Source organism: Pseudomonas sp. NY15463 (genome assembly GCF_048068415.1).
Taxonomy (GTDB): Bacteria; Pseudomonadota; Gammaproteobacteria; order Pseudomonadales; family Pseudomonadaceae; genus Aquipseudomonas; species Aquipseudomonas mosselii_C.
Genome location: NZ_JBLUQD010000002.1, coordinates 508077 through 623419, shown reverse-complemented (window position 1 = coordinate 623419; position 115343 = coordinate 508077). Strand labels below are relative to the sequence as shown.

General features: G+C 62.3%; 95 protein-coding genes and 1 tRNA gene (1 of these 96 only partly in view). 57 read left to right on the top strand and 39 right to left on the bottom strand.

The annotated features are described in order from the left end of the window. Window positions 1-51: 51 nt before the first annotated feature. Complete coding sequence (locus tag ACNFIC_RS07010) at window positions 52-273, bottom strand: DUF3820 family protein (protein ID WP_138218950.1); 222 nt, start codon at window positions 271-273, stop codon at window positions 52-54. Window positions 274-478: 205 nt separating this feature from the next. Here ACNFIC_RS07010 and ACNFIC_RS07005 point away from each other — a divergent pair, with 205 nt between their 5' ends. Continuing rightward, window positions 479-955, top strand: coding sequence for a ferritin-like domain-containing protein (locus ACNFIC_RS07005; protein WP_138218949.1), 477 nt, complete (start codon window positions 479-481; stop codon window positions 953-955). On the opposite strand, the gene ACNFIC_RS07000 is transcribed toward ACNFIC_RS07005, so the two are convergent. The 7 genes from ACNFIC_RS07000 to ACNFIC_RS06970 form a co-directional block, all read right to left on the bottom strand. Next, window positions 952-2454, bottom strand: coding sequence for a diguanylate cyclase (locus tag ACNFIC_RS07000; protein ID WP_416780503.1), 1503 nt, complete (start codon window positions 2452-2454; stop codon window positions 952-954). The two genes, ACNFIC_RS07005 and ACNFIC_RS07000, sit on opposite strands and share 4 nt — an antisense overlap. A 204-nt stretch (window positions 2455-2658) precedes the next feature. Beyond that, window positions 2659-3966: an OprD family porin gene (locus ACNFIC_RS06995; protein WP_416780501.1), complete on the bottom strand. Its 1308-nt coding sequence runs from the start codon at window positions 3964-3966 to the stop codon at window positions 2659-2661. Window positions 3967-4170: 204 nt separating this feature from the next. Then, window positions 4171-4395 carry a hypothetical protein gene (locus tag ACNFIC_RS06990; RefSeq protein WP_138218946.1) on the bottom strand — a complete coding sequence of 75 codons (225 nt, stop codon included), beginning with the start codon at window positions 4393-4395 and terminating at the stop codon, window positions 4171-4173. A gap of 138 nt (window positions 4396-4533) precedes the next feature. Beyond that, window positions 4534-5949, bottom strand: a complete 1416-nt coding sequence (locus ACNFIC_RS06985) for a heavy metal sensor histidine kinase (protein ID WP_416780499.1) — start codon at window positions 5947-5949, stop codon at window positions 4534-4536. A gap of 51 nt (window positions 5950-6000) precedes the next feature. Beyond that, a complete protein-coding gene (locus tag ACNFIC_RS06980) occupies window positions 6001-6672 on the bottom strand; it encodes a heavy metal response regulator transcription factor (RefSeq protein ID WP_138218944.1) in 672 nt (223 codons plus the stop codon). A 9-nt stretch (window positions 6673-6681) separates the two neighbouring features. After that, entirely contained in the window at window positions 6682-9774 is a 3093-nt protein-coding gene (locus tag ACNFIC_RS06975; protein ID WP_416780497.1) for a multidrug efflux RND transporter permease subunit, read from the bottom strand. After that, window positions 9771-10958, bottom strand: coding sequence for an efflux RND transporter periplasmic adaptor subunit (locus ACNFIC_RS06970; RefSeq protein WP_138218942.1), 1188 nt, complete (start codon window positions 10956-10958; stop codon window positions 9771-9773). The genes ACNFIC_RS06975 and ACNFIC_RS06970 overlap by 4 nt, the downstream gene beginning before the upstream one ends. 217 nt (window positions 10959-11175) lie before the next feature. Here ACNFIC_RS06970 and ACNFIC_RS06965 point away from each other — a divergent pair, with 217 nt between their 5' ends. After that, window positions 11176-11514 (top strand): type 1 fimbrial protein, encoded by a 339-nt coding sequence (locus ACNFIC_RS06965; RefSeq protein WP_138218941.1) that lies wholly within the window; start codon window positions 11176-11178, stop codon window positions 11512-11514. 12 nt (window positions 11515-11526) lie between these two features. Here the strand turns inward: ACNFIC_RS06965 and ACNFIC_RS06960 are convergent, their stop codons facing one another. The 4 genes from ACNFIC_RS06960 to norR all read right to left on the bottom strand — a co-directional run bounded on the left by ACNFIC_RS06960 (window position 11527) and on the right by norR (window position 15276). After that, window positions 11527-12273, bottom strand: coding sequence for a YkgJ family cysteine cluster protein (locus ACNFIC_RS06960; RefSeq protein WP_138218940.1), 747 nt, complete (start codon window positions 12271-12273; stop codon window positions 11527-11529). Further along, window positions 12270-12581, bottom strand: a complete 312-nt coding sequence (locus ACNFIC_RS06955) for a hypothetical protein (RefSeq protein ID WP_138218939.1) — start codon at window positions 12579-12581, stop codon at window positions 12270-12272. The genes ACNFIC_RS06960 and ACNFIC_RS06955 overlap by 4 nt, the downstream gene beginning before the upstream one ends. Window positions 12582-12669: 88 nt before the next feature. Further along, window positions 12670-13569 carry a chemotaxis protein gene (locus ACNFIC_RS06950; protein ID WP_138218938.1) on the bottom strand — a complete coding sequence of 300 codons (900 nt, stop codon included), beginning with the start codon at window positions 13567-13569 and terminating at the stop codon, window positions 12670-12672. Window positions 13570-13725: 156 nt separating this feature from the next. After that, window positions 13726-15276 carry a nitric oxide reductase transcriptional regulator NorR gene (norR, locus tag ACNFIC_RS06945; RefSeq protein ID WP_416780493.1) on the bottom strand — a complete coding sequence of 517 codons (1551 nt, stop codon included), beginning with the start codon at window positions 15274-15276 and terminating at the stop codon, window positions 13726-13728. Between the two features lie 154 nt (window positions 15277-15430). Between norR and hmpA the strand changes: the two genes are divergently transcribed. From hmpA to ACNFIC_RS06875, 14 genes are all read left to right on the top strand, one after another. Further along, the gene (gene hmpA / locus ACNFIC_RS06940) at window positions 15431-16609 is read left to right on the top strand and encodes an NO-inducible flavohemoprotein (RefSeq protein WP_138218936.1); all 1179 of its coding nucleotides are present in this window, start codon (window positions 15431-15433) and stop codon (window positions 16607-16609) included. A 344-nt stretch (window positions 16610-16953) separates the two neighbouring features. Further along, window positions 16954-17460, top strand: a complete 507-nt coding sequence (locus ACNFIC_RS06935; protein ID WP_138218935.1) for a disulfide bond formation protein B — start codon at window positions 16954-16956, stop codon at window positions 17458-17460. A gap of 560 nt (window positions 17461-18020) precedes the next feature. Beyond that, window positions 18021-18965, top strand: coding sequence for a ubiquinol oxidase subunit II (gene cyoA / locus ACNFIC_RS06930; RefSeq protein ID WP_138218934.1), 945 nt, complete (start codon window positions 18021-18023; stop codon window positions 18963-18965). A gap of 3 nt (window positions 18966-18968) precedes the next feature. Then, window positions 18969-20987 carry a cytochrome o ubiquinol oxidase subunit I gene (gene cyoB, locus ACNFIC_RS06925; protein ID WP_138218933.1) on the top strand — a complete coding sequence of 673 codons (2019 nt, stop codon included), beginning with the start codon at window positions 18969-18971 and terminating at the stop codon, window positions 20985-20987. Between the two features lie 3 nt (window positions 20988-20990). Then, window positions 20991-21614, top strand: coding sequence for a cytochrome o ubiquinol oxidase subunit III (cyoC, locus tag ACNFIC_RS06920; protein WP_138218932.1), 624 nt, complete (start codon window positions 20991-20993; stop codon window positions 21612-21614). Beyond that, window positions 21614-21946, top strand: a complete 333-nt coding sequence (cyoD, locus tag ACNFIC_RS06915) for a cytochrome o ubiquinol oxidase subunit IV (RefSeq protein ID WP_138218931.1) — start codon at window positions 21614-21616, stop codon at window positions 21944-21946. The genes cyoC and cyoD overlap by 1 nt, the downstream gene beginning before the upstream one ends. An 11-nt stretch (window positions 21947-21957) precedes the next feature. Continuing rightward, on the top strand, window positions 21958-22845 hold the full coding sequence (gene cyoE / locus ACNFIC_RS06910) for a heme o synthase (protein WP_416780489.1): 888 nt from the start codon (window positions 21958-21960) through the stop codon (window positions 22843-22845). A 134-nt stretch (window positions 22846-22979) separates the two neighbouring features. Then, entirely contained in the window at window positions 22980-24107 is a 1128-nt protein-coding gene (locus ACNFIC_RS06905) for a hypothetical protein (RefSeq protein ID WP_416780487.1), read from the top strand. A 254-nt stretch (window positions 24108-24361) separates the two neighbouring features. Further along, window positions 24362-25570: an alanine transaminase gene (gene alaC / locus ACNFIC_RS06900; protein WP_138218928.1), complete on the top strand. Its 1209-nt coding sequence runs from the start codon at window positions 24362-24364 to the stop codon at window positions 25568-25570. A gap of 228 nt (window positions 25571-25798) precedes the next feature. Next, a complete protein-coding gene (locus ACNFIC_RS06895; RefSeq protein WP_416780485.1) occupies window positions 25799-26182 on the top strand; it encodes a YkgJ family cysteine cluster protein in 384 nt (127 codons plus the stop codon). Between the two features lie 313 nt (window positions 26183-26495). After that, window positions 26496-40469, top strand: a complete 13974-nt coding sequence (locus ACNFIC_RS06890) for an autotransporter-associated beta strand repeat-containing protein (RefSeq protein WP_416780483.1) — start codon at window positions 26496-26498, stop codon at window positions 40467-40469. Between the two features lie 186 nt (window positions 40470-40655). Further along, window positions 40656-41219, top strand: a complete 564-nt coding sequence (locus tag ACNFIC_RS06885) for a GNAT family N-acetyltransferase (protein ID WP_138218926.1) — start codon at window positions 40656-40658, stop codon at window positions 41217-41219. 93 nt (window positions 41220-41312) lie between these two features. After that, window positions 41313-41849 (top strand): hypothetical protein, encoded by a 537-nt coding sequence (locus ACNFIC_RS06880; RefSeq protein ID WP_416780480.1) that lies wholly within the window; start codon window positions 41313-41315, stop codon window positions 41847-41849. Between the two features lie 134 nt (window positions 41850-41983). Then, entirely contained in the window at window positions 41984-42370 is a 387-nt protein-coding gene (locus ACNFIC_RS06875; RefSeq protein ID WP_416780478.1) for a lysozyme inhibitor LprI family protein, read from the top strand. Window positions 42371-42432: 62 nt separating this feature from the next. Here ACNFIC_RS06875 and ACNFIC_RS06870 read toward each other — a convergent pair whose 3' ends face one another. Together ACNFIC_RS06870 and ACNFIC_RS06865 are read right to left on the bottom strand one after the other, a co-directional pair. Next, complete coding sequence (locus ACNFIC_RS06870; protein ID WP_138218923.1) at window positions 42433-43329, bottom strand: bestrophin family protein; 897 nt, start codon at window positions 43327-43329, stop codon at window positions 42433-42435. 150 nt (window positions 43330-43479) lie between these two features. Beyond that, on the bottom strand, window positions 43480-43959 hold the full coding sequence (locus tag ACNFIC_RS06865; RefSeq protein ID WP_138218922.1) for a GNAT family N-acetyltransferase: 480 nt from the start codon (window positions 43957-43959) through the stop codon (window positions 43480-43482). Window positions 43960-44184: 225 nt separating this feature from the next. On the opposite strand from ACNFIC_RS06865, the gene ACNFIC_RS06860 reads away from it, so the two are divergent. After that, on the top strand, window positions 44185-45240 hold the full coding sequence (locus tag ACNFIC_RS06860; protein ID WP_138218921.1) for a diguanylate cyclase: 1056 nt from the start codon (window positions 44185-44187) through the stop codon (window positions 45238-45240). Window positions 45241-45252: 12 nt separating this feature from the next. On the opposite strand, the gene ACNFIC_RS06855 is transcribed toward ACNFIC_RS06860, so the two are convergent. Next, window positions 45253-46113 carry an AraC family transcriptional regulator gene (locus ACNFIC_RS06855; protein ID WP_138218920.1) on the bottom strand — a complete coding sequence of 287 codons (861 nt, stop codon included), beginning with the start codon at window positions 46111-46113 and terminating at the stop codon, window positions 45253-45255. An 83-nt stretch (window positions 46114-46196) separates the two neighbouring features. Between ACNFIC_RS06855 and ACNFIC_RS06850 the strand changes: the two genes are divergently transcribed. From ACNFIC_RS06850 to ACNFIC_RS06835, 4 genes are all read left to right on the top strand, one after another. Beyond that, a complete protein-coding gene (locus tag ACNFIC_RS06850) occupies window positions 46197-46820 on the top strand; it encodes a glutathione S-transferase family protein (RefSeq protein ID WP_138218919.1) in 624 nt (207 codons plus the stop codon). Between the two features lie 120 nt (window positions 46821-46940). Next, on the top strand, window positions 46941-48272 hold the full coding sequence (locus ACNFIC_RS06845; RefSeq protein ID WP_416780475.1) for a lysine N(6)-hydroxylase/L-ornithine N(5)-oxygenase family protein: 1332 nt from the start codon (window positions 46941-46943) through the stop codon (window positions 48270-48272). 64 nt (window positions 48273-48336) lie between these two features. Continuing rightward, window positions 48337-49662 (top strand): diaminobutyrate--2-oxoglutarate transaminase, encoded by a 1326-nt coding sequence (gene ectB, locus ACNFIC_RS06840; protein WP_416780473.1) that lies wholly within the window; start codon window positions 48337-48339, stop codon window positions 49660-49662. Further along, on the top strand, window positions 49649-50554 hold the full coding sequence (locus ACNFIC_RS06835) for a DMT family transporter (RefSeq protein ID WP_138218916.1): 906 nt from the start codon (window positions 49649-49651) through the stop codon (window positions 50552-50554). Before ectB ends, ACNFIC_RS06835 begins: the two co-directional genes overlap by 14 nt. A gap of 487 nt (window positions 50555-51041) precedes the next feature. Here ACNFIC_RS06835 and ACNFIC_RS06830 read toward each other — a convergent pair whose 3' ends face one another. Next, complete coding sequence (locus tag ACNFIC_RS06830; RefSeq protein WP_416780471.1) at window positions 51042-51275, bottom strand: hypothetical protein; 234 nt, start codon at window positions 51273-51275, stop codon at window positions 51042-51044. Window positions 51276-51749: 474 nt separating this feature from the next. Between ACNFIC_RS06830 and ACNFIC_RS06825 the strand changes: the two genes are divergently transcribed. Beyond that, window positions 51750-53552 (top strand): ATP-dependent nuclease, encoded by a 1803-nt coding sequence (locus ACNFIC_RS06825; protein ID WP_416780469.1) that lies wholly within the window; start codon window positions 51750-51752, stop codon window positions 53550-53552. Window positions 53553-53846: 294 nt separating this feature from the next. On the opposite strand, the gene tnpB is transcribed toward ACNFIC_RS06825, so the two are convergent. Then, complete coding sequence (tnpB, locus tag ACNFIC_RS06820) at window positions 53847-54137, bottom strand: IS66 family insertion sequence element accessory protein TnpB (protein WP_416780636.1); 291 nt, start codon at window positions 54135-54137, stop codon at window positions 53847-53849. A gap of 459 nt (window positions 54138-54596) precedes the next feature. Continuing rightward, window positions 54597-54681: transfer RNA gene (locus tag ACNFIC_RS06815), tRNA-Leu, on the bottom strand. 107 nt (window positions 54682-54788) lie between these two features. Here ACNFIC_RS06815 and queA point away from each other — a divergent pair. The 6 genes from queA to ACNFIC_RS06785 all read left to right on the top strand — a co-directional run bounded on the left by queA (window position 54789) and on the right by ACNFIC_RS06785 (window position 60863). After that, window positions 54789-55838, top strand: coding sequence for a tRNA preQ1(34) S-adenosylmethionine ribosyltransferase-isomerase QueA (gene queA, locus ACNFIC_RS06810; protein WP_138219114.1), 1050 nt, complete (start codon window positions 54789-54791; stop codon window positions 55836-55838). A 14-nt stretch (window positions 55839-55852) separates the two neighbouring features. Next, window positions 55853-56968, top strand: a complete 1116-nt coding sequence (gene tgt, locus ACNFIC_RS06805; protein ID WP_171030928.1) for a tRNA guanosine(34) transglycosylase Tgt — start codon at window positions 55853-55855, stop codon at window positions 56966-56968. 44 nt (window positions 56969-57012) lie between these two features. Continuing rightward, a complete protein-coding gene (yajC, locus tag ACNFIC_RS06800) occupies window positions 57013-57348 on the top strand; it encodes a preprotein translocase subunit YajC (protein ID WP_138218914.1) in 336 nt (111 codons plus the stop codon). Window positions 57349-57412: 64 nt separating this feature from the next. After that, a complete protein-coding gene (gene secD / locus ACNFIC_RS06795; RefSeq protein ID WP_138218913.1) occupies window positions 57413-59275 on the top strand; it encodes a protein translocase subunit SecD in 1863 nt (620 codons plus the stop codon). Window positions 59276-59285: 10 nt separating this feature from the next. Continuing rightward, a complete protein-coding gene (gene secF, locus ACNFIC_RS06790; protein ID WP_138218912.1) occupies window positions 59286-60194 on the top strand; it encodes a protein translocase subunit SecF in 909 nt (302 codons plus the stop codon). 120 nt (window positions 60195-60314) lie between these two features. Beyond that, the gene (locus ACNFIC_RS06785) at window positions 60315-60863 is read left to right on the top strand and encodes a glycine zipper 2TM domain-containing protein (protein ID WP_138218911.1); all 549 of its coding nucleotides are present in this window, start codon (window positions 60315-60317) and stop codon (window positions 60861-60863) included. Window positions 60864-60930: 67 nt separating this feature from the next. Here the strand turns inward: ACNFIC_RS06785 and suhB are convergent, their stop codons facing one another. Then, on the bottom strand, window positions 60931-61749 hold the full coding sequence (gene suhB / locus ACNFIC_RS06780) for an inositol-phosphate phosphatase (protein ID WP_138218910.1): 819 nt from the start codon (window positions 61747-61749) through the stop codon (window positions 60931-60933). 150 nt (window positions 61750-61899) lie between these two features. Between suhB and trmJ the strand changes: the two genes are divergently transcribed. The 21 genes from trmJ to ACNFIC_RS06675 all read left to right on the top strand — a co-directional run bounded on the left by trmJ (window position 61900) and on the right by ACNFIC_RS06675 (window position 80492). Continuing rightward, a complete protein-coding gene (trmJ, locus tag ACNFIC_RS06775) occupies window positions 61900-62655 on the top strand; it encodes a tRNA (cytosine(32)/uridine(32)-2'-O)-methyltransferase TrmJ (protein ID WP_138218909.1) in 756 nt (251 codons plus the stop codon). 3 nt (window positions 62656-62658) lie between these two features. Beyond that, on the top strand, window positions 62659-63447 hold the full coding sequence (cysE, locus tag ACNFIC_RS06770; RefSeq protein WP_138218908.1) for a serine O-acetyltransferase: 789 nt from the start codon (window positions 62659-62661) through the stop codon (window positions 63445-63447). 168 nt (window positions 63448-63615) lie between these two features. Next, the gene (gene iscR, locus ACNFIC_RS06765; RefSeq protein WP_138218907.1) at window positions 63616-64107 is read left to right on the top strand and encodes a Fe-S cluster assembly transcriptional regulator IscR; all 492 of its coding nucleotides are present in this window, start codon (window positions 63616-63618) and stop codon (window positions 64105-64107) included. A gap of 44 nt (window positions 64108-64151) precedes the next feature. Further along, complete coding sequence (locus tag ACNFIC_RS06760) at window positions 64152-65366, top strand: IscS subfamily cysteine desulfurase (RefSeq protein ID WP_138218906.1); 1215 nt, start codon at window positions 64152-64154, stop codon at window positions 65364-65366. Window positions 65367-65412: 46 nt separating this feature from the next. Next, window positions 65413-65799 (top strand): Fe-S cluster assembly scaffold IscU, encoded by a 387-nt coding sequence (iscU, locus tag ACNFIC_RS06755; RefSeq protein ID WP_003248539.1) that lies wholly within the window; start codon window positions 65413-65415, stop codon window positions 65797-65799. A gap of 24 nt (window positions 65800-65823) precedes the next feature. Further along, window positions 65824-66147, top strand: coding sequence for an iron-sulfur cluster assembly protein IscA (gene iscA, locus ACNFIC_RS06750; RefSeq protein WP_003248536.1), 324 nt, complete (start codon window positions 65824-65826; stop codon window positions 66145-66147). 8 nt (window positions 66148-66155) lie between these two features. After that, window positions 66156-66677 carry a co-chaperone HscB gene (hscB, locus tag ACNFIC_RS06745; protein ID WP_416780464.1) on the top strand — a complete coding sequence of 174 codons (522 nt, stop codon included), beginning with the start codon at window positions 66156-66158 and terminating at the stop codon, window positions 66675-66677. Between the two features lie 43 nt (window positions 66678-66720). Continuing rightward, window positions 66721-68583: a Fe-S protein assembly chaperone HscA gene (hscA, locus tag ACNFIC_RS06740; RefSeq protein WP_416780462.1), complete on the top strand. Its 1863-nt coding sequence runs from the start codon at window positions 66721-66723 to the stop codon at window positions 68581-68583. Window positions 68584-68586: 3 nt separating this feature from the next. Beyond that, window positions 68587-68928, top strand: a complete 342-nt coding sequence (fdx, locus tag ACNFIC_RS06735; protein ID WP_138218903.1) for an ISC system 2Fe-2S type ferredoxin — start codon at window positions 68587-68589, stop codon at window positions 68926-68928. Between the two features lie 10 nt (window positions 68929-68938). Next, a complete protein-coding gene (gene iscX / locus ACNFIC_RS06730) occupies window positions 68939-69139 on the top strand; it encodes a Fe-S cluster assembly protein IscX (protein ID WP_138218902.1) in 201 nt (66 codons plus the stop codon). 88 nt (window positions 69140-69227) lie between these two features. After that, window positions 69228-69659, top strand: coding sequence for a nucleoside-diphosphate kinase (ndk, locus tag ACNFIC_RS06725; protein ID WP_138218901.1), 432 nt, complete (start codon window positions 69228-69230; stop codon window positions 69657-69659). Window positions 69660-69683: 24 nt separating this feature from the next. After that, window positions 69684-70826, top strand: coding sequence for a 23S rRNA (adenine(2503)-C(2))-methyltransferase RlmN (gene rlmN, locus ACNFIC_RS06720; RefSeq protein WP_138218900.1), 1143 nt, complete (start codon window positions 69684-69686; stop codon window positions 70824-70826). A gap of 14 nt (window positions 70827-70840) precedes the next feature. Then, complete coding sequence (pilW, locus tag ACNFIC_RS06715) at window positions 70841-71602, top strand: type IV pilus biogenesis/stability protein PilW (protein ID WP_138218899.1); 762 nt, start codon at window positions 70841-70843, stop codon at window positions 71600-71602. Further along, a complete protein-coding gene (locus ACNFIC_RS06710) occupies window positions 71599-72615 on the top strand; it encodes a RodZ domain-containing protein (RefSeq protein WP_416780458.1) in 1017 nt (338 codons plus the stop codon). Before pilW ends, ACNFIC_RS06710 begins: the two co-directional genes overlap by 4 nt. A gap of 3 nt (window positions 72616-72618) precedes the next feature. Then, window positions 72619-73728 carry a flavodoxin-dependent (E)-4-hydroxy-3-methylbut-2-enyl-diphosphate synthase gene (ispG, locus tag ACNFIC_RS06705; protein WP_416780455.1) on the top strand — a complete coding sequence of 370 codons (1110 nt, stop codon included), beginning with the start codon at window positions 72619-72621 and terminating at the stop codon, window positions 73726-73728. A 24-nt stretch (window positions 73729-73752) separates the two neighbouring features. After that, window positions 73753-75042 carry a histidine--tRNA ligase gene (hisS, locus tag ACNFIC_RS06700; protein WP_138218896.1) on the top strand — a complete coding sequence of 430 codons (1290 nt, stop codon included), beginning with the start codon at window positions 73753-73755 and terminating at the stop codon, window positions 75040-75042. A 38-nt stretch (window positions 75043-75080) separates the two neighbouring features. After that, window positions 75081-75722, top strand: coding sequence for a tetratricopeptide repeat protein (locus ACNFIC_RS06695; protein WP_138218895.1), 642 nt, complete (start codon window positions 75081-75083; stop codon window positions 75720-75722). After that, entirely contained in the window at window positions 75697-76866 is a 1170-nt protein-coding gene (gene bamB / locus ACNFIC_RS06690; RefSeq protein WP_138218894.1) for an outer membrane protein assembly factor BamB, read from the top strand. The genes ACNFIC_RS06695 and bamB overlap by 26 nt, the downstream gene beginning before the upstream one ends. 117 nt (window positions 76867-76983) lie before the next feature. Beyond that, complete coding sequence (der, locus tag ACNFIC_RS06685) at window positions 76984-78447, top strand: ribosome biogenesis GTPase Der (protein ID WP_138218893.1); 1464 nt, start codon at window positions 76984-76986, stop codon at window positions 78445-78447. Window positions 78448-78564: 117 nt separating this feature from the next. Next, window positions 78565-79713 carry a pyridoxal phosphate-dependent aminotransferase gene (locus ACNFIC_RS06680; protein ID WP_416780452.1) on the top strand — a complete coding sequence of 383 codons (1149 nt, stop codon included), beginning with the start codon at window positions 78565-78567 and terminating at the stop codon, window positions 79711-79713. Next, a complete protein-coding gene (locus ACNFIC_RS06675; RefSeq protein ID WP_416780450.1) occupies window positions 79701-80492 on the top strand; it encodes an amidohydrolase in 792 nt (263 codons plus the stop codon). Before ACNFIC_RS06680 ends, ACNFIC_RS06675 begins: the two co-directional genes overlap by 13 nt. Window positions 80493-80873: 381 nt before the next feature. Here the strand turns inward: ACNFIC_RS06675 and ACNFIC_RS06670 are convergent, their stop codons facing one another. Together ACNFIC_RS06670 and ACNFIC_RS06665 are read right to left on the bottom strand one after the other, a co-directional pair. Next, on the bottom strand, window positions 80874-83429 hold the full coding sequence (locus ACNFIC_RS06670) for a PepSY domain-containing protein (RefSeq protein WP_416780448.1): 2556 nt from the start codon (window positions 83427-83429) through the stop codon (window positions 80874-80876). 121 nt (window positions 83430-83550) lie between these two features. Beyond that, window positions 83551-85839: a TonB-dependent receptor gene (locus ACNFIC_RS06665; RefSeq protein ID WP_138218889.1), complete on the bottom strand. Its 2289-nt coding sequence runs from the start codon at window positions 85837-85839 to the stop codon at window positions 83551-83553. A gap of 222 nt (window positions 85840-86061) precedes the next feature. Here ACNFIC_RS06665 and ACNFIC_RS06660 point away from each other — a divergent pair, with 222 nt between their 5' ends. The 3 genes from ACNFIC_RS06660 to ACNFIC_RS06650 all read left to right on the top strand — a co-directional run bounded on the left by ACNFIC_RS06660 (window position 86062) and on the right by ACNFIC_RS06650 (window position 88147). Beyond that, window positions 86062-86742, top strand: a complete 681-nt coding sequence (locus ACNFIC_RS06660; protein WP_416780446.1) for a Fe2+-dependent dioxygenase — start codon at window positions 86062-86064, stop codon at window positions 86740-86742. 3 nt (window positions 86743-86745) lie between these two features. Further along, window positions 86746-87495 (top strand): tetratricopeptide repeat protein, encoded by a 750-nt coding sequence (locus ACNFIC_RS06655; protein WP_138218887.1) that lies wholly within the window; start codon window positions 86746-86748, stop codon window positions 87493-87495. A gap of 97 nt (window positions 87496-87592) precedes the next feature. Beyond that, window positions 87593-88147 (top strand): hypothetical protein, encoded by a 555-nt coding sequence (locus tag ACNFIC_RS06650; RefSeq protein ID WP_416780444.1) that lies wholly within the window; start codon window positions 87593-87595, stop codon window positions 88145-88147. Window positions 88148-88225: 78 nt separating this feature from the next. Here the strand turns inward: ACNFIC_RS06650 and ACNFIC_RS06645 are convergent, their stop codons facing one another. The 5 genes from ACNFIC_RS06645 to ACNFIC_RS06625 all read right to left on the bottom strand — a co-directional run bounded on the left by ACNFIC_RS06645 (window position 88226) and on the right by ACNFIC_RS06625 (window position 93427). Continuing rightward, a complete protein-coding gene (locus ACNFIC_RS06645) occupies window positions 88226-89389 on the bottom strand; it encodes a type III PLP-dependent enzyme (protein ID WP_138218885.1) in 1164 nt (387 codons plus the stop codon). A 592-nt stretch (window positions 89390-89981) separates the two neighbouring features. Next, entirely contained in the window at window positions 89982-91139 is a 1158-nt protein-coding gene (locus tag ACNFIC_RS06640; protein ID WP_138218884.1) for a betaine/proline/choline family ABC transporter ATP-binding protein, read from the bottom strand. Continuing rightward, complete coding sequence (locus tag ACNFIC_RS06635) at window positions 91136-91789, bottom strand: ABC transporter permease (RefSeq protein WP_138218883.1); 654 nt, start codon at window positions 91787-91789, stop codon at window positions 91136-91138. The genes ACNFIC_RS06640 and ACNFIC_RS06635 overlap by 4 nt, the downstream gene beginning before the upstream one ends. After that, complete coding sequence (locus tag ACNFIC_RS06630; RefSeq protein ID WP_416780441.1) at window positions 91786-92700, bottom strand: glycine betaine ABC transporter substrate-binding protein; 915 nt, start codon at window positions 92698-92700, stop codon at window positions 91786-91788. Before ACNFIC_RS06630 ends, ACNFIC_RS06635 begins: the two co-directional genes overlap by 4 nt. Window positions 92701-92713: 13 nt before the next feature. After that, window positions 92714-93427 (bottom strand): ABC transporter permease, encoded by a 714-nt coding sequence (locus ACNFIC_RS06625; RefSeq protein WP_416780438.1) that lies wholly within the window; start codon window positions 93425-93427, stop codon window positions 92714-92716. Between the two features lie 493 nt (window positions 93428-93920). On the opposite strand from ACNFIC_RS06625, the gene ACNFIC_RS06620 reads away from it, so the two are divergent. Next, window positions 93921-95504, top strand: coding sequence for a peptide chain release factor 3 (locus ACNFIC_RS06620; RefSeq protein ID WP_138218880.1), 1584 nt, complete (start codon window positions 93921-93923; stop codon window positions 95502-95504). A 361-nt stretch (window positions 95505-95865) separates the two neighbouring features. On the opposite strand, the gene ACNFIC_RS06615 is transcribed toward ACNFIC_RS06620, so the two are convergent. The 4 genes from ACNFIC_RS06615 to ACNFIC_RS06600 all read right to left on the bottom strand — a co-directional run bounded on the left by ACNFIC_RS06615 (window position 95866) and on the right by ACNFIC_RS06600 (window position 99641). Further along, window positions 95866-96945, bottom strand: coding sequence for a polyamine ABC transporter substrate-binding protein (locus ACNFIC_RS06615; protein ID WP_138218879.1), 1080 nt, complete (start codon window positions 96943-96945; stop codon window positions 95866-95868). 52 nt (window positions 96946-96997) lie between these two features. After that, a complete protein-coding gene (locus ACNFIC_RS06610; RefSeq protein WP_416780436.1) occupies window positions 96998-97339 on the bottom strand; it encodes a cupin domain-containing protein in 342 nt (113 codons plus the stop codon). Between the two features lie 31 nt (window positions 97340-97370). Beyond that, a complete protein-coding gene (locus ACNFIC_RS06605) occupies window positions 97371-98777 on the bottom strand; it encodes an NAD(P)/FAD-dependent oxidoreductase (RefSeq protein ID WP_138218877.1) in 1407 nt (468 codons plus the stop codon). A gap of 63 nt (window positions 98778-98840) precedes the next feature. Continuing rightward, window positions 98841-99641 (bottom strand): helix-turn-helix domain-containing protein, encoded by an 801-nt coding sequence (locus ACNFIC_RS06600; protein ID WP_416780435.1) that lies wholly within the window; start codon window positions 99639-99641, stop codon window positions 98841-98843. Window positions 99642-99855: 214 nt separating this feature from the next. Between ACNFIC_RS06600 and ACNFIC_RS06595 the strand changes: the two genes are divergently transcribed. After that, entirely contained in the window at window positions 99856-100755 is a 900-nt protein-coding gene (locus ACNFIC_RS06595; protein WP_416780433.1) for a hypothetical protein, read from the top strand. A gap of 217 nt (window positions 100756-100972) precedes the next feature. Here the strand turns inward: ACNFIC_RS06595 and ACNFIC_RS06590 are convergent, their stop codons facing one another. The 9 genes from ACNFIC_RS06590 to ACNFIC_RS06550 form a co-directional block, all read right to left on the bottom strand. Then, window positions 100973-101941 carry a peptide ABC transporter ATP-binding protein gene (locus ACNFIC_RS06590; RefSeq protein WP_416780431.1) on the bottom strand — a complete coding sequence of 323 codons (969 nt, stop codon included), beginning with the start codon at window positions 101939-101941 and terminating at the stop codon, window positions 100973-100975. After that, on the bottom strand, window positions 101941-102909 hold the full coding sequence (locus ACNFIC_RS06585) for an ABC transporter ATP-binding protein (protein WP_138218873.1): 969 nt from the start codon (window positions 102907-102909) through the stop codon (window positions 101941-101943). Before ACNFIC_RS06585 ends, ACNFIC_RS06590 begins: the two co-directional genes overlap by 1 nt. Before the next feature lie 10 nt (window positions 102910-102919). Further along, window positions 102920-103846, bottom strand: a complete 927-nt coding sequence (locus tag ACNFIC_RS06580; RefSeq protein WP_138218872.1) for an ABC transporter permease subunit — start codon at window positions 103844-103846, stop codon at window positions 102920-102922. Between the two features lie 10 nt (window positions 103847-103856). After that, window positions 103857-104867 (bottom strand): ABC transporter permease subunit, encoded by a 1011-nt coding sequence (locus ACNFIC_RS06575; protein ID WP_138218871.1) that lies wholly within the window; start codon window positions 104865-104867, stop codon window positions 103857-103859. Between the two features lie 76 nt (window positions 104868-104943). After that, a complete protein-coding gene (locus tag ACNFIC_RS06570) occupies window positions 104944-106539 on the bottom strand; it encodes an ABC transporter substrate-binding protein (RefSeq protein WP_138218870.1) in 1596 nt (531 codons plus the stop codon). Window positions 106540-106610: 71 nt separating this feature from the next. Further along, window positions 106611-107981, bottom strand: a complete 1371-nt coding sequence (locus tag ACNFIC_RS06565) for an OprD family porin (RefSeq protein ID WP_416780633.1) — start codon at window positions 107979-107981, stop codon at window positions 106611-106613. 253 nt (window positions 107982-108234) lie between these two features. Next, window positions 108235-109827, bottom strand: coding sequence for an ABC transporter substrate-binding protein (locus ACNFIC_RS06560; RefSeq protein ID WP_416780428.1), 1593 nt, complete (start codon window positions 109825-109827; stop codon window positions 108235-108237). Between the two features lie 217 nt (window positions 109828-110044). After that, window positions 110045-111670: an ABC transporter substrate-binding protein gene (locus tag ACNFIC_RS06555; RefSeq protein WP_138218867.1), complete on the bottom strand. Its 1626-nt coding sequence runs from the start codon at window positions 111668-111670 to the stop codon at window positions 110045-110047. A gap of 307 nt (window positions 111671-111977) precedes the next feature. Then, on the bottom strand, window positions 111978-112694 hold the full coding sequence (locus ACNFIC_RS06550) for an SIMPL domain-containing protein (protein WP_138218866.1): 717 nt from the start codon (window positions 112692-112694) through the stop codon (window positions 111978-111980). 301 nt (window positions 112695-112995) lie between these two features. On the opposite strand from ACNFIC_RS06550, the gene ACNFIC_RS06545 reads away from it, so the two are divergent. The 3 genes from ACNFIC_RS06545 to ACNFIC_RS06535 all read left to right on the top strand — a co-directional run. After that, complete coding sequence (locus ACNFIC_RS06545) at window positions 112996-114249, top strand: ATP-binding protein (RefSeq protein ID WP_138218865.1); 1254 nt, start codon at window positions 112996-112998, stop codon at window positions 114247-114249. 2 nt (window positions 114250-114251) lie between these two features. Continuing rightward, window positions 114252-114812, top strand: coding sequence for a response regulator transcription factor (locus ACNFIC_RS06540; protein WP_138218864.1), 561 nt, complete (start codon window positions 114252-114254; stop codon window positions 114810-114812). 427 nt (window positions 114813-115239) lie between these two features. Next, a protein-coding gene (locus tag ACNFIC_RS06535; protein WP_138218863.1) for an AEC family transporter crosses the window boundary here: on the top strand, window positions 115240-115343 show its 5' end (the start). The gene runs 838 nt beyond the window's last position; only the first 104 of its 942 coding nucleotides appear in the window; its start codon is at window positions 115240-115242; its stop codon lies off the right edge, out of view.

Below are 115343 nucleotides of genomic sequence, written 5' to 3'. Positions count from 1 at the left end.
CCTCGCGTCGCGAACGGGCTGCGAGGCCGCTCCTGCAGAGGGCCTACGTGTTCAACTGCGACCCTTGCCGCGCAACGGCTTGAGCAGATCCCCCAGTCCGTTGTGGTCGATCTCGTGCATCAATGCCAGCAAGCCGCCCAGCTCGCCAGGCGGAAACCCCTTGCGCGCGAACCAGGCCAGGTAATCGCCGGGCAGGTCGGCGATCAGCCGGCCTTGGTACTTGCCAAATGGCATGCTGCGGGTGACCAGCAGTTGCAGGGACTCAGGTTTCATCGTGGGCTTGGCCTGTCGCAAGTGATGCGCCGACCATACTGCAATCTGCACGAAGGCCCAAGCGGCGATCATGCAGAACGCAGGCTAGGCAGGGCTGGTTATTGTTTTTAACTTATTGATTTATAAGGTTTATTTTTTTATCGTCAAGCTTGGCACGGAGGATGCTCCAGTACTGTTGACTTCCATCTGCCAAGGAGTTTTACCCATGAGCAATCCCAACAAAGACGTGATCGATGTTCTCAACGACCTGATCGAGTACAGCAAGGACGGCGAGAAGGGTTTCAAGTCGTCTGCCGACGACGTGAAGAACCCTGAGCTCAAGGCGTTCTTCGTGCAACGCGCCGGTGAATGCGCCAACGCTGCCGGCGAGTTGCAGAGCGAAGTACGTCGCCTGGGTGGCGACCCGGAAACCAGCACCAGCATCAGCGGCGACCTGCACCGTGGTTGGGTCAACCTCAAGTCGTTGGTCACCGGCAAGGATGAAGAAGCGGTGCTCAATGAGGTGGAGCGCGGTGAAGACCACGCGCTGAAGGCCTACAAGGAAGGGCGTGAGAAGCTGGTGAAGCTGGGCCGTAGCGCCAGCGACCCGACCTACCAACTTGTCGAGAAGCAGCTGCAGGGCGTGCAGCGCAACCATGACCAGGTCAAGGCGCTGCGTAACGCTGCTCGCGCGCGTTCTTAATCCGCCGGCCCCTCGACCCGGTTGCGGCCCTTGGCCTTAGCCCGGTAGAGCGCTTCGTCCGCGGCACCCAGCAGACCGGTGAGGTCTTGCTGGGTGCCGGGTACGTGCAGGCCGATCCCCACGCTGACGGTAACCGAGCGCTCATCACCGTGGAACGGCGGCATGCTCTCGACGCTCGACCGGATGCGCTCGGCCAGCAGCATGGCACCAGCCAGCTCGGTTTCCGGTAGCACCACCTGAAATTCCTCGCCGCCATAGCGCGCCGCCAAGTCCGCCGGACGACGGATACAGCGCTCGATCGTCTTGGCCACCTCGCGCAGTACATGGTCGCCACCGGCATGCCCATGGCGCTGGTTGAACGCTTTGAAGTGATCCACATCCACCATTAGTACCGACAGCGGCTTGCGGTTGCGCTGGGCGCGACTCCATTCCAGGCGCAGGGCTTGATCGAGCCGACGCCGGTTGGCCAGCCCAGTGAGGCTGTCGGTGGCTGCCAGGGTCGCCAGGCCTTGTTCGGCGTCGTGGCGTCGGCGCAGCTCACGGCCCAGTAGCACGGTCAGCCACAGAATGCCCAGGCACAGTACCCCAGTGGCCACGCTCACCAGCAGCGCGGTGCGTCGCCAAGGCTTGTACACCTCGTCGGCCGAATGGACCACCAGCACGATCAGCGGCAGGTCCGCCACCCGCGCGAAGGTGTAGATGCGTTGGGTGCCATACAGGGCCGAACGGGCTGAGAAGCTGCCGGCGTGTTCGCCCAGGATGCGCTTGAAGTTGGGGTAGTCGGCGAAGTTGGTCCCGATCAGCGGGTCTTGCGGGCGGGTTGGCTGGCGCGCCAGCAATTGGCCGTCGGTATTGAGCAGGTTGATACTGCTGTCGTCGCCGATGTCCAGGCGCTGGAACAGCTGGTTGAAGTACGACAGCCGTAAGGCGCCGGCGGCCAGGCCCATGAACTCGCCGTTATGCCCGGAAATGCGTCGGCTGAAGCTGATGCACCAGTCCAGGTTCCCCAGGCGCGCCTTGAACGGCGGGCTGATCAGCAGGCCCAGCCCTGGACTGTCGCGATGGGCCTGGAAGGGCGCGGTGTCGGCGAAGTTGGCTTGGCGTGGCACTGCGCTGGTGGAGTCGCCCACCACATCACCCTTGGCGTCGAGCCAGAGGATGTCACCGCGTATGGGGGTGGAAAAGGCCTGGTTGAACAGAATCTGCTGGCGCAGCTTGGGGGCGACCTGCAGTAGCTCAGGGTGCTGCACGGCCCAGATCACGGCTTTGAGCGACTGATCGTAGAGTTCGACGTTGCGCAGGATGTCGCTTTCGATCAACTGAACGATATTGCGCGAGGCACGAATGGCTGATTGCTCGACGCTGTCCCGTTCGCGTGCCAGCAGGTAGCCGACGATAGCGACGATGGCGAGCACAGCCAGGCAACTGCCCAGGTTTAGGACCCGTTCAGGGTGTGACTTGTACAGGGCGGTGCTTGGTAATCGGATCAGTGACGTCATGCTCGCTACTGCATAAGCCCCCTGGATCTTGGGGGTGGGCCATTACGCGGCGGCGGTATTCTAGGGAACGTCGGATTGTCGAACAAGAAATATGCGTTTCCGTCTGGCGGAAAGGTGCACGGGGCGCGCCCGCAGCGTCGTGGTCAATGGCACCAACGCTGGGTTCGGACGTGCCCCGCAAGGCCTCTGGCTCGCGGCTTCAGGTTAGAAGACGTTCAACGGGTAATCCACGATCACGCGGATTTCGTCGTTGTCGTCGACCTCCGAGTAGCCTTGGCCGGCGCGATGAGTGGCGTAGCGCACCAGCACCGACAGGTCTTTCAGATCGCCTTGCTGGAACACGTATTTCACGTCCAGGTCACGCTCCCAGTGCTTGGCGTTCTTGCCTTCGGGGTTGTAGTACGCGTAGTGGCTGAGATCTTGTGTGGCCTTGGTCAGGTCGGCTTCACCGCGCGAGTACGAGACCGAGCTGGTCAGCCCTGGCACGCCGAGGCCGGCGAAGTCGTAGTCGTATTGCAGCTTCCACGAACGCTCGTTGGGTGCGTTGAAGTCCGAGTACATGCGCGAGTTGTCCAGGTAGATGCTGTCACCCAGGTTGATGTAGTCGAACGGCGTGTTGCCGTTGACCCGCTGGTAGGCGGCGGTGACGCTGTGATGACCTGCGGCCACGGTGAAGTGCACGCTGTAGGTGTTGTTGTCGATCTTGCCGAGCAGCGACTGGCCGGTGTCCTGGGTGTGATAGAAGTGCACGCCAGGGTTGAGGCTGACCAGATCGTTGACCACGTAGGTGTAGTCGAAATCGGCGTAGTACTGGTTCCAGATGTCCTTCAGCTCGGCGGCATACAGGTTGGCGGTGACGTTCTCGGTCCCGCTCCACGACGCGCCGGCCCAGTTCAGGTGCTTGCTCTTCTCGCCCTGCAGGTCGCCGTAGTAGGTGTCGATGCGGCGATGGCCGCTCTGGTTGTAAGGCTTGGTGAAGCTGACCTGGCCACCTTCGAGCATCAGCCCGTCGATGCTGGTGTTGCTCAGGGCGAAGCCGCGGAAGGTCTGCGGCAGCATGCGCGTCTCGCCACCGGCGATTACCGGGTTGGTGAGGAACAGGTCACCGGCCTTGAGTTCGGTATCGAAGCCCTTGAGCTTGATGGCGCCGCCAGCGGTGGAGAACGCGTGGCGCGACTTGTCGCCCGGCTCGCTGGGCAGGATCGAGGTGCCCGCATGGCCGTCGCCGCCGTCGAGCTTCAGGCCGAGCATGGCGTGGGCGTCAAGGCCCAAACCGATCACCCCGGGCGTGTAGCCGGACTCGAAGCGCGCCACGGCGCCCTGGCCCCACTCGCGCTTGTCACGCACGTCAGTGTTGCGCTCGTTGCGATTGAAGTAGGCATTACGAAAATGCAGGTTGAGGGTCGAACCTTCGATGAAGCCATCAGCCTTGTCTTCATCGGCCTGGGCGGCGTAAGGCATCGTTGCAGCCAATGCAACGAACAACGGGGTAAAACGGAACGCGTAAGGCACCGGGACAAGCTCCTTTGGTCTGGCGGTGGGGCAGTTTTTATTGTCGGGATTGCAAGTTTCTTATAGTGAGACGTAACAACCTGGCTGATATTTCCTGCACATAAAAAAGCCGCTGATTAGCAGCGGCTTTGAAAGGCTAACATATCAACATGGGCGGTGCCCATGGCGTAGCCAAGGGAAAACTGGAAACGCCGGAGCAGTCGATCAGCTGTCGGCATTATCGCCTGCTTGAACTTTTGAAGCTGTCTGCTGTGCGTCTTTCACGGCGCCGGAGTGCTGCGCGGCGAAGGCTTCGCGAGCCTCTTGATGCACTTCGGTAAGTGCTGCATTACGGGCCACGAAAGCCTGGGATTCTTCGGCCATGGCCAGGGGCGACAACAACAGGGACGACAGGACGAATACGCTGGCAAAACCCATACTGTTGGACATTTGATACAACCTTCTTGCGGGGCAAGTGCTAATGGAGACAGGGCTAAAGTTAGTCCTCCAAGGGCGTGGGAAACAGAGGCTGTTTGGATAAGCACTGTTGCGCAAAAAGTAATTATCCCAAGGAAGTTCCTTGAGTTTTTACCGCAAACCCGCGTCGTTGACGCTCGGCAGGCGGATGCCGAAGGTGTTTGCACCACCCTGGCTGCGCACGAACACCGTGCCGCCGTGCATCAGCGCGATGGCCTTGACGATCGCCAGGCCTAGGCCGTGGTTGTTGCCGCTGCTGTTGGCGCGAGCTGCATCGACCCGGTAGAACCGCTCGAACAGCAACGGCAGGTGCTCGTCGGCGATGCCAGGCCCGGGGTTGGTCACGGCAATGCTCACCTGCTGCTCGTCAGCCTGAATGTGCACCTGGATCACGGCATTGGGCGCGGTGTGCTGCACAGCGTTGTTCAACAGGTTGATCAGAGCCCGGCGAAGTTGCGCCTTTTCGATCTGCGCCTGGGCATCGCCGCTGACACGGACCTGCACTTGCGCGTCTTCCAGGATGTAATCGAGGTAATCGAGGGTGGTGGCGACCTCTTCGGCCAGCGACGCGCGGGTCAGGGCCGTGGCCTTGCTGCCCTGGTCAGCGCTGGCCAGGAACAGCATGTCGTTGATGATGCTGCGCAGGCGCTCCAGCTCCTCCAGGTTCGATTGCAACACTTCGAAGTAGTGTTCGGCGCTGCGCCCACGGGTCAGGGCCACCTGGGTCTGGCCGATCAGGTTGGTCAGGGGCGAGCGCAGCTCGTGGGCCACGTCGGCGTTGAACGCCTCCAACTGCGAATAGGCTTGGTTGACCCGTGCCAGGGTCGCGTTGAAGGCGTCGGCGAACTGCGCCAACTCCGGTGCCAGGTGCTGAGTTTGCAAGCGCCCCTCCAGGCGCGGCAGGGCCAGTTGCTGGGCTTCGTCCGACAGCGCCTGCAAGGGTTTGAGGCCGATCCGTGCGACCCAGTAGCCCAACAGCGAGGCCAGCAGCACCCCCAGCGCAGCCAGCCCGACGATGGCCACCAGCAGGCTGTGCTGGGCCTGCCAGAACGATTCGGTGTCGATGCCGATCAGAAAGCGCAGCGGCGGGCGCTCGCCCAGCGCCGGCAGCTCGCTGACCAGCACCTTGTAAGGGTAGGGGCGATCAGGCAAGCGCAGGTCGCGCATGCCCGGCGGGCCCTCGGCAAAGGCCCGTACCAGCTCGCTGGGGTGGCCGTAGTCGTAGGTCGGGTCGCTGCCAACCGCCCAGAAGCGGATGCGCCGGTCTTCCTCGCTGAGCAGGTTGAGCTTGGTGCGGATCTTGGCCCAGTGCTCGGGGGTGCCATAGCGGTTGAGTGCCGATTCCAGCACGCTGAAGCGTGCGTCCAGCTCGGCCTGGGGCAGCAAATCCAGGCTGCGGTCCACCTGGCGATACAGGGCGCTGCCGATCAGCACGAACACCCCCAGCGCCACCAGCGCGAACAGCAGCGACAGGCGCAAGGCGATGGAGTTACCGGTTTTGCCGCGCCAATGGTGTTTTACGCTCATCGAATCCCAATCCCATCCAGGCCAGCACACACCCGCTGTGACGCACCTTTGCTAGGCGCGGTTTTCCAGGACATAGCCCATGCCTCGGATGGTGTGCAGCAGCTTGTTGTCGAACGGCCCGTCGAGCTTGGCGCGCAGGCGTTTGATGGCGACCTCCACGACATTGGCGTCACTGTCGAAATTGATGTCCCACACCAACTCGGCAATCGCGGTCTTGGACAGGATTTCGCCCTGGCGGCGAGCCAGTACGCTGAGCAGCGAGAACTCCTTGGCCGTCAGTTCCAGGCGCTGGCCGGCGCGGGTGGCCTTGCGCGCCATCAGGTCGATCCACAAATCGCCGATCTGCACCTGCAAGGGTTCGTGGCTGGCGCTGCGGCGGGTCAAGGCTTGCAGGCGGGCGACCAGTTCGAGGAACGAGAACGGCTTGCCCAGGTAGTCGTCGGCGCCTTCGCGCAGGCCGTGGATACGGTCCTCGACCCGCTCGCGGGCGGTGAGCATGATCACCGGGGTCTGCTTGCGCGCGCGCAAGGCGCGCAGCACACCGTAGCCATCCAGGCCCGGCAGCATCACATCCAGCACGATCACCGCGTAGTCGCCTTCCAGTGCCAGGTGCAAACCGTCGATGCCGTCGCGCGCGAGGTCGACGGTGAAGCCTTGCTCGGTCAGACCCCGATGCAGGTAATCGGCGGTTTTTTCTTCGTCTTCGATGATCAGCACACGCATGGTCTTGTCTCAGCTGGCGGTCGGCGCGGCCGTGGCGGCGGCGTGGCGGCGATGGAACAGGCGCTCCAGGGCCAAGTATATGACCGGGGTGGTGAACAGCGTCAGCGCCTGGCTGACCAGTAGCCCGCCAACCACCGCGATACCCAGCGGCTGGCGCAACTCGGCACCGGTGCCGAAGCCGAACATCAGCGGCACTGCGCCCAGCAACGCTGCCAGGGTGGTCATGATGATCGGCCGCAAACGTACCAGGCAGGCCTGGCGGATCGCTTGCTCGGGCGTCATTGCCTGATTGCGCTGGGCTTCGAGGGCGAAGTCGATCAACAGAATGCCGTTTTTCTTGACGATGCCGATCAGCAGTACCACGCCGATCAGCCCCATGATGGTGAAGCCTTGGCCGCTGGCCCACAGCAAGATGATCGCGCCCAAGCCTGCCGACGGCAGGGTCGAGATGATGGTCAGCGGGTGTACGAAGCTTTCGTAAAGCACGCCGAGGATGATGTACACCGCCACCAGTGCGGCGAGGATCAGGTACGGTTGGCTCGACAGCGAGCTTTGGAAGGCCTGCGCGGCCCCCTGGAAGTTGCCACTGATCGCGTCAGGCATGCCCATTTCGCGCTGGGTGCGTTCTATGATTTGCACGGCATCGCCCAGGGCCACGCCAGGGGCCAGGTTGAACGACAGGTTGGCGGCCGGGAACAGCCCATCGTGGCTGATCGACAGCGGCCCGGTGCTGGGCGCGGCGACGTGGGCCAGCGCCGACAACGGCACCATTTCGCCCGACAGCGGCGAGCGCAGGTAGAAGTAGTTGAGGCTCTCGGCCTTGCCACGCTGGCGCGCGTCCAGTTCGAGGATCACCTTGTACTGGTTGGTCTCGGTCTGGAACTCGCTGATCTGACGTTGCCCGAATGCGTCGTATAGCGCCTGGTCGACGTCGGTGGTGGTCAGACCGAAGCGTGCCGCAGCCTGGCGGTCAATGTCGATCCGCGTGACGCTGGCGCCCAGTTGCAAGTCGTTGGACAGGTCGCGCAACGCCGGGACCTGGCGCAGGCGCTCGGTCAGGCGCTGGGTCCACATGTTCAGCGCCACGCCGTCGTTGCTCTTGAGCACGTATTGATACTGAGTGCGCGAGGGCCCGGAGCTGAGGTTGATGTCCTGGCCGGCCCGCATGTACAGGACGATACCCGGCACCTGCGCGAGTTTAGGGCGCATGCGGTCGATCCATTGGCTGGCCGACACATCGCGCTCGCCACGTGGCTTGAGCGAGATCCAGAAGCGGCCGTTGGCGATGGTCTGGTTACTGCCGGTGACCCCCACTGAATGCGAGAAGGCACGCACTGCCGGGTCGGCACCGACGATCTTTGCCAGGGCCAGGTGTTTCTCGATCATCGAACTGTACGAAACGTCTGCGGCGGCTTCGGTGGTGCCGAGGATGAAGCCTGTGTCCTGGAGTGGGAAGAAGCCCTTGGGGATCGCGATGTAGCCCGCCACCGCCAGCGCCAGCGTCACGCCGAACACACCGAGGGTGGTGCGCTGGTGCGCCAGGGCTTTGTCCAGGCCCTTTTCGTACCCGCGCAGCAGGCGCTGGCCGAAACCATCGTGCGGCTCCTGGGGCGGCTTGCGCATGAACAGCGCGCACAGGGTTGGTGCCAGGGTCAGCGATACCACCACCGAGATGAGAATGGTCGCCGTGGCGGTCAGGGCGAACTCCTTGAACAGCCGGCCGACCACGCCGCCCATGAACAGCAGCGGAATGAACGCGGCAATCAGCGAGACGCTGATCGAGACCACGGTGAAGCCGATCTCGCCAGCGCCTTTGAGCGCGGCGGTACGGCTGTCGTCGCCGGCTTCCAGGTGGCGGTGGATGTTTTCCACCACGACGATGGCATCGTCCACCACAAAGCCCACGGCGATGACGATGGCCACCAGTGTGAGGTTGTTGAGGCTGAAGCCGAACACGTACATCAGGGCGCAACTGGCGATCAGCGTCACACCGAGCACGCTGGACACCACCAGGGTCGCCGACCACTGGCGCAGGAACAGCGCCATTACCCCGATCACCAGCGCCACGGCGATCATCAAGGTCAGCTCTACCTCGTGCAGCGAGGCGCGGATAGTTTGGGTACGGTCCTGCAGCACCGACACCTCGACCGAGGCTGGCAGCATCTGTTGAAGGCGTGGCAGTGCGTCGAGTACCCGGTCCACGGTGTCGACGATGTTCGCCCCGGGCTGGCGGAAGATCACCAGGTTCAGCCCCGGCTGGTCGCCCGACCAGGCTTTGACGTAGGCGTTCTCGGCACCGTCGATCACCTTGGCCACATCCGACAGGTGTACCGGTGCGCCGTTGCGGTAGCTGACGATCAGCTTGGCGTAGTCCTCGGGATGGAACAGCTGGTCGTTGGCGGCGAGGGTCGAGACGCTGTGCTCGCCGTACAGCGCGCCCTTGGCCAGGTTCAGGCTGGTCTGCTGGATGGCCTGGCGGATGTCGGCCAAGGTGAGGCTGATGGCGGCGAGTTTTTCAGGTTGGGCTTGCACGCGAATGGCCGGGCGCAGTTGCCCGGTGATGTTGATCAGGCCGACCCCGTCGATCTGGCTGAGCTGGCGTGCCAGCAGGGTTTCGGCATAGTCGCTCAGTGCGTTGGTGGGCATCTGCGCGGAACTGACAGTGAGGATGAGCACCGGGCTGTCGGCCGGGTTGACCTTGCGCCAGGTCGGCGGGCTGGGCATGTCCTGCGGCAGGCGCGCGGTGGCGGTGTTGATTGCCGCCTGGACTTCCTGGGCGGCGGTATCGATGTTCTTGTCGAGGGTGAACTGCAACGTCAGGTTGGTCGAGCCCAGAGCGCTGCTGCTGGTCATCTGGGTCATGCCGGGGATGGCGCTGAACTGCACCTCCAGCGGTGTGGCCACCGAAGAGGCCATGGTCTCGGGGCTGGCACCGGGCAACTGGGCGGTGACCTGGATGGTCGGAAAGTCGGCCTCTGGCAGCGGTGCCACCGGCAGGCGCGGGAAGGCGATGGCGCCTAGCAGTACCAGGGCGAAGGTCAGCAGTACGGTGGCGATGGGGTGGTCGATGCACCAGGCCGATATGCCGTTGCGGGTATTCATGGCTGGGGCTCCAGGTGGTCACTGGCCACACTACCCTCGGCCAAGCGCTGTGCGGGCCTGCATGCGGCCTCATCGCTTGGGGCCACCCGGCTGCCCGGTTTGAGTCGCGATTGTCCGTCGAGCACCAGGCAATCGCCTGCCTTGACCCCCGCGACGATGTTCAGCGTGCTGTCCTGATACAGCACTTTCACCGGCACGCTGGTGACCTTGTCGCCGTCCAGGCGGTAGACGAAGTGGCCGTCGATACTGCGCTGCACCACCGGCGGCGGCACCACCAGGGCGTGCTCATCCACGGCGGTGCGCAGGCGCACGGTGACCAGTTGGCCAGGCCACAGGTGGCCGTCCTGGTTGTCGAATTCGGCCTTGACCCGCACCGTGCCGGTGGTGGCCGATACCTGGTTGTCGATCAGCGCTAGGTGCCCCGTGCCCAGCAGACTGCGCTCGCCGTCGGCGTCCATGTAAGCCTCGACCTGGGCCGGGGTACTGGCCTTTAGCAGGTTTTGCAGGGTCGGTAACTGCTGCTGTGGCAGTGAGAACTCCACCGCGATCGGGTCGATCTGGGTGACGCTGAACAGGCTCTGGGTATCGCTGGTGCGCACCAGGTTGCCCGGGTCGACGTTGCGAATACCCACGCGGCCGCTGACCGGCGAGCGGATCTGCGTGTAGCTCAACTGCACGCTGGCGTTGTCGATGGCCGCCTGGTCGCCTTTGAGCGTTGCCTGCAACTGATTGACCAGCGCCTGCTGCTGGTCGAGGGTCTGTTTCGACACGCTGTCGTCGCTGCTCAGCAGCTTGTAGCGCTTGAGGTTGACGTTGGCCACTTGCTGTTGCGCCTGTGTCTGGCCGAGTTGTGCGCGTGCCTGGTCAAGGCTGGCGCGGATCGCCCGGTCATCGAGGGTGGCCAGCAAGTCGCCCTGTTTCACCCATTGCCCTTCCTTCACCAGGACTTGCGTGAGCACGCCTTCGACCTGCGGTCGCACTTCGACGCTGTGCAGCGACAGTACCGAGCCGATAGCGCCCAGGTAGCGCGGCACGTCTTGCTGGGCCACCGCCACCACGCGTACCGGAATGCCCGCGCTGGCCGTGCTCGGGGCCGCAGGTTTGTCCAGTAGCCAACCCGCTACGGCGAAGAGGGCGGCAGCGGCCAGGATGATCGGCAAGTAACGCATCGGGCGTGCGGTCATGGGATGTTCGCGGTGGCGTGGGGATAGGTTTCTTATAGCGTGTCATGGGGGTCGGCAGCGTGACAGCAAGCTGTCATGGCTGTCAGTTAGGCATTGATGCGGCTTTTTCTGATCTTGAATGGGAAAACGACGACGCCATGTGGCGCAGTTTCGCCATTTGGCTAACGCCTGATGCGCGGCATGCTGAGGGTGTACCCACCGAGGCAAGGCGCACACCATGAAAAAGCTCATGTTCACCCTCTGGCTTGTGGTCATCACGTTTTCGGGTGTTGTCCTGCACACGATGGCCCAAGGCGTGATCGAGTTCCGCGGCCGCATTGTCGAGCCTACCTGCGCGCTACAGGTCGGCGACGCCAGCCTCACGCGGCGCAGTCCGCCAGCGCAGGGCCGCTTGATCAGCGTCGACGGGGTCACGCTGCGGTTAAGCTACGATCTCAGTGACCCCGCATGTGGCAAGGCCGCTGCCTTGAACATGCAGGTCATTGCGCTCACCGATGGCGCCCAGGCGCGGGCGATGCAGCCGACCGGGGTCACGTTGCTGGTGAGTATCCCCTAGTGGCGTTCGCGCTCAAAACCCGATAAAGGCGTAGTACACCGGTGCTTCGGCGGTGGTCTGCACACCATGCAGGTGCAGGCTGGCAGCCAGGGCCTCGTCAGTCATGTGTACTTGCCACTGCGATTGCGTGGCGTTATCCACAGGCTGCGTCTGCGTCTCCAGCGCCGAAAGCAGGGCGCCCATGTCGGGTAGCCAGGCGGTAAAGCCGTTGCCCTTGAGCGCACTGGTGGTCATCCCCAGTGCCTGGCAGATGGCGACCTTGCTGGCGATATCTTCACGGTCGGCCCGGCGTGATGCCTCGATCAGCGCGATGAGCCCTGCATCCTGCAACTGCCCACCGAGGATCAGCGCCGGCCCCTGCTGCCAGGCTTCGCTTGGGCAGTCCTTGTTTTCTGGGCGCAGCGGCAGGTGCGGGTTGATCTCGGCTGGATAGATACGGCATACCAGTGGCCGCTGCGCATAGATCGTGCAGCGGTCGTCGTCGTCAAGGTTGCGGCAGCGACCAGGGTTGAACGCGGCGAAGGTCACCGACACCTGTAGTTCGCCGTCGCCGCAGCGCACGGGGTGGGAGCGGCGTAGCACATGCTCGCGTTGCTCCAGCGGCATCCCGGGGCCATCGCTGATAAAGCCTTCGATGAGCACCACCACTTGCCCGCCGGACGCCGCCCAGCGGTGGGTTTCAGCAAGGGTGAGGGGAACATGGTGGCCGGTGCAGCATCGGCCACAGCCGGTGCAACTGAAATGGATGCTGTGGTTCACGGCTTGCCTGCATTCCACTCGGTAACGAAGGCCTGCTGGCGCTGGTGGTCGTACAGGCACAGTTCGGTGCCGGTACGCTTGTTCATGTGCTTCTGCCGGTAGACGCCTTCGATCAGCAAGGCGCTATAGCCAACCCGGTCATCGAACTCGGCGGGCTTGCCCAGGGCATGCGCATTGTTGAACTGGCTGGCCTTCAGGCAGGCCTTGAGCATGTGCTGGCGCTGGTCGTTCCAGGCTTGCGGGCTGGAGGCGAGGGCTGCGCCGCTGAACAGCGCGCAAGCCATCAGCCAGGAGCTGAGAAGTTTCATGAGCGGCACCGCCGTCGAACATCCAAGGGGTGCGAATTATGCCCGAACGCTCCCCGGCATCAAGCCAGGGAGTTTGTCGCTGAATATATCAGCGTTCGGCGAACACCACGGCCCTGGCGGCAACCACCAGGCAATCGGTCAGCTCTGGCGAGGAGAACTTGGTCAGGATGGCGTTGGCACCGGCCTCCTTGGCCTTGTCGCCACTCATGGCGCTGTCCAGCGAAGTGTGCAGGAGGATGTACAGGTGCTGGAAATCCGGGGTTTCGCGCAGGGTACGAGTGAAGGCAAAGCCGTCCATTTCGGACATTTCGATGTCCGAGACAATGATGTTGATCTCCTTGTCGGTGCCTTGCAGCTCCAGCAGCACGTTGATCGCATCCTTGGCGCTGCGCGCGGTGTGGCATTCCAGGCCCAGGTTGCGCAGGGTATGCACCGATTGCTGCAGGGCCACCTGGCTGTCATCGACCACCAGGATGTTGGCTGCCGCGAGCAGGCTTGCGTCTTCTTCGTTCACCTCGCCTGGATGCGGTTCGTGATGGGGCGGAGCGATGCCGTGGATCACCTTCTCGATGTCCAGCACCTGCACCAAGGTATTGTCGACCCGGGTCACGCCGGTGATGAACGAGCGGTTGCCGGAACCGAACGGTGGCGGCTTGATATCGGTGCTCAGGCAATGGACGATGCGGCTGACCGCCTGCACATGCAGACCCTGGCGCGAGCGGCTGATCTCGGTGACGATCAGGCAGCCGCCGTCCGGGTCGGCCAGCGGCATTTCGCCGATGGCGCGTGACAGGTCGATCACCGACAGCGAATTGCCGCGCAGGGTGGCGACGCCTTTGACGTGCGGGTGGGCTTCGGGCAGCTTGGTCAGTGGCGGGCAGGGAATGATCTCGCTGACCTTGAGCAAGTTGATTGCCATCAGCTTGCCGCTGCGCAGGGTGAAGAGCAGCAGGGACAACGAGTCCGCGCGGGCTTTTTGCGTGGCCATGGGGGACCTTCGTTACCGAAAAAGAGAGTATGCCGGGTTATCGGCCTGTGCGGCTGGTGCTTTAGATGAGTTTGTAACCCAGCGTAACGGGGGGACGTCGGCGCCGCACCTGCAACGTACGTGTCTGCTGGCGGGGCCGCGCTAGGCGAGCGCCGTTCAGCGTAGCCCCAGGCGTTTGGCCAGCCGGTTCAGGTTGGCGCGATCCAGCCCCAGCTCGCGCGCCGCTGCGGCCCAATTGTCGCCATGGCGTTGCAGGCAGGCTTGGACTACCTGGCGCTGATAAGCATCCAACGCCTCGCGCAGGCCGCCTGTTGGCAATGTGGCGGCGGTTGAGGGCGGCGCGGTGGGCGCCGATACAGGGGAGGGCGTACTGCGCAGGTCCAGGTCTGCCGCTTCCAGGGTCAGAATTTTTGGGCGCTGCGCCTGTTGTCCCAGCGCCTTGAGTGCCGAGCGCCCGATCAGGTGTTCCAGTTCGCGCACGTTGCCCGGCCAGTCGTAGGCCTGCAAGGCGTGCTGCGCTTCGGCGGATAACCGCAGGCTTCCCAGCCCCAGGCGCGAGCGGTTCTGTTCCAGGAAATAGCCGGCCAGCAACAGCACGTCACGACCACGCTCGCGCAGTGGCGGGACCCGCAATGGGTAGACGCTGAGGCGGTGATAGAAGTCGGCGCGAAAGCGGCCGCTGCGCACTTCTTCGGCCAGGTCGCGGTTGGTGGCGGCGATCAGGCGCACGTCTACCCGGTGTTCGCGATCCGAGCCCAAGCGTTGCAGCTGGCCGCTTTGCAGCACCCGTAACAGCTTGGCCTGGACCGATAGGGGTAGCTCGCCGACTTCGTCGAGGAACAACGTGCCGCCGTTGGCCAGTTCGAACTTGCCGCGACGTTCGCCGTGGGCGCCGGTGAACGCGCCGCGCACATGGCCGAACAGCTCGCTCTCCACCAGGGTGTCGGGCAGGGCGGCGCAGTTCAGGCTGATCAGCGGTTTGTCGGCACGTTGACTGGCGCGGTGCAGGGCCTGGGCCACCAGCTCCTTGCCAACGCCGGTCTCGCCGGTAATCAGCACGGTCAGGTCGCTGCCAGCGACCAGACGCAGCTCTTCGACCACATGCTTGTGTGCCTTGCTTTGACCGATCAGTTCGCGGTCCTGGCCGCTGGCCTGGCGGTAGACCTCCACGCGCTGTTGCGCGTCTTCGACGCGAAGGGCCAGGTGCTCGATGCGCTCGGCCACGGTCACGGTGGCCGCTGCCAGGCTGGCGAAAGCCTGGAGCGCGTCCAGCTCCAGACGTTGGAACTGTCCGGGGCTGAGGGCGTCGAGGGTCAACAGGCCCCAGGGCCGCTCGTCGACCATCAGCGGGCAGCCCATGCAGTCGTGTACTTCAAGGTCCACATGCGCTGCGCTGACCAAGCCGTCATACGGATCTGGCAGCGGACTGTCACTGGCAAAACGCGTGGGCTCGGGGCGGCTGAGCAAAATCTGGAAACGCGGATGCTCGCTGATCCGAAAACGCCTGCCCAGGGTGTCCGCTGACAGTCCGTCTACCGCCAGTGGCACCAGCCACTCGCCGTCCAGGCGCAGCAGCGCGGCGGCGTCGCATGGCAGCAAGCCACGCATGGCTTGCAGTAGCCGGCGATAGCGCTCCTGGTCGGGCAGGTCGCGGGACAGGTCGCTGACCAGTGGCAGAAGGGCGGTGAGCAGGGGCTTTGCAGTCATAATGACTCCTATTGGTCTTAATGACTATACCTGTAGCCTTGTCATTTTGACACCTTGTCGCTCAAGGCCCCGAATTCATTGGTGTTTTGACTTGGCACGATTGCTGAAATACCTCAGGCAACCATTCGAAGCCCAAGGCTCAGGAGTCGTTGCAATGCTAAATGCCGAACAACGTGCAATCATCAAGGCCACCGTCCCCCTGCTGGAAAGCGGTGGCGAGGCGCTGACCACGCATTTCTACAAGATGATGCTCAACGAGCACCCCGAGGTGCGACCGCTGTTCAACCAGGCGCACCAGGCCAGTGGTGACCAGCCGCGTGCCTTGGCCAACGGCGTGTTGATGTACGCCCGGCACATCGACCAGCTCGATCAGCTCGGTGGGCTGGTTGGGCAGATCATCAACAAGCATGTGGCCTTGCAGATCCTGCCCGAGCACTACCCGATCGTCGGCAGTTGCCTGTTGCGGGCCATCGAGGAAGTGCTGGGCAAGGACATCGCCACCCCCGAAGTGATCGACGCCTGGGGCGCCGCCTACGGCCAGTTGGCCGATATCCTCATTGGCGCTGAAGAGAGCCTTTACCAACAGAAGGCGCAGGCGCTCGGTGGTTGGCGCGGCACCCGCGAATTCCGTCTGGTGCGCCGCGAGGTGGAAAGCTGCGAGATCGTCTCGTTCTATTTCGCGCCAGTCGATGGCCAACCCGTGCTCAAGGCCGAGCCTGGTCAATACATCGGCCTGCAATTGTTCGTCGATGGCCAGGAGCAGCGGCGCAACTACTCGCTGTCGGCGCTGTGCGACGGTGTGCAGTACCGCATCAGCGTCAAGCGCGAGCCGGGAGGCAAGGTGTCCAACTACCTACATGATGCGTTGAAGGTGGGCGATACCCTGCAACTATTCCCACCGGCCGGTGACTTCACCCTGGCGGCCGGTGACAAGCCGCTGGTGCTGATCAGTGGTGGCGTGGGCATCACCCCGACCCTGGCGATGCTGGAGGCGGCGCTCAAGACCACACGCCCGGTGCATTTCATTCATTGTGCGCGCAATGGCGCGGTGCACGCTTTCGGTGACTGGGTCGATGAACTGGCGGCGCGCCATCCACAGCTCAAGCGCTTCTATTGCTATGCCGAGGATGACGGCAGCCAGCATGCCGATGCGCTGGGCGTGCTGAATCAGGAACTGCTGGCCGAGTGGCTGCCACGCGAGCGTGACGTACAGGTGTATTTCCTCGGGCCGAAGGGTTTCATGGCCGCGATCAAGCGCCACCTGAAGGCGATTGGCGTGCCGCCAGGGCAGAGCCGCTATGAATTCTTCGGGCCAGCGGCGGCTTTGGTGTAACGTGCTCTGCCTCTCGCGGTGCGCCTAGGTGCACCGCGAGGGTTTTGGCCGCTTCTTCTATATAGCAAAAGAGATGAACGCGGTTACACCTTCCTTCATCTTTAATCCTGCATTAATCAGGTTATCCTTCACTTCCGATTGTCGAGGGGCTTGCCTTTGTCCCAGGCGTGGGCTGGGGTGTTTTTTCAGGCTGAGCAGTGAACCGAAACCGGCCTATCCGGTCCTAGAGCATCGGTGGATAGCCGCGTATGCCTTTCTTCGACGCTTTCCCTGTTTGATCCAGCGTGTAGACTTGGCGCCCGTCGGGCAGCCTGCGCTGCCACTCTCCATCGAAGGAATCGGCTATGAACGAACTCTCATCGCGCCTGAACCGCGAGCGGCGCTTCCTGGTGCTACTGGGCCTGATCTGTCTGGCGCTGATCGGCGGTGCGTTGTACATGCAGGTGGTGCTGGGTGAGGCTCCGTGCCCGCTGTGCATCCTGCAGCGCTACGCCCTGTTGTTCATCGCGATCTTCGCGTTCCTGGCCGCTGCCATGCCGGGGCGACGCAGCCTGACCTTCTTTGAGGCGCTGGTCGTGCTCAGTGCCGTTGGGGGAATCATTGCGGCTGGCAACCATGTGTATATACTCGCCAACCCGATGGTCAGCTGCGGCATCGATACACTGCAACCGATCGTCGACGACCTGCCGCTGGCCAAGCTGTGGCCGCTGGCATTCCAGGTCGACGGTTTCTGCTCGACGCCGTACCCGCCGATCCTGGGGCTTTCGCTCGCGCAATGGGCATTGGTGGCTTTCGTACTGACTGCGGCGCTGGTGCCCTTGGGGATCTACCGCAACCGTCGTCAGGCTTAGACCAAAGTTCTTTTTTGACCCAGGTCTATTGCAGTGAGAGAGAAGGCGCGAACCCTGTCGAATAATTGATCAGCATCAAGCTTCAGGCCTTGCGCAATGCGGGTTTGAGGGCTATTGGACGGGGTGCGACAAACTGTCGCGAAGTTGATTTTTTGACCAGTATTGTTACGCATTCTGTAAAAGACTGTTGCGCAATAAGTCATAGTCAATGGTGGGCGACCTCACTACAATCGCCCCCAATTTCCGTTCGGCACTGCTTGCAAGTCGCAGGATTGAAGGAAGCCGCAGCGCTCCCTTTTGCTGACTTCGTCAAGTTTCGCCCAACGGCGATACCGGGCGGACCCCCCTCCGCGTTTTCCCGCACCAAATGGACTTGGTCTGAAGTACAGGCCTGTTGCCTACGAAACCATACGCACCGCTACCGCGCTTCGACGCCAAGGTCCTGCAGTCAGACCACGGGCAGGAGCCAGTACGGGCGCGCAGTGCCGCACTTGGCAGGACGAAGTGTTGGCTACCAAAACACAAATTGCATTGAAGCAAGCTGATCTAGAGGTCGTGAGATGAGTAAAAAGCGTTACCCCAGACTGTTTGGCATATTGCCCTTTTTAGGCATGCTTTTACTCAGTGGGTGCAACTGGACCCTGCTCGATCCGAAGGGCCAGGTGGGCATTGAGCAGAAGAACCTGATCCTGATCGCTACCGGCCTGATGCTGCTGGTGGTCGTGCCCGTCATCATCATGACCCTGGCGTTCGCCTGGAAGTACCGTGCTTCCAACAAGGCTGCCACCTACACCCCGGACTGGTCGCACTCGACCAAGATTGAAGCCGCGGTGTGGATCATCCCGATCCTGATCATCATTGCCCTGGGCTACTTCACCTACCACTCCACCCACAAGCTGGACCCTTACCGTCCGCTGGATTCGGACGTCAAGCCGATCCAGATCGACGTGGTCGCACTGGACTGGAAGTGGCTGTTCATCTACCCGGAGCAGGGTATCGCCACGGTCAACAAGATCAACTTCCCAGCCAACGTCCCGGTCAACTTCCGTGTGACCTCCGACGCCGTGATGAACTCGTTCTTCATCCCGGGCCTGGGCGGCCAGATCTACGCCATGGCCGGCATGACCACCAAACTGCACCTGATCGCCAACGAGAACGGTGAGTTCGACGGTATCTCCGCCAACTACAGCGGCGCCGGCTTCACCGGCATGAAATTCAAGGCTACTGCTACTTCCCAGGAAGACTTCGACAAGTGGGTCGCCGAAGTGAAGCAGTCGCCGTTGAAACTGGGCAAGGCCGAGTACGAAGCCCTGGCCAAGCCTAGCGAATACAACCCAGTCGCGCTGTACAGCGAGGCGCCAGCTGAGCTGTTCCAGACCATCGTCGACAAGTACGAAGGCATGAACCGCGGCAAGCCGGTCCACGAAGAAGCTGGCAGCAAAGATCTGGCCACTACCCACGGTGTGGAATCGAGTGTGCAACCAGCTGCCGGTGCAGAGGAGTAAGAGATGTTCGGTAAATTAAGCCTGGAGGCGATACCCTATCACGAGCCGATAGTCATGGTGACGCTTGCCATGATCGCGCTCGGTGGTATCGCCGTCGTTGGTGCCATCACCTATTTCCGCAAGTGGACCTACTTGTGGACCGAGTGGTTGACCACTGTCGACCACAAGAAAATCGGCGTGATGTACATCATCGTCGCGATGGTCATGCTGCTGCGCGGCTTCGCCGACGCCATCATGATGCGTACCCAGCTGGCCGCCGCCACCGGTGGCTCCGAAGGCTATCTGCCGCCTGAACACTATGACCAGATCTTCACCGCGCATGGTGTGATCATGATCATCTTCATGGCGATGCCGTTCTTCACCGGCCTGATGAACCTTGCTGTTCCTCTGCAGATCGGTGCACGTGACGTTGCCTTCCCGTTCCTGAACTCCCTGAGCTTCTACCTGCTGCTGGCAGGCGTGCTGCTGGTCAACATCTCGCTGGGCGTTGGTGAATTCGCCAAGACCGGCTGGGTTGCCTATCCGCCGCTCGCGGGTATTCAGTACAGTCCTGGGGTGGGTGTCGACTACTACATCTGGGCGCTACAGCTCTCAGGCCTGGGTACGACACTGACCGGCGTGAACTTCCTCGTCACCGTGATGAAGATGCGCGCCCCTGGCATGAAGCTGATGGACATGCCGATCTTCACCTGGACCTGCACCTGGGCCAACGTGCTGATCGTCGCTTCGTTCCCGATCCTGACTGCTGCACTGGCCCTGCTGACCGTTGACCGTTATCTGGACTTCCACATCTTCACCAACGAGCTTGGTGGGAACCCGATGATGTACGTCAACCTGTTCTGGGCATGGGGTCACCCTGAGGTTTACATCCTGATCCTGCCGGCCTTCGGTGTGTTCTCGGAAGTCACCTCGACCTTCGCAGGCAAGCGCCTGTTCGGTCACCACTCGATGATCTACGCCTCGGGCGCGATTGCCGTGCTCGGCTTCGCGGTCTGGCTGCACCACTTCTTCACCATGGGTGCCGGCGCCAGCGTCAACACCTTCTTCGGCTTGGCGACGATGCTGATCTCCATTCCGACCGGTGTGAAGCTGTTCAACTGGCTGTTCACCATCTACCAGGGCCGTCTGCGTTTCACCGCGCCGATTATGTGGACCCTGGGCTTCATGGTCACCTTCTCGATCGGTGGTATGACCGGCGTTCTGCTGGCCGTTCCAGGTGCTGACTTCGTCCTGCACAACAGCCTGTTCGTGATCGCTCACTTCCACAACGTAATCATCGGTGGCGCGGTCTTCGGCTACATCGCTGGTTTCTCCTTCTGGTTCCCGAAAGCCTTCGGCTTCACCCTGAACGAGAAGTGGGGCAAGGCTGCCTTCTGGTTCTGGATCTCCGGCTTCTACGTGGCATTCATGCCGCTGTACGCGCTGGGCTTCATGGGCATGACTCGTCGCCTGAACCACTCCGACAACCCGCTGTGGGAACCCTACCTGTACGTGGCCGTCGTCGGCGCCGTGCTGATCCTGTTCGGTATCGCTTGCCAGCTGATCCAGATCTACGTGTCGGTCCGCGACCGCAAGCAGAACCTGGACGTGACCGGCGACCCATGGGGCGGTCGTACCCTGGAATGGTCGACTTCGTCGCCACCTCCGTTCTACAACTTTGCTCACATGCCAGAACACGTTGGTCTGGACGCCTGGCACGAAGCCAAGCAAGCCGGTGCTGCCTACAAGGCACCTGCCAAGTACGAAGCGATCCACATGCCGAGCAACACTGCTACCGGCCTGTTCATGGGTCTGTTCCTGACCGTGTTCGGCTTCGCCTTCATCTGGCACATCTGGTGGCTGGTTGGCGCGAGCCTGGTCGCGACCATCGCGGTCTTCGTTCGCCACGCTGCGCGTGACGACCAGGGCTACATGGTGCCGGCCGAAGAAGTGGCGCGCATCGAGGGCGAGCGCATGAAAGCGCTGGCTCAAGCAGGTGCTCTGCCTGCCGGCGCACGTGTCGAATCGTTTGAACGGGTGTAATCAATGTCCACTCAAGTAATGCACGGTGATGCACATGGTCACGACCATGGGCACGACGATCACCACCACGACTCGGGCCAGATGACCGTCCTCGGTTTCTGGCTCTACCTGATGACCGACTGCATCCTGTTTGCGTCGCTCTTCGCCACCTACGCGGTGCTGTCCGGCAGTTTTGCCGGCGGCCCGTCGGGTCACGACATCTTCCAGCTCGACTTCGTGCTGGTTGAGACCGCGTTCCTGCTGCTGTCCTCGATCACCTTCGGCTTCGCCATGCTGAAGATGTTCGCCGGTAACAAGGCAGGCGTACTGGGCTGGTTGGCCGTGACCTTCCTGTTCGGTGCCGGCTTCATCGCGATGGAAATCTACGAGTTCCATCACCTGGTCGCAGAAGGTTTCGGCCCGCAGCGCAGTGGCTTCCTGTCGGCGTTCTTCGCGCTGGTCGGTACCCACGGTCTGCACGTGACTGCCGGTCTGATCTGGATGTCGGTCATGATGTATCAGATCAACAAGCACGGCATCACGCCGACCGCCAAGACCCGCATGAGCTGCCTGAGCCTGTTCTGGCACTTCCTGGACGTGGTCTGGATCTGCGTATTCACCGTCGTCTACCTGCTGGGGGTTCTGTAATGGCTAGCGCACACGACACTCATCACGAAGGCAATCACGGCAGCGTGAAGTCCTACATGATCGGCTTCGTACTGTCGATCATCCTGACCGCGATCCCGTTTGGCCTGGTGATGTTCCCAAGCCTGCCGAAGAACCTGACCGTTCTGATCGTGGTGGCCATGGCCGTCATCCAGGTAGTAGTACACCTCGTCTACTTCCTGCACATGGATCGCTCGAAAGAGCAGCGTTCCAACGTGTCGACGTTCCTGTTCACCACTTTGGTGATCGCTCTGTTGGTCGGCCTGTCGCTGTGGATCATGTTCAGCATCCACTTCGAAATGATGGCCAAGTGAGGTAAGCCTGCATGTCCGTTAAGCACTTTATCCAAATCACCAAACCGGGGATCATTTTCGGTAACGTGCTTTCCGTGGCAGGCGGCTTCTTCCTTGCCTCGAAGGGCCATGTGGACTTCGCCCTGTTCCTGGCAGTGGTGATCGGTACTTCGCTGGTGGTGGCGTCCGGGTGCGTGTTCAACAACTGCATCGACCGTGACATCGACCACAAGATGGAGCGCACCAAGAACCGCGTCATGGTGCAGGGCGGCATGTCGCTGACCCTCGCGCTGGTCTACGCCACCCTGCTCGGGGTGGTGGGCTTCAGCCTGCTGTATGTCCAGGCCAACCCGCTGGCGGCGTTCTGTGCGCTGGTTGGGTTCATCGTCTACGTCGGCTTCTACAGCCTGTGGCTCAAACGTAAGTCGGTGCACGGCACCTTGGTTGGCAGCCTGTCCGGTGCCATGCCTCCGGTGATTGGCTACTGCGCCGTGAGCAACAGCTTCGACCTGGCTGCCGTGACCCTGCTGGTGATGTTCAGCCTGTGGCAGATGCCGCACAGCTTCGCCATCGCGATCTTCCGCTTCAAGGACTATAGCGCTGCCAACATTCCGGTCCTGCCGGTGGCGCGCGGTATCCTGGCGGCGAAGAAGCAGATCGTGCTGTACGTGCTGGCCTTCGTGCTCGCCACCTTGATGCTGACCTTGGGCGGCTATGCCGGCCTGGGTTACCTCGCCGTTGCCGCTGCCATGGGCCTGTACTGGCTGTACATGGCCTGGGGCGGCTACAAGGCCGAGGACGACAGCAAGTGGGCGCGCAAAGTGTTTGGTTTCTCCATTCTCCTCGTCACTGCCTTGAGCGTGATGATGGGGGTGGACAGCCAGACCGCAGCCGATGTGCTGATGACCTACGCGCGCTGATACAGACGCCTGTTATACGGAGAACCCCGGCCCTCGTGCCGGGGTTTTTCTTTATCTGGCGGTCGGGTTTCCGGCTGTTGGTGAAGCCTGCGGCTATTCATCCTCTGGGCTCCGATCATTCAGGAGCCTTTGGCATGAGCGTATTCACGGCGTATTTCTGTGGCACCGGTTCGCACCGTTTCGACGACCGCCATCCGCATTTCTGGAACGGCGAGCTGGTCTCGACCCTGGCCAGCAACGATCAGGGCAGGGAGTTCGCCCATTGGATCGCAGTCGATGGTCCAGGCAGCGGCAACCTGCAGGATGATGACTTGTTCGTCGAACCTGGCGGATACTTCAACTGGACCGGCCAGTTGTTTGGCCGAGGCTGGGAAGAGAACGTCAGTCACGTGTTGCAACTCATCAAGGGTGAGAGCAACTGGAAGCGCACGAACCTCAGCGAGGCCGAGTACAGCCGACTCAAGGCATCGGGTGTACCTATCCCGGATGCCACCGCGACCGCTTCGTGGTTCTGGCGGACCTACGACTATGGCAGTCGCCTGCTCACTTCCCAGGACTTGCAGGAGCAGATCATTCGCCTGTTCCGCAAGCCGCGTATCCCGACTCAGGTCAACCTGGTGGGGTGGAGCAGGGGGGGTATCAGTTGCCACATGCTCGCCAATGCCATGGCCAATGATCCGCAGCTTATGCACGTGCCGGTCAACATCTTCGTCATCGACCCGGTGCCGGGGGTGTTGCAGGTACAGCCGCATCGCGTGCTACTGCAAGATAACGTCAAGGAGTATGTCGGCTTCTACTCCCGCGACGAGCGCTCCAAGGGCTTCGCCTGCGTGGTGCCGCGCTGCGTTGCGGGCACGCGCGTGCATGTTTTTCCGATGCCCGGACGCCATGCGACGCTTGTAGGAAATGCCTCGGCCGACGGTGCAGGTAGCGGCCAGGATCTGGTCGAGCCCGGCTTGGTCGTGCGCCATTTCGCCGAGGTGTGCCTGTCGCGCTGGGGCGTGTCGCTGGCCAAGACCGTCAAGCTCAGCGATGGCCAGTTGATGGAGTACCACAACACCATGGCCAGGCAAGAGGCGCGTTACGTGGCCATGCGCAAGCATTCGTACACCCTGCTGACCGAAGGCAGCGTCGATGACCGGACTGCCCACTACGGCAACCAGAGCTCAAGCTTCAGCGCCATCACCGGACAGGGGTTCGAGCCGCGTGAGGGGTTGGCGCTGTCACAGGTCGATGGGGCTACCTACAACGCCTTGCGCTGAGCACCTGATGATTTGACCTGCGTCGAGCGTCATGGCGGCTTGCAAATCAATGGGTTGCAGCCCTGTATGAGGGGGTTGAATGTTTTTGTGTTCGTGTAAATCATAAAAATACGACGTATAGGCCTGAAAAAATTTATAAAAACAGGAAATTTCTCTTTACTAAATAACTGCTGCGGGACTATCGTCTGATTTGGTCGCCGCAGCGATCAGCGTCGCTCGGACGGTTCCGGGCGCTTACGTCCCCAGAGGAAAGCATGGCCAATCCAGGTTCGCCGCGCCGTTTCGCGCGCATTGATCGTCTCCCCCCATACGTCTTCAATATCACCGCCGAGCTCAAGATGGCCGCGCGCCGCCGCGGTGAGGACATCATCGACCTGAGCATGGGCAATCCCGACGGCGCGACCCCGCCGCATATCGTCGAGAAGCTGGTGCAGGTCGCCCAGCGTGAAGACACCCACGGTTACTCCACCTCCCGCGGGATTCCGCGTCTGCGCCGCGCCATCTCGCGCTGGTATCAGGAGCGCTACGCGGTTGAGATCGACCCGGAAAGCGAAGCCATCGTCACCATCGGCTCGAAGGAAGGCCTTGCGCACCTGATGCTTGCCACCCTCGACCAGGGTGATACCGTGCTGGTCCCCAACCCCAGCTACCCGATTCACATCTACGGCGCAGTGATCGCCGGGGCGCAAGTACGCTCGGTGCCGCTGGTACCGGGGGTGGATTTCTTCAACGAGCTGGAGCGGGCGATTCGCGAGTCGATCCCCAAGCCGAAGATGATGATCCTCGGTTTCCCCTCCAACCCGACCGCACAGTGCGTCGAACTGGACTTCTTCGAGCGCGTGGTGGCCCTGGCCAAGCAGTACGATGTATTGGTAGTGCATGACCTGGCCTACGCCGATATCGTCTACGACGGCTGGAAGGCGCCGTCGATCATGCAGGTCCCGGGGGCCAAGGACATCGCGGTGGAGTTCTTCACGCTGTCCAAGAGCTACAACATGGCCGGCTGGCGGATCGGCTTCATGGTCGGCAATCCCGAGTTGGTCAGCGCCTTGGCACGAATCAAGAGCTACCACGACTATGGCACCTTCACGCCGCTGCAAGTGGCGGCCATCGCGGCCCTCGAAGGCGACCAGCAATGCGTGCGCGACATCGCCGAGCAGTACCGCCAGCGCCGCAACCTGCTGGTCAAGGGCCTGCATGAAATGGGCTGGATGGTCGAGAACCCGAAGGCCTCGATGTATGTATGGGCCAAGATCCCCGAGGCCTATGCACACCTGGGCTCGCTGGAGTTCTCCAAGAAGCTGCTGGCTGAGGCGAAGGTCTGCGTGTCGCCGGGCATTGGTTTTGGCGATTACGGCGATGACCATGTGCGTTTTGCCCTGATCGAGAACCCGGACCGCATTCGCCAGGCCATTCGCGGTATTCGGCAGATGTTCCGCGCCGATGGCTTGACCAGCAAATAAGCCGCAAGCCGCCAGCTGAACGGTGCAATACCGGCTGCTTGTGGCTTTCGCTATCAGTGGCAGGGGAGAGCACAGTGCTTTTTCTTGCCGCTTGTGGCTAGCCGCTTGAGGCCGCGACCAGCGGCCGTGTTTTTTTCATTCCCCCCTCTTCTCAGCCGTTCGCGCCTGGATTACAAATAGCGCCGCGGCCACCCGGCCCGACAACAACAACTTTCCCTCCTGGCCATCATGTCCGAACAGAACCCTTGCCTGACCTGCGGCGCCTGCTGCGGCTACTTTCGTGTGTCTTTCTTCTGGGGTGAGTGCCAGTCTGCCGGCGGGCTGGTGCCCGACGATCTGGTGGTGCAGATCAACCCCACCCGGGTCGCGATGATCGGTACCGACGCCAAACCCTGCCGCTGCGTCAGCCTGGGCGGCGAGATCGGCACCCAAGTGGCTTGCACGATCTATGAGAACCGTTCGAGCCCTTGCCGCGAGTTCGAGGCGTCCTGGGAAAACGGTGTACACAATCCCAGCTGCGACGACGCCCGTGCAGCCTATGGCTTGCCACCGCTGACACCACCGGAGGCCAACGAGCCGCACTGGCCCGATGACGGCGCGCAAGTGGCGTGAACCGCGCCCGCGCGTGCGCTCGAAAACACGCCTAAAGCCCGTCTGGTCTAGCACTTAGCCACTACCTTTCGTCGGCTGGATCCAATCCGTTGCGCTAGATAATCCAATGAATACGGGGTGGCTAGAAAAAGTATTAACACTATTTGACCTGCGCCTGCGCTGTGCTCCCCTGACTCCGACCGGCTACACATTCCCTCAAAGGAAAATCTGTAGCCAGGGGTCAGGTTTTCGGCCAATGCGTGTTTCGCAGTTTCTAAAACGACGCTTCACACGCCTCAAAGGACTGAACGCCTGATCCACGAAGGAGCGCCCCGTGGACAGAAGTGTTGCCGTTCGTTTGCCTGCCCGTGTGTCTCAGCTGTCTCTGGCCGTAAGCTTGGCCGTAGGGACCTTGGCCTTTACCTTCACCAGCGAGCAAGTGCTGGCTGCATGCAGCCTGGCGAGCAGTACCGTGACCTGCACCGGGGCCGCCAACCCGCTCGCGCCAAGCTACAGTAACGCCACTGGCGGGCTGACGGTGAACGTGCAGAGCGGCGCAACCTTGGGGACGTTGCTGGGTGTGGGCGGTACCTCGCTTACACTCAGCGGTGGCGGTAACACGTTGAACAACTCCGGTACGATCGACCCAACGTTGTTGGGCGCGCTGAGTATCCAGTCGACTGCGTTGCAGATCGGCAACACCAGTGCCGGTGGTACGCTCACCATCAACAATACCGCCACCGGCGTGATCAAGGGCACTGGCGCGCTGTTGGGCACCAACCTGCTGAACCTCACCGGCATGGCGATGGACGCGCGTATCGCCTCAGGCGGCACGGCCAACATCAGCAACGCCGGCAGCATCGGTTCGTCGCCCCTGGCCAGCCTGAGCCTGCTCAGCGAGGACACCCCGGTCATCGCCGTGACGGGCGGCGGCACGGTGAACTTCACCAACACCGGCACCATCCTGGGCCGTACGGCGTTTCAGGCTTCCTCTACCGGCAACACCTTCACCAACGCCGGCACCCTGACCGGCAGCCTGTCGATGGGCGCCAACAGCACCAACCGTTTCAACGCCATTACCGGCTCCTTGGTGAGTGCCGGATTGGGCGTGGGCGTCGAGCTGTTGGTCACCAGCAACCCATTGCTGTCCTTCGCCGCCGCCGGTGTGGTCGACGGTGGTGCCGGCGGCACCAACACCCTGGCGCTGCAAAATGCGATTGGCGGCGGCAGCGGCAGTGCCGGCAGCGGCACCATCAATGCGGCCAACTACATCAACTTCAACCGCCTGATCGTTGACAGTGGCACCTGGACGCTCGTTGGCCAACTGATGAGCGGCGCGGCGCAGACCACCCTCAACGGCGGCGTGATCAACTTCAACAATGGATCTGCCTTCGGCACCGGCGCGATCATCGCAAACGGCGGTAGTCTGCTGGCCAGTGTGGCCGGACAGACCGTGGCCAATGCCATCACCCTCAATGGTGCGCTTTCCGCTGGTGGCGCCAACGCCATGACCCTGAGCGGCGTGCTCTCCGGCACCGGCTCGTTGGTCAAGACCGGAACCGGCCTGCTGACCCTGAGCGGCACCAATACCTTCAGTGGCGGCACTACCTTGAGCGGCGGTGGCCTGAACCTGAGCAGCGCTGCCGCATTGGGCAGCGGTGCACTGAGCGTGACTGCTGCCTCCACGCTGCAGGGCAGTGTGCCCTTGGTGTTGAGCAATGCCGTGGGGCTGAGCGCAGCGTTGACCCTGCCGGGCAGCAACGCCTTGACCTTGAGCGGGGTGGTCAGCGGCACCGGCTCGCTGGTCAAGAGCGGCAGCGGCGATCTGACCCTCAGTGGCGCCAACACCTACAGCGGCGGCACCACGCTGGCCACCGGCACCCTCAACGTCGGCAACAATGCGGCGCTGGGTACCGGTGCCCTGAGCCTCACCGGCAGTGCCACGCTCAACGCCAGCAGCGCGGTGAGTCTGGCCAACGCCATCGCGCTGGGAGCCAACACCCTTACGCTGCCCGGCAACAACGCCACCACCTTGGGCGGTGTGATCAGTGGCACTGGCAGCTTGATCAAGAGTGGTGCCGCAGGCCTGACCCTGAACGGCAACAACACCTTCAGCGGCGGTCTGACCCTGAACGCTGGCACCCTGACCGTCGGCAACAACAACGCCCTGGGCAGCGGTGCTTTAACCCTGGGCGGTAACGTCAGCCTGGACGCCAGCACCGCCGTGAGCCTGGCCAACGCGGTCAACCTGGGCGCCAACACCCTGAACCTGCTGGGCACCAGCGCCACTACCCTGGGCGGCGTGATCAGCGGCACTGGCAGCCTGGTCAAAACCGGCGCTGCGGGGCTCACGCTCAATGGCAACAACACCTTCAGCGGCGGTACCACGCTCAATGCCGGCACCTTGACCGTAGGCAACGACAACGCCCTGGGCAGCGGCGCGTTGACCCTGGGCGGTAACGTCAGCCTGGACGCCAACACCGCCGTGAGTCTGGCCAATGCGGTCAACCTTGGCGCCAACACCCTGAACCTGTTGGGCACCAGCGCCACCACCCTGGGCGGCGTGATCAGCGGCACCGGTAGCCTGGTCAAAACCGGCGCGGCGGGGCTCACGCTCAATGGCAACAATACCTTCAGTGGCGGCGTTGCCCTGAACACCGGCACCTTGACCGTGGGCAACAACAACGCGCTGGGCAGCGGCGCGCTGAGCCTGACCGGCAACGCCAGTCTGGATGCCAATACCGCGGTCAACCTGGGTAACGCGGTGGATCTGGCCGCCAACACGCTGACCCTGGCCGGCACCAGTGCCACCACCCTGGGCGGTATCATCAGCGGTACCGGCGCGCTGGTGAAGAACGGCAGCGCGAACCTCACCCTGGGTGGGGTCAACACCTTCAGCGGCGGCCTGACCCTCAACGCCGGTACCCTGACTTTGGCCAGCGCGGCCGCCCTCGGCACGGGCGCGCTGAGCGTCGGTGGCGCGTCAACCTTGAGCAGCACGGCCGCGTTGAGCGTGGACAACGCCGTCAACCTGGGCAGCAATCTCACCGTGGCGGGCGCCAACAACCTCAACCTGACGGGCACCGTCAGCGGTAGCGGCGGGTTGATCAAGAACGGCAGCACCACCCTGACCCTAAGTGGCAACAACACCCAAAGCGGCAACACCACTCTCAACGCTGGCACCCTGATGCTGGGCAGCGCCACCGCGCTGGGCAGCGGCGCCCTCAATGCCGCCGCCAACACCACCCTCGACAGCAACGTTGCCGGACTGAATATCGCCAATAACGTCAACCTGGCGGGCAACCTCAACCTGGCCGGCAGCAACGACCTGACCCTGGGCGGCGTGATTGCGGGCGTCGGCGGAATGACCAAGAATGGCTCGGCCACCCTCACCCTGAACGGCGCCAACACCTACCTCGGCAACACCAACCTCAACGCCGGCAACCTGATACTGGGCAACGCCAGCGCGTTGGGCAGTGGCACACTGAATGCTGCGGGCGGCACCCATCTGGACACCAGCACTGCGCTCAGCCTCGCCAATGCGCTCAACCTGGCAGGCGCTTTGACCGTCGATGGCAGCGCTGACCTTGGCCTCGGTGGCGTGATCGCGGGCACTGGCAGTCTGGTCAAGAACGGCACCACTACCCTGACCCTTTCTGCCAGCAACACCTACAGCGGTGGCACCACGCTCAATGCCGGCGGCCTGCTGCTGGGCAATGCCAACGCCCTGGGCAGCGGTACGCTGACCGTGGCCGGGTCCAGCAGCCTGGACAACAACACGGCACTGAGCCTGGGCAATGCCATCACACTGGACGCCAACCTGACCGTGGCCGGCAGCAACGACCTAGGCCTCGATGGCGTGATCAGCGGCACCGGGCAGTTGATCAAGGGCGGCGCCAGCGTCTTGACCCTGAACGGCAACAACACCTGGAGCGGCGGCACCCTGCTCAACGCCGGCAGTCTGCTGCTGGGCAACGACGACGCGCTGGGCAGCGGTACGCTCAGCGTCGGCGGCGCTGCCAGCCTGGATAACAGCGCGGCGCTCAGTCTGGGCAACGCTATCGCCCTGGGCGCCGACCTGACCCTGGCCGGTAGCAATGACCTGAGCCTTGCTGGCGTAATCAGCGGCACCGGGCAACTGTTCAAGAGCGGCAGCAGCACCCTGACCCTCAACGGCGCCAATACCTTGAGTGGTGGCGTCACTGTCAACGCAGGTGGCCTGATCGTCGGCAACGACAACGCCTTGGGTAGCGGCACTCTGACTGTGGCCGGCGCCGCCAGTCTGGACAACAGCGCCGTGGTCAACCTGGGTAACGACATTGCGCTGGGCAACACCCTGACCCTAGGCGGCAGCAACGATTTGACCCTCAGCGGCGACATCAGCGGTAGCGGTGGGCTGATCAAGAACGGCTTGGCCGACCTGATCCTGAGTGGCGCCAACGCCTTCAGCGGGGCCATCGACTTGCTTGCCGGCAGCCTCACCACGGTGGGCAATACGGCGCTTGGCAATGCCTCGGCACTCAATGTTGGTGCCGGTGCCAGCCTGAACCTCGGCGCCAGCACCAGCGTTGGTGGCCTGAGCGGTGCCGGTACGGTGAACCTGGGCGCCGGCACCAACCTGAGTGTTGGCAGCAGCAACCTCGACAGCGTGTTCAGCGGCGCCCTGGCTGGCAGCGGTGGGCTGATCAAGAACGGCACTGGCAGCCTGGAGCTGTCGGGCATCAGCGTGATCGGCGGCAACACGACAGTCAACGCAGGTGCGCTGGACGTCACCGGCTCGTTGAACAGCGCCAACGTGCAGGTCAACAGCGGTGCCAGCCTCACCGGTAGCGGCAGCATTCTTGGCGCCGTGGACATCGCCAACGGCGCGCACCTGGCCGCTAGCAGTGGCGCCACGCTGAGTACGGGCAGCCTGACCCTGCACAGCGCTTCGATCTTCGACGGAGGCCTTGGCAGCCCGGCCACAGGTGGCACCGCGCTGGTCAGCGTCAACGGCAACCTGACCCTCGACGGCACCCTTAACGTCACCGACCTCGGCGGTTTCGGCGTGGGTATCTACCGGCTGATCGACTACACCGGCGCGCTGGTGGACAACGGCCTGCTGATCGGTGCCGTGCCCGGCAGCGTGTTGCCTGGCGATCTCGAAGTGCAAACCGTCATCGGCAACCAGGTCAACCTGCTGGTGGGCGGTGCGGCGGGTGGCGTGCAGTTCTGGGACGGCAACAACAGCATCGCCAATGGCGTGATCGACGGCGGTAACGGCACCTGGAGTAGCGGCGGTACCAACTGGACCGACGTCAACGGTGTTCTCAACAGCAACTGGGGCAGCAACTTTGCGGTGTTCCAGGGCACTGCGGGCGATGTCACCCTCGCCGGTACTCAGTCGGCCACCGGCCTGCAGTTCGTCACCGATGGCTATCGTCTGATCGGCAGTGGTGGTTTGAACCTGATCGACGGTAGCAACGGCGCCTTCGCCGTACGTGTCGACCCCAACGTTACCGCCAGCATCAACGTCGCCCTCAGCGGCAGCGGTATGCTCGGCAAGCTCGACACCGGCACCCTGGTGCTCAATGGCGCCAATACCTACACCGGCGGCACGATGCTGCAGGGCGGTACCCTCGTGGTGGGCAGCAACACCGCGCTGGGCAGCGGCGCCGTCAGCGCTGCGGCCAACACCAGTCTGGACAGCAACACGGCTGTCACCCTGGGCAATGTGTTCACCCTGGCCGGGGCGTTCACCCTTGGCGGCAGCGCCGACCTGGGCCTGAGCGGCGTGGTCGCAGGCAGCGGCAACCTGATCAAGAACGGCGCCGCCAACCTGACCCTGTCCGGCGTCAACACCTACAGCGGCGGCACCATCCTGAATGCGGGCACCATCACCGTAGGCAATGCCCTGGCGCTGGGGACCGGCGCACTGAGCGTCAACGCTGGCAGCCTGGCCAGCAGCAGTAACCTGAGCCTGGCCAACGCCATCGCCCTGAACGGCAACCTCGGCCTGACCGGGGCCAACAACCTCACCCTTGGCGGCGTGATCAGCGGTACCGGCCAGCTCACCAAGAGTGGCAGCGGCACCGCGACCCTGAACGGCAACAACACCTACAGCGGCGGCACTGCGCTGACCGCTGGCACCTTGATCCTGGGCAACAGCAACGCGCTGGGCAGTGGTGCCTTGAGTGCTTCGGGTGGCACCACCCTGGGCAACAGCGCCAACCTGATCCTGGCCAACCAGATCAACCTGCTCGGCAACCTCACCCTGGCCGCTGCGCAGAACATGGTGCTCAACGGCACCCTTGGCGGCACGGGCGGGCTGATCAAGACCGGCGCTGGCAGCCTGACCCTGGCCGGCAGCAACAGCTACCTCGGCAACACCGCGCTCAACGCCGGCACCTTGGTGCTGGGCAGCAACACCGCCCTTGGCCTCGGCGCGCTGAACGCCGCAGCCGGCACCACGTTGGACAGCAGCACTGCGGTGAGCCTGGGCAATACCCTCAATCTGGCGGGTAATGTCAACGTGACCGGCAGCAACGACCTGACCCTGGCCGGGCTGGTCAACGGTGCGGGCGGGCTGACCAAAAACGGCGCCGCCAACCTGATCCTGAGCGGCGCCAACAGCTACCTCAGTGGCACCACCCTCAACGCCGGTACCCTGACCCTGGGCAACAACAATGCCCTGGGCCTAGGCACTCTTACCGTGGGCGGCGCAGCCAACCTGGCCACTAGTAGCGCGCTGAACAACGTCAGCAACCAAGTCGTGCTCAACGCCGGCCTGACCTTCACCGGCCCCAACGACCTGGCCCTGAACGGTGTGATCAGCGGCGCTGGCGGCCTGACCAAGATCGGTAGCGGCACCCTGACCCTGGGTGCAGCCAACACCTATACCGGTGGTACCAGCCTCGGCGCTGGCACCCTGGTACTGGGCAACGGCAGCGCCTTGGGCAGCGGCGCGCTGACGGTCACTGGCGACAGCGCCCTGACCAGCAACGGCGCCATGAGCCTTGCCAATGCCATCGGCCTCGGCACTGGCACCACCCTGGACCTGACCAACGCCCAGGCGCTGACCCTGGGCGGCGTGATCAGCGGCGCGGGCGCGCTGGTCAAGCAAGGCGGCGGTGTGCTGACCCTCAATGGCTCCAACACCTACAGCGGCGGCACCGAAGTGCAAGCTGGCGGGCTGGTACTGGGCAGTGCCAACGCCCCGGGCAGCGGTGCGCTGAGCATCACCGGCAACGCCACCCTCGACACCAGCCAGGCCATGACCCTGGCCAACGCGGTCGACCTCGACCTAGCCACCCTGAACCTGCTTGGCAGCAACGACCTGACCCTGAGCGGCGTGATCAACGGCAGTGGCGGACTGGTCAAGAATGGCGCGGCCACCGTCACCCTGGATGGCAACAACAGCTACAACGGCGGCACCACGCTCAATGCCGGCGGCCTGATCGTCGGCAGCGACACGGCCCTGGGCACTGGCGGCCTCACCGTCGGCGGTAGCGCGAGCCTGGCGGCTGACGGCAGCGTGGCCCTGGCCAACGACGTGCACCTGAACGGCAACCTCAGCGTACCGGGTAGCGGCGACCTGACCTTGGACGGCGCCATTGATGGCAACGGCGGGTTGAGCAAAACCGGTAGCGGCAGCCTGACCCTGAACGGCAGCAACAGCTACACCGGTGGCACCACGCTCAATGGCGGCAGCCTGCTGGTGGGCAGCAGCAATGCCCTGGGCTTGGGCGGCGTGACCGTGGCCGGCGCGTCCAGCTTGGGTAGCATCGGCTCGGTGATGCTGAGCAACAACTTCAGTCTCAACGCCGGCCTCACCGTTGACGCTGCCGACGACCTGACCCTGGCAGGCGTCATCAATGGCAGCGGCGGGCTGGTCAAGGCTGGCAGCGGCAACCTGACCTTGGCTGGCAACAACGGCTACCAAGGTGACACTGAACTGGCCGCTGGCACGCTCACCTTGGGCAACAGTGGTGCCCTGGGTACCGGCATGCTCAACGTGACCGGCGACGCTACCCTGGCCAACGCAGCGCCCATGGTGCTGGGCAACACCGTCGATGTCGCCGCTGGCAACACGCTGACCCTGGCGGTGGACAACGCCCTGGTGATCAGCGGCAATCTCAGTGGCAGCGGCGACCTGATCAAGACTGGCGCCGAGGACGCCACCCTGGTTGGAAGCAAAAGCATCACCGGTAGCCTGGACATCCAGGCCGGCTCCGTCACCACCCTCGGCAGCGCCATCCTCGACAGCCTGGCGGGTATCAACATCGGCGCTGCTGGCGCGCTCAACCTGAACGGCGACGCCAACCTGGTCAGCCTGACCGGCAGCGGTGTGGCGCAGATCGGCGCTGGCAGCACCCTGAGCGTCGGCAGCAACAACACCGACAGCGTGTTTGCCGGCGCCTTCAGCGGTGCGGGTAACCTGATCAAGGTCGGCAGCGCTACCCTGACCCTGAGCGGCGCCAGCACCCTGCTGGGCACCAGCCAAATCAGCGCCGGCACCCTCAAGGTCGACGGCAGCCTCGCCAGTGCCGGCCTCAGCGTTGCCAATGGCGGCAGCCTGACCGGTACGGGTACGGTGAATGCCCCGGTGACCGTGGCCAACGGTGGCCACCTGGTCGGCAACAGCGGCGCCACCCTCGGGCTTGGCTCGCTGGTGCTCAACGGCGGTTCGCTCGTCGATGTTGGCCTGGCTGCACCGTCCACGGGCGGCACGGCGCTGTTCAGTGTGAACGGCGACCTGACCCTGGACGGCACGCTCAACGTCAGCAACATCGGCGGCTTCGGCAACGGCGTTTACCGCATCTTCGACTACACCGGTGACCTGACTGATAACGGCCTGGACTTTGGCAGCCTGCCGCTGGGTGTCAACGTGGGCGACCTGGACCTGCAAACCGCCATCGGCAACCAAATCAACCTGCTGGTCGGCGGCACCGGCCAGAACATCCTGTTCTGGGACGGCAGCCAGACCACCGGCAACGGTCAGGTGGACGGCGGCAGCGGGACCTGGAACGCTGCCGGTAGCAACTGGACCGACCTCAACGGCACCAGCAACACCACCTGGAATGACACCTTCGCGGTGTTCCAGGGCAGCGCCGGCACAATCAGCGTGGTGGGCGCGCAAGCCGTCAACGGCATGCAGTTCGTCAGCAACGGTTATCAGCTCAATGCCGGTGCCGGTGGCTCGCTGAACCTGATCAACGGCAGCAGCGGCGACACCAGCGTGCGGGTCGACCCAGGTGCCGTGGCCACCCTCAACCTGGCCTTGACCGGCAGCGGCACGCTCAACAAGCTCGACACCGGCACCTTGGTGCTCAACGGCAGCAACAGCTACAGCGGTGGTACCCAGCTCAGCGGCGGTACGCTGATCGTGGGCAGCGACAGTGCCTTGGGCAGCGGTGTCCTGAGCACCAACGCCGGCACTACCCTGGACAGCAACTCGGCGGTGACCCTGGGCAACGACGTCGTCCTCGGCGGCGTGCTGAATATTGCCGGTAGCAACAGCCTGGTGCTGGAAGGCGACGTCAGTGGCAGCGGCGGGCTGGTCAAGGCCGGCAGCGCCAGCCTGCAACTGAGTGGCAATAACAGCTACAGCGGCAATACCACGCTCAACGCAGGCACCTTGATCGTCGGCAGCGATACCGCCTTGGGCAGTGGCGCGCTGAATGCCGCCGCCAACACCAGCTTGCAAAGCAGCCAGGGCGTGACCCTGGGCAATAACGTCAACCTGGCCGGGCTGTTCAACGTGTCCGGGAGCAACGACATCACCCTCAATGGCGTGGTGGCTGGCGCCGGGCAACTGGGCAAGAGTGGCGGCGGCATCCTTGAGTTGAACGGTGCCAACACCTACAGCGGCGGCACCGAGTTGCAAGCCGGTACCTTGGTGGTGGGCAGCGATACCGCGCTGGGCAGTGGCGCCCTGAGCGTCACCGGCATCGCCAGCCTCGACAGCAACAGTGCCGTGACCCTGGCCAATAACGTGGCCGTCAGCGGCATCCTCGACGTGCTGGGTAGCAACGACCTGCAACTGGCGGGCGTACTCAGTGGCAACGGCACCCTGAACAAGACCGGTCTGGCTGACCTGACCCTGGCGGGCAACAACACCTTCAGCGGGATCATCAACCTGATCTCCGGCAGCCTGAGTACCGTGGGCACTACGGCCCTCGGTACTCAGAGCGCGCTGAACGTCAGCAGCGGCGCCAGCCTCAACCTCGATGGCAACACCACCTTGGGCCAGATCACTGGCAGTGGCGCGGTCCAGGTGGCCGCTGGCAACAGCCTGGGCGTGCAGGGCGGGGTGTTCGATGGCGACATCAGCGGTACGGGTACCCTCGACAAGCAGGGCAGCGACGCCCTGACCTTGACCGGCAGTAACAGCCACAGCGGCACCACCAACGTGCAGGGCGGTAGCCTGACGGTCAACGGCAGCTTGGCCAGTAGCACGGTCAACGTCGGCAGTGGCGCCAGCCTGGGCGGCACCGGTACCCTGGGCGGTAACGTGGTGGTGGCCAATGGCGGCAGCCTGGCAGGAACCACGGGCAGTACCCTAAATGTCGCGAGCCTGACCCTGGGCAGTGGCTCTAGCTTCAACGCGGCCCTTGGCGCACCGATCGGCAGCACGCCGCTGGTCAACGTGGCCAACAACCTGACCCTCGGCGGCACCCTCAACATTACCGACGTCGGCGGCTTTGGCGCTGGCGTGTATCGCTTGTTCACCTATGGCGGCAGCCTCACCAACAATGGCATGGCGATTGGCAGCACGCCCGTGCCGGCCAGCGACCTTACTGTGCAGACCAGCGTCAGCAACCAGGTCAACCTGGTGGTCGGCGGCGCCAGCAACGTGCTGTTCTGGGACGGCAGCCAGACCGTGGCCGATGGGGTCATCGAGGGCGGCACCGGCACCTGGGACAGCACCAACACCAACTGGACCGATGCCAACGGTGTGCTCAATACCCCCTGGAACCAGACCTTCGCAGTGTTCCAGGGCACGTCGGGCACGGTCACCGTCAACGGTTCGCAGTCGCTCAGTGGCCTGCAGTTCGTCAGCGATGGCTATGTGCTCAATGCTGGCACCGGCGCGGAGCTGCTCACCAGCGGCACCACCAACCTACGTGTCGATCCCGGCGCTACGGCAACCCTGAACCTGGCCATCAACGGCACTGGCAGCATCGTCAAGTACGACACCGGCACCTTGGTGCTCAACGCCGCCAACGGTTACTCCGGTGGTACTGCGCTTAACGGTGGCACCTTGGTGGTCGGCAACGCCGCGGCGTTGGGTACGGGCACCCTGACCGCCGCGGCCAACACGGCGCTGGACAGCAACACCAGCGTCACACTGGCCAACGACACCGTGCTCAACGGCGCGCTGGCTGTTGCAGGCAGCAACGACCTGGAACTGGCTGGCGATATCAGCGGTGCGGGCGGACTGATCAAGAACGGTGCAGCCGAGTTGCTGCTCAGTGGCACCAACACCTATACCGGTGGCACCCTGATCAACGCCGGCAGCCTGGTGGGCGACAGCAGCAGCTTGCAAGGTGCGATTGCCAACAACGCCGCGCTGACCTTCGAGCAGAACAGCGATGGCAGCTACACCGGTAACCTCACCGGCAGCGGCACCCTGACCAAGGCCGGCACTGGCGAGTTGCTGCTAACCGGCAACAACACACTGACCGGAAACACCACGGTCAGCGCTGGCAGTCTGGTGGTCGACGGTCGCCTCGACAGTGCCACGGTCAGCGTCGGCAATGGCGCAAGCCTGGGTGGCAGTGGCACCTTGAGTGGTGCGGTACAGATCCAGAACGGCGCGACCCTGGCCGCGGGGCCTGGCAGCACGCCGCTGTCGGTGGGTAGCTTGAGCCTGGCCTCGGGCAGTGCCCTGGACTTCATCCTTGGTGCGCCCAGCGCGTCCACCACCGTGGTCGCGGTAGCCGGTAACCTGACCCTGGACGGTACCCTCAACGTCACCGATGCCGGTGGTTTCGGCCCAGGCGTGTACCGCCTGTTCAGCTATGGCGGTGTGCTCAGCGACAATGGCCTGGTGTTCGGCGCCGTGCCGGGTAGCGTGGCGTTGGGCGACCTGAGCTTGCAGACTGCGATTGCCAACCAGATCAACCTGGTGGTCCAGGGCGCGGCCGGTTCGCTGCAATTCTGGAACGGCAGCCAGACCACACCTGACGGCACCATCGTCGGTGGCAGTGGCACTTGGAACTCGAACACCAACTGGACCAACTCCACGGGTATCAACAGCGAAAGCTGGGGCGGGCAGTTCGCCGTGTTCGGTGGCCAGGCCGGCACTGTCACCGTGCAGGGCAACCAGGCCTTTACCGGCATGCAGTTCCTCACCAATGGCTACCAGTTGGTGGCCGGCAGCAATGCCAGCCTGACCGCCACCAACGGCAGCGGCGGCGCGTTGGCGGCGGTACGTGTGGATGCCGGCGCCACCGCGCTGGTCAGCGCGCCGATCGTTGGCAGTGGGGGTATCGAGAAGCTCGACGCCGGAACCTTGATCCTGTCCGGTGCCAACACCTATACCGGTGGCACCACGGTCAGCGGCGGTACCCTGGCAGGCAACACCACCAGCTTGCAGGGCAATATTCTTAACAACGCCAGCCTGGTGTTCGTGCAGTCGGGCAACGGCACCTTCAATGGCAGCCTGACCGGCACCGGCACCACCAGCAAAACCGGGCTGGGCACCCTGCTGCTCACCGGCAACCAGACCACTGGTGCATTCAACGTCAACCAAGGCGTGCTTGAAGTGGGCAACCGCACCAATCCCGGTGCCAGCCTGGCGGCGGCGGTGACGGTCGCCTCCGGGGCCATGCTCACCGGCACCGGCAGCGTCGCCAGCCTGATCAACCAAGGCCGGGTGATGCCGGGCGCAGGTGGCAACCTGACGGTGACTGGCAATTTCACCAATGCCGCCAGCGGCACCCTGGCCATCGACCTGGGCGCCAACCCGGTGAGCTACCTCAACGTCGGCGGTACCGCCAACCTGGGCGGCAGCCTGCAGGTGGTCAACCTGACCGGCTTCACCGGCAGCGGGCAGTACACCGTGGTCAGCGCCACCGGTGGGGTGAATGGTACGTTTGCCAGTACCAACCTGAGCAACTCGGCGTTCCTCACCAGCGCGCTGAGTTACACGGGCAACGAGGTCACCCTGTCGGTGAGCCGTAACGGCACCGGCTTCGGGCGTGCCGCCGGTAGCCCCAACCAGGCCGGGGTGGCCGCTGCCCTGAGCGGTCCTGGGGCGCCGACGGTAATCACCACCAACATCCTGCCCATGAGCACCAGCCAAGCCCAGGCAGCGTTCGACAGCCTGTCCGGCGAAATCCACGCCAGTACCGCCACAGTGCTGATGGAGGACTCGCGCTATCTGCGCGAGGCGGTCAATGATCGCCTGCGTCAGGCCGATTGCACCCATCAGGACGATCCGCGCCGCACCTTGGCACCGACCGCCAACCAGCAGCTCACCAGCGAAGGTTGCCAGGGCCAGGCCGTCGGCTGGATCCGCGCCATCGGCGGCTGGGGCGATTACGACGCGAGTAACGGCGCTGCCAGTGTCGACCGCCAGTTGCAGGGCTTCCTGCTCGGCGTCGACAAGGCGTTGGATGACCAGTGGAAAGTCGGGGTCGCTGCGGGCTATACCAATGCCAGTATCGACGCCAAGCGTCGTGGCTCGGATGCGTCGGTGGACAGCTATCACCTGGCCGCGTACCTCAACTACCAGCTTGACGCCTTCGCCGCGCGCATGGGGGTGGGCTACACCTGGCACGAGATCGAGAGCAAACGCGATGTCGTGGTGGGCACCTACAACGACCGTATCAAGGGTAACTACCAGGCGCGTAGCGCCCAGGTGTTCGGCGAAGTGGGCTACGCCATCGAAGCAGGTGGCTTTGCCGTCGAGCCGTTCGCCGGCCTGGCCTACGTCAACTACGACAGCGACCGCTTCCACGAGAAGGGTGGGGCAGGGCGCTTGAGCGGCAGCGTCGAGCAGGATGTGACCTACTCGACCTTGGGTGTGCGCGTGGGTAAACGGATGGCGCTGAGCAAGGGCACCACGATCACCCCGCGCTTGTCGGTGGGCTGGCGGCACGCCTTCGGCGATACCGATCCGAAAGCCGACCTGCGCCTCAGCGAAGGCGGTGGCAGTTTCACCACCTCGGGTGTACCGATTGCCAAGGATGCGGCGGTGATCGAGGCGGGGCTGGACCTGTCGATGGGCGAGCGTGGCAAGCTCGGGATCGGGTACTCCGGCCAGCTCTCCAAACAAGCGCGCGACCACGGCGTTGTTGTGAGTTTCAGCCTGGGCTTCTGAGCCAAGCTGAGCGTCACGGCACGAGGCCGCGCTCACACAAAGACCTTATTGCGGTCGATGTGTGGGGCGGTCTTGTGCCGTTGCTCAGGTGCAAGCCGCCCATTAGCCAAAAGGCGGTAGTGGGTACCTGCGGGCAGCGGCTGACGCTAGACTGTCATCTTCCCCACATCGGACAGGAGTCCCGGCGTGCCCGACCCCCGCCGTTTCCCCAGCGATTTGTGTCTCGACAGCCCACGCTTGCAACTGCGCCCCATGCGCCATGCGGACGCGCAGCAGTGGCTGACGATCATGGCCGACCCCGAGGTCATGCGTTACTGGTACCACGCCCCCTGGCAGACCCTGGCCGAGGCTCAGAGCGCCCTGGCCGCCGACCGCGAAGCCTATGCCAGTGGCCAGTTGCTCAAGCTAGGCATGTACCGCCGCGACAACGGCGAGTTGATCGGCATGGTGCAACTGTTCAATCTCGACGAGCCCTCGCGCCGTGGCGAGATTGGTTACTGCCTGGCTCGCACGGCCCAGGGCCGTGGCTACATGGACGAGGCGTTGACCTGCTTTATCGACTACCTTGCCCACACCCTGCATCTGCGCCGACTGGAGGCGGAGATCGATCCGCGCAACCAAGGCTCGGCACGCACCTTGGAGCGCCAGGGTTTCGTGCTCGAAGGCACCCTGCGGGCACGCTGGTGCGTGGCGGGTGAGTTATCCGACTCAGGGTTGTACGGGTTGCTGCTGGAGCCACCGGTCGTCTGAGGCCGGTGACAGGCGTCAGCGCCCGTGGGTTTGGAGGTCGCGTAAAGGGTGGGTTATGGTCGCAACATGTTCCGCCCGATCAGGTCCGTAGCCTTGCCTGCTTTTTATCTGACGTTCAGCCTGTTGCTGTACCTGCTGAGCCTGTGTTTCGACGCGGCGCTGATGGGGGCTTGGCATATGCCGGCCTTGCAGATGCTGTTGTATGGCCCGTGGGGCATCGCCTTTGGCTTGTACCAATGGTTCGCCAACCCGCTGCTGGCCCTTGGCATCCTGGCCCATCGGCGGTTCCGCTGGCTGGCGTTGATGTGTGGGTTGCTGGCGTTGTACCTGGCGTTTTCCAGCCTAGGCATCGAGCGCTTGCCCGACAGCCAAAGCTACGCGTTCCAGGATGTCACCGGGTTCGGTGCCGGCTTCTACCTGTGGCTGGGCTCGATCCTGGTGTTCTGCGCAGGGCAGGGGTGGTGGTGCTGGAAGGCCCGACGGGCGGCGGACGTACCGGGCTGGCGCTGGTTCGACGTGGCGCTGATGGCGGCGTTGGGGGTGGCCTTCTACGCCGGCACGCAAATGCCTGCGTTGCGCTTCGACCCGCACAAGGTCGTGATGCCTCCGGCGCAACGGCAGGTGCTGTGATCGGGTTTTGTCGTTGACGCGCTCCGCCTGGGCGCTGACAGAATCTTCCACTATGTCGTGTCGTCCGTTTCCATGGGCTTGATGTTGTGCCGGCTGTTAGTCTGGCCTGCGTTTCCCTCTGCAAAGGAGCAACCATGCGCCTACGTTCGCTGCTCGCCGGCAGTGCCGTGCTGGCCCTCGCCACGGCCCACGCCGATGACTATTCCTCGCGCTATACCCAGTGCATGGACAATGCCTCCAGCACTGCGGCAATGGGGGCCTGCATCCAGGCCGAGACCCAGTTGCAGGACGCACGCTTGAACCGCGTCTATGCGCAATTGATGGCCAAGCTTGCCGGGCCCCAACAAAAAGCCCTGCGTGAGGTGCAGCGCAGCTGGATCAGCTATCGCGACGGCAATTGCGCCTTTCATGGCCATTTGAGCGATGGCAGCGTTCGCCGCATCGAGGGCGCCGTGTGCCTCATGGACATGACCAAGGACCGCGCCGCAGAGCTTGAGCGTGTGCTCAGCCCTGGGCAGTAGTACCAGGCATCGCGTCTTGCGTGACGGACTGCGCCAGCGCTATGGGCAGGCCTGATGGCCGCTCATCGGCCTTTGACCAGGTTGCCACACTGCGCCTCGCGCTGCATCGACTCCAGGTTGCGCTCAATGGTCTCGCAGATGCTGTCCATCGGGATCTGGTGTTCGCTGAAGCGAAATGGGCTCTGCAGGTCCGTGCCGATCCGCTCGATCGCCAGCAACATGAAGCCTACTACGGTGGAGGCCAGCGGCGTGAACCACTCCAACGACTCCACCAGCCCCACCGGCACGATCAGGCAGAACAGTGTGATGAACAGCCGTGGAAAGTACACATAGGGGTAGGGCAGCGGTGTGTTGGCGATACGCTCCATGCCGCCCTGGGCGTTGGACAAATCCACCAGTGTCGATTCCAGCCGCGCCAGGCGAATGCTGTCCAGCCGCCCGGCGTGGTATTCGCGTGCCAGCAACGCCGCTGAGCCACTGAGGATATCGTTGGCGAAATTGTTGGAGCGGTTACGCCGCTCGAACTCGTCCGGCGGGATGAACGCCATGAGTTCGTCCGGGCACTTTTCGTGCTTCAGGTGCGCCGCCAGGCAGTTCACATAGGCGATATGCCGACGCAGCAAGGTGGCCTTGACCGGGTTCAGCCCGTCGTCAGTATCGTCGACCAGTGTGAGTACCTGCCGCGCGAAGCTGCGCGAACTGTTCACCAACGCCCCCCAAAGTGTGCGCGCCTCCCACCAGCGGTTGTAGGCGCTGCTGTTGCGAAAGCTCACCAGCACCACCAGCGCCGAGCCGAGCAGGGTGAGCGGGATCAGCGGCAGGCTGAATTTGCTGTTGAAGAACAGCATGAAGTCGATGGTGACTAGCACGTCCCAGATCAGCAGCCAGAAAAGTGACCAGCCGATGTAGCCGATGGTTTTGTGGACCAGGCGCAGCTTTTGCAGAAGTAGGGCTTTCACGTGATGTGAACCTCGAAGCATCAATGTGCTTCGGACGCCGCGCGTCAGCTAAGGTTCGGTGTGGCTGGTCGAGGAGTGTTTCAAGGTTTTCGCCTGTGTCTGGCGAAAAAAGCTCACGGCGTCCGGTGCGTTTTCCAGGTCGCGTCCGTCTCAGTCGAGGCACAGCTTCATCTGGACCAACGCGACCCGACGACCATCCGGTGCCTGACGCTCTTCTATCGCGAACGGCTGGAAACCGAGCTGTGGATAAAGCAGCAGCCCGGCGGTGTTATGGTTGAAACACGACACCCAAACCTCCCGCGCCGCGAACTCGTCGCGGGCCAGCGCAATCATGCTGTGTACCAGGTAGCGCGCCACCCCGCGGCCGCGTGCGGCCGAGGCCACCACCACATTACCCAAGGCGCACACGCCTGCGTGCTCAGCCTTGTAGAAATTGGCAAAACCCAGGATCACGCCCTCACCTTCCACCACCGTCGAGCCGCTGCGCTGTGCGATCGCCGCGCTCAGTTGTGCCGGTGTCAGGGGGTAAGTGGCCTTGGGAAACATGTAAAACAACTCATCCGGGCCTTGTGGGAAGCAGCAGATGGTCGGGATGTCGGCCGTGCGGGCGGGGCGATAGGTTAGCTGCATGCGTTCTTCGTCCTTGAACAGTGAGGTTCAGCTTAGCCGCACAAGGGCCGGTTGCGGCACTCTACGAAAACGTTAGTTGTTTGGTTCATGTTTTTCGTCAGGACGGTTTGTCAGGGCGATTTTACTGGTGGCAGAATGCCGTATCGCCGAACCGCAGCGCACCTACTGGCCCTGTCGCCTGTCCGGTGCTTCTCCAAGGACCGTTTTCCCTTTCGGTGACCCGCGATGAACCAGCGCAGGGGCAGTGGCCTCTCATTCGCCAGACGCATGTACCCGCCCCGGGCCATTGGCACCGGGCTCGGCTTTTTCTGCGTGCTGATCGGCCTCTGGCCGCAGCAGCCGCCGTGGTGGGTGTGGGCGCTGTTGCTGGCCCACGGCTTTGTGTGGCCGCATGCGGCTTTCCTGATCGCTCGCAGGTCGGCTCAACCGTTCAAGGCTGAACAGCGCAACCTGATCTTCGATGGTTTCGCCGGTGGTTGCTGGGCCGGTGCCATGGGCCTGAACCCGCTGCCGAGCGTGATCATCCTGTCGATGATCGCGATGGACAAGATCGCTGCTGGCGGCTGGCACATGCTGTTCAAGACTCTGGCAGCGCAAGCGCTCGGCATCGTGCTGGCGTTGTGGCTAGGCGCAGCGCCACTGTTTCCCGATACCACCCAGGCGCAGATGCTGGCCTGCTTGCCGATCTTGTTCATCTACCCGATGGCCATCGGTCTGATCTGCTATCAGGTGACGGTGCAGTTGGGCCAGCACAAGCGCGCACTGGCGCGGCTCAGCCAGACCGACAGCCTGACCGGCTTGATGAACCACGGCACCTGCAAGGAACTGCTGCTCAAGGCGTTTCAGCGTAACGGCAGCGGCGATGGAGCAGATTGCCTGGCGCTGATCGATATCGACCATTTCAAGCACATCAATGACCGGCATGGCCATTTGGTGGGGGACGAAATCCTGCGCACGTTGAGCGCGATGCTGCCGGCCTATCTGCGCAAGAGCGACCCGTTGGCGCGGTATGGCGGGGATGAGTTCTGCGTGCTCTTGCCGCAGACCACCACCGCGCAGGCCAGGGTGATTCTGGAGCGGTTGCGCGAGGCGGTGCAAGGACAGCGGTTTGCGGCCTTGCCGCAGTTGCGCCTGAGCCTGAGCATCGGCGTGGCGGCGTGTGGGGCGCATCTGGACAGTGCCGATGCCTGGCTACACGAGGCAGACATGGCGTTGTACCAGGCCAAGAGCGCGGGGCGTAACCGGGTGGTGGTGGCCGGGGCTGTCGGTAGCGTGGCGTGATTGGCAAAAGCCTCAGGTGGAGGTGCGCAAACCGCTGCTGTTGCGAAAACTCCCAGGCGTCATGCCCACTACTTTCTTGAACGCTCGCGCCATATGGCTTTGATCGAAGAAGCCACTGGTACAGGCCGCCTCTGCCAGGCTGGCACCAGCACGCAGCAGCTTCTGAACATGTGCGATGCGCTTTTGAATCTGATAGCTGTGCGGCGACACACCCACGTGCTTCTTGAACACGCGAATCAGGTACAGCGGCTCAAGGTCGACCAATTGAGCCAAGGCCTCCAGGGGGATGTCCTGGTCGAACTCGTCTTCGAGCTTGTGTTTGATCCGTTTGACCGCCTGTTTCTCGGAGGGCCGGGCTGACAGAACGGGGGCGCCGCTGCGTTCGAAAACCTGGCACACCAGCTCCAGCAGGATGGATTCGCGCTGCAAGCCCGGTGGCGTTTGTTCGATCAGTTGGTGCAGTTGCAGGAAGGTTTGGGCAAAGCCCGGATTGCAGCTGAGCGCCTCTTGAAACAGGTGGATGTGATCGCTGACCACCCGCCCCTGGAACACCGCTCGGTTAACCCAGTCGGGATCCAGGTAGAGCATCCGGTACATCCAGCCATTGTCGTGGCCGGGCAAGCCGTCATGTATTTCGCCTGGGGTGATGGTGACCACACTGCCAACCCCACCCAAGGCATAGCCGCCGCGGTAGTAGAGTTTTTCCACCCCGCCGCTGATTACCCCAATGGCATAGCGGTCGTGTGAGTGCCGACCGAACGACTGGGTGGTGTAGCGCGCTGACAAGAGTTCGCAGTTGCCTTCGGGAATACGCCAGAAGTGCACGAAGTCCTTACCCTTGGGCGGGGTTTTTAGGCCGTCTGTCTTTTCCATGACCTGTCCAGTTTTGTGCAATACGGCTGAAAAAAGCGGCCATAAAGTTAGCACCTATTTCACAAAAAGCGCTAGGAAAGGATATGACGGACAAACTGGTTATCGGGGACTTCAACAAGTCCTCCTGGTCGCTGCGTGCGTGGCTGGTAATGGTGACGGCGGACGCTGTATTCGACACGGTTCAGGTCAAGTTGGAGCAGCCCGATACACCCCAGCAGATTGGCCAGTACTCACCTTCGGGCAAAGTCCCGGCGCTACTGCTGGGTAACGTCGTGATCAACGACAGCCTGGCCATCAGCGAGTACATCGCCGAAACCCACCCCAATGCCAACCTGTGGCCACAGGATGCCCAGCTTCGTGCGCTGGCGCGCGCCGCCGCTGCGGAAATGCACGCTGGCTTCACCCACCTGCGCACGCAGATGTCGTTCGGCCTGGGTACTGGCGACGATGCTGGCCCGTTGACCGAGGACACCCAGGCAGAAATCGCCAGGATCTTCGACATCTGGGGTGGCCTGCGCGCAGCCAGCAAGTCCAGCACGTTCCTCTGCGGCCAATTCGGCATCGTGGACGCGATGTACGCCCCTGTGGTGTTCCGCTTGCGCCGTTATGGCATCAGCGTGCCGGCGCAGCTGCAAAGTTATGTGGACCAGGTACTGGCTTACGGCCCGGTTCAGCAGTGGCTGAAAAAAGCAGCGGCCGAAGTTTGAAGCGCAACGCGAATAAACGAAGCAGACCTCAAAAAAATTAGAAATTGCGGCAAATGGAAAAGCGCGGGGCACTTTTCTGTTTGCCGGTTATGGCGTTATCTGTCCAACAGGGAAGGGAACATGAGCATCCGTAGTGTGAGTGCTGCTGATCAGCACGTTTATGATGTGATCGGTATCGGTTTCGGGCCGGCCAATATTGCGTTGGCCATTGCGCTTGAAGAATTGGGCTTTAGCGGCAGCCGTCTGTTCCTGGAGCGTCAGGACGGTACCCGTTGGCAGCCGGAAATGATGCTGGCAGGCAGTGATATCCAGAACCATCCGAGTCGCGACCTCGTTACCCCGCGTAACCCGCGGAGCCGCTACACCTTCACCAACTTCCTGTTCGAGAACAACCGCCTGTTCGAGCACCTGAACCTGGGGCTCGAGTTCCCGCTGCGTAGCGAGTTCGCGGAATACGTGCGCTGGGTCGCTGGGTTCTTTTCCCGTGAAGTGGCCTACAACCAGACCGTGGTTGCGGTCAGCTACGATCCGGCCAGCAGCCTGTATCGCATTGTCACCGAGGCCGGCAGTCAGTTCCTTGCACGCGCCCTGGTGGTGGCCCCTGGGCGCACGCCGGTGATCCCGGCAGCGTTCGCCGACTGCGCACCAGAGCGGGTCTTCCACCTCACGCAATACCTCACGCGGCTTGCGCAACTGGATGCGCAGGGCGAGTTGAAACGCGTGGCAGTGGTGGGCGGCAGCCAGAGTGCAATCGAGATTATCCTGCACCTGCGCCACCGTTACCCGGCACTTGAGATCATCAATATCCAGCGCGGCTATGGCTTCCGTCTCAAGGACACCAGCCAGTTCAGCGAGCATGTGTACTTCCCGGAATTTGTGGACCAGTACTACAACAGCTCCCCTGCCGCCAAGAAGAACATCAACCGCCACCTGCACTACACCAACTATTCGGCTGCCGACGCGGATGTGATTTCCGAGTTGTACGTGGGTATGTACGAGGACAAGTTGCAGGGCAAAGAGCGCGTGACCATCAAGAACCTCAGCGAAATCCAGGCCTGCCTGCCCACCGCCGAGGGCCATACTGTGGTTCTGCATAGCGTGCAGGAGCAAGCGGTCGAGCATATTCAAGGGCTGGATGCGATTGTCCTGGCCACCGGCTTCCGCAACCTGGGCACCGGCGCGCAGGACGAGCCGTTCCCGGCGATTCTGCAGGGAGTTGCAGCACACCTGGAATGCAGCGCCGATGGCGTGATTCGCATCGGTCGCGACTACCGCCTGGAGCCGCGCAAAGGCCACGACATGCCCGCGCTCTACCTCAACGGGCTGTGCGAATCCTCACACGGCTATGGCGATGCCGGCTCATTCAGCCTGCTGTCGCTGCGTGCGCGCGACATTTTCAATTCGCTCAACGAGCAGTTGGGCTACGCCGGCACTGCGGAAAAAATCGCCTGAGCGACGGCGACAAAGAACGGTCATCAATATTTTGTGTGAGTAGGCGGCAATGGAAGCATCGGCAATGGATGAATTAGGCATATTTGCAAACGTAGAGTCGCAGGCACGCAGTTACTGCCGAAGCTTTCCGGTGATCTTCGATCAAGCGCGAGGCAGCCACCTGTACGACTTCAAGGGACGCTCGTACATCGACTTTCTCAGCTGTGCCGGTTCGGTCAATTACGGGCATAACCCGCCAGCCGTAAAGGCTGCGGTGATCGACTACCTGCAACGTGACGGCATTCAAGCCGCACTGGACATGCACAGTCGGGCCAAGCAGGCGTTCATCTTCAACTTCCGCAAGCTGATTCTCGAGCCGCGGGCATTGCCTTACAAGATGCAGTTCACCTCGCCCACCGGTACCAGTGTGGTCGAGTCTGCCATCAAGCTTGCGCGCAAGGTGACCGGGCGGCGCCATGTGGTGGCATTCACCAATGGCTTCCATGGCATGTCCAGTACCTCCCTTGGGTTGACCGGCAATCGTGATAATCGTCAGCCGGGCATCGACCCTTATGTGTTCCGCATGCCCTACGACGATTACCTGGAGGGTCTGGACTCGATTGCGTACTTCGAGCGCCTGCTCAACGACAACAGTTCCGGCATGGATTTGCCGGCTGCGGTGATCGTTGAAACGGTACAGGGCGAGGGCGGTATCAACGTTGCCTCCAGCCAGTGGCTGACGCGCTTGCGCGCGCTGACCGCCGAACACGGAATTCTGTTGATCATCGACGATATCCAGGCGGGCTGTGGCCGTACCGGTACGTTCTTCAGCTTCGAACCTTCTGGCATCGTCCCGGACATGGTCTGCCTGTCCAAGTCCCTCAGCGGCTACGGCCTGCCGCTTGCGCTGCTGCTGCACCGTCCAGAGCTGGATCAATGGGCGCCGGGTGAAGACAACGGCACGTTCCGCGGCAATACCGTGGCATTCGTGGCGGCGACCAAGACGTTGCAGGCGTTCTGGAGCGATGAGGGCCTGATCGAGCATATCCAGGCCACCGAGGCGCGCTTGAAAGATTGGCTGGCCGAGCTGACCGTGCGCTTCGCACAGCACATCAAGCAGGTGCGCGGGCGCGGCCTGTTCTACGGGATCGAGTTCAATGAGCCGGCAATGGCAGCCGAAGTCATGCGTGCGTGCTTCGCGCGCCGACTGATCATTGAGCGCTGCGGGCCGAACGATCAGGTGCTCAAACTGATGCCTGCACTGAATATCCCCGAGCAGGTGTTCCAGAACGGGTTGGATATCATTCTGGAGGCGATGCAGCAGGTCTTGGAGCACGCCACGTTCAGTACGCCGGGGCATGAGGCCGATACGCTGGAATTCATCAATGGAGTTGCCCATGTCGATCAATAACAAGCGTGCGATTGTCGAACTGACGGTCGGTGGGTTGATGCTCAGCCTCTCGGCGTTGGCCGTGGCGTTCGCCAACATCGGCGCGGGCGGTGCAGGCTTCTACCGAATGCTGTTCGCCTCGGTGCTGTTTTTCCTGTTGCTCAAGGTGCGGCGGATTCCGGTCCTGCTGAAAAGTTACCGCGCGCAACTGTACACCGGGCTGGCAGGGGTGTTCCTGGCAATCGACCTGGTGCTGTGGCACCAGAGTATCTATGTGGTAGGGCCGGGCATTGGCTCGATCCTGACCAACTGCCAGGTATTCTTCATGACTGTGTTGGGCATGTACTTGCTCAAGGAACGGCCTTCGGTTTACTTCCTGATCTCCATTACCCTCGCGTTCGTTGGGCTGTATCTGTTGCTGGTCCCGGAAATGACCAGTGCGGTCGGCATCAAAGGCGTGGTGTATGGCATATTGTCGGGCCTTGCCTACGCCATCTGCGTGTACTTCCTGAAGGTCAACACGCAGTTGCCTGACGGCGGCGGTGACAAGGTCGCGCAGATGCTCAACCTGAGTATCTGGGCTGCCCTGGTGCTGCTGGCCTACGCGGTGGTCAACGGCGAGAGCCTGGCGATCGCCGATGGCCAGACGTGGGTGATGCTGATCATCTACGGGGTGTTGGTGCAGTTCGTGGGGTGGATGCTGGTCAACCGTTCGATTGGCAGCATCAGCCTGGGCCTGGCTGGATTGATCCTGCTGCTTGAACCTGTGATCACGTATTTCATCGACGTGACCTTCCTGGGCAAGGCCAGCTCGGCGTTGCAGATGTGCGGTGCGCTGCTGACGATCTTTGCCGTGTACATCGGCTCTATCAAGCCACCGGAGAAGGTCCAGGCCTTGCCACAGGCGAACTGAGCCTAGGCTGATCTCGCGTGCTTGTGGGGCCTGTAGGCTAGTGCAGGTCAGTTAAGCCAATGGGGCCGCTTTGCGGCCCTTTCGCGGCGCAAGGCCGCTCCTACACAGTCTGCGTGAGCGCTTTGAATGCCGGCTTGCACGGTCTGGGAGTGGAATGCAGCGAAGGTTTAACTGATGGGCATTAGCCGGTAGGCCGCCTTTGGCGCGGACAGGCCTGCTCTGGCGTCGAAACGGTGTTCCCAGCAGGTGAGATGGGCCGAGTCGCACAGAAAAACGGATGCGAGGGAAGCCCCAGAAACCAGAAAGCCCGCAGTTAGCGGGCTTTCTGGGTGTTGCGTGGCCGTCGTTGGACGGCTACTTACAGGTATTGGTGCCCGAGGGAGACTCATACTGCTCAATGTTGGCCTTTATTTACAGGTGGCTAGGTCTTGGTGAGTGGGAGCCTACTCACAAATCCACTTACTTTTTTGCAAGCGCTGCAAAGCCGTCACACGGTTGTGCCGTCTATTCGGACTGATGCTTGAGCGTCATCAGCATACGGGATGCTCACCTCGACCTTTTTGCCTGACTCAGTAGTGATTTCAATCACGAGTCGGTGAGGAGGGGCGGCAAAGTCGTCTGTGTATAGGATGTGGACAGCCTCTTTGCATGAGTCCCCCGTGGAGACCGGCCAATAAACCGAACCGTCTTTGGCCGGCAGGTACACTTGAATGTTGGACATTTCCTGTCTCCTAGCTGCTTTCGATTGGGTGTCTTAGCAGCAGGCTAGCCGACTTTTATGATCTTTCTTCGGGATGTCCAGAGTCCAAGCAATACCTTGAAAATCAATCCTGCCTATGGGCAATATGCCATCATTGCCCCAGCTGTCTGTGACCAACTTTGTGATTGAGGTGGAACGCGGGCTTTCCCTTAGGGGGAGGCTGTCAATCTGAAAGTGCGCTAGAGAGACCAGCCGTCTGGTCAGCCATAGCACTTTTCCTATTGCTCAGCCAGCCTGGATCAACGATGTACGCGTGGATCACCTGCTAATGTGTTGAAGGAGTCGGCCATGGAGTGGGAACTCTCTCATAGCGATAATTATGACTGCGGTAGGTCGATGGTTGTGATGAGGTGCCTGTTTTTTTCGGCGACATCCAAGGTCCGCCAAACTAGCGGAAATTGAAAAGCAAGCACAACTTTATCTGAAGGGGTTGAAGTGAAGTTAAAAAGCCTAAGAATAGAAAACTTTCGCGCAATACGCGGCGATTCAAATGTGCTTCGATTTGAAGATAATAATATAGTTTTTATTTTTGGAAAAAATAATATTGGTAAGTCCAGCATACTCAGGGCGTATGAGTATTTCGCCTCCCCAAACAAGGCGGCTGCAATTACTGACTTTTATGAGCAAGATCCAAAAAACAAAATAACAATCGAGGCTGCATTTATCAAGGAGGACTTGGATGAAGAAAATTTCGATCAAAAGGGATTGAATAAATGGGTTTGCAAAAAGACGGGCGAGATACACTTTAGGAAAACTTGGAGCGCTGTTGATGCCGCTGCAACCAAGCAAACACTAGACCCGGAAAAAGGTGAATACGTCTCCGGAGGTTTTGGAGGTCTAGAGCCGATACTTACCAATGCCACTCCTGCCATTATTTTCATTGAGGCCATGCCTAGCATTAAGTCCTTAACTGAATGGCTAGAGAAAGAAATTAAGTCAAAACTATTAAAGAAACTTAAAGACAACCATGCGGCAGAGTATGGAAGTGCTCTTGAAGCGATTAAAAAGCTGCAAGAAAAGGTCGAGGGCGCTGACTATCTAGGAGAGATAAGTACTGGAGCAAACAAATACTTCGCCAAAACCTTTCCTGAGCTTGAGCTACGAATAACAACCAACCCTTATAGAGATAGCGATATCACCAAAGCAATTGAAAAGGATTTTAATATAACAATAGGAAACAAGTCGGCGCCTATTGATGAAGAAAAAGTAGAGGAGAATTTAGCCGCTGCTGTTCTGGCGCTGGAAGACTTAACGGCAGAAGCTGATGGAGCTGAAGGTGCTGACAAACGTGTCGGCACTGTTACCGGACGTCAATTTGACCTCCATGGGCATGGGCTGATAAGACAAGCGATTATTAATATATTAGGAATATTCAAAGAGTCTCAAGCAGATAAAAAACACATTATCCTCTTTGAAGAGCCTGAGCTTTACTTGCACCCTAGCAACAAGCGTAGGTTCCGCGACACATTGTACGATCTGGCAAGCCAGGACGCCTATCAAATAATATGCGTTTCTCACGACCCACAGTTGATTGATCTCAACAAGCCTCACATATCGCTAGCTCGCTTTGTAAAGAGCAGCGATGGTGAGACCAAAATACATCAGGCAGGCCACGATCTTTTCTGTGAAGACGACGATGCAAAAGATCGGCTACAAATGCTTAATAGGTTCAATCCTCACATTTGCGAATCATTCTTCGCTGACGAGGTCGTTTTAGTTGAGGGGGACACTGAAGCTATCATCATGCGAGAGCTTCTGGAGACTTATCACAAGAATGGTGAGGTATTTGTACTAAATACCGGTTCAAAGACCAACATGCCTTTCTTTATCAAAATTCTGAGGCACTTCTCCATCAAGCAGCATGTAATTCATGACGCAGATGAGCGCTTTATATATGACAAAGGCAAAATTGTCTTAAAAGAGGATCAGACCCCCAAGAAAAATGGCGCCTGGACTTTGAATCAAACAATTTGGGATGAGCTGCTTATCTGCAATGAAGTCGAGAGCTTTGCCAAACGCTACGTATCAATAAGAAATTTCGAACACGCTCACGGTTACGTCCACGACAAGCAGCTAGGCAAGCCGTTATCAGCTCATCAGTACGCAAAAAAACTAGATTTCAAAGACAAGACTGTTCCTATAGTCAAGTTTGCACGACTAATAATAGGATGCGATAACGATGCGGTCACCGACTACTCTCCTGAGTATTTGGAAGCTACGGTTGTAGAGCCGCACTAGCCGTAGGAGCATGGCGCTCTCAAGGTGCCCTCGAGTTTCAGCAAGCCTTGAGAGCATCAATTAGGTTGCCTAAGGGAAGTGGTCGATTTCAGAATTGCCACGATGGCTACGGCAGAAGGTGCTTCATGTCCTCGCTGATCTGTACTTTCAGATCAACGATGTGGGTGGCGTAGGTTTCTTTGACTTCCTGCTACACGAGCGTGCTGCGTAAGCCTCAAGGAGCATTTGCTTGAGCAGGACAGGGTCATCGGGAAGGTCATCGGGCATGGAATTCATGCCGAGGATTATACCGATTCAGGTAACGAAACGAGGGGGCAAAACCTGATGCGGACGGTTGCGCCAGAGGTCGAAGCCGTCGAGTAGCCATTTCTGCTCCTGAACAGTCAGGACAATGGCTTCGTCAGTGATGTCGGGCGAGGTTTTGAAGCGCTCAGATTCCAGGTGCTTGAGCCAGAGACAGAAACCGTTGCGCTCCCAATAGAGGATCTTCACGCGATTGAGCGGCTTGTTGAGGAACGCGAAAAGAACCGGGTCGAACACAGCCACCTTGATATCAAGTTCAACCAAGGCTGTGAGGCCATCGATGGATTATCGAAAGTCGACGGGCTTGGGGTAGAGACAGGCTTTTTCGACTTTGGCGTCGGGGCGCATCATCGTCGGCAGGCTCCAGAAAGAAATCGGGACCACAGCATCGGGGATCAGGTAAGCGCTTTGAATGTGGGGTTCATGGTCGCTTACGTGAGAAACACACCGTCGAGCTTGATCCGCTGGCCGTTCTCCAGTCGCTGTACATCCCAAAACTAGTAGTTCGGGCCATCGGACAGCAGGGCGGCCGTATCGGTGAGCATCTTTGTTTTTCACTTGCAGTAGCCAGCACCGGCGAAGGTGCCGGTGTGTGAGTAGGATTCTGGACCGAACTCGTCCTACTCACATACTTTGGGGCTTACAAGGGCATCACTGGGAACGATAGGCACAAAAAAACCGGCCAAGTGGCCGGTTTCTCTGGTGTTCCGGGTCTGGTAGGGACCGCTTGGAACTATGTGATGGTGCCCCGAGGGAGACTCGAACTCCCACTCCTTTCGAAAACGGATTTTGAATCCGCCGCGTCTACCAATTCCGCCATCAGGGCTTGTGGCGCGCAGTATAGAGAGGCTCGTGAGGTCGGTCAATCGGCTTTCATGGTCAATTTTCATGCGTTGGGCTAAACTTCCCGGCCCTGTCGAACCGAACATCATCATGCGCGTCGCCGATTTTTCCTTCGAACTCCCAGACTCCCTCATCGCCCGCCACCCTCTGGCCGAGCGTCACGGCAGCCGCCTGCTCGTGCTCGATGGCCCCAGCGGCGAGCTTGCCCACAAGCAATTCCCCGATCTGCTCGACTACCTGCGCCCCGGCGACCTGATGGTGTTCAACAACACCCGGGTGATCCCGGCGCGGCTGTTCGGCCAGAAGGCCTCTGGCGGCAAGCTCGAAGTGCTGGTCGAACGCGTGCTCGACAGCCATCGGGTGCTGGCCCACGTGCGCGCCAGCAAGGCGCCCAAAGAGGGCACGCAGATTCTCATCGACGGTGGCGGCGAGGCCGAGATGGTCGCACGCCATGACACGTTGTTCGAGCTGCGCTTCAACGAAGAGGTGCTGGCGCTGCTGGAGCGCGTCGGCCACATGCCGTTGCCGCCCTATATCGACCGCCCCGACGAGGGCGCCGACCGCGAGCGCTACCAGACCGTCTACGCCGAGCGCGCAGGCGCCGTCGCGGCGCCGACCGCCGGCCTGCACTTCGACGAAGGGTTGCTGGCCAAGATCGCGGCCAAGGGCGTCGAGCGGGCCTTTGTCACCCTGCACGTGGGCGCTGGCACCTTCCAGCCGGTGCGGGTCGACAAGATCGAAGACCACACCATGCACAAAGAGTGGCTCGAAGTGAGCCAGGACGTGGTCGATGCGGTGCAGGCGTGCCGTGCCCGTGGCGGCCGGGTGATCGCGGTGGGCACCACCAGCGTGCGCTCGCTGGAAAGCGCGGCGCGCGATGGCGTACTCAAGGCGTTCAGCGGCGATACCGACATCTTCATCTATCCGGGGCGCCCGTTTCACGTGGTCGATTGCCTGGTCACCAACTTCCACCTGCCGGAGTCCACGCTGTTGATGCTGGTCTCGGCCTTCGCCGGTTACCCCGAGACCATGGCTGCCTACGCCGCAGCGGTCGATAACGGGTACCGCTTCTTCAGTTACGGTGATGCCATGTTCATCACCCGCAATCCGGCGCCACGCGGCCCAGAGGATCAAGCATGAGTCGCACCTGTCGAATGTCGTTCGAACTGCTGGCCACCGACGGCAAGGCCCGTCGGGGTCGGTTGACCTTCCCCCGTGGCACCGTCGAGACCCCGGCATTCATGCCGGTGGGCACCTACGGCACGGTCAAGGGCATGCTGCCGCGTGATATCGAAGCGATCGGTGCCGAGATCATCCTGGGCAACACCTTCCACCTGTGGCTGCGCCCAGGCACCGAGGTGATCAAGAAGCACAACGGCCTGCACGACTTCATGCAATGGAAAGGCCCCATCCTCACCGATTCCGGTGGTTTCCAGGTGTTCAGCCTGGGCGCCATGCGCAAGATCAAGGAAGAGGGTGTGACCTTCGCATCGCCTGTGGACGGTTCGAAAGTGTTCATGGGCCCGGAAGAGTCCATGCAGGTCCAGCGCGACCTGGGCTCGGACGTGGTGATGATTTTCGACGAGTGCACCCCGTATCCGGCCGAGCACGATGTCGCGCGCACCTCGATGGAGCTGTCGCTGCGCTGGGCCCAGCGCTCGAAGAACGCCCATGCCGACAACACCGCGGCGCTGTTCGGTATCGTCCAGGGCGGCATGTACCAGGACCTGCGCATGCGCTCGCTCGAAGGGCTGGAGAACATCGGCTTCGACGGGCTGGCCATCGGCGGCCTGTCGGTGGGCGAGCCCAAGCACGAGATGATCAAGGTGCTCGACTACCTGCCGGGGCAGATGCCCGCTGACAAACCTCGTTACCTTATGGGGGTAGGCAAGCCGGAGGATCTTGTAGAGGGTGTGCGCCGCGGCGTCGACATGTTCGACTGCGTGATGCCCACGCGCAACGCGCGCAACGGGCATCTGTTCATCGACACAGGGGTGATCAAGATCCGCAACGCGTTCCATCGTCACGATGATTCGCCGCTGGATCCGACCTGCGATTGCTATACCTGCACCAACTTCTCCCGCGCGTATCTGCATCACTTGGATAAATGCGGCGAAATGCTGAGCAGCATGCTGAATACCATCCACAACTTGCGCCATTACCAGCGCTTGATGGCCGGTTTACGCGAGGCTATTCAACAGGGTAAATTGGCCGCCTTTGTCGACGCCTTCTACGCCAAACGCGGGCTTGCCGTGCCGCCTTTGGACTGATTGTCCGCATCCATTATTAGAAAATATTGCATTAGGAGTGCCCAATGAGCTTCTTGATTCCCGCCGCCTACGCGGACGCAGCAGCCCCCGCCGCCGGCCCCGCCGGTACTGGCTTCGAGTGGATCTTCCTGGTCGGTTTCCTGGTCATCTTCTACCTGATGATCTGGCGTCCGCAGGCCAAGCGTGCCAAAGAGCAGAAGAACCTGCTCGGCAACTTGCAAAAAGGTGACGAAGTAGTCACCAACGGCGGCATCGCCGGCAAAATCGTCAAAGTCTCGGATGACTTCGTGGTTCTGGAAGTGTCGGATAACGTCGAGCTGAAGTTCCAGAAGGGTGCCATTGCGGCCACCCTGCCAAAAGGTACGCTCAAGGCTATCTGAGTTACCGGTTTCATTTTTCCAGTCGGGGCGCGCAAAGCGCCCCGCGTCTTGAACGGGCGGCGTGATGCTGAACAAATACCCTCTGTGGAAATACCTGCTGATCGTGTTGGTACTGGCGGTCGGCTTCATTTATTCCGCACCCAACCTCTATCCGGATGATCCGGCGGTGCAGATCAGCGGCGCAAGTTCTGCCCTGCATGTCAGCCAGGCAGACCTCGATCGCGTCAGCAAGGCGCTGGCCGATGCCAACATCACCGTCAAGGGTGCGAGCCTGGGCGAGAAGGGCAGCGGTTTGATCCGCTTGAACCGCCAGGAAGACCAACTGCCTGCCAAGGATGTGGTGCGCAGGGCGCTGGGCGATGATTACGTCGTAGCCCTGAACCTGGCCCAGACCACGCCGCAGTGGTTGCGTAACCTGGGTGCCAGCCCAATGAAGCTGGGCCTGGACCTGTCCGGTGGCGTGCACTTCCTGCTGGAAGTGGACATGGACAAGGCCATGACGGCCCGCATGAAAGTCTACGAAGGCGAGGTCAAGACCTTGCTGCGCAAAGAGCGCGTCCGCTACCGCAGCCTGCCTCAGCAGGATGGCGGCATCATGCTGGGCTTCGCCGACGATGCTACCCGCGAACAGGCGCGCAGCCTGATCCGCAAGAATTTCAATGATTTCGACCTGACCACCACCGAGCGCAACGAGCTTGCGGTGCTGCGCCTGGCGTTGACCCAGGCCAAGGTCGCCGAGATTCGCGAATACTCGATCAAGCAGAACCTCACCACCGTTCGCAACCGTGTGAACGAGCTGGGTGTGGCTGAGCCGCTGGTACAGCGCCAAGGCGCCAACCGTATCGTGGTCGAGCTGCCGGGCGTGCAGGACACGGCCGAAGCCAAGCGTATTCTCGGCAAGACCGCTAACCTCGAGTTCCGCTTCGGTGCCGAGCCTGGCGCTTCGAAAGCGACTTCCGAGGTGTTCGAGTTCCGTGAAGGTGGCCGTTCCGCTGCGGTCGAGCGCGGTCTGATCATCACTGGTGACCAGGTCACCGACGCCCAGGCCAGCTTCGACGAGCACGGTCGCCCGCAGGTGAACATCCGCCTCGACGGTCACGGCGGCGAGCTCATGAGCCGCGCTACTCGCAGCAACGTCGGTCGCAGCATGGCGGTGATCTTCATCGAGCAGAAGCCGATCACCCGCTACGTCAAGCAGACTGTCGATGGCGTCGAGAAAGACGTTGCCGTGCAGAGCTTCCAGGAAGAGAAGAAGATCATCAGCCTGGCGACCATCCAGTCGCCGCTGGGCAGCCAGTTCCGCATCACCGGCCTGAACGGCCAGGGCGAATCGTCCGAGCTGGCGCTGCTGCTGCGTGCCGGTGGCTTGGCCGCGCCGATGTACTTCGCCGAAGAGCGCACCATCGGCCCTAGCCTGGGTGCCGACAACATCACCAAGGGTATCGACGCGTCCCTGTGGGGCATGCTCTTCGTGTCGCTGTTCATTATCGCCATCTACCGCGGCTTCGGCGTGATCGCCACGGTCGCCCTGGCGGGTAACATGGTGCTGCTGCTGGCGCTGATGTCGCTGCTCGGCGCGACCCTGACGTTGCCGGGTATTGCCGGTATCGTGCTGACCATGGGTATGGCGGTGGATGCCAACGTGCTGATCTTCTCGCGTATCCGCGAGGAGCTCAAAGCTGGCATGTCGGTGCAGCGCGCCATTCACGAAGGTTTCAACCGCGCCTACACCGCGATCATCGACGCCAACCTGACCAGCCTGCTGGTGGGCGGTATCCTGTTCGCCATGGGTACCGGCCCGGTCAAGGGCTTCGCGGTCACTATGTCCCTCGGGATTTTCACCTCGATGTTCACTGCCGTCATGGTGACCCGTGCCATGGTCAACCTGACCTGTGGCGGGCGTGACATCAAGAAGCTGTGGGTTTGAGGGAGCTGCGATGAAAACCATCAATTTCATGGGCGTGCGCAATGTCGCGTTCGCCATTACCGTGCTCCTCACCGTGCTGGCGCTGTTCAGCTGGTGGCAGAAGGGCCTGAACTTCGGCCTGGACTTCACGGGCGGTACGCTGATCGAGCTGACCTACGAGCGCCCTGCGGATCTGGAAAAGGTCCGTACCGAGCTGGTTGGCTCGGGCTTCCATGAGGCCGTGGTGCAGAGCTTCGGCGCCACCACCGACCTGCTGGTGCGCATGCCGGGCGATGATCCACAGTTGGGTAACAAGGTCGCGACCGCTTTGCAGGCGGCAGGCGGCGACAACCCGGCCACCGTCAAGCGCGTCGAGTTCGTCGGCCCGCAGGTGGGTGAAGAGCTGCGCGACCAGGGCGGCATGGGCATGCTGCTGGCGTTGGGCGGCATCCTTATCTACCTGGCCTTCCGCTTCCAGTGGAAGTTCGCCGTGGGCGCGATCATCTCGCTGATCCACGACGTGGTGGTGACCCTTGGTATCCTGTCGTTCTTCCAGATCACCTTCGACCTGACGGTGCTGGCGGCGGTGCTGGCGATCATCGGCTACTCGCTCAACGACACCATCGTGGTGTTCGACCGGGTGCGTGAAAACTTCCGTGTGATGCGCAAGGCTTCGCTGATCGAGAACATCAACGTCTCGACCACCCAGACCCTGCTGCGCACCATCGCCACGTCGGTTTCGACCCTGTTGGCAATCGCCGCGTTGCTGTTCTTCGGTGGCGACAACCTGTTCGGTTTCTCCCTGGCGCTGTTCATCGGCGTGATGGCCGGTACCTACTCGTCGATCTACATCGCCAACGTGGTGCTGATCTGGCTGAACCTGAACAGCGAAGACCTGATCCCACCGGCCAAGACCGAGGGTGCGGACGACCGTCCGTAAGGTTCCTGTTACGCCGCTGGGCGTAAAGAAAGGCGCGAGTGTGAACTCGCGCCTTTTTTTTTACTCCAAGGCTGGGAATAAGGCGGGCTGGAACCCGTAAGGAAGATCAGGAGGTTTCACGTGAATAAATCAATGCTGGTGGGTGCGGTTCTGGGTGCTGTCGGTGTCACCGCCGGAGGTGCTGTGGCGACCTACAGCTTGGTGAACAAGGGGCCTGAATATGCCCAGGTCACCGACGTGCAGCCGATCAAGCAACAGGTCAAGACGCCGCGCGAAGTGTGCAAGGACGTCGCGGTGACCCGTCAGGCGCCGGTCAAGGACCAGCACCAGATCGCAGGCACCGTGGTCGGTGCGCTGGCCGGTGGCCTGCTGGGTAATCAGATCGGTGGGGGTACTGGCAAGAAGATCGCCACCGTGGCAGGCGCCGTAGGCGGTGGTTATGCGGGCAACAAGGCCCAGGAGTACATGCAGGAGCGCGATACCTACACCACCACGCAGACGCGCTGCAACACGGTCAACGATGTCAGTGAGAAGGTGGTGGGCTACAACGTCACCTATTCCATTGGTGATCAGGTGGGCAAGGTGAAGATGGATCACGAGCCGGGCTCGACTATCCCGCTGGACAAGAACGGCAAACTGATTCTTGGGCAGAATCAGGCGGGGCAGTGATCGCCGCGCTGCGGCTGTGAGGTACAAAAAAAGCACCCCGAGGGGTGCTTTTTTGTACCTGAGGCAATCAGCGCTTCAGGTGTTCGGGCAGGTGCGGCTGGATGGCGATCAGCACGCCCTTGAAGCATTTGGTGCCGCCGGCGACGATGTGGCCCTTCTCGAGGAATTCGTGGCCACCTTTGAAGTCGCTGACTCGGCCACCGGCTTCTTGGATCAGCAATACGCCAGCAGCCATGTCCCATTCGGACAGGCCCGACTCCCAGAAGGCATCGAAGCGGCCAGCGGCCACGTACGCCAGATCCAGGGCGGCGGAACCGGCGCGACGGATGCCTGCGGTCTGGCCGGTCAGGGCGCGGAGCATGCCCAGGTAGTTGTCCAGGTCGGCCATTTGGTTATCGCGGAACGGGAAGCCGGTGCCCAGCAGGGCGCCGTCAAGGCTGTTGCGCGCGCTGCAGCGAATGCGGCGGCCATTGAGCTGGGCGCCACGGCCACGGCTGGCGGTGAATTCTTCTTGGCGGACCGGGTCGACGATCACGGCATGCTCAAGGCGGCCGCGATACTTACAGGCGATGCTCACGGCGAAGTGAGGAACGCCACGCAGGAAGTTGGTGGTGCCGTCCAGCGGATCGATGATCCACAGGTAATCCTTGCCTTCTTCACCGGTACCGGCATGCAGGCCGGTCTCTTCACCCAGGATGGAGTGGTTCGGATAGGCCTTGCGCAGGGCATTGACGATGGTCTGCTCGGCAGCGCGATCCACCTCGGACACGTAGTCCTTGGCTTCTTTTTCGTCGACTTTGATGGTGTCCAGGCGTTCGATGGAGCGGAAAATCAGTTCACTGGCGCTGCGAGCGGCGCGCAGGGCGATATTCAGCATAGGCTGCATGGGCGTTTCACCTGGGATGTTAAAGAGGAAAGCCGCCTAGTCTATCAGAAATCTGCCTCGGCAGAAGGGTGACATGCGCATTCGTGGCGTTACGCCCGTCGGTTCTGTAAGATCATTCGCCCCTTCTTCTGTATCCGTGAGCTCAACACCTTGTTGCAGAATATTCGTGTTGTTCTGGTCAATACCAGCCACCCCGGTAACATCGGCGGCGCTGCACGTGCCATGAAAAACATGGGCCTGTCGCGCCTGGTGCTGGTCCAGCCACTGGATTTCCCTGCTGCGGACGCCCGCGCCCGAGCCTCGGGCGCCGACGATGTGCTCGACGCCGCCGTGGTGGTCGAAACCCTGGAGCAGGCGCTGGCCGGCTGTAGCCTGGCGATTGGCACCAGCGCCCGCGAGCGCAGCATCCCTTGGCCGCTGCTCGATCCGCGCGAGTGTGCGGGCAAGGCCGTCGAGCGTGCCGCTGGCGGTGAGGAAATCGCCCTGGTGTTCGGTCGCGAACACGCAGGCCTGACCAACGACGAGCTGCAGCGATGTCACTTTCACGTGCACATCCCCTCCAATCCCGACTTCAGCTCGCTGAATCTGGCTGCCGCAGTCCAGGTGCTCGCCTACGAGGTGCGCATGGCCTGGCTGGCAGTTCAGGGCGAGCCGTCGAAAGCCGTGAAGGACGACGCCTGCGAACTGGCGACCCTGGATGAGATGGAGCGATTCTACGACCACCTGGAGCAAACCCTGGTGGGTATCGGCTTCCTCGATCCTGAAAAGCCCAAGCACCTGATGGCGCGCCTGCGCCGGCTGTACGGGCGCAGTTCGGTAGAGCGTACGGAAATGAGTATTTTGCGCGGCATCCTCACCGAGACCCAGAAGGTCGCCCGGGGTGAGCCGCATAAGAAGAAGGACTGATCGATGTTCGAACGTCTGCGTGAAGATATCCAGAGTGTGTTCCACCGTGACCCGGCAGCGCGTAATGCCTTCGAGGTGTTGACCTGCTATCCGGGCATGCATGCCATCTGGCTGCACCGCCTGGGTAACGCCCTGTGGCGCCGCGACTTCAAGTGGTTGGCGCGGCTGGTGTCCAACTTCGGGCGCTGGATGACCGGGATCGAGATCCATCCGGGTGCGACCATCGGTCGGCGTTTCTTCATCGACCACGGCATGGGTATCGTGATTGGCGAAACCGCCGAGATCGGTGATGACGTGACGCTCTATCAGGGTGTCACGCTTGGTGGCACCAGTTGGAACAAGGGCAAGCGTCACCCGACCCTGGAAAACGGTGTGGTGGTCGGTGCTGGTGCCAAGGTGCTGGGTCCGTTCACCGTCGGCGCCGGGGCCAAGATCGGCTCCAATGCCGTGGTCACCAAGGCGGTACCGGCAGGCGCTACGGCGGTGGGTATTCCAGGGCGTATCATCGTCAAGCACGAAGATGACGCGGTGCAAGCCAAGCGCAAGGCAATGGCCGAGAAGATCGGCTTCGACGCCTATGGCGTCAGCGGTGACATGCCTGACCCGGTGGCGCGGGCCATTGGCCAGATGCTCGACCATTTGCAGGCAGTCGATGAACGCCTCGAAGGCATGTGTGGCGCGCTGACCCGCATGGGCAGTGACTACTGCGCCAAGGAGCTGCCCGCGCTACCCGCCGACGAGTTTGCCGAGGCCTGCGCCGAGGCCAAGCAGGGCGACACTCAGCCGCACTGATTGCGTCTTGCCGATACAAGGGGCGTGTGCTCGCGCCCCTTGTCTGCTACACTCGCGCCCGCCTTCCGCATGCTTACCCGACTAAAGCACTAGGTCTAATAGTTGACTTAAATGCTCGGGAATCGCATACTCGCACACATCCTGTAACTCCCGTGGTAACCATACGCCATGCGACTGACTACCAAAGGCCGATACGCCGTGACCGCCATGCTTGATCTGGCGTTGCACGCGCAGCATGGGCCGGTGTCTTTGGCCGATATTTCCGAGCGCCAGGGCATTTCCCTCTCTTATCTGGAGCAGCTGTTCGCCAAGCTGCGCCGCAGCAGCCTGGTTTCCAGCGTGCGCGGCCCGGGCGGCGGATACCAGCTGTCGCGCGGTATGGAAACCATCCAGGTGGCCCAGGTCATCGATGCAGTCAACGAATCGGTCGATGCCACCCGTTGCCAGGGCCTGGGGGATTGCCATGCCGGTGATACCTGCCTGACTCACCACCTGTGGTGCGATCTGAGCCAGCAGATCCATGAATTTCTCAGTGGCATCAGCCTGGCCGACCTCGTCGTGCGCCGTGAGGTGCAGGAAGTCGCCCAGCGCCAGGACCTGCGCCGCGTCGCGGGCCGTACCGCACAGCTGGACAAGATTGAGACGTCCGCCGTCGACTGAATTAGCCGCGATGAGCGACGCCACCGCCTGATAGGAGATACTCAATGAAGTTGCCGATCTACCTCGATTACTCCGCGACCACCCCGGTCGACCCGCGCGTTGCCCAAAAAATGGCCGACTGCCTGCTGGTCGACGGGAACTTCGGTAACCCGGCCTCGCGCTCCCACGTGTTCGGCTGGAAAGCTGAAGAAGCCGTGGAAAACGGTCGCCGTCAGGTTGCCGAGCTGATCAACGCCGACCCGCGCGAAATCGTCTGGACCAGCGGTGCCACCGAGTCCGATAACTTGGCCCTCAAAGGCGTGGCGCACTTCTATCAGACCAAGGGCAAGCACATCATCACCTCCAAGATCGAGCACAAGGCGGTCCTGGACACCGCTCGCCAGCTCGAGCGCGAAGGTTTCGAGGTCACCTACCTCGAGCCAGGCGAAGACGGCATCGTTACCCCAGCCATGGTCGAAGCCGTGCTGCGTGACGACACCATCCTGGTCTCGCTGATGCACGTGAACAACGAAGTCGGCTCGATCAACGACATTGCCGCGATTGGTGAACTGACCCGTTCGCGTGGTGTGTTGTTCCACGTCGATGCCGCCCAGTCGGCCGGCAAGGTCGAGATCGATCTGCAAAAGCTGAAAGTTGACCTGATGTCGTTCTCGGCTCACAAAGCCTACGGTCCTAAAGGTATCGGCGCGCTGTATGTCAGCCGCAAGCCCCGCGTGCGTCTGGAAGCCATTATCCATGGTGGCGGTCATGAGCGCGGCATGCGCTCGGGTACGCTGCCGACCCACCAGATCGTCGGCATGGGCGAAGCCTTCGCCATCGCCAAGCAGGAAATGGCTGCCGAGAACCTGCGTATCAAGGCCCTGAGCGAGCGCTTCTTCAAGCAGGTCTCCGACCTCGAAGAGCTGTACGTCAACGGCAGCCAGACTGCCCGCGTGCCGCACAACCTGAACCTGAGCTTCAACTACGTCGAAGGCGAGTCGCTGCTGATGTCGCTCAAGGACATCGCCGTTTCGTCCGGTTCGGCCTGCACCTCCGCTTCGCTCGAGCCGTCCTATGTCCTGCGTGCCCTTGGCCGCAACGACGAACTGGCGCACAGCTCGATTCGCTTCTCTTTCGGCCGCTTCACCAGCGAAGAAGAAGTCGACTATGCGGCGCAGAAAGTCTGCGAAGCCGTGAACAAGCTGCGTGAGCTGTCGCCCCTGTGGGACATGTACAAAGACGGCGTCGACATCTCCAAGATCGAGTGGGCCGCCCACTAAGCAGTCGCCGGCAAGAGCGGCTCCCTGATGAGGAAGGAATTGCACCATGGCATACAGTGAAAAGGTCATCGACCACTACGAAAACCCACGCAACGTCGGCAAGATGAATGCCGAGGACCCGGATGTGGGGACCGGCATGGTCGGCGCGCCGGCCTGCGGTGACGTGATGCGTCTGCAGATCAAGGTCAACGAGCAAGGCGTCATCGAAGACGCCAAGTTCAAGACTTACGGCTGTGGTTCGGCTATCGCCTCCAGCTCCCTGGCTACCGAGTGGATGAAGGGCAAGACCCTGGACGAAGCCGAAACCATCAAGAACACCCAGTTGGCCGAAGAGCTGGCACTTCCGCCGGTCAAGATCCACTGCTCGGTACTTGCCGAGGATGCCATCAAGGCAGCCGTACGCGATTACAAGCAGAAAAAAGGCTTGATCTAAGTCGCCGCGAGGTAAGGAGTTCCGATGGCTATCAGCATGACAGAAGCCGCCGCCAACCACATTCGCCGCTCCCTCGACGGGCGCGGCAAAGGTGAGGGCATTCGCCTGGGCGTGCGCACCACCGGCTGCTCGGGCCTGGCCTACGTGCTGGAATTCGTTGACGAGCTGGCCGACGAAGACCAAGTGTTCGAGAACCATGGCGTGAAGGTCATCATCGACCCCAAGAGCCTGGTGTATCTTGACGGCACCGAGCTGGACTTCGTCAAGGAAGGGTTGAACGAAGGCTTCAAGTTCAACAACCCCAACGTGCGCGGTGAGTGTGGCTGCGGCGAAAGCTTCAACGTCTGAGGCGGGCCGTGGGTACTCTCTGTCATTTCGCTCTGTTCGACCTGCAACCGGGCTTTAAGCTGGACCTGGAGCGGCTTGCCACGCGTTACCGCGAGCTGGCCCGCGAGGTCCATCCTGATCGCTTCGCCGACGCTTCCGAGCGTGAGCAGCGCGTTGCCCTGGAAAAGTCCGCGGCGCTCAACGATGCCTACCAGACCTTGCGCAGTGCACCGCGTCGTGCGCGTTACCTGCTGGCCATCGGTGGCCATGAGGTGCCTCAGGAAGTCACCGTTCACGACCCTGACTTCCTGTTGCAGCAGATGCAGTGGCGCGAAGAACTCGAAGACTTGCAGGACGAAGCCTACCTCGAGGGTGTCGCGGTGTTCAAAAAGCGCCTGAAGGCTGCCCAGGACACCCTTAACGAGGACTTCGCCGCCTGTTGGGATGTAGCTGCCCAGCGCGACCAGGCCGAGCGCCTGATGCGCCGTATGCAGTTCCTCGACAAGCTCGCCCAAGAAGTGCGCCAACTCGAAGAGCGCCTCGACGATTAACCCCGGCGTCGCCCGTGACGACGCCTAAGGTACCCCGACAAGCATGGCCCTACTGCAGATCGCCGAACCCGGTCAGAGCCCCCAGCCGCACCAGCGCCGCCTGGCGGTGGGTATCGACCTGGGCACCACCAACTCTCTTGTCGCCGCCGTACGCAGTGGGCGCAGCGAACCGCTGCCCGATGCGCAGGGCAGCGTCATCCTGCCGTCCGCAGTACGTTACCTGGAAGCAGGTATCGAGGTCGGCCAGGCTGCACGCGAAGCGGCTCCAAGCGACCCTTTTAACACCATCATGTCGGTCAAGCGCCTGATGGGGCGCGGCCTGGCAGACGTCAAGCAACTGGGTGAGCAACTGCCTTATCGCTTCGTCGGCGGCGAGTCGCACATGCCGTTCATCGACACGGTGCAGGGCGTCAAGAGCCCGGTGGAGGTGTCTGCCGACATCCTCAAGGTGCTGCGCCAGCGCGCCGAGCAAACGCTCGGTGGTGAACTGGTCGGTGCCGTGATTACCGTGCCGGCCTACTTCGACGATGCCCAGCGCCAAGCCACCAAGGACGCTGCGCGTCTGGCCGGCCTGAATGTGCTGCGTTTGCTCAACGAACCGACCGCCGCTGCCGTTGCCTATGGCCTGGACCAGAACGCCGAAGGCGTGGTGGCGATCTTCGATCTGGGCGGTGGCACCTTCGACATTTCCATCCTGCGCCTGACCGCTGGCGTGTTCGAAGTGCTGGCCACTGGTGGCGATACCGCCCTGGGTGGTGATGACTTCGACCACGCCATCGCCGGCTGGATCATCGAGCAGGCGGGGCTTAGCGCCGACCTTGACCCGGCCACCCAGCGCCTGCTATTGCAGACGGCCTGCGCCGCCAAGGAAGCCCTGACCGACGCCGATGCCGTCAGTGTCAGCCACGGCGCCTGGCAGGGCGAACTCAGCCGCGCTGCGTTCGAAAGCATGATCGAGCCACTGATCGCCCGCAGCCTCAAGGCTTGCCGCCGCGCCGTGCGCGACAGCGGTATCGAGCTTGAAGACGTTGGCGCAGTGGTCATGGTTGGCGGTTCGACCCGTGTACCCCGTGTGCGCGAAGCCGTGGGTACGCTGTTTGGCCGCACACCGTTGACCTCCATCGACCCGGATCAGGTGGTCGCCATTGGCGCCGCTGTCCAGGCCGATACCCTGGCCGGCAACCGTCGCGAGGGTGGCGAACTGCTGCTGCTCGATGTCATCCCGCTGTCGCTGGGTCTTGAGACCATGGGCGGGCTGATGGAAAAAGTGATTCCGCGCAACACCACCATTCCGGTGGCCCGTGCCCAGGAGTTCACGACGTACAAAGACGGCCAGTCGGCCATGATGATCCACGTGCTGCAAGGTGAGCGCGAGCTGATCAGTGACTGCCGCTCGTTGGCGCGCTTCGAGCTGCGTGGCATTCCGGCCATGGTTGCCGGTGCTGCGAAAATCCGCGTTACCTTCCAGGTGGATGCCGATGGCCTGCTCAGCGTTGCCGCGCGTGAACTGGGGTCTGGCGTCGAGTCGAGCATCCAGGTCAAGCCCTCGTATGGCCTGACTGACGGCGAGATCGCGCGCATGCTCAAGGACTCGTTCGAGCACGCAGGCTCCGACAAACACGCGCGTCAGCTGCGTGAGCACCAAGTCGACGCCGAGCGCCTGCTCGAAGCGGTACAAGGTGCCCTGGATGCCGACGGCGAGCGTCTGCTCAGCAGTGACGAGCGCGACGCCATCGCCTTCCAGATGCAGGAACTACGTGATTTGCTGGCCGGCACCGATGGCGCTGCCATCGAGCAACAGACCAAGCGTCTGTCGCAGGTGACCGATGCTTTTGCCGCCCGTCGCCTTGATTCGACGGTCAAAGCCGCACTGGCCGGGCGCAACCTGAATGAGATCGAGGAGTAATCGATGCCGCTGGTGACATTCCTGCCGCATGAGAAGTTCTGCCCCGAAGGGCTGAGCGTGGAAGTACCGACCGGGACCAACATCCTGGAGCTGGCCCACGACCATCACATCGAGATGGAAAGCGCCTGCGGCGGCGTCAAGGCCTGCACCACCTGCCATTGCATCGTGCGCAAGGGCTTCGACTCGCTGGATGAGGCTGACGAGCTCGAAGAAGACATGCTGGACAAGGCCTGGGGCCTGGAAGCGCAGTCACGCCTGGGCTGTCAGGTGGTGGTGGGCGATCAAGACCTGACCATCGAGATCCCCAAGTATTCGCTCAACCACGCCGCCGAAGCGCCGCACTGAGGAGGCCTGCATGAGTCTGAAATGGATTGATGTACTTGAGATCGCCATCGAGCTTGCAGAAAGCAAGCCTGAGGTCGATCCTCGTTACGTGAATTTCGTCGATCTGCACCGTTGGGTGCTGGCACTGCCTGCGTTCAGCGACGATCCGTCGCGCGGCGGCGAGAAAGTGCTCGAAGCCATCCAGGCGGCCTGGATCGAAGAAGCCGACTGAGCGCACGCTGCAGGTTAGGCAATCCCCTGGAACCCGCGTATAATTCGCGGGTTTAATTTTTCGCAATACTCATTTTCTGGAGTTTTCCATGGCTGTTCAACGTACTTTCTCCATCATCAAGCCTGACGCTGTTGCCAAGAACGTCATCGGCGAGATCACCACTCGCTTCGAGAAAGCCGGCCTGCGCGTCGTTGCCTCGAAAATGAAGCAACTGTCCAAAGCCGAAGCCGAAGGCTTCTACGCCGAGCACAGCGCTCGCGGCTTCTTCGCTGACCTGGTTGCCTTCATGACTTCCGGTCCGGTCGTTGTTCAGGTACTGGAAGGCGAGAACGCTGTTCTGGCTAACCGCGAGCTGATGGGTGCTACCAACCCGAAAGAAGCCGCTGCCGGCACCATCCGTGCTGACTTCGCCGTTTCCATCGACGAGAACGCCGTTCACGGTTCCGACTCGGAAGCTTCGGCTGCCCGCGAAATCGCTTACTTCTTCTCCGCTACCGAGCTGTGCGACCGCATTCGCTAAGCGAAGCAGGTCTTGGGTGATTCCATGAGTGACATGACTGGCAAGATCAACCTGTTGGGCCTGCCCCTCCAGGAAATGGAAAAATTCTTCGAGTCCATCGGAGAGAAGCGTTTTCGTGCCGGTCAGGTCATGAAATGGATTCACCACTATGGCGTCGACGATTTCGCCGCCATGACCAATGTCGGCAAGGCCTTGCGCGAAAAGCTCGAGGCCGTTGCCGAGATTCGGGGGCCGGAAGTGGTCAGCGAAGACATTTCCGCCGACGGTACCCGTAAATGGGTGATCCGCGTTGCCTCCGGCAGCTGCGTCGAGACCGTCTACATTCCCACCGACGATCGCGGTACCCTGTGCGTGTCGTCGCAAGCCGGTTGTGCCCTGGACTGCAGCTTCTGCTCCACCGGCAAGCAAGGCTTCAACAGCAACCTCACCGCCGCCGAAGTGATCGGTCAGGTGTGGCTTGCGAACAAATCCTTCGGGACCGTCCCGGCCAAGATCGACCGCGCCATCACCAACGTGGTCATGATGGGTATGGGCGAGCCCCTGCTGAATTTTGACAATGTCATCGCCGCCATGAAGATCATGATGGAAGATCTGGGCTATGGCATTTCCAAGCGCCGCGTCACCCTGTCCACTTCGGGCGTGGTGCCGATGATCGACGAGTTGGCCAAGCACATCGACGTGTCGCTGGCCCTGTCGCTGCATGCGCCCAACGATGAGTTGCGCAACAAGCTGGTGCCGCTGAACAAGAAGTACCCGCTCAAGGTGCTGCTGGATTCCTGCATGGGCTACATGTCCACGCTGGGCGGCAAGCGCGTGCTGACCGTCGAGTACACGTTGCTCAAGGACGTCAACGACCAGCCCGAACACGCGGCGCAGATGATCGAACTGCTGCGTGACGTGCCGTGCAAGATCAACCTGATTCCTTTCAACCCGTTCCCGCATTCGGGCTACGAGCGGCCGAGCAACAATGCCATCCGCCGCTTCCAGGACCTGCTGCACCACGGCGGTTTCAACGTCACCACCCGCACCACCCGCGGTGACGACATCGACGCCGCCTGTGGTCAGTTGGTCGGGCAGGTCAACGACCGTACCCGTCGCAGCGAGCGCTACATCGCCGTGCGTCAGCTTGCCGCCGACGAGCCGCAAGACAGCGCCGCGCGCCTCTGACGAGCAGGCCATCCATGACCCTGCGCGCTGCGCTGTCGATCCTCACGCTTGCGCTGCTGGCCGGCTGCGTGTCGGGTGGCGCCAGCGATCCACTGGCCACGCGTCAGGGCCGCGAGCAGGCGAGCCGGGCGTATGTGCAGCTTGGGCTGGGTTATCTGCAACAAGGACTGACCGCGCAGGCTAAGGCTCCGCTGGCCAAGGCATTGGCGCTCGACAGTCGCGATGCCGACGCGCATGCCGCCTTGGCGTTGGTGTTTCAGGCCGAGGGTGAGCCGCAACTGGCCATGCAGCATTTCGAAAAAGCCCTGGCCATACGTTCGAGTGACACGCGAATCCGCAACAACTACGGCAGTTTCCTATATGCTCAGGGGCGGTTCGCCGAGGCCCAGGCAATGTTTCGCCTGGCCGCCGCCGATACCTTGTATCCTGAACGCTCCCGGGTGTATCAGAACCTCGGCCTGACGGCACGCAAGCTGGGTGAGGGCGAGCAGGCCCGCGAGTATCTGGAAAAAGCCCTCCGGCTCGATCAGCGGCAACCGAAAGCGTTGCTTGAAATGGCTGAGTTGTCCTACGAAAACAGGCATTATGTGCCGGCCTGGGACTACTACGATCGTTTCAGCCAACTGAGCGACCAGAGCGCCCGCAGCCTGCTGCTAGGCAGCCGCCTGGCCATTGCCCTTGACGATCAGGGCAGTGCGGCCCGGATGGGCCAGCAATTACAACGACTTTATCCCGGTACGCCGGAATATCAGCAATACCTGTCGGAGCAACGATGAAAGCCGCTCACACCGAAGTAGCAGCAGCGCCTCGCCACAATCCCGGGGATGTCTTGCGCCAGGCCCGCGAGCAGCGGGAATGGAGCCAGGCTGAGGTCGCAAAAAAGCTCAACCTTACGGTTTCTTCGCTGAACAACCTTGAAACTGGCGCTTTCGACAAGCTGCCCGGGCATACCTTCGCCCGTGGTTACATCCGTGCCTACGCCAAACTGATGGACATGGATCAAGCACCCTTGGTGGCTGCGTTCGACCAGATCACCGGTACCCACGCCCAAGGCAGTGATGTGCACTCGCTGGGTCGCATCGAAGAACCGGTGCGCCTCTCGCATAACATCCTGCGGGTGGTTAGCCTGGTGTTGCTGGTAGCGGTTATCGGAGGCGGTTTCGTCTGGTGGCAGGACCAAGGTAGCTTGCGTGGCAAGGACCTGGCCAAGATCGCGCTGGAGCACGTCGAGGTCGAGAGTGCCGACGGCACCACCCAGATTCACCCGCTGGACGAGCCGGAAGACCAGGCCGTCAGTGAAGCGCAGCAGCCAGAAGGCCAGGTATTGCCGCTGGAGCCGGTCAATGGCAGCGAAGCGCCAGCCGCCAGCGAAGAGACGCCGATAGCTGTCGCTCCGGCCGCGAGCGCTGCGGCACCGGCGGTGGCCAGCACGCCTGCTGCTACGCCAGCACCTGCCGCTCCGGCGGCCCCTGCGGCACTCACTGCCAACGTCGCCCCGGTTGCGCCGGTTGCCAGCGTTCCAGCCGCACCCGCCGTTGCACCTGCCGGCAGCGCCAAGGTACACATCCAGTTCACCGCCGATTGCTGGACCCAGGTCACCGATGGCAACGGCAAGGTGCTGTTCAGCGCCATCAAGCGCAAGGGCGACAGCCTCGATCTGACCGGCCAGCCACCGTTCGCGGTTCGCCTTGGGTTCGCCCGCGGCGCCCAGGTGAGCTACAACGGCCAGGCAGTCGATGTGGCCCCGTTCACCAGTGGCGAGACCGCTCGCCTGAAGTTGGGACAGTAAGTCATGCACGGCGAATCTCCGATCAAACGTCGCGAATCCCGCAAAATCTGGGTCGGCAATGTGCCGGTGGGCGGCGATGCGCCCATCGCGGTGCAGAGCATGACCAACACCGACACCAACGATGTGGCCGCCACCGTGGGTCAGATCCAGCGCCTGGTCGATGCAGGGGTGGACATCGTTCGCGTCTCGGTCCCGGACATGGACGCCGCCGAGGCCTTCGGCAAGATCAAGCAGCAGGTCAGCGTGCCGTTGGTCGCCGACATCCACTTCGACTACAAGATCGCGTTGCGCGTGGCTGAGCTGGGCGTCGACTGCCTGCGCATCAACCCGGGCAACATCGGTCGCGAAGACCGCGTGCGTGCGGTGGTCGACGCCGCCCGTGACCGTGGCATCCCGATCCGTATCGGTGTCAATGCAGGCTCTTTGGAAAAAGACCTGCAGAAGAAGTACGGCGAGCCGACCCCGGCAGCCCTGGTCGAGTCTGCGCTGCGCCATGTCGAGCACCTCGACCGCCTGGATTTCCAGGATTTCAAGGTCAGCGTCAAGGCATCCGATGTGTTCATGGCCGTCGAAGCCTACCGCCAGTTGGCCCGGCAGATCGTGCAGCCGCTGCACCTGGGCATCACCGAAGCCGGTGGCCTGCGTTCGGGAACGGTGAAATCCGCAGTCGGCATCGGTATGCTGCTGGCCGAAGGCATCGGCGACACCATCCGTATTTCGCTGGCGGCCGATCCTGTCGAAGAAGTGAAGGTCGGCTACGACATCCTCAAGTCGCTGCACCTGCGTTCGCGTGGCATCAACTTCATCGCCTGCCCGAGCTGCTCGCGGCAGAACTTCGATGTGGTCAAGACCATGAACGAGCTGGAAGGGCGCCTGGAAGACCTGCTGGTGCCGCTGGACGTGGCGGTGATCGGTTGCGTGGTCAACGGACCGGGCGAAGCCAAGGAGTCCCATGTAGGGCTCACCGGTGGTACGCCGAACCTGGTGTACATCGATGGTAAGCCATCGCAGAAGCTGAACAACGAGAACCTGGTCGACGAGCTGGAAAAGCTCATTCGCCAGAAAGCGGCCGAGAAGGTCGAGGCCGACGCGGCGCTGATCGCCCGCGGCTGATACACAGATTCGTAAGGACTTTTCGTGAGCAAATCGCTGCAAGCCATTCGTGGCATGAACGACATCCTGCCCGAGCAGTCGCCGCTGTGGCGCTACTTCGAAGGCACCGTGGCCGGCCTGCTGGACAGCTACGGCTACAGCCAGATCCGTACGCCGATCGTCGAGTTCACCGAGCTGTTCAAGCGCTCTATCGGTGAAGTCACCGATATCGTCGAAAAAGAGATGTACACCTTCGAGGATCGCAACGGCGATTCACTCACCCTGCGTCCCGAAGGCACCGCCGCGTGCGTGCGTGCCGTGCTCGAACACGGGATCACCGGCAACGGCCAGGTGCAGAAACTCTGGTATGTGGGGCAGATGTTCCGCCACGAGCGCCCGCAGAAAGGCCGCTACCGCCAGTTCCACCAGATCGGCGTCGAGGTGTTCAACCTCGACGGCCCAGATGTGGATGCCGAGCTGATCATGCTCACCTGGCGCCTGTGGGGCCTGCTGGGGATCCAGGACGCCGTGCAGTTGCAGCTCAACAGCCTGGGCACCAGTGAAGCCCGCGCCCGCTACCGTGACGCGCTGGTCGACTACCTGTCGGCGCGCCTGGAGCAACTGGACGAAGACAGCCAGCGACGCCTCAAGAGCAACCCGCTGCGCATCCTCGACAGCAAGGACCAGAACACCCAAGCCGTGCTGGTCGACGCGCCCAAGCTCGAAGACTACCTCGATGAAGAATCCCGCGTGCACTTCGAAGGCCTCAAGGCCCGTCTCGATACCGCGGGCATTCCGTTCGTGATCAACACCAAGCTGGTACGTGGCCTGGACTACTACAGCAAGACCGTGTTCGAGTGGGTCACCGACAAGCTCGGTGCCCAGGGCACCGTCTGCGCCGGTGGCCGCTACGACGGCCTGGTCGAGCAGATGGGCGGCAAGCCGACCCCTGGCGTTGGTTTCGCCATGGGTATCGAGCGTCTGATCCTGCTGCTGGAAACCCTCGACAAGGTGCCCGCATCCATCAGCCGGACCATCGATGTGTACCTCTGTGCGTTCGGTGATGCCGCTGAACTGGCTGGCCTGCGCCTGAGCGAAAGCCTGCGCGACCGCCTGCCGGGCCTGCGCCTGGCGGTGAACGCCGGTGGTGGTAGCTTCAAGAGCCAGTTCAAGAAAGCCGACAAGAGCGGCGCGCTGTTCGCCCTGATCCTGGGCGACGACGAACTTGCCCAGCAGACGATTGGCGTCAAGCCCCTGCGTGGCCAGGGCGAACAACAGAACATTGCCTGGGATGCTCTGGCAGAGCACCTGGAAACCGCGATCGCCCAGGCGTAACGCGGTTCAACAACGAATAGGCGAAAAGGAGTATTGGGGTGTCGAGTACCGATGATGATGATCTGGCAGGCGTCAAGGACTGGTGGAACCGCAACGGCAAGCCGCTGCTGACCGGTGCACTGCTGGCCGGCGTGGTGGTGATGGGCTGGCAGACCTGGCACAAGTACCAGGCTAACCAGTCGCAAGGCGCCTCGGCGCTGTACCAGGCCCTGTTGGAAACCTCGCTGACCCCGAGCGGCCAGCCCGACACGGCCAAGGTTGCCGAGCTGTCCGGCAAGCTCAAGAGCGAGTTCGCCGGTACCGCCTACGCCCAGTACGGCAGCCTGTTCGTAGCCAAGGTCGCGGTGGACAGCGGCAAGCTGGACGACGCTGCCAGCGAGTTGAAAAGCGTGCTGGACAAGCCAGCCGACGCCACCCTGGGCGAGATTTCGCGTCAGCGCCTGGCGCGTGTTCTGGCCGCACAGGACAAAGCCGAAGAGGCCCTCAAGCTGCTCGACGGCGACACCGACAAGGCGTTCCAGGCCAGCCGCGAGGAGCTCAAGGGCGACCTGCTGGTTCAGCTGGGGCGCGCCGATGACGCCCATAGCGCCTACGAAAAAGCCAAGGCCGCGCTGTCTGACGACGCCGCGATCGGTGGCCTGCAACTGAAGCTGGATGACCTGGCCAAAGGGGACGCCTGAAGTGAAGGGTTGGAAACAAGCAGCAGTGCTCACCCTCGCCGTGTTGGCCGCGGGTTGCAGCAGCAACAGCAAGAAGGAACTGCCACCGGCCGAACTGACCAAGTTCACCGAGGAAGTGGTGCTGAAGAAGCAGTGGAGCCGTTCGATCGGTGACGGCCAGGGCGAGACCTACAACACCCTGGTACCGGCTATCGAGAACGACCGCATCTACGCTGCCGATGTCAACGGCAAGGTCTTCGCCCTCGACCGCAACAACGGTGACGTGGTCTGGAAAAAAGACCTCGAGTTGCCTGTTTCCGGCGCCGTCGGCGTGGGTTACGGCCTGCTGATGCTGGGCACCCTCAAGGGTGAAGTCGTGGCCCTGGACTCCAGCACCGGTGAAGAGCGTTGGCGTGCGCGCGTGACCAGCGAAGTGCTGGCCCCGCCTGCCAACAACGGCGACGTGGTGGTGGTACAGACCCAGGACGACCGTCTGATCGGTCTCGACGCCGCCACTGGCGAGCGCCGCTGGATCTACGAAAACACCCCGGCGGTGCTCACCCTGCGTGGCACCGGTGCGCCGATCGTCACTAACCGTTTGGCCGTCGCTGGCCTGTCCACCGGCAAGGTGGTGGCGGTAGACATCAGCAACGGCGTGCCCGTTTGGGAGAGCCGCGTGGCTATTCCGCAGGGCCGTTCCGAGCTGGATCGTGTGGTGGACATTGACGGCGGCTTGCTGCTATCCGGTGGCACGCTCTATGTTGGCACCTACCAGGGCCGTGTGGCTGGCCTGGACCTGGAAAGCGGCCGTGTGCTGTGGCAGCGTGATGCGTCCAGCTACGTTGGCGTGGCCCAGGGCTTCGGCAACGTCTACGTGAGCGAGGCATCGGGCACCGTCGAAGGTATCGACGAGCGTTCCTCCAGCGCGCTGTGGAGCAACGACAGCATGGCCCGTCGCCAACTGTCGGCGCCTGAGGTGTTCTCCAGCTATGTGGCGGTCGGTGACTTCGAAGGTTACCTGCACCTGCTCAGCCAGGTCGATGGTCGCTTCGTCGGCCGTGAGCGTATCGACAGCGATGGTCTGCGCGCCCGCCCTCTGGTGGTCGGCGACACCATCTATGTCTTTGGCAACAGCGGCAAGCTTGAGGCATTGACCATCCGCTGAAGCTAAGCTTGGGGCTCTGACCGGCCCCGGGCCGCGGCGCATGATGCGCCGCCCGAATACCGGCCGCTGCCTTGCAGCGGCCTTTGCATTTTCAAGAATTCAAGAGTGGAGAGCCGCATGGTTCCCGTAATCGCCCTGGTGGGCCGGCCGAACGTCGGCAAATCCACCCTGTTCAACCGCCTGACCAAGACCCGCGATGCCATCGTCGGTGACCTGTCGGGCCTGACCCGTGACCGCCAGTATGGCGATGCCAGCTGGCAGGGTCGTTCGTACATCCTCATCGACACCGGCGGTATCACCGGTGACGAAGTGGGCATGGACGAGAAAATGGCCGAGCAGTCGCTCATGGCCATCGAAGAAGCCGACTACGTGCTGTTCCTGGTCGATGCCCGTGCCGGCATGACCGCCGCCGACCAGATGATCGCCGATCACCTGCGCAAGCGGAACAAAGCGGCGATCCTGGTCGCCAACAAGATCGACAACATCGATCCTGATATCGCGCGTGCCGAGTTCTCGCCGCTGGGCATGGGCAACGCCATCCCGGTGGCTGGCTCTCAGGGGCGCGGCATCAACGCGCTGATGGAGTCGCTGCTCGGCCACATTCCGCGCGACCCTGAAGAAGAAGCCCTGGACGAGGAGGTCGCCGAAGGCGAGGAAGCCACGCGCATTCCAGGTCCGAGCGAGAAGGATGGCATCAAGATCGCCATCATCGGTCGCCCCAACGTGGGCAAGTCCACGCTGGTCAACCGCATGCTCGGTGAAGAGCGGGTGGTGGTGTACGACCAGCCGGGCACTACCCGCGACAGTATCTACATCCCGTTCGAGCGCGATGGCGAGAAGTACACCTTCATCGACACAGCCGGTGTGCGCAAGCGCGGCAAGATCCACGAGGAAGTCGAAAAGTTCTCGGTGGTGAAGACGCTGCAGGCGATCAAGGACGCCAACGTGGTGATCTTCGTCATGGATGCCCGCGAAGGCGTGGTCGACCATGACTTGAACCTGCTGGGCTTCGCCCTGGACGCTGGCCGCGCCGTGGTCATCGCCCTGAACAAGTGGGACGGCATGGAGTCGGGCGAGCGTGACTACGTCAAGACCGAGCTGGAGCGCCGGCTGTTCTTCGTCGACTTTGCCGATATCCACTTCATCTCGGCCTTGCACGGCACGGGCGTGGGCCATCTGTACAAGTCGGTACAGGCTGCGTTCAAGTCGGCGGTGACCCGCTGGCCGACCAGCCGCCTGACGCAGATCCTCGAAGACGCCATCAGCGTGCACCAGCCGCCGCTGGTCAACGGGCGTCGGATCAAGCTGCGCTACGCCCACCTCGGGGGGGCCAACCCGCCGCTGATCGTGATCCACGGTAACCAGACCGACAAGATCCCCAACTCCTACTCGCGTTACCTGGAGAACACCTATCGCCGCGTGCTCAAGCTGGTCGGCACGCCGATCCGCATCGAGTACAAGGGCGGTGACAACCCGTTCGAGGGCAAGAAGAACACCCTCACCGATCGTCAGGTCAACAAGAAGCGCCGCTTGATGTCGCACCACAAGAAGGCTGAGAAGAAGCGTCGCGACAAGCGCTGACAGGCGCAACCGGCAAGCTTCAAGCTGCAAGAAGAAGCAAACGGTGATTCACGCCGCTTTTTCTTGCAGCTTGAAGCTTGTAGCTTATAGCTCTCAGTCCCCAGGAAAGAGGGCTCCATGATTCGCAGCAAACTGCCGAACGTCGGCACGACCATCTTCACCACCATGTCGCAACTGGCCGTCCAGACCGGTGCGCTGAATCTCTCCCAAGGCTTTCCCGACTTCAATGGCCCGCAGGCGTTGCTCGATGCCGTCGGCCGCCATGTGAGCGCCGGGCATAACCAGTATGCGCCGATGACCGGCCTGCCGGCACTGCGTCAGCAGGTGGCGGCGAAGGTCGCGCGCCTGTACGGCGTGAACGTCGATGCCGAGCAGGAAGTGACCATCACCCCCGGTGCCACCGAGGCGATCTTCTGCGCAATCCAGGCGGTGATCCACGCCGGAGACGAGGTGATCGTGTTCGACCCAAGCTACGACAGCTACGAGCCTTCGGTGGAGCTGGCAGGGGGGCGTTGCGTGCATGTGCCGCTCAGCGACGAAGGTTTCAGCATCGACTGGCAGCGTTTCAGCGATGCCCTGAGCCCGCGTACGCGCATGGTCATCCTCAACTCGCCGCACAATCCCAGCGGCGCGCTGATCAGCCGTGACGACCTGGACCAGTTGGCGTGCCTGATCGGCGAGCGCGATATCTACCTGGTCAGCGATGAAGTATACGAGCACCTGATCTACGATGGTGTGCGCCATGCCAGCGTGCTGGCCCACGAGCAGTTGTACTCACGCGCCTTTGTCGTCAGTTCGTTCGGCAAGACCTACCACGTCACGGGTTGGAAGACCGGCTATGTAATCGCGCCACCGGCCTTGAGCGCAGAACTGCGCAAGGTGCACCAGTACGTCAACTTCTGTGGCGTCACGCCGCTGCAATGTGCCCTGGCCGACTTCATGGCCGAGCACCCGGAGCATATCGACGAGTTGCCTGGTTTCTACCAGGCCAAGCGCGACCTGTTCTGCGACTTGTTGCAGGATTCGCGCTTCACCTTCACCCGCACGCCTGGTACGTACTTCCAGCTGGTCGACTACCGTCAGATCCGCCCCGACCTGAACGATGTGGAGATGGCCCTGTGGCTGACCCGCGAGCATGGCGTGGCCAGTATTCCCGTGTCGGTGTTCTACCAGCGCCCCATGCCTGAGCAACGTCTGGTGCGCCTGTGCTTTGCCAAACGAGAGGAGACGCTGCGAGAGGCGGCGGAACGACTATGCGCGATCTGAGTGCACTGCCCAACTTGAAAGTCGCTTTGGTCCAGACCACCCTGGCATGGCACGACCGCGAGGCCAACTACGCCCATTTCGAGGAACTGATCGGCCAGGTGGGCGAGGTGGATCTTGTGATCCTGCCGGAGATGTTCACCACCGGCTTCTCGATGGATTCCGAAAGCCTCGCCGAGCCGGAAAATGGCCCGACCTATAAATGGCTGAAGGCCCAGGCCAAGAAAGCCAACGCGGTGATCACCGGTAGCGTGATCATCCAGGCCGCCGATGGCAGCCACCGCAACCGATTGTTGTGGGCTCGGCCCGATGGCGAGTTGTTGCACTACGACAAGCGCCACCTGTTCCGCATGGCCGGAGAGCACAAGCATTACACCCCGGGCGAGCGCCAGGTGCAGTTCGAACTCAAGGGCTGGCGGATTCGTCCGCTGATTTGCTATGACCTGCGCTTCCCGGTGTGGAGCCGTGATGCTCAGGATACCGATCTGCTGTTGTACACCGCCAACTGGCCGGCGGCGCGCCGTTTGCACTGGAACCGCCTGCTACCGGCGCGGGGCATCGAGAACCTGTGCTTCGTGGCGGCGGTGAACCGCGTGGGCACCGATGGCAAGGGCTTTGCCTATTCCGGCGACAGCCAGGTGCTGGATTTCCAGGGCGAGAGCCTGCTCAGCGCAGGGGAGGCCGATGGCGTGTTCACCGTGGAACTGAGGGCGGCGGAACTGGCGGCCTACCGCACGCGCTTCCCTGCCAACCTGGATGCCGATACCTTCGCCCTGCACTGAGGCGTCGCCAGTCCCCTGTAGGAGCGGCCTTGTGTCGCGAACGGGCTGCGTAGCGGCCCCAGGATTTGTGCCGCATGCAAAATCGCCTGGGCTGCTGCGCAGCCCGTTCGCGACACAAGGCCGCTCTCATAGAACTACACATAACTTGTTGATTTATAAGGAATCTGTGGGAGCGGGCTTGCCGGAGTGCCGGACCACCGCGAACACCGGCAAAGCCGGTGCCATCCACCGAGTCGCCTGCTTCGCGGGCAAGTCGGGGCGCCGAACCGCCGCTCCCACAGGGTACGCGGAGCGCTTGCGAAATCAGTTCTCTGCGCGACAGCGCAGCCCAAAGGGCTGGGTGATCTCCTACAGGGACTGCGACCTCAGCTTAGATGGGCATCAGTACACATCCCGCCGATACCGCCCATCCTCGATCAATTGCTGCACACGGGCTTGCCCAAGCACACCCTGCAACGCCGCATCCACCCCGGCAGCCATGCCATGCAGGCTGCCGCATACGTACACGCAAGCGCCATCATCGATCCAGCGCTTGAACTCGGCGGCCTGTTGAAGCAGCACATCCTGCACATACACTTTCTCTGCCTGGTCCCGCGAAAACGCAAGGTCCAGCCGTGCCAGCTCACCCGTAGCCAGCCAGCCTTGCAGCTCGGCGCCACACAGCAGGTCGTGGGCGCGGTTGCGTTCGCCGAACAGCAGCCAGTTGCGTGTCTCGCCGCCAGCGATACGCGCCTTGATCAGGCTGCGCAGTCCGGCCAGGCCAGTGCCGTTGCCGATCAGTACCATCGGTGCCGGAGCTGCCGGCAGGTGGAAAGCACTGTTGCGGCGCAGGCGCAGGCTGACGCTTGCGTCCAGCGGCAGGTATTCGGTGAGCCAGCCGGAGCCCAGGCCCAACTGGCCGTCGGGGTGGCGTTCCTGGCGAACGATCAGCTCCAGCTCTCCATCGCTGGCAATCGAGGCGATGGAGTATTCGCGCGTTGCCAATGGGATCAGCGCGTCGACCAAGGCTTGGGCGTGCAGGCCGATCAGGTGTTCGCGGCTGCTCGGCAACTGGCGGCTGGCCAGCGCCTGGCTCAGGGTTTCGTGCAGGCCGTCCAACTCAACTGGGCTTTGCGGGTCCAGGCCCAGCCCGGCGAGCAGCGCGTCGACGCGCGGTTGGCCGTTGCGCGGCAGGATTTCCACCAAGTCGCCGGCTTCCCAGCTAGACGGTGTTTGCGCTTGCAGGCCGAGCAGGTAGACCGGTGCGCCCTGGCTGCCGGGGTTGAGCAGCGTGCGGCGGGCCAGGCGCCAGTTGCCGAAGCTTGGCGGTTGCCAGGCGGTTACCGCCTGGGCGCCGGTGAGTTGCGCCAGCTCCTGGTGCCACAGCTGCAATGCGCCAGGGTCGGCGTTGTCCACCTCCACCGGGCTGAAGGCGCTGCTGGCGCCACGCTCGCTCAACCAGGCTTGCAACCTGCGGGCAAACCCGCAGAAGTGCGGATACTGGCGGTCGCCCAGGGCGAGCAGGGCGTAGTCCAGGTGCGCCAGCGCCCAGGGTTGGCCGATGACCTTGCGTTCGAAGGCACGGGCGCTATCGGGCGCTTCGCCATCGCCGAAGGTACTGACTACGAACAAGGCGCGGTTGGCTTGGCGCAGCTCGGTTTCGCCCAGCTCGGCCAAAGCGCGCACCTGCACCGGGTAGCCTGCGGCCTGAAGTTGGCCGGCGCTCTGCCAGGCCAGTTGTTCGGCCAAGCCGCTCTGGCTGGCGAAGCCGATCAGCCAGCTATCGCCGCTGTTGCCAGTGGCGCCTACCGCACCACGCGCCGCGCGCACCTGGCGCTTCTTGCGGCGACGGTCGAGGTAGAGCAGCCAGCCGGTGACGAAGAACAACGGCATGCTCAGGCTGGCGAGGGTGACGATGATGCGTCCTGGCAGGCCGAAGTATTCGCCCACGTGCAGGGCATAAACGCTTTGCAGCAGTTGCGCCTTGAAGGATTTTTCGGTGTAGCGGTCGTGGTTTTTCACCGTGCCGGTGGCAGGATCCAGCACCAAGGTATTGAAGGCGCGCGAGTGTGCAGCGTCCTCCAGCAGGTAGAACAGGTTGGCCGGCTGGCCGCCTACCGGTGGCAGTCGCAGGTTGTAGGCCGCGAGGGTCGGCCCTGCGTCATTCTTGAGGCTGCTCCAGATGGCGTCGTAGTCCACCACCAAGGGCGCTGCGTTCTTGTCGAGCTGGGGCGGTCCGTGGCGCCTGCCACGGCCTTCACCGCGTTTTTGCTCACCGGCCGCGGGCTTGTCGGCCAGCCATGCGTTCAGGCCTTGGCGGTACCAGTCGTAGGACCAGAACAGCCCGGTCAGGGCGAACAGCAGGTAGAACAGCAGGCACCAGGTACCGAACACGGCGTGCAGGTCCCAATTGAAGGCGCGGCCTTTCTTGGCCCAGTCCAGGGTTAGCCAGGTACGCCAGTTCAGGGCCTTGCGCGGCCAGCGCAGGTACAGGCCCGACAGGCAGAAGAAGATCAGCATCAGGGTGCAGGCCCCGGTGATCTGCCGGCCGGTTTCACCCATGGCAAGGAAACGGTGCAGGTTGAGCATCAGGTTGAAGAAGCCGGCGCCGGCCACATCACCTTTGAGCGCGCCGGTGTAGGGGTCGGCGTAGCGCAGCGTGCCGCGACGCTCGCCAGGCGGCGGGGTGAAGAATATCCGTGCGGCATTGCCTTGGCGCACATCGACCCAGAGCATCGAAACCTTCTCGCCCTGGGCGGCTTCGACCCGGCGCACCAGCTCTGCCGGTGGCAACACGCCTTGCGGGCGGACTTCGACCTTGAGCGTATCGGTATTGAAGGTACGCAGCAGTTCTTCCTGGAACGAATACAGCGCACCGGTGATGCCCATCACGGCTAGCACGAGGCCGGCCGTGATGCCAAACAACCAGTGCAATTGAAACAGCGTCTTCTTCACCACATCGATCACCTTGTCTTGCCGCTCGAGCGCCAGCGGCGTGCATTATGCCTTCATACGCGAAAACCCCGTCCACTGAATGGGCGGGGCTTTGCCACTTGCCTGAGCGCGGTTGGCCGCTGAATCAGAAGTGCAAGCGGGTGCTCAGTAACGCGGTGCGACCTGCCGCCTGGTTGGCGAAGTGGGTCGCGAACGCCTTGTCGTAGTAGGTCTTGTCGGTCAGGTTCTGCACGTTCAACTGCAAGTCGATGTGCTTGGTCAGCTTGTAGCTGGCCATGGCGTCGTAACGCCAGTAGGACGGCACATACGTCGAGTTGGCGACGCTGCCCCAGACTTTGTCGACGAAGAATGCGCCCCCGCCGAGGGTCAGCTTGTCGGTGACCGCGTAGGTGTTCCACAGGCTGAAGCTGTTCTTCGGCGTGTTGCCCAGCTCGTTGCCGTTGGTCAGTGCTTCGACGAAGATCGGTGCCAAGGCAGTGCCGATGTTCACCTTGCCGCCATCGATCTGTTCGCTGTCCAGGTAGCTGTAGCCAGCGAATACCTGCCACTTGGCGGTGAGCTTGCCCGAGGCTGACAGCTCGACACCGTCTACACGCGTCTGGCCCGCGTTCTCATAGGTATTGAGGTTGGTCAGGACACGGGTGTTTTCCTTTTCAGTGCGGAAGATCGCCGCGCTCAGCGACAAGCGCTGGTTGAACAGGTCCCATTTGGTGCCGATTTCGTAGTTGGTGGTTTCTTCCGGCTGCATGTCGTTCTTGACGGCTCCGGTGGTCACCGGGTTGCCATCGGTGCCTTCGCCCAGCATCGAGCCGGTCGGGGTGGCCGAGGTGGCATACGAGACGTAGATGCTGCCGTTGTCACGCGGTTTCCACACCAGGCCAACCTGGCCGGTGACGAACTCGCTGACGTCCTCGCCCTTGTTCTGGAAGCCGCTGGTGACGGTGGTCACGCCGCTGGCATTGTAGGTGCGGAACTTGGTGGTGAAATGGTCGTAGCGCAGCCCCAGGTTGAGCAGCCATTGCGGATCGAGTTCTAGGGTGTCGAAAGCATAGAGCGCGCGGGTGGTACTGCTGGTGTCGGTGCCCGCGTAATTGCGGCTGATGGTGCCGGTCCAGGCGTCGTCCGGGTTCGGGTCGTCCAACGAGGTACAGCTGCCGCCGTTGCTTGGGCCGGTACAGGTGGTGATCCTGCTGTTCGGGCTGACCAGGTAGCTCTGGCGGGTGGCGTCCTCGTGGCTCAGCTCGATGCCGGTCGAGAAGTTGTTCTTGAAACCGCCCAGGTAGAACTCGCCGAACAGGTCGGTCTGGTTGGTGGTGGTGGCGGTGTTGCCGACACGGCTGTTGGCGCGGCGCCACACGCCGTTGTTGATCACGTTGCCGGCGCTGTCGTCGGGTTGGGTCAGCACGTAGTCCTGCATGCTGTTGCCATGGCGCAGGGTGTTCTTGACGGTCAGGCTGTCGCTCAGGTCGTGTTCGATGCTGAAGGTGCCGATGTCCGTGCGGGTCTTGCGAAAGTCCCGGCTGGTCAGGCCGTAGAAGTTGCTGCTGTCGCCGCCATCGGTGGGCTTGTCGGGGCTGGCAGCGGTATGGGTTCGGCCCACCGAGTAGCCATACGGGATGCCCGAGTCGGGCAGGTCGTCGCTTTCTACGTGGTAAAAATCAAGGTTCACACGCGTTGGCGTGCCCAGGCCGAAAGCCAGCGACGGGGCGATCCCCCAGCGGTCGTAGTTGACCTTGTCGCGGCCGGCGACGTTGCTTTCATGGCTCATCAGGTTCAGACGCCCGGCGGCGCTGTCGCTGAATTGATAGTTGCCATCGAACGTGTAGCGTTGGGTCTGGTCCGAACCCCAGGTGTAGCCAGCGTCCAGCGAGTCTCCCAGGTGGGCTTTCTTGCTCACCAGGTTGATGCTGCCGCCGGCCGAGCCGCGACCACCCATGGCCGAGTTCGGCCCTTTGCTGACCTCGACCGATTCCACCGCGAAGATTTCGCGGGTCTGTGCGCCGGTGTCACGCACACCGTCGATCATGGTGTCGCTCTGCGCGTCGAAGCCGCGAATGAACGGACGGTCGCCTTGCGGGTTGCCACCTTCTCCGGCGCCCATGGTGATGCCGGGCACCGTGCGCAGGGCGTCCTGCAGGGTCAGGGCATTGGTGTCCTTGATCACTTGCTGTGGGATCACGGTGACCGAGCGTGGCGTGTCTACCAGTGGCGCGGTGTATTTGTGCGACGCGGCTTGCTCGACCTTGTAGTCGGTGCTCGCCTGTTCGGCCTGGCCACTGACGCTGGTGGCGTCGAGGGTGATGGTCGCCGGGGCGACCGGATCGGCGGCATACGCGGAAGTGGCGGTGATTGCCATGCCGATGGCAGAGGCGAGCCGGCGTGGTGAGCTGACAGCGTGTGGCACGTGACGCATGGTTGTAGACCTTCCCCAAGGTTCGAAGGCGGCGGATGGTAATGTAAGCGAATGTAAGGAACAATTGAGAAGCGTTACCATTCGTGAGGAATTTACATTCTTTACAAATTTCCCTTACGGTTTTCGTGGGCTCATGCGTCTCTTCGTGACGAAGGGGGCTTGTGGTACGTAAAAGGGAATCAATATCATTGCCACCCCTTTGCCGAGCCAGGTGCCATCGTCATGCTGCTTCACATTCCCGGGCTGTTCGACGCTGACGAAATCCAGCGAATCCGCCAGGCCCTGGAGCAGGCCGACTGGGCCGATGGCAAGGCAACCGCCGGTTATCAGTCGATCAAGGCCAAGCACAATCTGCAATTGCCCGAGGCGCATGCCCTGGCCAAGGAGATCGGCAGTGCGCTGATCGATCGGCTGTGGCGCAACCCGTTGTTCATGTCGGCGGCGTTGCCGCACAAGGTATTTGCGCCGCTGGTCAACTGCTACCGCGAGGGTGGTCATTTCGATTTCCACATCGACAACGCCCTGCGCCAGCCCAAGGGCAGCCCGGATCGGGTGCGCACCGACCTGTCCTCGACCCTGTTCCTCAGCGACCCTGAGAGCTACGACGGCGGCGAGCTGGTGATCCAGGACACCTACGGCGTGCAACAGGTCAAGCTGGCTGCCGGCGACCTGGTGCTGTACCCAGGGACCAGCGTACACAAAGTCAATCCGGTGACCCGTGGTACGCGTTATGCGGCGTTCTTCTGGACCCAAAGCCTGGTGCGCGACGATGGCCAACGTACGCTGCTGTTCGGGATGGACAACGCCATCCGCCAGCTCAGCGTCGATGTACCGGATCATCCGTCGCTGCTGCAACTGACCGGCACCTATCACAACCTGTTGCGCCGCTGGGCGGAGGTTTGAGGTATGTCCTACCCGCTGCGGCGTGAAGAGACCTTGGATATCGCTGGCCTCAAGGCCATGCTCGAGCACAGCCCCGGCCAGGCTGCCCAGGCGATCTTGGCGGCGGCAGGCCAGGGGGTGGTCGAGGCGCAGTTGTTGCTTGGGCAGATCCTGCTCGATGGGCGCGGCATCCAGCAGGACGAGCAGGTTGCCCGGCGCTGGTTCAGCATTGCCGCGACGGCCGGCAGCGCCATGGCCCATAACATGCTGGGGCGTTGCCTTGAGCATGGCTGGGGCGGTGACGTCGATCTGCAACAGGCGGCGATTCACTACGCAATCGCTGCGGATACGGGCCTGGACTGGGGCCTTTACAACCTGGGTAACCTGCTGGCTACCGGGCGTGGCGTACCGGTCAACCAGGCGCAGGCCTTGGTGTGCTACGAGCAGGCTGCGCAACTGGGCCATGCCAAGTCGATGAACTTGTATGGACGCTACCTGGAGCAGGGTATTGCCACCACCGCGAGTCCAGCGCGGGCCGTGCGCTGGTATCGGCGCTCGGCCGAGGGTGGGGACTTTCGCGGTATGTTCAGTCTGGCGTTGGTGCTGGTGGAACGGGGGGAAATCGCCGAGGCTGCGCCCTGGTTCGATAGGGCGCGGGAGGACGGCAACCTCAACTTTCTGCGCAGTGCACTGGCGACGCTGCAAGGCGCGGGGCCGACGTTGATGAGCTTCGCGGCGCGCTACGCCGAGGAGATCGAACGGCGCGGGGAATGACCTGTCCCGCGCCGACGGAGTGTTTCCCAGTTATACCGCCTCGGTGTCTTGGTTAGCGTGGCGGTCGGCCATGTGGGCCGTTACCGGGAGCTGGACCATGAGCGACACGATTTATCTGAAATGGCTGCGCGGCCGTCTGACCTGTGAGCTGGGTGGTGCAGTATGGCCGGTCTGTTTCAACCGCAAGGGCTATCTGGAGGTCATGCGCCAGGCGGTAGAGCCAGAACTGTTCTACATCGGGATGTTGAAGCACCCGGCAATTGGGGGCGAAATCGCATTTGAGTTTCGCACTGCCGATGGCCAGCAGGTCACTGGGGGCGAGCATGCCGGGCTTACCGCTTCGAGGGAGTTGCTGCCAACCCCAGGTCCGGCCCTGCGCATTTTCAGCAAGGGAGAGGTCGGGCCGGACTTCCCCAACCAACACTACGTCAAGTTGCAATCCCTCGATTCGCGTTGGGTCGCAGTGAGCGGCCGGCGCAAGGTGGACCGTGACTGGCAGTGGTTCGCCATCAATCCGACCCGTGAAGTACCCATCAGTATCGCCGAGCGTGAGGCTGGCATTCTGCGTCTGCTTGAGCCGCATTTTGCGGGGGCGACAACCTTCACCCTGGAACTGATCGATAGCGACGAGGATGAAGCCCCCGAGACATGAAGGGGGGGCTTTGGGGTCCTTCGTCGGCAAGTGCAGGATGGCACATATGAAAACGGGGCCTTTCGGCCCCGTCTTGCGTTACAGGTAGTAAGCCTTCAGCGGCGGGAAGCCGTTGAACTCCACTGCGCTGTAGCTGGTGGTGTAGGCGCCGGTGGACAGCCAGTACAGGCGGTCGCCGATGGCCAGGTTCAGCGGCAGGCCATACTTGTAGTGCTCGTACATGATGTCGGCGCTGTCGCAGGTTGGGCCGGCGATGACCACTTCTTCGGCTTCGCCTTTCTTCTCGGTCCAGATCGGGAACTTGATGGACTCGTCCATGGTTTCGATCAGGCCGGAGAACTTGCCCACGTCGGTGTAGATCCAGCGCTCGACGGCGGTGCGCGACTTACGTGCCACCAGCACCACTTCGCTGACCAGGATACCGGCGTTGGCGATCAGCGAACGGCCGGGCTCCAGGATGATTTCCGGCAGGTCGTCGCCGAAGTCTTCCTTCAGGAAGCGAATGATCTCTTCAGCGTAGGTTTCCAGGCTGTTGGTGCGGGTGATGTAGTTGGCCGGGAAGCCGCCACCCATGTTGATCAGCTTCAGCTCGATGCCGTCTTCTTCCTTGAGGCGCTCGAAGATCACCTTCACCTTGGCGATGGCGGCGTCCCACACGCTGATGTCGCGTTGTTGCGAACCTACGTGGAAGGAAATGCCGTACGGCACCAGGCCTAGGTCTCGGGCGAGGATCAGCAGGTCCATGGCCATGTCGGTCTGGCAGCCGAATTTACGCGACAGGGGCCAGTCTGCAGTGGTGGAGCCTTCGGTGAGGATACGTACATAGACTTTCGAGCCCGGCGCAGCCTTGGCAATGTTGCGCAGGTCGGCTTCGGAGTCGGTGGCGTACAGGCGCACACCTTTCTCGTAGAAGTAACGGATGTCCTTGGACTTCTTGATGGTGTTGCCGTAGCTGATGCGGTCGGCGCTGACACCACGGCCCATCACCTTGTCCAGCTCGTAGATCGAGGCGATGTCGAAGCTCGAACCCTTGTCCTTCAGCAGGTCGATGATCTCGACTGCCGGGTTGGCCTTGACCGCGTAGTAGACCTTGGCGAATTCGAACCCTGCGCGCAGGTCGTCATACGCCTGGCTGATCATCTGGGTGTCGATGAGTACGAACGGGGTTTCCTGCTTGTCGGCGAACGCCTTCATTTTCTGGAAGGTGTCACGCGCGAAATAGTCTTCGACCTGGATCGACATGCTCAAGGGCTCCATGGGCAAACTGAAAAGATAAGTGGCTGCAAACTGAACGCCCTCCGTATCCCCACTTTGGTTCGCCTACTTCCCAAGGCATGTCGCCGAAAGCAAAAAGGTCAACCGTGCCTGTGAAGCGGCGGCGGGTGACCTTGCTGTCTCGTCGTCAGTACTTGAGCCGGATGGATCGTTTCCAGCATGGACGTTCGGCGCGCACTTTAGGGCGTGAAGACAGCAAGATCAACAGGTAATCCGGGCGCGTTCGTCGCGGATCGGCCACCAGCATTCTGAATAACCGACTCGTGTGACCGGCAGATGTTCCCAGGCATGTTGCAAGCGTTAAATATTGTGGAATAGAGCGCATTGGCGCCTGTGCGGGCAAGCCCGCTCCCATAGGCATCAGGTGGCACAGCATGGGGGCGTGCGTGCCTCGCTACAGGGCGCAAGTGTTCATATTTATGGCCACGTTTTTCTGGTACTGACGTGCAATGAAGCGTGCATAAATTTTTTGTTACCGACGGGTGGAATCGTCGATTTCCAGCTGCATCGCCAGCGGTTGGCCCCGCCAGGAGCGTCCCTGCTCCCGGACAGGCCCCAATCAGGAGGCCAGTGCCTCGGCGGGCGACACGATGGAGCTCTTGGCTCCGCGCGAGCGCCCTGAACTCAGATAGGCGGCAATCGACTCCTGGGTCACTTCGCCGAGGAACACTTGCTCAGCATCGAGCACCGGCAACCACGCGCGGTTGAACTCGTACATCCGCGACAGCAGGATGCGCAGGTGCTCGTCATGCGCAGCGGTGGCATTGAAGTTGCGCAGGAAGTCCGCGCAACTACCTTGCTGGCGGTGCATGTCGCGCCGGCGCACATACCCCAGTGCCTTGTTCTGCGCATCGGTCACCACCACGTAGCGGCGGTCATGTTCATCCAGCAGTTCCAGTGCATCGCTGACCGGCGTCTCGGGGCTGACCGACGGGGCGTTGTCCGCAGCATCTTCGGCGCGTACCAGCAGCAGGCGTTTCAAGGTGCTGTCCTGGCCGACGAAGTTGCTGACGAAATCATCCACCGGATGGGCCAGCAAGGTGTCTGGATGATCCAGCTGAAGCAGCTTGCCGGCACGGAAGATGGCGATCTTGTCACCCAGCTTGATGGCCTCGTCGATGTCGTGGCTGACCATGATCACGGTCTTGTTCAGTGCCCGCTGCATCTCGAAGAATTCGTGCTGGATCAGCTCGCGGTTGATCGGGTCCACCGCACCGAACGGCTCGTCCATCAGCAGTACCGGCGCTTCGGCCGCCAGCGCACGGATCACGCCGATGCGCTGCTGCTGCCCACCGGACAGCTCGCGTGGGTAGCGTTGCAGGTACTGCTTGGGTTCGAGCTTGATCATGTGCATCAGCTCGCGAGCCCGCTCGCGGCATTTCTGCTTGTCCCAACCCAGCAGGCGCGGGACCACGGTGATGTTCTCCTCGATGGTCATGTTGGGGAACAGGCCGATCTGCTGGATCACGTAGCCGATGTGGCGGCGCAGGGTGACCTCGTCCAGCGCGTTGGTGTCCTCGCCGTTGATGAACACCTGGCCGCTGGTGGGGGCGATCAGGCGATTGATCATCTTCAGCGTGGTGCTCTTGCCGCAGCCGGAGGGGCCGAGGAACACGCAGATCTCGCCTTCGTTGACGGTGAGACTTACCGAGTCGACGGCTTTGACGTCCTTGCCGTTGACGTTGAAGGTCTTGCTGAGGTTCTTCAGTTCGATCATGGGCGCAGTCCTTGTGGAGTCAGGGCACGTTGCAGGGTTTGCAGGATGAGGTCGGCGATGATCGCCAGTAGGCTGACCAGCACAGCGCCGACCAGCAGCATCGACATGTCGCTACGGCTGATGGAGGTGAGGATGAGTACGCCAAGCCCGCCGGCGCCGATGGTCGCGGCGATGGTCATCACGCCGATGTTCATCACCACCGCAGTACGCACGCCGGCGAGGATCACCGGCACCGCGATGGGTAGCTCGACCATGCGCAGGCGCTGGCCGAAGGTCATGCCGATGCCTCGGGCGGCTTCGCGAATGCCGGGTTCGACGCTGGTCAAGGCCAGGTAGGTGTTGCGCAGGATCGGCAACAGTGAATAAAGGAACACCGCGGTGATCGCCGGCAACGGCCCAAGGCCTTGGCCGAACTTGCTGTAGAACGGTAGCAGCAGGCCGAACAGGGCGATCGACGGGATCGTCAGCAGCACCGTGGCGCTGGCTTGCAAGGGGCCAGCCACGGCGGGGAAGCGGGTCATCAGGATGCCCAGCGGCACGCCGACGATGATCGCCAGGCCCACCGCGATACCCACCAGGGCCACGTGCTGCCCGGTCAGTTGCAGGACCTGAGCCCAGTCGAGGTGGGCGAAGGTGTCGAGCATGTTCATGGCTGTACCTCGCGGGTCAGAGGGTGCTCGCGCAGAAAGGCGGCCGCCACGGCGGTCGGGTTCTGGTGCTCGACATCGACCTTGGCGTTGAGCGTGCGCATGGTCTGGTCATCGAGCTGTTCGGCCAGCGGCTTGAGCAGGCCCGCCAGTTGCGGGTTGGCGTCGAGCACAGGCTTGCGTACCACCGGCGCTGCGGTGTAGTCGGGGAAGTAGTGTTTGTCGTCTTCGAGCAGCTTGAGGTTGAACGCGTTCAGGCGCCCGTCGGTGGTGTAGACCAGCCCTGCGAACACCTGATTGTTGCGCATTGCGGTGTAGACCAAGCCGGCATCCATCTGGCGGATGTTCGGGCGGCCGACTTGCAGGTCGTACATCGCCTTGAGGCCGACCAGGCCATCGGGGCGATTGGCAAACTCGGTATCCAGTGCGAGCAGGTGATTGCGCGAACGTTCGTCACGCAGCACCTGATTGAGGTCGCTGATGGTGTTGACCTGTGGATAAGCCTCGGCGACCTGGCGGGGCAGACCCAGGGCATAGGTATTGCTGAACTTCGATGGGGTCAGCCAGACCAGGCCCTTCTTCGCATCCAGTGCCTTGACCTTGGCGTAGGTGGCCTCGGCGCTGGGCATGCGTTCATCGACGTGGTTGTACGAGACCAGCGACACCCCGGTGTACTCCCACATCAGGTCGAGCTGACCGGTTTCCTGGGCTTGGCGCGCGATGTTGCTGCCAAGGCCGCTGGTCACCTGCACCTCGAAGCCGTTGGCGCGCAGGTATTGGGCGGTGATTTCGGCCAACACGGTCTGTTCGGTGAACACCCGTGCGCCGATGCGGATCAGGGGTTTTTCTGCGGCTTGGGCAAACCCTGCGCACAGCAGGGCCGCGCCCAGCAGCAAGGCGATTGTCTTTTTCATGGGTGCCTCTTCTTTATTGGGCCAGGCCACGTTCCAGCCAGCGCTTGCTGGAGAAACTCACCAACGCATCCAGTGCCAGGGCGAGCAATGCCGTACAGGCGGCCCCCAGCAGCAACTGTGGTTGGTTGTTAAGGGCGATGCCGGGGAAAATCAGGCTGCCCAGGCTGTTGGCGCCGATCAGGAACGCCAGGGGCGCGGTGCCCACATTCAGCGCCAGGGCCACTCGCACACCGCCGACGATGATCGGCACGGCATTGGGCAGCTCTACCTGCCACAGTTGCTGGCGTGGGGTCATGCCGATGCCGGTGGCGGCTTCCTTGAGCGAGGCAGGGACGTTTTTCAGGCCCTCATAGGTGTTGCGCACGATCGGCAGCAGGGAGGCGAGGAATAGCGCGAAGATCGCCGGGCCCGCGCCGATGCCCAGGACACTCAGGGCGATGGCCAGGACGGCCAGGGGAGGAATGGTGTTGCCAACGTTGAAGAACTGCATGAAGCGCTCGGCTTTGTCGACCCGGTGCGGTCGACTCAAGGCAATGCCGGCAGGGATGCCCACGGCCAGCGCCGCCGCCATTGAAGCCAGCACCAGTACCAGGTGCGCTTGCAGGTAGAACCCAAGATCGTCGCGATAACGCGCGATTGTGTCGATGCCGATCCAGTGGACCAGCAGGGCCAGGATGACGAGCACGGTGGCCCATCCCAACAGCCCTTTACCGTAGCGTGTTGCCACAGGCGGACTCCTTCTTGTAGTCGGCGCCCGCACCCCCGTGTGGCCGGCCATTCCTGGCGGCGGGTAGTGTGAGCGCGAGTAGCAGCGTGAGGCAGGCTGAACGCCGCGATCACGCCATGAGCCGAACCCCGTCGGGCCCGAAAATGCTGATGAAACCAATCCCCAACCGAAGCGGGTTGCAGGGGAGTGGACGTCTCCGTGGGCGTAAAGGTTCCCATCTGAGGCGGCATTTGGCCAGTGTCAATCACTGGTGCCTGATAAAATTGGCGAGAAAAAACATCGGGTTAATGCTCTGTAGGCGTTGAAATACCTGTCCTGTAGCCTTTTGTCGTGATAAAGCAATTGTTTGCTGCGTCTAGACGTAGCTGTGCCGGCCCTTTCGCGGACACTGCGCAGGGCTGGGCCTGTAGGCGCTGGTTCAGCCGATTTTGGTCCAGGCCCAAACTCAGGTATGATATCGCCCCTTTTTAATCCCCCAGTCAGGCGATTTCCCATGACCAACCAGGCCGCCGAAGTCGCGAAGCGCCGCACTTTCGCAATCATTTCCCACCCCGACGCCGGTAAGACCACCATCACCGAGAAGCTGTTGCTGATGGGCAAGGCGATCTCCGTCGCGGGTACCGTGAAGTCGCGCAAGTCCGACCGCCACGCCACCTCCGACTGGATGGAAATGGAGAAGCAGCGCGGTATCTCCATCACCACCTCGGTGATGCAGTTCCCGTACCGCGAGCACATGATCAACCTGCTCGACACCCCCGGCCACGAAGACTTCTCCGAAGACACCTACCGCACCCTGACTGCGGTGGACTCGGCGCTGATGGTGCTCGACGGCGGTAAGGGTGTAGAGCCGCGCACCATTGCCCTGATGGACGTTTGTCGTCTGCGTGATACGCCGATCGTCAGCTTCATCAACAAACTCGACCGTGACATCCGCGACCCGATCGAACTGCTCGATGAAATCGAAGCGGTCCTCAAGATCAAGGCCGCGCCGATCACCTGGCCAATTGGCTGCTACCGCGACTTCAAGGGCGTGTACCACCTGACCGGCGACTACATCGTGGTCTACACCCCCGGTCACGGCCACGAGCGCACCGAAGCCAAGATCATCCAGAAGCTGGACTCCGACGAGGCCCGCGCGCACTTGGGCGACCAGTACGATGGGTTCGTCGAGCAACTGGAACTGGTGCAGGGCGCCTGCCACGAGTTCAACCAGGACGAGTTCATCAACGGTCAGCTCACCCCGGTGTTCTTCGGTACTGCGCTGGGCAACTTCGGTGTCGACCATGTACTCGACGCGGTTGTCGACTGGGCGCCGCGCCCGTTGGGCCGCGTGGCCCACGAGCGCACCGTGGAGCCGGTCGAGGAGAAGTTCACAGGCTTCGTGTTCAAGATCCAGGCGAACATGGACCCGAAACACCGCGACCGCATCGCCTTCATGCGGATTTGCTCGGGCAAGTACGAGAAGGGCATGAAGATGCGCCACGTGCGCCTGAACAAGGACCTGCGCATCGGCGATGCGCTGACGTTCTTCTCTTCCGAGCGTGAGCAGCTGGAAGAGGCCTTCGCTGGCGACATCATCGGCCTGCACAACCACGGCACCATCCAGATCGGCGACACCTTCACCGAAGGCGAGGCGCTGGGCTTCACCGGTATCCCGCACTTCGCCCCGGAGCTGTTCCGCCGCGTGCGCCTGAAAGACCCACTCAAATCCAAGCAATTGCGCCAGGGCTTGCAGCAGTTGGCCGAAGAGGGTGCTACCCAGGTGTTCTTCCCTGAGCGCAGCAACGACATCATCCTGGGTGCGGTCGGTGTGCTGCAGTTCGACGTGGTCGCCAGCCGCCTGAAGGAAGAGTACAAGGTCGAGTGCGCCTATGAGCCGATCACCGTCTGGTCTGCCCGCTGGATCAGCTGCGACGACAAGAAGAAGCTCGAGGAATTCCAGAACAAGGCCATGGAAAACCTGGCCATCGACGGTGGTGGTCACCTGACCTACCTGGCGCCGACCCGGGTCAACCTGTCCTTGATGGAAGAGCGCTGGCCGGACATCAAGTTCCGCGCGACCCGCGAGCATCACTGACAGCCAGCGCGGTCCCTGTACATAGGAGCGGCCTTGTGTCGCGATGGGCTGCAAAGCAGCCCCCAAATTTGCTGCTCTTGCAGAGATCTTGGGGCTTCTTCGCAGCCCATCGCGGCACAAGGCCGTTCTCATAGAACTACACATAACTTGTTGATTTAGAAGGAATCTGTGGGAGCGGGCATGCCCGCGAACACCGGCAAAGCCGGTGCCATCCACCGAGTCGCCTGCTTCGCGGGCAAGTCGGGGCGCCGAACCGCCGCTCCCACAGGGTACGCGGAGCGCTTGCGAAATCAGTTCTCTGCGCGACAGCGCAGCCCAAAGGGCTGGGTGATCTCCTACAGGGGTGGTGTCATGCCTGAACTCAATTCCCGGCCTTGATGCTGGTCCAGATCCGCGTGCGAATGCGGTCGATCTTCGCCGGCATTGCTTCCAGGGCATACAGCTTGCCCATCACATCCTCGCTCGGATAAATCATCGTGTTGGCCTTCAGCGCCGGCTCAACCTTCGCATCCGCCGCCAGGTTGCCGTTGGCGTACTGCACGTGGTTGCTGATGTTGGCCATCGCGTCAGGGTCCAACAGGTAGTTCATGTAGGCGTAACCGGCCTTTTCGTCCGGCGCATCGACTGGCATGGCGACCATGTCGAACCACATCGGCGCGCCTTCCTTCGGGATCGAGTACCCCACCTTCACCCCGTTCTTCGCCTCCTCGGCGCGGTTCTTGGCCTGTAGCACATCACCCGAGAAACCCACCACGACACACACATCGCCATTGGCCAGGTCGCCGGTGTACTTGGATGAGTGGAAGTAGCTGATGTACGGGCGCACTTTCATCAGCAGCGCCTTGGCCTTGTCGTAGTCGGCCGGGTTCTGGCTGTGGTGTGGCAGGCCGAGATAGTGCAGGGCGATCGGCAGCAGCTCGGGGCCGTTGTCCAGCACCGCCACGCCGCAGCTCTTGAGCTTGCTCATGTACTCGGGCTTGAAGATCAGGTCCCAGGAATCCACCGGGGCGTCCTCGCCCAACACGGCCTTGACCTTGTCGATGTTGTAGCCGATACCGGTGCTACCCCACAGGTACGGGAAGCCATACTGGTTGCCGGGGTCGTTCACCTCCAGCGCCTTGAGCAGCACCGGATTGAGGTTCTTCCAGTTGGGCAATTGCGACTTGTCCAGCTTCTTCAGGGCCTTGCCCTGGATCTGCCGGGCCATGAAGTGGTTGGAGGGAAACACCACGTCATAGCCGGAATTGCCGGTCATCAGCTTGCCGTCGAGGGTCTCGTTGCTGTCGTACACGTCGTACGTCGGGTTGATGCCGGTGGCCTTCTGGAAGTTCTGCAGGGTGTCGGGGGCCACATAGCTGGACCAGTTATAGATCTTCACCGAGTCGGCGGCGCTGGCTACGCTGGCGGCCAGCATCAGGGGTGCGAGAAAGAGGGTACGCATGTCGGGGTTACCTTGCTTTGTCTGTTGTTATCGAAGGCAGGCGATCAGCGGATCAGAAAATCAGTACGTAACTCTTGCGCACGGTCTGCTGGATGTCCCAGATGCCGGTGCTGTTGGCCGGTAGCATCAGTGCGTCTCCGGCTTCTATGGTCAGTGGCTCGCCGCCGTCGGGAGTGAAGGTGCAGCGGCCCTTGATGAAGTGGCAGAACTCCTGTTGCACGATCTGCCGCCGCCAGCGGCCCGGGGTGCATTCCCAAATGCCGGTCTCGACCCCGTCGCTGCGCTCGACGCAGGTGACCGAAGTGACGGCGACCGGCTCGCCAAGGGGGACGGCGACAGGGTTGGAGCTGTCCAGCGTGATGCTGTCGGTGTGCTTGAACTGGGTGATGCGCATGACCGGTGTTTCCTGTGTGGTGGGCGGGAAGTTAGTGCATGAAGCCTTCCATGAAGTCGGCCAGCCCCGTGGCCAAGCGCCGCCGCCAAGGCGCGCTGGCTGGGTTGGCGAGGGTCCGGTCCTCGTTGACGAAGCTCTGGATGATCGCGTTGTAGCCCAGCCAGCGGCACGGTTCTGGCGGCCAGCTGGCCAGGCTCGCGACTGGGCGGTTGTCGTGCACCCACGGCTGCGCGGTGAGGGCGTTGTGTTGGCCAAGGATCAGCGCGGCGAGGGTGCGCCCGCCTAGGTTGCTGGCGCCTACGCCTTCACCGCCGTAGCCACCGGCCAGGGCGACGCCGCGCTGGCGGTCGCACAGCATGTGCGGGCGGAAGCGCCGGGCCATACCCAGGTTGCCGCCCCAGGAGTGGGTGATACGCACATGCTTGAGCTGCGGGAAGAGTTCGCCGAACAGGTAGCGGCGCAGTTCGATCTCGTGATGTTCGAGGTTGAAGTTTTCCCGCAACCGCCCGCCGAAGCGATAGCCGCCACGTGCGCCGAACACCAGGCGGTTGTCGGCGCTGCGTTGGCCATAGGTGACCTGGCGGCTGTTCTCGCTGAACGCCTGGCCCTGGCTCAGGCCAATCTGTTCCCAGGTGGACTCTGGCAGTGGCTCGGTGGCCACCAGCAGGCTTTGCACTGGCAACTGGTGGCGCCCCAGCGGCGGCAAGCTGGCGGCGTAGCCCTCGACGGCGGGCACGATCCAGTGGCTGCGGATGCGCGCCAGCGGCGTACGTACTTCACCTGTCTGCCAATCGAGCGCCGGGGTGTTCTCGTAGATCGTAACGCCTAGCGCCTCGACCGCCCGGGCCAGGCCGCGCACCAACTTGGCGGGCTGGAGGGTGGCGGTGTGCGGGCTGAAGACCGCGCCATAGGGGTTGCTGATGCGTAACTGGGCATCGAGCTGTTCGGGGCGCAGCCAGTGGTAGTCGTGTTCGGTCATGCCCTGGCGGTAGAGATCGTCCAGCCACGCGCGCAGGCTACGCTCCTGTTCGGGGTAACGGGCCGCGCAGTACAGCACTCCGCCCTTGCGGTAGTCGCAGTCGATGCCTTCGCGTTGCAACACGTGCTGGACTTCGTCGGGGGTGCCCTGCAACAGGTCGATACTGGCCCGGCGTTGCTGCGGCGAAAGGCTGGCGAGCAGGCGGTCTTCGCCCAGGATGTTGCCCATCAGCCAACCGCCGTTGCGCCCGGAGGCGCCGAAGCCTGCAATGTTCGCCTCGATCAGCGCGATGTTCAGTTGAGGGGCCTGGCGCTTGAGGTAGTACGCGGTCCACAGGCCCGTGTAGCCGGCACCGATGATGCACACGTCGAGGTCCAGGTCCTGGCGCAGGGCCGCACGCGCGCACAGCGGCTCGTCGAGCTGGTCCATCCACAGGCTGATCGTGCGCAGGGATTGCATCGGTCGTGCTCCACATCCGTCAAGGTCTGTGGGCGATCCTAGTGAAGCGTGGGGAAGGCTGTCTTACGTGCGTGCACGCAGGGAAATCTGCTTGAGATACGCCTTGGGCGTGACGCCGGTGTGCTCGCGAAAGGCTTTGTAGAACGCCGAAAGCGAGTTGAACCCGGCATCGAACGCCAGGGCGTCGATGGGCGCCTCGATGCGGTCGTCGTCGAGGCGGGCCATCAGGTGTTGCAGGCGGGCCTGGTTGACGTAGCGATAGAAGCTCTGGCCCAGCACCTGGTTGAGCAGGTAGGAGATCTGGTTACGGCTGTAGCCGCTTTCGTCGGCCACCTGTTGCAGATCCAGCTCCGGGTCCAGGTAGGGACGGCGGTTGTGGAAGTATTGCTCTAGGTCCTGGGCCATGGTCGACAGCTGCCGTGGCGACAGGCCCAGGCGGCTGGTGGCCGGGCGCAGTCCAGTGCCCGAGGCGCCTTTAGTGTCTTGGCGCACCAGCGTTGCGTACTCGTTGACCCGCCAGATAAGGCTGTCCTTGACGGTGATCGCTTCGCTCGACTGAAACGCCGCCAGGCCGTCGCCGCCCTGCACGGTTACCTGGTACTGGATGAAGGCGGTGCAGCCGTCGACGCGAATACGGTCGCTATGGACGATGTCCTCGCCGGCTTCATGGGGCAGGCAGGCGCGCACATAGTCGCGCAGTTGCGCATAGCCGAGTACGCGGTTCTGGAAGAAGTCGTGGTACTGCACATCCGGGTGAAACAGCGCCATCACACCGTCCAGGTCGCGATGCTTCCAGCACAGGTGGTAGCGCATGACGGTGTCGGCGGTGAGCGGGGTCTGGGCGCTGCTGTCAGGAAGTGTCATGCCTGGATCATGCCTTGGCGTCCGGGCGGCGACAAGAATGCAGAACACCTGATGGCAAACGGTGATTCGCGCATTTTGCACGGTCCTGTCTCTACGATCGTGGTTAACGTATTGATTTCAAAGGACGTCATTTTTCGTCACAACTGGCACAGGCACTGCAACGGTTAGCACGTGAAGGGATATCTCGCTAACAACTCATACAGGCGAACACATCATGATCACCTCTGCCGACTCTGTCGTTGTCGATAACCAAAGCCGTTCGGGCGTGTCCTGGGCGGCGATTTTCGCGGGTGCCGCTGCCGCTGCTGCCGCGTCGCTGATCCTCGTGGTCCTGGGGGCTGGCTTGGGCTTGGCGGCCACATCGCCGTGGGCTGACGAAGGGGCCAGCGCCAAGGCACTGGGCATCTCCACTATCGTCTGGTTGTTGCTCACGCAAATCATCGCATCAGGCCTTGGCGGTTATATCGCCGGGCGGTTGCGGGTGAAGTGGGCCAACCTGCATGGCGATGAGGTTTACTTCCGCGATACTGCCCACGGCTTCCTGTCCTGGGCCGTGGCGACCCTGGTTGCGGCAATGCTGGTGCTCGGAACCGCCGGCAACCTGATCGGCGCTGGCGCCAGCGCGGCATCCCAGGTGGTCACGGTCAGCGCTGCCGCTGGGGGCGCTGCGGCGGCGGGCAATCACAACGACTCGATGGGCTATTTCGTCGACAGCCTGTTCCGTAGTGAGGGGCCGGCTCCGGTCAGCGAGGATGCCGCCAACGGCGTGGCCGCGCGGATCCTTGCCAAAGGTGTCGCCAATGATGGAGCCCTGCCAGCAGAGGATTGTGCCTACCTGGCGCAGTTGGTGGCGCAACGTACTCGTTTGACCTTGCCAGAGGCCGAGGCGCGTGTGGATCAGGTCATGGCACAGGTACAGCAACTCAAAGTCCAAGCCAAGCAAGCGGCTGACAAGGCCGCCAGCGTGGCCGCCTGGACCGCGTTGTGGACCTTCGTTGCACTGCTTTGCGGCGCATTCTTCGCCAGCCTGGCTGCGCTGTTTGGCGGCCGTCTGCGTGACCGCGTGCAGTGGCTTGAAGGCGACTACGTAACCCATCGCACCATTCAACGTTAAGCAGGGAGAACCGATATGCGCTCGATTTTGCTGTGGATGCTTGGAGTACCTATCCCCGTGATTATCCTGATTGCAATTTTCATGCATTGACCGAGAAGGGCAGCTTCACGTAGCGCTGGCCATTCAGGGCTGCGTTGCAGCCCATCGCGGCACAAGGCCGCTCCTACAGCACGCTGTAAGAGCGGCCTTGTGCCGCGATCGGTTGTGCTGCGACTACCTAGAGAAACTGCTCGGCATAATGACAAGCCACCTGCCGCGTACTCACCTGCCGCAACACCGGCACTTCCTTGGCACAACGCTCGGTCGCATGCGGGCAGCGCTTGTGGAACGCGCAGCCATCCGGTGGATTCAGCGGGTTGGGCAGTTCACCGGCAATGCGGATCTTCGGCTTGAGCGGATCCGGGTGAATCGCCGGGGTCGCTGACAGCAGCGCTTGGGTGTAAGGGTGCAGGGGCTTGGCGTAGATATCCTCTTTAGGCCCCATCTCCGCAGGCCTGCCCAGATACATGACCAGCACGTCATCGGCCACATGACGGACCACGGCCAGGTTGTGGGAGATGAACACGTAAGCGGTGTTGAATGCCTTCTGCAAGTCCATGAACAGGTTCAGCACCTGTGCCTGGATCGACACGTCCAGCGCCGAGGTGGGTTCATCCGCCACCAGCACTTTCGGTTGCAGCATCATCGCGCGGGCCAGGGCAATGCGCTGGCGCTGGCCGCCCGAGAACATGTGCGGGTAGCGCTGGTAGTGCTCGGGACGCAGGCCCACCTGCTCCATCATCTTCTGCACCTTTTCACGGCGCTCGGCCTTGCTCAGCGAGGTGTTGATCAGCAACGGCTCGGCCAACTGGTCGCCGACCTTCTGGCGTGGGTTGAGCGAAGCGTAGGGGCTCTGGAAGACCATCTGCACGTCACGGCGTAGTTGCTTGCGTGCTTGCTTGTCGGCGCTATTGACCTCGATGCCGGCGATTTGCAGTGAGCCTGAGGAAGGCGCCTCGATCAGCGTGAGGGCGCGGGCCAGGGTCGACTTGCCACAGCCGGATTCGCCGACCACGGCCAGGGTCTTGCCGGCCTCCAGTTCGAACGATACGCCGTTGAGTGCGCGCACCAGGGCATGGCCCTTGAACAGGCCACGGGACACTTCATAGTGACGGGTCAGGTCACGGGCGGACAGTACGACGCTCATCACGCCACCTCCTGGTTGAGCGGGTAGAAGCACCGCGCGAGGCTATGAGCCTGGGGGGCGAGGGCTGGGCGCTGTTGACGGCAGTTGTCCTGCACGTACGGGCAGCGTGGCGACAGCAGGCAACCCTGCGGGCGGTCGTAGCGACCGGGGACGATGCCGGGCAGGGTGGCCAGGCGCTCGGCACCGAGGCTGTGCTCGGGAATGGCCGCAAGCAGCGCTTCGCTGTAGGGGTGGGCGGGGATCTCGAACAGCTCCGGCACCTGACCTACCTCCACGGCTTGGCCGGCGTACATTACGCACACGCGCTTGGCCGTTTCGGCGACCACTGCCAGGTCATGGGTGATCAGGATCAGCGCCATGTTGCGCTCTTTCTGCAGGTTCACCAGCAGCTCCATGATCTGCGCCTGGATGGTCACATCCAGCGCCGTGGTGGGTTCGTCGGCGATCAGCAGCTTGGGTTCACCGGCAATCGCCATGGCAATCGCCACGCGCTGGCTCATGCCACCAGAGAGCTGGTGCGGGTAGGCATCCAGGCGGCTTTCGGCAGCCGGGATTTCGACCTTCTTGAGCAGCTCCAGGGCGCGCTGGCGCGCGGCCTTGCCTTTGAGGCCCAGGTGCTGGCGCAGCACTTCTTCGATCTGGAAGCCCACGGTGTAGCTGGGGTTGAGCGCAGTCATCGGGTCCTGGAAGACCATCGCGATGTCCTTGCCAACGACCTTGCGCCGCTGGCGGCCGCTCAGCTTGAGCATGTCGGTGCCGGCGAAGTGCATGCGTTCGGCAGTGATACGTCCGGGGGCGTCGATCAGCCCCATCAGGGCCATCATGGTGACGGACTTGCCCGAGCCGGACTCGCCGACGATGGCGAGGATTTCGCCAGCATCCACCGTCAGGTCGAGGCCATCGACCACCGGCACGGCATGGGCGTCGCCGAAGCGCACGTCGAGCTTGTTGATTTCTAGCAGTGACATGGCGGTCTCCTCAGGCGGCGTTCTTGAGTTTCGGGTCCAGCGCGTCGCGCAGGCCGTCGCCCATCAGGTTGATTGCCAGCACACTGAGCAATATGGTCAGGCCGGGCAGGCTCACCACCCACCAGGCGCGTTCGATGTAGTCACGGGCCGAGGCCAGCATGGTGCCCCACTCAGGCGTCGGCGGTTGTACGCCGAGGCCCAGGAAGCCCAGCGCGGCGGCATCCAGGATCGCCGAGGAGAAACTGAGCGTGGCCTGCACGATCAGCGGCGCCATGCAGTTGGGTAGCACGGTGACGAACATCAGCCGCGGCAGGCCGGCGCCAGCCAGGCGGGCGGCGGTGACGTAGTCGCGGTTGAGTTCGCCCATCACCGCCGCGCGGGTCAGGCGCACGTAGGACGGCAGCGACACGATGGCGATGGCTATCACGGTATTGATCAGGCCAGGGCCGAGGATGGCGACGATCGCCACGGCCAGCAGCAGTGACGGCAAGGCCAGCATGACGTCCATCAGGCGCATGATCGACGGGCCCAGCAGGCGTGGGAAGAAACCGGCGAACAGGCCCAGCAGGATGCCAGGGATCAGCGACATCACCACCGAGGACAGGCCGATCAGCAGCGACAGACGTGCGCCTTGTATCAGCCGCGATAGCAGGTCACGGCCTAACTCGTCGGTGCCGAGGATGAACTGCCAGGTGCCGCCTTCGAGCCACACCGGTGGGGTAAGCAGAAAGTCGCGGTACTGCTCGCTAGGGTCATGCGGCGCGACCCAGGGGGCGAACAGCGCGCAGAACACGATCAGCAGCATGAAGGCAAGGCCGGCCACTGCGCCTTTGTTGCGCGAGAAGGCGTGCCAGAACTCTTTGTAGGGCGAGGGGTAGAGCAGGCTCTGGTCGACCACGCCGGTTGGGGTGACAGATTTTGCAATCGGGCTTGTCATGGCGTGGGCCTCAGCGCTGATGACGGATGCGAGGGTTGGCCAGGCCGTAGAGGATATCCACGACGAAGTTGACCAGGATCACCAGGCAGGCGATCAACAGGATGCCGTTCTGGACCACGGGGTAGTCACGCGCACCGATGGCTTCGATCAGCCATTTGCCGATGCCCGGCCAGGAGAAGATGGTTTCGGTGAGTACCGCACCGGCGAGCAGCGCGCCGACTTGCAGGCCGAACACCGTCAGCACCGGGATCAGCGCATTGCGCAGGCCGTGGACGAACACCACGCGGGCCGGTGACAGGCCCTTGGCGCGGGCGGTGCGGATATAGTCTTCGCGCAGCACTTCGAGCATCGAGGAGCGGGTCATACGGGCGATCACCGCCAGTGGAATGGTGCCCAGCACGATGGCTGGCAGGATCAGGTGCATCAGCGCATCCTTGAACGCACCGTCTTCATCGCTGAGCAGGGTGTCGATGAGCATGAAGCCGGTTTTCGGCTCGATGTCGTAGAGCAGGTCGATACGCCCGGACACTGGCGTCCAGCCCAGGCTCACCGAGAAGAACATGATCAGGATCAGGCCCCACCAGAAGATCGGCATCGAGTAGCCGGCCAACGAAATGCCCATCACCCCATGGTCGAACAGCGAGCCGCGCTTGAGTGCGGCAATCACGCCGGCCAACAGCCCGACGATGCCGGCGAACAAAAGGGCCGCCATGGCCAGTTCCAGGGTGGCCGGGAACAGCGTGGCGAACTCGCTCCAGACACTGGTGCGGGTGCGCAACGACTCGCCCAGGTCGCCCTTGGCGAGCTTGCCGATGTAGTCCAGGTACTGGACGGGCAGGGGTTTGTTCAGGCCCAGGCGCTCCATGGCCTGGGCGTGCATTTCGGGATCGACCCTGCGCTCGCCCATCATCACTTCCACCGGATCGCCGGGGATCAGGCGTATGAGCGCGAAGGTCAGCAAGGTGATACCGAAGAAGGTCGGGATCAACAGGCCCAGGCGCCGTGCAATAAAACTCAACATTGTCGGGGTTACCTCATCAGCCGTTGTACGGCGGTGCCGCCGGTGCCCGTATGGGGTGTCGGCGGTCGTTGTTGTTCTACTTCACCTTGGTGGTGGCGAAGTTGTTGTTGGTCAGGGGATTGATCACGTAGCCCTCCACGTTCTCGCGCATTGCGGTGAACATCTTGGGGTGGGCCATGCTGATCCAGGGCTGGTCCTCATCGTACACCGCCAAGGCCTCGCTATAGAGCCTTGCGCGTTCATCGTTGTCGATCACTTCGCGGGCACGGGTGATCAGCTCCTGGAACCTTGGATTGCACCAGCGGGCATAGTTCTCACCCGTCTTGGCCGCCTCGCAGCCGAGCAAGGGGGTGAGGAAGTTGTCCGGGTCACCGTTGTCGCCGGCCCAGCCTGTAGACACCAGGTCCGCCTCGCCGTTTTTCGCCCGACGCAGCATTTCGGCCCACTCCATCACGCGGATGTCCAGCCTCAGGCCGATCTTGGCAAGGTCGGCTTGGAGCATTTCGGCGGACAGGCGTGGGTTGGGGTTGGTCGGGCCGCCGCCGTTGCGGGTGAACAGGGTGAGCACCGCGCCGTCAGGGACGCCTGCCTCCTTGAGTAGGGCGCGGGCTTTGGCCAGGTCGTAGGGTGGGCTCTGGTTCCGGGTGTTGTAGCCGATCATCGTGGGTGGATACGGATTCACCGCCACCAACGCATTGCCTTTGCCGAACAGTTGGTCGACGTGGGTCTGACGGTCGAAGGCCATGTTGATCGCCCGACGCACGCGCGCATCGCTCAGGTACTTGTGCTGGGTGTTCATCGCGATGTAGCCGGTCACCAGCGCTTCGATCTCAGCGACTTTCAGCGTGGGGTCGGCCTTGATCGCCGGCACATCGTCCGGCTTGGGGTACAGCGCCACCTGGCATTCGTTGGCGCGTAGCTTTTGCAAGCGTACGTTGTTGTCGGTGGCGATGGCGAAGACCAGCGTGTCGCTGGGCGGCTTACCACGGAAGTAGTCAGGGTTGGCCTTGTAGCGAACCTGGGCGTCCTTGTTGTAGCGCTGGAAGATGAACGGGCCGGTGCCTATTGGCTTGCTGTTGAGGTCGGCGGTGTTGCCAGCCTTGAGCAACTGGTCGGCATATTCGGCCGAATAGATCGAGGTGAAGGCCATGGCCATGTCACGCAGGAACGGCGCTTCGGGGCGGGTGAGGGTGATGACCACGGTATGCTCGTCGGTTTTCTCCACCGACTTGAGCAGGTCCTTGAAGGCCATGCTCTCGAAGTACGGGTAGCCAACGCTGGTCTTGGCGTGCCACGGGTGATCGGTGCGCAACTGGCGATTCAGGCTCCACAGCACGTCGTCGGCGTTGAGCGTGCGGGTGGGCTTGAAGTAGTCGGTGGTGTGAAACTTTACCCCTTCGCGCAGGTGGAAGGTGTAGGTCAGCCCGTCGGGGCTGATGTCCCAATGCGTCGCCAGGGCCGGCTCGATGTCGGTGGTCCCGGGCTTGAAGTCCACCAGGCGATTGAAGATGGTCTCGGCCGAGGCGTCGGCGGTCACGGCGGTGGTGTATTGCACGATGTCGAAGCCTTCGGGGCTCGCCTCGGTGCACACCACCAGCGGCCTTGCCGCCAGGTTCGACGCCGCGCCCAGGATGAGCGCCGCCAGGGCGGCGCGTAGCGGTAGCGATTTCATGGAACCTCCCTGCAGTGATTGTTCCAGCGTAGCTGCCCCGACCCGCCCAAGGCGGGCCAGGGCGCCGACGGTCAGAGGATGTTGAATGGAATGGTGGTGACGATACGCAGCTCGTCCAGGCTGCCGTCGGCCTGGGCCTTGCTGGCGCGGTGCGCGGTGTAGGTGGCGCGGATGCTGGTGTCTTTCAGCGGCCCGCTCTGTACCGCGTAGCTGGTGCCGATGCCCCACTCGTAGTGGGTCTCGCCATCCATGCCGCGCACGTTGTAAGCGTTACCCTGGTAGTGGGTGCCGTCGATGCCCCAGCCGCGTGCGTTGTACAGGTTGAACTTCAGGCCTGGCACGCCGTAGGCCGCCATGTTCAGCACGTAGCTGATCTGCAGGGACTTTTCGTTCGGGCCGTTGAAGTCCGATAGCAGCGAGTTGGCCAGGTAAATGCCGTTGGTCTCGTGCAGGTAGTCGAAGTATTCATTGCCGTTGACCTGCTGCCAGGAGGCGCTGAGGGTGTGAGCCTGGTGCGTCAGGCCGAACGACAGGCTGTAGGTGTCGTTGTCGATCTGGCCCATTTTCTGGCTGCCTGCGTCCACGGTCTTGTAGTAGTTCAGGCCGGTGGTCAGGCTCAGCACCGCACTGTCGCCCAGCACGTGGTTGGCGCCGAAGTAGTACTGGTTCCAGAAATCCTCGACCTTGGTGGCGTAGAGGCTGGTGGTCAGGCTCTTGAGCGGCTGGTAGTTCAGGCCAACGGTGCTGGCGCGGTCGGTTTCCACGCCGGTCGCGCCATATTCGCTGCGGAACTTGCTCAGGCTCTGCTCGGTACGTGGCGAGACGCGGTCGAATGTGCCCAGGTCGAACGACAGGTTGTCGAACTCGGCGCTGTGCAGGAACGCGCCTTGGAAGCTCGACGGCAGGGCGCGGTTGCCAATGTAGGCGATCATTGGCGTATCGACCGACTGGCGGCCGAGGGTCAGGGTGGTGTTGGAGACCCGTGCCTTGACGTTGCCCAGGCCCATCTTGCTCCACTGGCCGATCACATCGCCGTCGCTGTGGGTCAGGGTGCGGTTGTTCGGACCGGCGACCGCAGCACGGCCGCGCTCGAGGGCGATGGCGTTGTAGGCAGCGGCTTCGACGGCAAAGCCCACGGTGCCCTGGGTGAAGCCCGAGCTGTAGTCGAGGATGGTGCCTTGCAGCCAGTTGTCACGGCTGTGGGTGGCACGGCGGGTGCCATCGCCTTTGGTGTGGTTGAACAGCGGTGCGCGGGTGGCGCGTTCGCGGGCGTACCAGTTGCGGGTGCTGCCCGACAGGCTCTGGCCATCGATGAAACCCTTGGCCTCGGCCTGCTCGTTGCCTGGCTTGAGGGTGATCGGGACGAAGTCCTGACTTTGCGTCTCGGCCTGGGCCAGGCTGCTGCATGCGCCGATGGCCAGTGCCAGCGCGGTGGTTGTCATGGTTTTCAACGTTGAAGCTCCCTTTGACTCTTTTAGTTATGCCCGTGCCTTGTGAGCGCGGGAGTTGTGCGGTACTGCGTGGGGGTGTTGCCAGGGTTCGCCCGGGATCGCCGGGCCAATTCGGGGATGTGTGTAGCGCGTGTCGGCCTCTTCGCGGGTGAACCCGCTCCCACAGGTGCGATGCGAATCTCACGACCTGCACTGAACCTGTGGGAGCGGGTTTACCCGCGAAGAGGCCCTTGAGGGTTGGGCATCAATCGATGCTCACATCGGAAAACACGTTGCGTCCGAAGGGGCTGACCTTGAAACCCTCGACCTTGACGCTCAGCGGTTGATTGACCGTGGAGTGGGCCACCGGGGTAATCGGCACCTGCTGCTTGAGGCGCTGCTGGGCCTGTTGGTAGAGCGCTATACGCTGTTCCCGGTCTGTGACCCGCTTGGCCTGCTTGACCAGGGAGTCGTACTCACGGTCGCACCACAGTGAGTAGTTGTTGCTGCCGATGGCATCGCAGCTGTAGAGCGTGCCGAGCCAGTTGTCCGGGTCGCCGTTGTCGCCGGTCCAGCCGATCAGGGCGATGTCGTGCTCGCCGCTCTTCATGCGCTTGAGGTACTCGCCCCATTCGTAGCTGACGATGCGCACCTTCAAGCCCAGCTTGCTCCAGTCCGCCTGGAGCATTTCGGCCATGAGCTTGGCGTTGGGGTTGTAAGGGCGTTGTACCGGCATCGCCCAGAGCGTGACCTCGGTGCCCGGCTTGACCCCAGCCTGTTGCAACAGTTGCTTGGCTTTTTCCGGGTTGTATGGGGCGTCCTTGAGGGTGTCGTCATAGGACCATTGGGTGGGCGGCATGGCGTTGACTGCTGCTTGCCCGGAGTCCTGGTACACCGCCTGGATGATCGCCGGCTTGTTCACCGCCATGTCCATGGCCTGGCGCACGTCGAGGCGGTCGAAAGGCGGGTGCTGGGTGTTGTAGGCGATGTAGCCTAGGTTGAAGCCGGGCTGTTGCAGCACTTGCAGGGTCTTGTCCTGGCGCAGCGCGGCGAGGTCGGCAGGGCGTGGGTGCAGCGTGACCTGGCATTCGTTGCGGCGCAGTTTCTGGATGCGCACCGAGGGGTCGATGTTGATCGAGAACACCAGGTTGTCGAGCTTTACCCGTTCTGGCGCCCAGTATTGCGTGTTGCCCTTGTAGCGGATCTGCGAGTCCTTCTGGTAACGCTGGAACACGAATGGGCCGGTGCCGATCGGGCGCTGGTTGATGTCGCTGGGCTTGCCGTTGGCCAGCAGGTGATCGGCGTACTCGGCGGAAAGGATCGAGGCGAACGCCATGGCCAGGTTCTGGATGAACGCGGCGTCGACATGCTCGAGGGTGAATACCACACTGAGCGGGCCGGTCTTCTCGATGCGGGCGATGTTCTTGTCCAGGCCCATGCTGACGAAGTAGGGAAACTCGGTGGGGTAGGCCTGGCGGAACGGGTGCTGCTTGTCGAGCATGCGGTTGAAGGTGAACAGCACGTCGTCGGCGTTGAACTCACGGCTGGGGGTGAAGGCCTGATTGGCATGGAACTTCACCCCAGGGCGCAGGTGAAAGGTGTAGCGCAGGCCATCTTCGGAGACCTCCCAGTGGGTCGCCAGCGCCGGCTGCACGGCGGTGCCGCCGCGCTCGAACTCGACCAAACGGTTGTACAGTGGCTCGGCGGCATCGTTGTCGGTGGCCGAGGTGTACTGGGCGGTGTCGAACCCCGCCGGGCTGCCTTCGGAACAGAACACCAGGCTGTTGGCCTGGCTCGAGGTGGCTTGGCCGAGCAGGCCAAGTGCGATCAGGGTGGTGCACAGTGTCGTGGTGCGCATGGCAGGTCCTTTGTCCATATCGTCTGGGGCCGCGATGGCTAAAACGCGGCTGCAAGTGGCCTGTCCTGACGATAGGGACGTCAGGACAAGGCAACCAGTGACCGGGAGCTGATAGGGGGGAGAGGGTTTTCCGACAGATTTGCAGGAAATGCCCTACCCATAGCTCGGACGGTTAATCACCCTGCCGACTAACGTCGCGGCAGGGTGGTGCTCACCGTCACTTGGCTACGCTGACCCCATAGAAGGCGTTCAGGCCGAATGGACTGATCTTGAAGTCCTTCACGGACGTGCTCATGGGTTGATACACGGTGGAGTGTGCGATCGGGGTGATCGGCACCTGTTCCTTGAGGATGTGCTGGGCCTTTTGGTACAGCTCGATGCGCTTGGCCTGGTCGGAGGTGGCCTTGGCCTGCTTGATCAGGTCGTCGTAGGGCTTGTAGCACCACTTGGAGAAGTTGTTGCCTTGCAGTGCATCGCAACCGTAGAGGGTACCCAGCCAGTTGTCCGGGTCACCGTTGTCGCCGCTCCAGCCGATCAGCATGGCGCCTTGCTCGCCGGCCTTGGAGCGCTTGATGTACTCGCCCCACTCGTAGCTGACGATCTTGGCCTTGATGCCGATCTTGGCCCAGTCGGACTGAAGCATCTCGGCCATCAGCTTGGCGTTGGGGTTGTAGGGGCGCTGTACCGGCATGGCCCATAGGGTGATCTCGGTACCCTCCTTGATGCCGGCTTCCTTGAGCAGTTGCCTGGCTTTCTCGGGGTCGTACTTGGCGTCCTTGATCGAGGTGTCGTAGGACCATTGGGTGGGCGGCATGGCGTTGACCGCCAACTGGCCGGCACCCTGGTACACCGATTCGATGATCTGCTGCTTGTTCACCGCCATGTCCAGGGCCTGGCGCACCTTGAGCTGGGCCATGGGGTTGGGCTGGCTTTCGCCCTTGATTGTGTCCATGACGTTGTAGGCGATGTAGCCAAGGTTGAAGCCGGCCTGCTCGGGCATCTGCAGCTTCTTGTCCTGCTTGAGCGGCTCGATGTCGGCTGGGCGCGGGAACAAGGTGACCTGGCACTCGTTCTTCTTGAGCTTCTGCATGCGCACCGAGGCGTCGGTGCTGATGGCGAAGATCAGGTTGTCGATCTTCACGTCATCGGGATTCCAGTAGTCCTTGTTGCCCTTGTAGCGGATCTGGGCATCCTTCTGGTACTTGCTGAACACGAACGGCCCAGTGCCGATGGGTTTCTGGTTGATGTCGGCGGCTTTGCCTTGCTTGAGCAGTTGCTCGGCGTACTCGGCGGACTGGATCGAGGCGAAGCTCATGGCAAGGTTCTGGATGAAGGCGGCATCCACCTCGTTCAGGGTGAAGCGCACGGTATGCGCGTCGACCTTCTCGATATGCGCGATGTTCTTATCCATGCCCATATCGGTGAAGTACGGGAACTCGGTGGGGTATGCCTTACGGAACGGGTGGTCCTTGTCGAGCATGCGTTCGAAGGTGAACAGCACGTCGTCGGCGTTGAAGGTGCGGGTGGGCTTGAAGTAGTCGGTGGTGTGGAACTTGACCCCGTCGCGCAGGTGGAACGTGTAGGTCTTGCCGTCTTCGGAGACTTCCCAGCGGGTGGCCAGGCCGGGAATCACCGCAGTGCCGCCCCGTTCGAACTGGGTCAGACGGTTGAAAATGGTTTCGGCGGAGGCGTCGAAGTCGGTTCCGGTGGTGTACTGCCCTGGGTCGAAACCGGCCGGGCTGCCTTCTGAGCAGAACACCAGGTTGGACGCGGCGAGGGCGGAAGGTGCGCCAGCTAGCAAGCCTGCGCCGACCAGAAACGGAATGACTGCGTGTTTGAGCATGGTGGCCTCATTGTTTTCATTTTTTGAATTGAGGCGGCCTCGTGAGCCGACCTGCGGAAACTTATGCAGGGGGCATTCCCATTGCAACAGGCAACTGCCAGGTTGAAGGGTAAAAGTGGCACGACAGTACATGAATGTCGCATTCGTATAATTTTTGCGGATGTTGAACGTTTGCGCAGTAAAAATAAGCTAGTTTTTCAGCATGTTTCGCGAAGAGAGTGATGGCAAGATGCCCCCGAAATGGGCGTAGGAAAGGTCTGAAACTGTTGTACGAGGCGGATTGCACCGCCTCGCAGTCGGGTGGGGGTCAGGGCATCTGGACTTCGATCAGGCCATCGGCGCTCATGCTGACTTCGCTGGTGCCCGCTTCGATATCAGGCGCAGGTGCCGCTTCGTCGGCAGCCTTGGCCATCATCGCCATCGGGGCGCTGCGCAGGTACGGGCGTGGGTAGCCGCTGCTGTTCAGGTTCAGGCTGACCACCTTGTAGCCGTTGCCACCGAGGGCCTCGGTGGCCAGTTGCGCGCGAGCCTTGAAGGCGGCCACGGCGTCCTTGAGCAGTTCGTCTTCGCTGGCCTTGCGCGTGGATGGGGCAATCGAGAAGTCCATGCCGCCCATCTTCAAGTCCTGCAGCAGTTCGCCGGTGAGGTTGGACAGGGCAGGGAAGTCGGCGCTTTCCAGCCGCAGTTCGGCACGCTCGCGCCAGCCTGTGATCTTCTGGCCTTTGCTGTCGTAGATCGGGTAGCTATTGCGGCTGCCCTGGCTGATCTTCACGTCCTTGACCGCGCGCGCCTGTTGAACGGCTTTGTTCAGGGTCTCGGTGATCTGCTTGGCCAGTTTGCCCGCATCGGTGTTCTGCGCTTCGCTGTACAGCGTGACTACCATCAGGTCGCGGGCGACTTCCTTGCTGACTTCGGCGCGCAGCGAAACCTGGTTGTAGCGCGGCTCGTCAGCAGCCAGGGCCGGCAGGCTGGCCAGCAGGCCACAGGACAGGGCGAACGCGGCACCGCGACGTGAAATGTGCATGTGTAGCTCCTTGGCAAATAGAGGGCGTGGCGAAGCAGTGCGTGCCACGCATGGCCGATCTGACCGGGGACATTTTAGGCAGTTCAAAGCTTCAAGCTTCAAACTGCAAGAAAGTATGTAGACGAACCCAAGGCCGATGTAACCTGTCCTGGCGTCGGACGGGTTATGCCAGATACCGTGATCAGCTTGCAGCTCGTCTCTAGAAGCTTAGCGGTGTGGCGCTTTGCCGCATCGCAGCAGCGAGGCGCCTGGCTTCGGTATACTTCAGCCGATTTTCCTGAAGCACTCATCGGGAGAGCGCATGCTCGCCGCCGTACACCCGCTTTCCGCGACCCGCCAGAATCTCTGGCGCCTGACCTTTATCCGCATCCTTGTGCTGGCCGCCCAGGCAGGCTCGGTGGGGGTCGCCTACTGGACCGAACTGCTACCGCTGCCCTGGCTTTCGCTGGCGGTCACGCTGGCCTTGTCTTCGCTGCTATGTGCGTTCACCGCGCTGCGCCTGCGCCTGTCGCTGCCAGTCACCGAGACCGAATACGCCCTGCAATTGGCCTGCGATCTGCTGATCCACAGCGCGTTGCTTTACTACACTGGCGGCTCGACCAACCCGTTCGTCTCCTACTACCTGGTGCCGCTGGCGATCGCCGCAGTCACTCTGCCGTGGCTCTACTCGCTGGTGCTCTCGGGCATCGCCCTGGTGGCCTACAGCCTGCTGCTGGTGCAGTTCTACCCGCTGGAGACGCTGCCGCTGGCCCGCGACACCATGCAGGTGTACGGCATGTGGTTGAGTATCGCCCTGGCAGCGGCGGTGATTACCTTCTTTGCCGCGCGCATGGCCGAGGAGCTGCGCCGCCAGGAGCACCTGCGCGCCGAGCGCCGTGAAGAAAGCCTGCGCGACGAGCAACTGCTGGCCGTGGCGACCCAAGCCGCAGGCGCAGCCCACGAACTGGGCACGCCACTGGCGACCATGAGTGTGTTGCTCAACGAGATGCGCCAAGATCACCCCGACCCGCTGTTGCAGGAAGACCTGCAAATCCTTCAGGACCAGGTCAAGCTGTGCAAAGAGACGTTGCAGCAGTTGGTGCGCGCCGCCGAGGCTAATCGTCGGCTGGCGATTGTCGAGCAGGATGTCACTGCCTGGCTCGACGAAGCGCTCAACCGTTGGCACTTGATGCGTCCCGAGGCCAGCTACCGCTTCCAGCGCCTGCGCGATGGCGAGGTGCCGCGGCTGAGCCCGCCGCCGGACCTGACCCAGGCGCTGCTGAATTTGCTGAACAACGCCGCCGATGCCTGCCCGGACGATCTTCAGGTTCAGTTGGACTGGACGTCCCAGGACATTCTCATCAGTATCCGCGACCACGGACCGGGCGTACCGCCAGCGATCGCCGAGGCTATCGGCAAACCTTTCATTACCACCAAGGGCAAAGGCTTCGGCCTGGGCCTGTTCTTGAGCAAGGCCAGCGTGACCCGTGCGGGCGGTTCGGTGAAACTCTATAGTCACGAGCAGGGCGGCACCCTGACCGAATTGCGCCTGCCCCATGGCAAGCGAGGAGATTAACGATGAGCGAAGAAAACCAGGTCGACGGCGAAGAACTACCGCACCTGTTGCTGGTGGACGATGACGCCACTTTCACCCGCGTGATGGCACGCGCCATGAGCCGTCGAGGTTTTCGCGTGAGCACCGCAGGCTCCGCCGAAGAAGGCCTGAAACTGGCCGAACAGGACCTGCCGGACTACGCCACGCTGGACTTGAAAATGGAAGGCGATTCGGGTTTGGTCTTGCTGCCCAAGCTGTTGGAGCTCGACCCCGAGATGCGCGTGGTGATTCTCACCGGCTATTCGAGCATCGCCACGGCAGTGGAGGCGGTCAAGCGCGGCGCCTGCAACTACCTGTGCAAGCCCGCAGACGCCGACGACGTACTGGCGGCATTACTCTCGGAGCATACCGACCTGGACACCCTGGTGCCGGAGAACCCGATGTCGGTTGACCGCCTACAGTGGGAACACATCCAACGCGTGCTGGGCGAGCACGAAGGCAACATTTCCGCCACTGCGCGGGCGTTGGGCATGCACCGGCGTACTCTGCAGCGCAAGTTGCAGAAGCGCCCGGTTCGTCGCTGATACACATTACTTGTTGATTTAAAACGGTTTCTGTAGGAGATCACCCAGCCCTTTGGGCTGCGCTGTCGCGCAGAGAACTGATTTCGCAAGCGCTCCGCGTACCCTGTGGGAGCGGCGGTTCGGCGCCCCGACTTGCCCGCGAAGCAGGCGACTCGGTGGATGGCACCGGCTTTGCCGGTGTTCGCGGGCAAGCCCGCTCCCACAGATTCCTTCTAAATCAACAAGTTATGTGTAGTTCTATGAGAGCAGCCTTGTGCCGCGAATGGGCTGTACAAGGCCGCTCCTACGCAGGACACGCCTTACTGACGCGATAAGGCCATAAGTGGCATAAACAGCGTTAAAGTCCTCCTCGATCCCCGCAATGCCTGAACTGTTGGCGTATCATTAGCCCCCTAACGGCAACTCCCTCGCTCAGGACCGCTTGCGCATGCTCGCCCTTCTCATCCAGACGCTGAACATCACGGCTCCGGTCTTCGCCATGCTGTTCATGGGCATGCTGCTCAAACGCATCGGCCTGATCGACGACAATTT

Coding starts and splice junctions, on each gene's coding strand:
- ACNFIC_RS07010 (WP_138218950.1), bottom strand. CDS start 273: ATGAAACCTGAGTCCCTGCAACTGCTGGTCACCCGCAGCATGCCATTT.
- ACNFIC_RS07005 (WP_138218949.1), top strand. CDS start 479: ATGAGCAATCCCAACAAAGACGTGATCGATGTTCTCAACGACCTGATC.
- ACNFIC_RS07000 (WP_416780503.1), bottom strand. CDS start 2,454: ATGACGTCACTGATCCGATTACCAAGCACCGCCCTGTACAAGTCACAC.
- ACNFIC_RS06990 (WP_138218946.1), bottom strand. CDS start 4,395: ATGTCCAACAGTATGGGTTTTGCCAGCGTATTCGTCCTGTCGTCCCTG.
- ACNFIC_RS06985 (WP_416780499.1), bottom strand. CDS start 5,949: ATGAGCGTAAAACACCATTGGCGCGGCAAAACCGGTAACTCCATCGCC.
- ACNFIC_RS06980 (WP_138218944.1), bottom strand. CDS start 6,672: ATGCGTGTGCTGATCATCGAAGACGAAGAAAAAACCGCCGATTACCTG.
- ACNFIC_RS06975 (WP_416780497.1), bottom strand. CDS start 9,774: ATGAATACCCGCAACGGCATATCGGCCTGGTGCATCGACCACCCCATC.
- ACNFIC_RS06970 (WP_138218942.1), bottom strand. CDS start 10,958: ATGACCGCACGCCCGATGCGTTACTTGCCGATCATCCTGGCCGCTGCC.
- ACNFIC_RS06965 (WP_138218941.1), top strand. CDS start 11,176: ATGAAAAAGCTCATGTTCACCCTCTGGCTTGTGGTCATCACGTTTTCG.
- ACNFIC_RS06955 (WP_138218939.1), bottom strand. CDS start 12,581: ATGAAACTTCTCAGCTCCTGGCTGATGGCTTGCGCGCTGTTCAGCGGC.
- ACNFIC_RS06950 (WP_138218938.1), bottom strand. CDS start 13,569: ATGGCCACGCAAAAAGCCCGCGCGGACTCGTTGTCCCTGCTGCTCTTC.
- norR (WP_416780493.1), bottom strand. CDS start 15,276: ATGACTGCAAAGCCCCTGCTCACCGCCCTTCTGCCACTGGTCAGCGAC.
- hmpA (WP_138218936.1), top strand. CDS start 15,431: ATGCTAAATGCCGAACAACGTGCAATCATCAAGGCCACCGTCCCCCTG.
- ACNFIC_RS06935 (WP_138218935.1), top strand. CDS start 16,954: ATGAACGAACTCTCATCGCGCCTGAACCGCGAGCGGCGCTTCCTGGTG.
- cyoA (WP_138218934.1), top strand. CDS start 18,021: ATGAGTAAAAAGCGTTACCCCAGACTGTTTGGCATATTGCCCTTTTTA.
- cyoB (WP_138218933.1), top strand. CDS start 18,969: ATGTTCGGTAAATTAAGCCTGGAGGCGATACCCTATCACGAGCCGATA.
- cyoC (WP_138218932.1), top strand. CDS start 20,991: ATGTCCACTCAAGTAATGCACGGTGATGCACATGGTCACGACCATGGG.
- cyoD (WP_138218931.1), top strand. CDS start 21,614: ATGGCTAGCGCACACGACACTCATCACGAAGGCAATCACGGCAGCGTG.
- cyoE (WP_416780489.1), top strand. CDS start 21,958: ATGTCCGTTAAGCACTTTATCCAAATCACCAAACCGGGGATCATTTTC.
- ACNFIC_RS06905 (WP_416780487.1), top strand. CDS start 22,980: ATGAGCGTATTCACGGCGTATTTCTGTGGCACCGGTTCGCACCGTTTC.
- alaC (WP_138218928.1), top strand. CDS start 24,362: ATGGCCAATCCAGGTTCGCCGCGCCGTTTCGCGCGCATTGATCGTCTC.
- ACNFIC_RS06895 (WP_416780485.1), top strand. CDS start 25,799: ATGTCCGAACAGAACCCTTGCCTGACCTGCGGCGCCTGCTGCGGCTAC.
- ACNFIC_RS06875 (WP_416780478.1), top strand. CDS start 41,984: ATGCGCCTACGTTCGCTGCTCGCCGGCAGTGCCGTGCTGGCCCTCGCC.
- ACNFIC_RS06865 (WP_138218922.1), bottom strand. CDS start 43,959: ATGCAGCTAACCTATCGCCCCGCCCGCACGGCCGACATCCCGACCATC.
- ACNFIC_RS06860 (WP_138218921.1), top strand. CDS start 44,185: ATGAACCAGCGCAGGGGCAGTGGCCTCTCATTCGCCAGACGCATGTAC.
- ACNFIC_RS06855 (WP_138218920.1), bottom strand. CDS start 46,113: ATGGAAAAGACAGACGGCCTAAAAACCCCGCCCAAGGGTAAGGACTTC.
- ACNFIC_RS06850 (WP_138218919.1), top strand. CDS start 46,197: ATGACGGACAAACTGGTTATCGGGGACTTCAACAAGTCCTCCTGGTCG.
- ACNFIC_RS06845 (WP_416780475.1), top strand. CDS start 46,941: ATGAGCATCCGTAGTGTGAGTGCTGCTGATCAGCACGTTTATGATGTG.
- ectB (WP_416780473.1), top strand. CDS start 48,337: ATGGATGAATTAGGCATATTTGCAAACGTAGAGTCGCAGGCACGCAGT.
- ACNFIC_RS06835 (WP_138218916.1), top strand. CDS start 49,649: ATGTCGATCAATAACAAGCGTGCGATTGTCGAACTGACGGTCGGTGGG.
- ACNFIC_RS06830 (WP_416780471.1), bottom strand. CDS start 51,275: ATGTCCAACATTCAAGTGTACCTGCCGGCCAAAGACGGTTCGGTTTAT.
- queA (WP_138219114.1), top strand. CDS start 54,789: ATGCGCGTCGCCGATTTTTCCTTCGAACTCCCAGACTCCCTCATCGCC.
- tgt (WP_171030928.1), top strand. CDS start 55,853: ATGTCGTTCGAACTGCTGGCCACCGACGGCAAGGCCCGTCGGGGTCGG.
- yajC (WP_138218914.1), top strand. CDS start 57,013: ATGAGCTTCTTGATTCCCGCCGCCTACGCGGACGCAGCAGCCCCCGCC.
- secD (WP_138218913.1), top strand. CDS start 57,413: ATGCTGAACAAATACCCTCTGTGGAAATACCTGCTGATCGTGTTGGTA.
- secF (WP_138218912.1), top strand. CDS start 59,286: ATGAAAACCATCAATTTCATGGGCGTGCGCAATGTCGCGTTCGCCATT.
- suhB (WP_138218910.1), bottom strand. CDS start 61,749: ATGCAGCCTATGCTGAATATCGCCCTGCGCGCCGCTCGCAGCGCCAGT.
- cysE (WP_138218908.1), top strand. CDS start 62,659: ATGTTCGAACGTCTGCGTGAAGATATCCAGAGTGTGTTCCACCGTGAC.
- iscR (WP_138218907.1), top strand. CDS start 63,616: ATGCGACTGACTACCAAAGGCCGATACGCCGTGACCGCCATGCTTGAT.
- ACNFIC_RS06760 (WP_138218906.1), top strand. CDS start 64,152: ATGAAGTTGCCGATCTACCTCGATTACTCCGCGACCACCCCGGTCGAC.
- iscU (WP_003248539.1), top strand. CDS start 65,413: ATGGCATACAGTGAAAAGGTCATCGACCACTACGAAAACCCACGCAAC.
- iscA (WP_003248536.1), top strand. CDS start 65,824: ATGGCTATCAGCATGACAGAAGCCGCCGCCAACCACATTCGCCGCTCC.
- hscA (WP_416780462.1), top strand. CDS start 66,721: ATGGCCCTACTGCAGATCGCCGAACCCGGTCAGAGCCCCCAGCCGCAC.
- fdx (WP_138218903.1), top strand. CDS start 68,587: ATGCCGCTGGTGACATTCCTGCCGCATGAGAAGTTCTGCCCCGAAGGG.
- iscX (WP_138218902.1), top strand. CDS start 68,939: ATGAGTCTGAAATGGATTGATGTACTTGAGATCGCCATCGAGCTTGCA.
- ndk (WP_138218901.1), top strand. CDS start 69,228: ATGGCTGTTCAACGTACTTTCTCCATCATCAAGCCTGACGCTGTTGCC.
- rlmN (WP_138218900.1), top strand. CDS start 69,684: ATGAGTGACATGACTGGCAAGATCAACCTGTTGGGCCTGCCCCTCCAG.
- pilW (WP_138218899.1), top strand. CDS start 70,841: ATGACCCTGCGCGCTGCGCTGTCGATCCTCACGCTTGCGCTGCTGGCC.
- ACNFIC_RS06710 (WP_416780458.1), top strand. CDS start 71,599: ATGAAAGCCGCTCACACCGAAGTAGCAGCAGCGCCTCGCCACAATCCC.
- ispG (WP_416780455.1), top strand. CDS start 72,619: ATGCACGGCGAATCTCCGATCAAACGTCGCGAATCCCGCAAAATCTGG.
- bamB (WP_138218894.1), top strand. CDS start 75,697: ATGACCTGGCCAAAGGGGACGCCTGAAGTGAAGGGTTGGAAACAAGCA.
- der (WP_138218893.1), top strand. CDS start 76,984: ATGGTTCCCGTAATCGCCCTGGTGGGCCGGCCGAACGTCGGCAAATCC.
- ACNFIC_RS06680 (WP_416780452.1), top strand. CDS start 78,565: ATGATTCGCAGCAAACTGCCGAACGTCGGCACGACCATCTTCACCACC.
- ACNFIC_RS06675 (WP_416780450.1), top strand. CDS start 79,701: ATGCGCGATCTGAGTGCACTGCCCAACTTGAAAGTCGCTTTGGTCCAG.
- ACNFIC_RS06665 (WP_138218889.1), bottom strand. CDS start 85,839: ATGCGTCACGTGCCACACGCTGTCAGCTCACCACGCCGGCTCGCCTCT.
- ACNFIC_RS06660 (WP_416780446.1), top strand. CDS start 86,062: ATGCTGCTTCACATTCCCGGGCTGTTCGACGCTGACGAAATCCAGCGA.
- ACNFIC_RS06655 (WP_138218887.1), top strand. CDS start 86,746: ATGTCCTACCCGCTGCGGCGTGAAGAGACCTTGGATATCGCTGGCCTC.
- ACNFIC_RS06650 (WP_416780444.1), top strand. CDS start 87,593: ATGAGCGACACGATTTATCTGAAATGGCTGCGCGGCCGTCTGACCTGT.
- ACNFIC_RS06645 (WP_138218885.1), bottom strand. CDS start 89,389: ATGTCGATCCAGGTCGAAGACTATTTCGCGCGTGACACCTTCCAGAAA.
- ACNFIC_RS06640 (WP_138218884.1), bottom strand. CDS start 91,139: ATGATCGAACTGAAGAACCTCAGCAAGACCTTCAACGTCAACGGCAAG.
- ACNFIC_RS06635 (WP_138218883.1), bottom strand. CDS start 91,789: ATGAACATGCTCGACACCTTCGCCCACCTCGACTGGGCTCAGGTCCTG.
- ACNFIC_RS06630 (WP_416780441.1), bottom strand. CDS start 92,700: ATGAAAAAGACAATCGCCTTGCTGCTGGGCGCGGCCCTGCTGTGCGCA.
- ACNFIC_RS06620 (WP_138218880.1), top strand. CDS start 93,921: ATGACCAACCAGGCCGCCGAAGTCGCGAAGCGCCGCACTTTCGCAATC.
- ACNFIC_RS06615 (WP_138218879.1), bottom strand. CDS start 96,945: ATGCGTACCCTCTTTCTCGCACCCCTGATGCTGGCCGCCAGCGTAGCC.
- ACNFIC_RS06610 (WP_416780436.1), bottom strand. CDS start 97,339: ATGCGCATCACCCAGTTCAAGCACACCGACAGCATCACGCTGGACAGC.
- ACNFIC_RS06605 (WP_138218877.1), bottom strand. CDS start 98,777: ATGCAATCCCTGCGCACGATCAGCCTGTGGATGGACCAGCTCGACGAG.
- ACNFIC_RS06600 (WP_416780435.1), bottom strand. CDS start 99,641: ATGACACTTCCTGACAGCAGCGCCCAGACCCCGCTCACCGCCGACACC.
- ACNFIC_RS06595 (WP_416780433.1), top strand. CDS start 99,856: ATGATCACCTCTGCCGACTCTGTCGTTGTCGATAACCAAAGCCGTTCG.
- ACNFIC_RS06590 (WP_416780431.1), bottom strand. CDS start 101,941: ATGAGCGTCGTACTGTCCGCCCGTGACCTGACCCGTCACTATGAAGTG.
- ACNFIC_RS06585 (WP_138218873.1), bottom strand. CDS start 102,909: ATGTCACTGCTAGAAATCAACAAGCTCGACGTGCGCTTCGGCGACGCC.
- ACNFIC_RS06580 (WP_138218872.1), bottom strand. CDS start 103,846: ATGACAAGCCCGATTGCAAAATCTGTCACCCCAACCGGCGTGGTCGAC.
- ACNFIC_RS06575 (WP_138218871.1), bottom strand. CDS start 104,867: ATGTTGAGTTTTATTGCACGGCGCCTGGGCCTGTTGATCCCGACCTTC.
- ACNFIC_RS06570 (WP_138218870.1), bottom strand. CDS start 106,539: ATGAAATCGCTACCGCTACGCGCCGCCCTGGCGGCGCTCATCCTGGGC.
- ACNFIC_RS06565 (WP_416780633.1), bottom strand. CDS start 107,981: ATGACAACCACCGCGCTGGCACTGGCCATCGGCGCATGCAGCAGCCTG.
- ACNFIC_RS06560 (WP_416780428.1), bottom strand. CDS start 109,827: ATGCGCACCACGACACTGTGCACCACCCTGATCGCACTTGGCCTGCTC.
- ACNFIC_RS06555 (WP_138218867.1), bottom strand. CDS start 111,670: ATGCTCAAACACGCAGTCATTCCGTTTCTGGTCGGCGCAGGCTTGCTA.
- ACNFIC_RS06550 (WP_138218866.1), bottom strand. CDS start 112,694: ATGCACATTTCACGTCGCGGTGCCGCGTTCGCCCTGTCCTGTGGCCTG.
- ACNFIC_RS06545 (WP_138218865.1), top strand. CDS start 112,996: ATGCTCGCCGCCGTACACCCGCTTTCCGCGACCCGCCAGAATCTCTGG.
- ACNFIC_RS06540 (WP_138218864.1), top strand. CDS start 114,252: ATGAGCGAAGAAAACCAGGTCGACGGCGAAGAACTACCGCACCTGTTG.